At 64.2% G+C, this 113,862-nt stretch carries 103 protein-coding genes, 1 tRNA gene and 2 pseudogenes (1 of these 106 only partly in view); 39 read left to right on the top strand and 67 right to left on the bottom strand.

The window, feature by feature from the left end:
* The 5 genes from C4S70_RS13465 to C4S70_RS13445 form a co-directional block, all read right to left on the bottom strand.
* Nucleotides 1–840, bottom strand: the 5' portion of a protein-coding gene (locus C4S70_RS13465; RefSeq protein WP_235003832.1) for an acetolactate synthase large subunit. 723 nt of this gene lie to the left of the window's left edge; 840 of the gene's 1,563 nt are visible here — the first part of the coding sequence; the start codon lies at nt 838–840; the stop codon falls past the left edge of the window.
* A 313-nt stretch (nt 841–1,153) separates the two neighbouring features.
* On the bottom strand, nt 1,154–1,405 hold the full coding sequence (locus C4S70_RS13460) for a hypothetical protein (RefSeq protein WP_146064218.1): 252 nt from the start codon (nt 1,403–1,405) through the stop codon (nt 1,154–1,156).
* A gap of 207 nt (nt 1,406–1,612) precedes the next feature.
* Nucleotides 1,613–2,917: an ABC transporter permease gene (locus C4S70_RS13455; protein WP_104008636.1), complete on the bottom strand. Its 1,305-nt coding sequence runs from the start codon at nt 2,915–2,917 to the stop codon at nt 1,613–1,615.
* Between the two features lie 5 nt (nt 2,918–2,922).
* On the bottom strand, nt 2,923–3,729 hold the full coding sequence (locus C4S70_RS13450; RefSeq protein WP_104008635.1) for an ABC transporter ATP-binding protein: 807 nt from the start codon (nt 3,727–3,729) through the stop codon (nt 2,923–2,925).
* Nucleotides 3,730–3,852: 123 nt separating this feature from the next.
* On the bottom strand, nt 3,853–4,854 hold the full coding sequence (locus tag C4S70_RS13445) for a taurine ABC transporter substrate-binding protein (RefSeq protein WP_104008624.1): 1,002 nt from the start codon (nt 4,852–4,854) through the stop codon (nt 3,853–3,855).
* Between the two features lie 416 nt (nt 4,855–5,270).
* On the opposite strand from C4S70_RS13445, the gene C4S70_RS13440 reads away from it, so the two are divergent.
* Nucleotides 5,271–6,671, top strand: a complete 1,401-nt coding sequence (locus C4S70_RS13440) for an aminotransferase family protein (protein ID WP_104008623.1) — start codon at nt 5,271–5,273, stop codon at nt 6,669–6,671.
* Between the two features lie 225 nt (nt 6,672–6,896).
* Here C4S70_RS13440 and C4S70_RS13435 read toward each other — a convergent pair whose 3' ends face one another.
* The 3 genes from C4S70_RS13435 to cbbR all read right to left on the bottom strand — a co-directional run bounded on the left by C4S70_RS13435 (nt 6,897) and on the right by cbbR (nt 12,154).
* Entirely contained in the window at nt 6,897–10,124 is a 3,228-nt protein-coding gene (locus tag C4S70_RS13435; protein WP_104008622.1) for an efflux RND transporter permease subunit, read from the bottom strand.
* Nucleotides 10,117–11,091, bottom strand: a complete 975-nt coding sequence (locus tag C4S70_RS13430; RefSeq protein ID WP_104008621.1) for an efflux RND transporter periplasmic adaptor subunit — start codon at nt 11,089–11,091, stop codon at nt 10,117–10,119. Before C4S70_RS13430 ends, C4S70_RS13435 begins: the two co-directional genes overlap by 8 nt.
* Before the next feature lie 118 nt (nt 11,092–11,209).
* Nucleotides 11,210–12,154 carry a LysR family regulator CbbR gene (cbbR, locus tag C4S70_RS13425; RefSeq protein ID WP_104008620.1) on the bottom strand — a complete coding sequence of 315 codons (945 nt, stop codon included), beginning with the start codon at nt 12,152–12,154 and terminating at the stop codon, nt 11,210–11,212.
* Between the two features lie 101 nt (nt 12,155–12,255).
* On the opposite strand from cbbR, the gene C4S70_RS13420 reads away from it, so the two are divergent.
* From C4S70_RS13420 to C4S70_RS13360, 13 genes and pseudogenes are all read left to right on the top strand, one after another.
* Nucleotides 12,256–13,260, top strand: coding sequence for a class 1 fructose-bisphosphatase (locus tag C4S70_RS13420; protein ID WP_104008619.1), 1,005 nt, complete (start codon nt 12,256–12,258; stop codon nt 13,258–13,260).
* 32 nt (nt 13,261–13,292) lie between these two features.
* Entirely contained in the window at nt 13,293–14,147 is an 855-nt protein-coding gene (locus C4S70_RS13415; RefSeq protein WP_104008618.1) for a phosphoribulokinase, read from the top strand.
* A gap of 9 nt (nt 14,148–14,156) precedes the next feature.
* On the top strand, nt 14,157–16,163 hold the full coding sequence (tkt, locus tag C4S70_RS13410; protein ID WP_104008617.1) for a transketolase: 2,007 nt from the start codon (nt 14,157–14,159) through the stop codon (nt 16,161–16,163).
* Nucleotides 16,160–17,158, top strand: a complete 999-nt coding sequence (gap, locus tag C4S70_RS13405; RefSeq protein ID WP_104008616.1) for a type I glyceraldehyde-3-phosphate dehydrogenase — start codon at nt 16,160–16,162, stop codon at nt 17,156–17,158. Before tkt ends, gap begins: the two co-directional genes overlap by 4 nt.
* Nucleotides 17,158–18,365, top strand: a pseudogene (locus C4S70_RS13400) (phosphoglycerate kinase). Before gap ends, C4S70_RS13400 begins: the two are co-directional and overlap by 1 nt.
* A 16-nt stretch (nt 18,366–18,381) precedes the next feature.
* Entirely contained in the window at nt 18,382–19,461 is a 1,080-nt protein-coding gene (gene fba, locus C4S70_RS13395) for a class II fructose-bisphosphate aldolase (RefSeq protein ID WP_104008615.1), read from the top strand.
* Between the two features lie 95 nt (nt 19,462–19,556).
* Nucleotides 19,557–20,936: pseudogene (locus C4S70_RS13390) on the top strand (ribulose-bisphosphate carboxylase).
* A 70-nt stretch (nt 20,937–21,006) separates the two neighbouring features.
* On the top strand, nt 21,007–21,705 hold the full coding sequence (gene rpe / locus C4S70_RS13385; RefSeq protein ID WP_104008614.1) for a ribulose-phosphate 3-epimerase: 699 nt from the start codon (nt 21,007–21,009) through the stop codon (nt 21,703–21,705).
* Nucleotides 21,706–21,777: 72 nt separating this feature from the next.
* Nucleotides 21,778–22,704 carry an MBL fold metallo-hydrolase gene (locus C4S70_RS13380; RefSeq protein ID WP_104008613.1) on the top strand — a complete coding sequence of 309 codons (927 nt, stop codon included), beginning with the start codon at nt 21,778–21,780 and terminating at the stop codon, nt 22,702–22,704.
* A gap of 10 nt (nt 22,705–22,714) precedes the next feature.
* A complete protein-coding gene (locus tag C4S70_RS13375) occupies nt 22,715–23,422 on the top strand; it encodes an HAD family hydrolase (protein ID WP_104008612.1) in 708 nt (235 codons plus the stop codon).
* Nucleotides 23,423–23,437: 15 nt separating this feature from the next.
* Nucleotides 23,438–23,995, top strand: coding sequence for a thioredoxin family protein (locus tag C4S70_RS13370; RefSeq protein ID WP_104008611.1), 558 nt, complete (start codon nt 23,438–23,440; stop codon nt 23,993–23,995).
* A complete protein-coding gene (gph, locus tag C4S70_RS13365; RefSeq protein WP_104008634.1) occupies nt 23,992–24,645 on the top strand; it encodes a phosphoglycolate phosphatase in 654 nt (217 codons plus the stop codon). The genes C4S70_RS13370 and gph overlap by 4 nt, the downstream gene beginning before the upstream one ends.
* Nucleotides 24,646–24,718: 73 nt before the next feature.
* Nucleotides 24,719–25,309 (top strand): HD domain-containing protein, encoded by a 591-nt coding sequence (locus C4S70_RS13360; RefSeq protein ID WP_104008610.1) that lies wholly within the window; start codon nt 24,719–24,721, stop codon nt 25,307–25,309.
* Nucleotides 25,310–25,320: 11 nt separating this feature from the next.
* On the opposite strand, the gene C4S70_RS13355 is transcribed toward C4S70_RS13360, so the two are convergent.
* The 3 genes from C4S70_RS13355 to rlmB form a co-directional block, all read right to left on the bottom strand.
* Nucleotides 25,321–25,791, bottom strand: a complete 471-nt coding sequence (locus tag C4S70_RS13355) for a CoA-binding protein (protein WP_104008609.1) — start codon at nt 25,789–25,791, stop codon at nt 25,321–25,323.
* A 215-nt stretch (nt 25,792–26,006) separates the two neighbouring features.
* The gene (locus C4S70_RS13350; RefSeq protein WP_104008633.1) at nt 26,007–26,408 is read right to left on the bottom strand and encodes a YHS domain-containing (seleno)protein; all 402 of its coding nucleotides are present in this window, start codon (nt 26,406–26,408) and stop codon (nt 26,007–26,009) included.
* 151 nt (nt 26,409–26,559) lie between these two features.
* Nucleotides 26,560–27,327, bottom strand: a complete 768-nt coding sequence (gene rlmB, locus C4S70_RS13345) for a 23S rRNA (guanosine(2251)-2'-O)-methyltransferase RlmB (RefSeq protein WP_104008608.1) — start codon at nt 27,325–27,327, stop codon at nt 26,560–26,562.
* A 125-nt stretch (nt 27,328–27,452) separates the two neighbouring features.
* On the opposite strand from rlmB, the gene C4S70_RS18670 reads away from it, so the two are divergent.
* Nucleotides 27,453–27,536, top strand: a tRNA-Tyr gene (locus tag C4S70_RS18670).
* Nucleotides 27,537–27,587: 51 nt separating this feature from the next.
* Here the strand turns inward: C4S70_RS18670 and hemF are convergent.
* The 4 genes from hemF to clpS form a co-directional block, all read right to left on the bottom strand.
* Nucleotides 27,588–28,481, bottom strand: coding sequence for an oxygen-dependent coproporphyrinogen oxidase (hemF, locus tag C4S70_RS13340; RefSeq protein WP_104008607.1), 894 nt, complete (start codon nt 28,479–28,481; stop codon nt 27,588–27,590).
* Between the two features lie 12 nt (nt 28,482–28,493).
* Entirely contained in the window at nt 28,494–29,294 is an 801-nt protein-coding gene (locus C4S70_RS13335) for an SDR family NAD(P)-dependent oxidoreductase (RefSeq protein ID WP_104008606.1), read from the bottom strand.
* An 83-nt stretch (nt 29,295–29,377) separates the two neighbouring features.
* The gene (locus C4S70_RS13330) at nt 29,378–30,367 is read right to left on the bottom strand and encodes a class I SAM-dependent methyltransferase (RefSeq protein WP_104008605.1); all 990 of its coding nucleotides are present in this window, start codon (nt 30,365–30,367) and stop codon (nt 29,378–29,380) included.
* A gap of 10 nt (nt 30,368–30,377) precedes the next feature.
* Nucleotides 30,378–30,701 carry an ATP-dependent Clp protease adapter ClpS gene (clpS, locus tag C4S70_RS13325; protein ID WP_104008632.1) on the bottom strand — a complete coding sequence of 108 codons (324 nt, stop codon included), beginning with the start codon at nt 30,699–30,701 and terminating at the stop codon, nt 30,378–30,380.
* Nucleotides 30,702–30,967: 266 nt separating this feature from the next.
* Here clpS and C4S70_RS13320 point away from each other — a divergent pair, with 266 nt between their 5' ends.
* Both C4S70_RS13320 and C4S70_RS13315 read left to right on the top strand, forming a co-directional pair.
* Complete coding sequence (locus C4S70_RS13320; protein ID WP_104008604.1) at nt 30,968–31,996, top strand: trans-3-hydroxy-L-proline dehydratase; 1,029 nt, start codon at nt 30,968–30,970, stop codon at nt 31,994–31,996.
* Between the two features lie 192 nt (nt 31,997–32,188).
* Nucleotides 32,189–34,315 carry a protein-disulfide reductase DsbD family protein gene (locus C4S70_RS13315; protein WP_104008603.1) on the top strand — a complete coding sequence of 709 codons (2,127 nt, stop codon included), beginning with the start codon at nt 32,189–32,191 and terminating at the stop codon, nt 34,313–34,315.
* A gap of 7 nt (nt 34,316–34,322) precedes the next feature.
* Here C4S70_RS13315 and ccmI read toward each other — a convergent pair whose 3' ends face one another.
* The 15 genes from ccmI to C4S70_RS13240 form a co-directional block, all read right to left on the bottom strand.
* A complete protein-coding gene (gene ccmI, locus C4S70_RS13310; protein WP_104008602.1) occupies nt 34,323–35,462 on the bottom strand; it encodes a c-type cytochrome biogenesis protein CcmI in 1,140 nt (379 codons plus the stop codon).
* On the bottom strand, nt 35,459–35,947 hold the full coding sequence (locus C4S70_RS13305) for a cytochrome c-type biogenesis protein (RefSeq protein WP_104008601.1): 489 nt from the start codon (nt 35,945–35,947) through the stop codon (nt 35,459–35,461). The genes ccmI and C4S70_RS13305 overlap by 4 nt, the downstream gene beginning before the upstream one ends.
* Nucleotides 35,944–36,504, bottom strand: coding sequence for a DsbE family thiol:disulfide interchange protein (locus C4S70_RS13300; protein WP_104008600.1), 561 nt, complete (start codon nt 36,502–36,504; stop codon nt 35,944–35,946). The genes C4S70_RS13305 and C4S70_RS13300 overlap by 4 nt, the downstream gene beginning before the upstream one ends.
* A gap of 8 nt (nt 36,505–36,512) precedes the next feature.
* Nucleotides 36,513–38,507 carry a heme lyase CcmF/NrfE family subunit gene (locus tag C4S70_RS13295; RefSeq protein WP_104008599.1) on the bottom strand — a complete coding sequence of 665 codons (1,995 nt, stop codon included), beginning with the start codon at nt 38,505–38,507 and terminating at the stop codon, nt 36,513–36,515.
* A gap of 346 nt (nt 38,508–38,853) precedes the next feature.
* Nucleotides 38,854–39,951: a flagellar basal body P-ring protein FlgI gene (locus C4S70_RS13290; protein ID WP_104008598.1), complete on the bottom strand. Its 1,098-nt coding sequence runs from the start codon at nt 39,949–39,951 to the stop codon at nt 38,854–38,856.
* Complete coding sequence (locus C4S70_RS13285) at nt 39,948–40,955, bottom strand: flagellin N-terminal helical domain-containing protein (RefSeq protein WP_104008597.1); 1,008 nt, start codon at nt 40,953–40,955, stop codon at nt 39,948–39,950. Before C4S70_RS13285 ends, C4S70_RS13290 begins: the two co-directional genes overlap by 4 nt.
* Nucleotide 40,956: 1 nt before the next feature.
* On the bottom strand, nt 40,957–42,408 hold the full coding sequence (flgK, locus tag C4S70_RS13280; protein WP_104008596.1) for a flagellar hook-associated protein FlgK: 1,452 nt from the start codon (nt 42,406–42,408) through the stop codon (nt 40,957–40,959).
* Nucleotides 42,409–42,454: 46 nt separating this feature from the next.
* Entirely contained in the window at nt 42,455–43,756 is a 1,302-nt protein-coding gene (locus C4S70_RS13275) for a flagellar hook protein FlgE (RefSeq protein WP_104008595.1), read from the bottom strand.
* Nucleotides 43,757–43,870: 114 nt separating this feature from the next.
* Entirely contained in the window at nt 43,871–45,874 is a 2,004-nt protein-coding gene (locus C4S70_RS13270) for a hydantoinase/oxoprolinase N-terminal domain-containing protein (RefSeq protein ID WP_104008594.1), read from the bottom strand.
* A gap of 64 nt (nt 45,875–45,938) precedes the next feature.
* Nucleotides 45,939–46,970 carry a tRNA epoxyqueuosine(34) reductase QueG gene (gene queG, locus C4S70_RS13265; RefSeq protein WP_104008593.1) on the bottom strand — a complete coding sequence of 344 codons (1,032 nt, stop codon included), beginning with the start codon at nt 46,968–46,970 and terminating at the stop codon, nt 45,939–45,941.
* A gap of 74 nt (nt 46,971–47,044) precedes the next feature.
* Nucleotides 47,045–47,710 (bottom strand): FtsZ-binding protein FzlA, encoded by a 666-nt coding sequence (gene fzlA / locus C4S70_RS13260; protein ID WP_104008592.1) that lies wholly within the window; start codon nt 47,708–47,710, stop codon nt 47,045–47,047.
* Between the two features lie 58 nt (nt 47,711–47,768).
* On the bottom strand, nt 47,769–48,515 hold the full coding sequence (gene mtgA, locus C4S70_RS13255) for a monofunctional biosynthetic peptidoglycan transglycosylase (protein WP_104008591.1): 747 nt from the start codon (nt 48,513–48,515) through the stop codon (nt 47,769–47,771).
* 7 nt (nt 48,516–48,522) lie between these two features.
* The gene (locus tag C4S70_RS13250) at nt 48,523–49,473 is read right to left on the bottom strand and encodes a Hint domain-containing protein (RefSeq protein WP_104008590.1); all 951 of its coding nucleotides are present in this window, start codon (nt 49,471–49,473) and stop codon (nt 48,523–48,525) included.
* A 124-nt stretch (nt 49,474–49,597) separates the two neighbouring features.
* Complete coding sequence (gene gltB / locus C4S70_RS13245) at nt 49,598–54,130, bottom strand: glutamate synthase large subunit (RefSeq protein WP_104008589.1); 4,533 nt, start codon at nt 54,128–54,130, stop codon at nt 49,598–49,600.
* 104 nt (nt 54,131–54,234) lie between these two features.
* A complete protein-coding gene (locus C4S70_RS13240) occupies nt 54,235–55,671 on the bottom strand; it encodes an NAD(P)-dependent oxidoreductase (RefSeq protein WP_104008588.1) in 1,437 nt (478 codons plus the stop codon).
* Nucleotides 55,672–55,900: 229 nt separating this feature from the next.
* On the opposite strand from C4S70_RS13240, the gene C4S70_RS13235 reads away from it, so the two are divergent.
* Complete coding sequence (locus tag C4S70_RS13235) at nt 55,901–56,707, top strand: undecaprenyl-diphosphate phosphatase (protein ID WP_104008631.1); 807 nt, start codon at nt 55,901–55,903, stop codon at nt 56,705–56,707.
* A gap of 149 nt (nt 56,708–56,856) precedes the next feature.
* Here C4S70_RS13235 and C4S70_RS13230 read toward each other — a convergent pair whose 3' ends face one another.
* The 5 genes from C4S70_RS13230 to rpsA form a co-directional block, all read right to left on the bottom strand.
* Nucleotides 56,857–57,840 (bottom strand): complex I NDUFA9 subunit family protein, encoded by a 984-nt coding sequence (locus C4S70_RS13230; protein WP_104008587.1) that lies wholly within the window; start codon nt 57,838–57,840, stop codon nt 56,857–56,859.
* A gap of 102 nt (nt 57,841–57,942) precedes the next feature.
* Complete coding sequence (locus C4S70_RS13225; RefSeq protein WP_104008586.1) at nt 57,943–58,590, bottom strand: phosphoribosylanthranilate isomerase; 648 nt, start codon at nt 58,588–58,590, stop codon at nt 57,943–57,945.
* Between the two features lie 8 nt (nt 58,591–58,598).
* Entirely contained in the window at nt 58,599–58,949 is a 351-nt protein-coding gene (locus C4S70_RS13220; RefSeq protein WP_104008585.1) for a lipopolysaccharide assembly protein LapA domain-containing protein, read from the bottom strand.
* The gene (ihfB, locus tag C4S70_RS13215) at nt 58,950–59,234 is read right to left on the bottom strand and encodes an integration host factor subunit beta (protein WP_104008584.1); all 285 of its coding nucleotides are present in this window, start codon (nt 59,232–59,234) and stop codon (nt 58,950–58,952) included.
* A 288-nt stretch (nt 59,235–59,522) separates the two neighbouring features.
* A complete protein-coding gene (rpsA, locus tag C4S70_RS13210) occupies nt 59,523–61,202 on the bottom strand; it encodes a 30S ribosomal protein S1 (RefSeq protein ID WP_104008583.1) in 1,680 nt (559 codons plus the stop codon).
* Nucleotides 61,203–61,486: 284 nt separating this feature from the next.
* On the opposite strand from rpsA, the gene C4S70_RS13205 reads away from it, so the two are divergent.
* Nucleotides 61,487–63,052, top strand: a complete 1,566-nt coding sequence (locus C4S70_RS13205; protein ID WP_104008582.1) for an AMP-binding protein — start codon at nt 61,487–61,489, stop codon at nt 63,050–63,052.
* 316 nt (nt 63,053–63,368) lie between these two features.
* On the opposite strand, the gene C4S70_RS13200 is transcribed toward C4S70_RS13205, so the two are convergent.
* The 8 genes from C4S70_RS13200 to rpsL all read right to left on the bottom strand — a co-directional run bounded on the left by C4S70_RS13200 (nt 63,369) and on the right by rpsL (nt 69,665).
* Complete coding sequence (locus tag C4S70_RS13200) at nt 63,369–63,665, bottom strand: 50S ribosomal protein L23 (RefSeq protein WP_104008581.1); 297 nt, start codon at nt 63,663–63,665, stop codon at nt 63,369–63,371.
* Complete coding sequence (gene rplD, locus C4S70_RS13195) at nt 63,662–64,279, bottom strand: 50S ribosomal protein L4 (protein WP_104008580.1); 618 nt, start codon at nt 64,277–64,279, stop codon at nt 63,662–63,664. Before rplD ends, C4S70_RS13200 begins: the two co-directional genes overlap by 4 nt.
* The gene (gene rplC / locus C4S70_RS13190; protein WP_104008579.1) at nt 64,276–65,001 is read right to left on the bottom strand and encodes a 50S ribosomal protein L3; all 726 of its coding nucleotides are present in this window, start codon (nt 64,999–65,001) and stop codon (nt 64,276–64,278) included. The genes rplD and rplC overlap by 4 nt, the downstream gene beginning before the upstream one ends.
* A gap of 21 nt (nt 65,002–65,022) precedes the next feature.
* Nucleotides 65,023–65,334: a 30S ribosomal protein S10 gene (rpsJ, locus tag C4S70_RS13185; RefSeq protein ID WP_104008578.1), complete on the bottom strand. Its 312-nt coding sequence runs from the start codon at nt 65,332–65,334 to the stop codon at nt 65,023–65,025.
* Nucleotides 65,335–65,411: 77 nt separating this feature from the next.
* Entirely contained in the window at nt 65,412–66,587 is a 1,176-nt protein-coding gene (tuf, locus tag C4S70_RS13180) for an elongation factor Tu (protein WP_104008538.1), read from the bottom strand.
* 84 nt (nt 66,588–66,671) lie between these two features.
* Nucleotides 66,672–68,789, bottom strand: coding sequence for an elongation factor G (gene fusA, locus C4S70_RS13175; protein WP_104008577.1), 2,118 nt, complete (start codon nt 68,787–68,789; stop codon nt 66,672–66,674).
* Nucleotides 68,790–68,810: 21 nt separating this feature from the next.
* Nucleotides 68,811–69,281 (bottom strand): 30S ribosomal protein S7, encoded by a 471-nt coding sequence (gene rpsG, locus C4S70_RS13170; protein WP_104008576.1) that lies wholly within the window; start codon nt 69,279–69,281, stop codon nt 68,811–68,813.
* A 12-nt stretch (nt 69,282–69,293) separates the two neighbouring features.
* Nucleotides 69,294–69,665 carry a 30S ribosomal protein S12 gene (gene rpsL / locus C4S70_RS13165; protein ID WP_104008575.1) on the bottom strand — a complete coding sequence of 124 codons (372 nt, stop codon included), beginning with the start codon at nt 69,663–69,665 and terminating at the stop codon, nt 69,294–69,296.
* Nucleotides 69,666–70,015: 350 nt separating this feature from the next.
* On the opposite strand from rpsL, the gene C4S70_RS13160 reads away from it, so the two are divergent.
* Nucleotides 70,016–70,846: a putative rhamnosyl transferase gene (locus C4S70_RS13160; protein ID WP_104008630.1), complete on the top strand. Its 831-nt coding sequence runs from the start codon at nt 70,016–70,018 to the stop codon at nt 70,844–70,846.
* Here C4S70_RS13160 and C4S70_RS13155 read toward each other — a convergent pair.
* From C4S70_RS13155 to secE, 11 genes are all read right to left on the bottom strand, one after another.
* Nucleotides 70,810–71,682, bottom strand: coding sequence for a DMT family transporter (locus tag C4S70_RS13155; RefSeq protein ID WP_104008574.1), 873 nt, complete (start codon nt 71,680–71,682; stop codon nt 70,810–70,812). The two genes, C4S70_RS13160 and C4S70_RS13155, sit on opposite strands and share 37 nt — an antisense overlap.
* Nucleotides 71,683–71,685: 3 nt before the next feature.
* On the bottom strand, nt 71,686–72,492 hold the full coding sequence (locus tag C4S70_RS13150) for a glycosyltransferase (RefSeq protein WP_104008573.1): 807 nt from the start codon (nt 72,490–72,492) through the stop codon (nt 71,686–71,688).
* Nucleotides 72,493–72,635: 143 nt separating this feature from the next.
* Complete coding sequence (gene rpoC, locus C4S70_RS13145; protein WP_104008572.1) at nt 72,636–76,880, bottom strand: DNA-directed RNA polymerase subunit beta'; 4,245 nt, start codon at nt 76,878–76,880, stop codon at nt 72,636–72,638.
* An 81-nt stretch (nt 76,881–76,961) separates the two neighbouring features.
* The gene (rpoB, locus tag C4S70_RS13140) at nt 76,962–81,098 is read right to left on the bottom strand and encodes a DNA-directed RNA polymerase subunit beta (protein ID WP_104008571.1); all 4,137 of its coding nucleotides are present in this window, start codon (nt 81,096–81,098) and stop codon (nt 76,962–76,964) included.
* 255 nt (nt 81,099–81,353) lie between these two features.
* Nucleotides 81,354–81,731 carry a 50S ribosomal protein L7/L12 gene (gene rplL / locus C4S70_RS13135; RefSeq protein WP_104008570.1) on the bottom strand — a complete coding sequence of 126 codons (378 nt, stop codon included), beginning with the start codon at nt 81,729–81,731 and terminating at the stop codon, nt 81,354–81,356.
* A gap of 80 nt (nt 81,732–81,811) precedes the next feature.
* The gene (gene rplJ, locus C4S70_RS13130) at nt 81,812–82,330 is read right to left on the bottom strand and encodes a 50S ribosomal protein L10 (protein ID WP_104008569.1); all 519 of its coding nucleotides are present in this window, start codon (nt 82,328–82,330) and stop codon (nt 81,812–81,814) included.
* Between the two features lie 301 nt (nt 82,331–82,631).
* Nucleotides 82,632–83,543, bottom strand: a complete 912-nt coding sequence (locus tag C4S70_RS13125; RefSeq protein ID WP_104008568.1) for a glycosyltransferase family 2 protein — start codon at nt 83,541–83,543, stop codon at nt 82,632–82,634.
* Nucleotides 83,544–83,555: 12 nt separating this feature from the next.
* Nucleotides 83,556–84,254, bottom strand: coding sequence for a 50S ribosomal protein L1 (rplA, locus tag C4S70_RS13120; RefSeq protein WP_104008567.1), 699 nt, complete (start codon nt 84,252–84,254; stop codon nt 83,556–83,558).
* 1 nt (nt 84,255) lies between these two features.
* Nucleotides 84,256–84,681, bottom strand: a complete 426-nt coding sequence (gene rplK, locus C4S70_RS13115; RefSeq protein ID WP_104008566.1) for a 50S ribosomal protein L11 — start codon at nt 84,679–84,681, stop codon at nt 84,256–84,258.
* 122 nt (nt 84,682–84,803) lie between these two features.
* Nucleotides 84,804–85,337 carry a transcription termination/antitermination protein NusG gene (gene nusG, locus C4S70_RS13110; RefSeq protein WP_104008565.1) on the bottom strand — a complete coding sequence of 178 codons (534 nt, stop codon included), beginning with the start codon at nt 85,335–85,337 and terminating at the stop codon, nt 84,804–84,806.
* Between the two features lie 210 nt (nt 85,338–85,547).
* Nucleotides 85,548–85,745, bottom strand: a complete 198-nt coding sequence (gene secE, locus C4S70_RS13105) for a preprotein translocase subunit SecE (protein WP_104008564.1) — start codon at nt 85,743–85,745, stop codon at nt 85,548–85,550.
* Nucleotides 85,746–86,032: 287 nt separating this feature from the next.
* On the opposite strand from secE, the gene pcaF reads away from it, so the two are divergent.
* The 8 genes from pcaF (at nt 86,033) to C4S70_RS13065 (ending at nt 92,163) form a co-directional block, all read left to right on the top strand.
* Nucleotides 86,033–87,235 (top strand): 3-oxoadipyl-CoA thiolase, encoded by a 1,203-nt coding sequence (pcaF, locus tag C4S70_RS13100; protein WP_104008563.1) that lies wholly within the window; start codon nt 86,033–86,035, stop codon nt 87,233–87,235.
* Between the two features lie 15 nt (nt 87,236–87,250).
* On the top strand, nt 87,251–88,243 hold the full coding sequence (gene paaA / locus C4S70_RS13095; RefSeq protein ID WP_104008562.1) for a 1,2-phenylacetyl-CoA epoxidase subunit PaaA: 993 nt from the start codon (nt 87,251–87,253) through the stop codon (nt 88,241–88,243).
* Between the two features lie 18 nt (nt 88,244–88,261).
* Nucleotides 88,262–88,546, top strand: a complete 285-nt coding sequence (paaB, locus tag C4S70_RS13090) for a 1,2-phenylacetyl-CoA epoxidase subunit PaaB (protein ID WP_104008561.1) — start codon at nt 88,262–88,264, stop codon at nt 88,544–88,546.
* A complete protein-coding gene (gene paaC, locus C4S70_RS13085) occupies nt 88,546–89,313 on the top strand; it encodes a 1,2-phenylacetyl-CoA epoxidase subunit PaaC (protein WP_104008560.1) in 768 nt (255 codons plus the stop codon). The genes paaB and paaC overlap by 1 nt, the downstream gene beginning before the upstream one ends.
* Before the next feature lie 90 nt (nt 89,314–89,403).
* Entirely contained in the window at nt 89,404–89,868 is a 465-nt protein-coding gene (gene paaD, locus C4S70_RS13080) for a 1,2-phenylacetyl-CoA epoxidase subunit PaaD (protein ID WP_104008559.1), read from the top strand.
* A 13-nt stretch (nt 89,869–89,881) separates the two neighbouring features.
* Nucleotides 89,882–90,250, top strand: coding sequence for a nuclear transport factor 2 family protein (locus C4S70_RS13075; protein WP_104008558.1), 369 nt, complete (start codon nt 89,882–89,884; stop codon nt 90,248–90,250).
* Nucleotides 90,251–90,316: 66 nt separating this feature from the next.
* On the top strand, nt 90,317–91,393 hold the full coding sequence (gene paaE / locus C4S70_RS13070) for a 1,2-phenylacetyl-CoA epoxidase subunit PaaE (protein ID WP_104008557.1): 1,077 nt from the start codon (nt 90,317–90,319) through the stop codon (nt 91,391–91,393).
* Nucleotides 91,394–91,404: 11 nt separating this feature from the next.
* On the top strand, nt 91,405–92,163 hold the full coding sequence (locus tag C4S70_RS13065) for a Phenylacetic acid catabolic protein (protein ID WP_104008556.1): 759 nt from the start codon (nt 91,405–91,407) through the stop codon (nt 92,161–92,163).
* A 96-nt stretch (nt 92,164–92,259) separates the two neighbouring features.
* On the opposite strand, the gene C4S70_RS13060 is transcribed toward C4S70_RS13065, so the two are convergent.
* Nucleotides 92,260–92,592 (bottom strand): hypothetical protein, encoded by a 333-nt coding sequence (locus C4S70_RS13060; RefSeq protein ID WP_104008555.1) that lies wholly within the window; start codon nt 92,590–92,592, stop codon nt 92,260–92,262.
* A 166-nt stretch (nt 92,593–92,758) separates the two neighbouring features.
* On the opposite strand from C4S70_RS13060, the gene C4S70_RS13055 reads away from it, so the two are divergent.
* Nucleotides 92,759–93,418 carry a HigA family addiction module antitoxin gene (locus C4S70_RS13055; RefSeq protein ID WP_104008554.1) on the top strand — a complete coding sequence of 220 codons (660 nt, stop codon included), beginning with the start codon at nt 92,759–92,761 and terminating at the stop codon, nt 93,416–93,418.
* A 3-nt stretch (nt 93,419–93,421) separates the two neighbouring features.
* Here the strand turns inward: C4S70_RS13055 and C4S70_RS13050 are convergent, their stop codons facing one another.
* The 4 genes from C4S70_RS13050 to paaG are packed head-to-tail and all read right to left on the bottom strand — an operon-like array spanning nt 93,422 to nt 96,570.
* A complete protein-coding gene (locus tag C4S70_RS13050; protein WP_104008553.1) occupies nt 93,422–94,018 on the bottom strand; it encodes a TetR/AcrR family transcriptional regulator in 597 nt (198 codons plus the stop codon).
* 4 nt (nt 94,019–94,022) lie between these two features.
* Nucleotides 94,023–95,333 (bottom strand): phenylacetate--CoA ligase PaaK, encoded by a 1,311-nt coding sequence (gene paaK, locus C4S70_RS13045; RefSeq protein ID WP_104008629.1) that lies wholly within the window; start codon nt 95,331–95,333, stop codon nt 94,023–94,025.
* A 17-nt stretch (nt 95,334–95,350) separates the two neighbouring features.
* A complete protein-coding gene (gene paaI, locus C4S70_RS13040; protein WP_104008628.1) occupies nt 95,351–95,776 on the bottom strand; it encodes a hydroxyphenylacetyl-CoA thioesterase PaaI in 426 nt (141 codons plus the stop codon).
* Nucleotides 95,777–95,784: 8 nt separating this feature from the next.
* Entirely contained in the window at nt 95,785–96,570 is a 786-nt protein-coding gene (gene paaG, locus C4S70_RS13035) for a 2-(1,2-epoxy-1,2-dihydrophenyl)acetyl-CoA isomerase PaaG (RefSeq protein ID WP_104008552.1), read from the bottom strand.
* A gap of 205 nt (nt 96,571–96,775) precedes the next feature.
* Here paaG and C4S70_RS13030 point away from each other — a divergent pair, with 205 nt between their 5' ends.
* The 4 genes from C4S70_RS13030 (at nt 96,776) to paaZ (ending at nt 101,799) form a co-directional block, all read left to right on the top strand.
* The gene (locus C4S70_RS13030; protein ID WP_104008551.1) at nt 96,776–97,801 is read left to right on the top strand and encodes a TRAP transporter substrate-binding protein; all 1,026 of its coding nucleotides are present in this window, start codon (nt 96,776–96,778) and stop codon (nt 97,799–97,801) included.
* Between the two features lie 75 nt (nt 97,802–97,876).
* Nucleotides 97,877–98,383, top strand: coding sequence for a TRAP transporter small permease (locus tag C4S70_RS13025; protein ID WP_104008550.1), 507 nt, complete (start codon nt 97,877–97,879; stop codon nt 98,381–98,383).
* A complete protein-coding gene (locus C4S70_RS13020; RefSeq protein ID WP_104008549.1) occupies nt 98,380–99,732 on the top strand; it encodes a TRAP transporter large permease in 1,353 nt (450 codons plus the stop codon). Before C4S70_RS13025 ends, C4S70_RS13020 begins: the two co-directional genes overlap by 4 nt.
* Nucleotides 99,733–99,768: 36 nt before the next feature.
* A complete protein-coding gene (paaZ, locus tag C4S70_RS13015; protein ID WP_104008548.1) occupies nt 99,769–101,799 on the top strand; it encodes a phenylacetic acid degradation bifunctional protein PaaZ in 2,031 nt (676 codons plus the stop codon).
* 72 nt (nt 101,800–101,871) lie between these two features.
* Here paaZ and C4S70_RS13010 read toward each other — a convergent pair whose 3' ends face one another.
* The gene (locus C4S70_RS13010) at nt 101,872–102,633 is read right to left on the bottom strand and encodes a DUF1013 domain-containing protein (protein WP_104008547.1); all 762 of its coding nucleotides are present in this window, start codon (nt 102,631–102,633) and stop codon (nt 101,872–101,874) included.
* A 133-nt stretch (nt 102,634–102,766) separates the two neighbouring features.
* On the opposite strand from C4S70_RS13010, the gene C4S70_RS13005 reads away from it, so the two are divergent.
* Nucleotides 102,767–103,396, top strand: coding sequence for a ribonuclease T2 family protein (locus C4S70_RS13005; protein ID WP_104008546.1), 630 nt, complete (start codon nt 102,767–102,769; stop codon nt 103,394–103,396).
* Nucleotides 103,397–103,413: 17 nt separating this feature from the next.
* On the opposite strand, the gene C4S70_RS19165 is transcribed toward C4S70_RS13005, so the two are convergent.
* From C4S70_RS19165 to fliF, 6 genes are all read right to left on the bottom strand, one after another.
* On the bottom strand, nt 103,414–103,587 hold the full coding sequence (locus tag C4S70_RS19165) for a hypothetical protein (protein WP_235003831.1): 174 nt from the start codon (nt 103,585–103,587) through the stop codon (nt 103,414–103,416).
* A 36-nt stretch (nt 103,588–103,623) separates the two neighbouring features.
* Entirely contained in the window at nt 103,624–103,920 is a 297-nt protein-coding gene (locus C4S70_RS19160; protein WP_235003830.1) for a hypothetical protein, read from the bottom strand.
* A gap of 71 nt (nt 103,921–103,991) precedes the next feature.
* The gene (gene fliP, locus C4S70_RS12995) at nt 103,992–104,729 is read right to left on the bottom strand and encodes a flagellar type III secretion system pore protein FliP (RefSeq protein ID WP_104008545.1); all 738 of its coding nucleotides are present in this window, start codon (nt 104,727–104,729) and stop codon (nt 103,992–103,994) included.
* Nucleotides 104,730–104,731: 2 nt separating this feature from the next.
* Nucleotides 104,732–105,016 carry a FliM/FliN family flagellar motor switch protein gene (locus C4S70_RS12990; RefSeq protein WP_104008544.1) on the bottom strand — a complete coding sequence of 95 codons (285 nt, stop codon included), beginning with the start codon at nt 105,014–105,016 and terminating at the stop codon, nt 104,732–104,734.
* Entirely contained in the window at nt 105,009–105,611 is a 603-nt protein-coding gene (locus C4S70_RS12985) for an ABC transporter ATP-binding protein (protein WP_104008543.1), read from the bottom strand. Before C4S70_RS12985 ends, C4S70_RS12990 begins: the two co-directional genes overlap by 8 nt.
* The gene (fliF, locus tag C4S70_RS12980; RefSeq protein ID WP_104008627.1) at nt 105,608–107,212 is read right to left on the bottom strand and encodes a flagellar basal-body MS-ring/collar protein FliF; all 1,605 of its coding nucleotides are present in this window, start codon (nt 107,210–107,212) and stop codon (nt 105,608–105,610) included. The genes C4S70_RS12985 and fliF overlap by 4 nt, the downstream gene beginning before the upstream one ends.
* A 115-nt stretch (nt 107,213–107,327) precedes the next feature.
* Here fliF and C4S70_RS12975 point away from each other — a divergent pair, with 115 nt between their 5' ends.
* The 5 genes from C4S70_RS12975 to C4S70_RS12955 all read left to right on the top strand — a co-directional run bounded on the left by C4S70_RS12975 (nt 107,328) and on the right by C4S70_RS12955 (nt 111,975).
* Nucleotides 107,328–107,834: a flagellar basal body-associated FliL family protein gene (locus C4S70_RS12975; RefSeq protein WP_104008542.1), complete on the top strand. Its 507-nt coding sequence runs from the start codon at nt 107,328–107,330 to the stop codon at nt 107,832–107,834.
* 14 nt (nt 107,835–107,848) lie between these two features.
* Nucleotides 107,849–108,238, top strand: a complete 390-nt coding sequence (locus C4S70_RS12970) for a hypothetical protein (protein ID WP_104008541.1) — start codon at nt 107,849–107,851, stop codon at nt 108,236–108,238.
* A 10-nt stretch (nt 108,239–108,248) separates the two neighbouring features.
* Entirely contained in the window at nt 108,249–108,863 is a 615-nt protein-coding gene (locus C4S70_RS18665) for a MotE family protein (protein WP_104008626.1), read from the top strand.
* A 62-nt stretch (nt 108,864–108,925) separates the two neighbouring features.
* Nucleotides 108,926–109,795: a flagellar motor stator protein MotA gene (motA, locus tag C4S70_RS12960; protein ID WP_104008540.1), complete on the top strand. Its 870-nt coding sequence runs from the start codon at nt 108,926–108,928 to the stop codon at nt 109,793–109,795.
* Complete coding sequence (locus C4S70_RS12955; RefSeq protein WP_104008539.1) at nt 109,792–111,975, top strand: hypothetical protein; 2,184 nt, start codon at nt 109,792–109,794, stop codon at nt 111,973–111,975. The genes motA and C4S70_RS12955 overlap by 4 nt, the downstream gene beginning before the upstream one ends.
* 275 nt (nt 111,976–112,250) lie before the next feature.
* On the opposite strand, the gene tuf (C4S70_RS12950) is transcribed toward C4S70_RS12955, so the two are convergent.
* On the bottom strand, nt 112,251–113,426 hold the full coding sequence (gene tuf / locus C4S70_RS12950; protein ID WP_104008538.1) for an elongation factor Tu: 1,176 nt from the start codon (nt 113,424–113,426) through the stop codon (nt 112,251–112,253).
* Nucleotides 113,427–113,862: the final 436 nt, after the last annotated feature.

Below are 113,862 nucleotides of genomic sequence, written 5' to 3'. Positions count from 1 at the left end.
CGCCCGCGCCCCGACCAGGACGATACGACGGAAGCGTGCCAGCACCTCGATGGCCGCGTCGATCGGATAGGGCACCTTATCGACCGCGACCCGGCCCGCGCCGCGCTCGAGCCGCGCGTTGGACCATTCGGACATCAGGGCACAGCCGGTTGCCGCCGCGATTCGCCCGGCCGTTTCCAGATTCTCCGCCGTCAACGCTCCGCTTCCCAGCAGCAGCAACGCCTCGCCACCCCTTAACAACGCGGCTGCCTGATCCACCAGATCCTGATCCGGCACCGGTGGTTCGGGCGGCGTCAGCGGGCCTGCCACGCGCCCGCCCGTGGTCCAGGCGGTGTCGCTGGGCAGGATCAGGGTTGCCACCTGCCCCGGCGCGGTCCGCGCCGTCTGCACCGCGCGCGCCGCATCCGCACCGACTGCGGCGGCCGTCTCTGAACGGTGAACCCATTGCGAAACCGGCCGCGCGATGCCCTCGATGTCGGACATCAGCGGCGCATCCAGTTGCCGATGCGTTTCGGCATGTTCACCGACGATGTTGACGATGCCCGACCCGGCCTTTTTCGCGTTGTGCAGGTTCGACAACCCATTGCCCAGCCCCGGCCCAAGGTGCAACAGCGTGCAGGCCGGTTTACCCGCCATCCGCCAGTATCCGTCCGCCGCCCCGGTCGCCACGCCTTCGAACAGCGCCAGCACCGATCGCATCCCCGGCACGCGATCCAGCGCCGCCACGAAATGCATCTCGGACGTGCCGGGATTGGAGAAACAGGTGTCCACGCCGCAGGCGATCAGCGTCCGGACAAGGCTTTCGGCCCCGTTCATCTCGGGGTGTCGGTCCTGAACCATTGCGGCCTGTTCTCCCTCGTTCGACGCGATGGATGATGCAGGCAGCCACAGATCGCCGCAACGAAAAACACCAAGGCTGGCGCGACACGGAGCAAGCGGAAAGGACGCGCGGCGGTCGTGCCTGCCCCCATTCCTCAGCGGGCGCGTCCTACTGGACCAAGGGCCTCTGGCGCCGCGGCATCGGCTGGCACGCACCTAAAGGAACACGACCGAGCGTCGGACGGGAAAAGACGCTTCCAATCCTTCATCTTGCGTCAAATACTCCGGTTGTCCGGGGGCAGCGCCCCCGGCTTGGCCGGAGCATCCCGACGCCTCAGACGGGTTGGCTCGTTTCCTCGCAACCGGCGGCAGTCTCGTCAAGAACGCCCAAGAGGATGATCTCAAGTTCGTCTTCGGACTCGTCGTCCCTTGCCTGTCCGACCGCGATCCCAAATAGCCTTGAAGAATCGGGCAGCAGATCGTCCAGAAGCCGCCCGCAAGTCATGGGCTCGATCTCCAGATGATCCTGCTGGACGTCGTTCCCGGTCTCGCCGTCGATGACGCGTTCAAAGGCCGTGTCCGCCATAAACCCCAAAGCCGCCTCCTTCGCCGAAAGCCTCGCCTCGAATGGGCGCCTGACGACAGAAGGCAGCACAGATGTGAAAAAATCGTTGCCGAATTATGGCGAAATCTGGGCGCATTGCGGAAACTGAGTGTTTCCGACCGAGAAACCCGCGCCGGAAAAGAACGAGCGCCCATTGGGCGCCCGTTCGGTCCGTCGATCGATGGGATATCAGCCCTTGCCCTTCCATGGGACCAGCCAGCGCTCGGCCCAGCGCATCAGGATGTCGATGCCAAAGCCGATCACGCCGATCATGATGATCCCCATCATTACGATGTCGGTATTCTGGAACTTGGACGCCACCATAATCATCATGCCCGCGCCCTTTTCGGCGGCGACCAGTTCGGCCGCGACCACCGTGCCCCAGCAGACCCCCATCGCGACCCGCGCGCCGGTAAAGATCTCGGGCAGGCTGTTGGGCACGATCACATACCGCATGATCTGCCCCTTGCTGGCACCCAGCGAATAAGCGGCATGCACCTTGGAGATACGGACCCCGGACACGCCCGACCGCGCGGCGATCGCCATGATCCACAGCGCCGCCAGGAACAGCAGGATGATCTTGCCCAACTCGCCGATGCCGGCCCAGATGATGACCAGCGGAATCAGCGCCAGCGGCGGCACCGGGCGCATGAATTCCACGATCGGATCGAACCAGCCGCGGAACCAGTTGGAAAGCCCCATCGCATATCCCAGCGGGATCCCGATCAGCGATCCGAAGAAGAAGCCGACCACGACCCGCATCAGCGACAGCCCCAGATGTTCCCACAGCGTCGCGCCGCGGAAACCTTCGCTGGCGATGTCCACCAGCCGCTTGACTACGTCCTCGGGCGGCGGCAGCCAGATCGGTTCCATCTGCAGGCCGGTATAGGGCGTGACGATCAAAGCCCCCTTGTCCGACAGCGTGACGGTTGCATGATCAACCTCGATCACCGGCTTGGCCGCGGAATCCGCCTCGTCCCGGGTGGCTGGGTCGTAGGCGACCGGCTGGCCGGCGATCTCGACCAGGCGGGCGCCGTCCTTGCGCTTGAATTCGTCGTTCTTGTCCCAGCTCAGCTGGGCGCTGCGATAGGCACGGATCATCAGCGCGTCGTTCCTTGCCGGCCCGTCGCCCGGATCGACCGTCAGTTTCTCCGTTTCGCCCTCGGGATCCTGCACTCTCCAGAACACCGTCGCCTCGTCCCGCTGGCCGTCCGGCCCCTCGACGACATAGGTGAACTGCCCGTCGCCGATATAGGGCCCCGGCGCGTGCAGGAAGGGCGGCACCAGCACCGAGCCGGTAAACATCCCCCACAGAAGGAACAGCGTCGCCACCGAGATGATGCTGGCGGTGCGGTCCGAGATCACCGCGCTTTCATCACCGAAGGTCACCGTCTTGAGCGCGGTGAAATCGGTGCGCGCGGCGCGCCGGATCAGCTTGTTCACGATGAGGTAGGAGCCGACGAAGATGCCGACATAGAGCGCGAAGGGGATCAGGCTGGTCATGACGCCACCTCCGTCCGGCCCATGATTTCCTCTTCCATGTTCCAGATCATGTTCAGGATTTCCTCGCGCGTGGGCGCATAGTCGGGATGCTTCTTGACCTCGCGCAGATCCGCGCCGACGCCCATATCGGCAAAGGGCAGGCGGTATTCCTTGTGAATCCGGCCCGGGCGCGGCGCCATCACGATCAGCCGTTCGCCCAACAGCAGCGCCTCTTCGACCGAATGGGTGATGAGGATGATGGTCTTTCCGGTTTCCTTCCAGAGCTTGAGCACGAGGCTCTGCATCTTTTCCCGGGTCAGCGCGTCCAGCGCGCCCAGCGGTTCGTCCATCAGGATAATGTCGGGCTCGTTGGCAAGGCAGCGGGCCAGCGCCACCCGCTGCTGCATGCCGCCCGACAGCTCATAGACCATCTTGTCCTTGAAATCGCCCAGGCCGACGACATCCAGCAGATGATCCACGATTTCGGCCATCTGCGCCTTGGCCATGCCCTTCATGCGCGGGCCGAACCCGACATTGTCCCGCACGCTCATCCATTCGAACAGCGCACCCTGCTGGAACACCATGCCGCGTTCCGCCGCCGGTCCCGTTACCTTGTGGCCGTTCAGAACGACCTGTCCCTCAGTCGGGGCAAGAAACCCCGCGACGATGTTCAAGAGCGTGGTCTTGCCGCAGCCCGACGGCCCCAGTACGCTGAGCAGCTCGCCCTCCTTCAGATGTAGCGAGACGTTCTTGAGCGCCTGAACCGACGTGCCATTCGGCAGATCGAAGCGCATCGAAATGTTTTCGATAGATAGTCCGGACATGTCCCCAACCTGTCGCAGCGGCCGCACCAACCCGGGCCCGGGCAGATGCGGCCTGTGCCTGTCCAATCTCGCGATGATCCGGCCCCGGCGGGACGCCCCCGATCCGGGCCGGAGACGCGGAGGTTACATCCTGCTGGCGGCTTCCAGAGGGCCGGTGTTGACGTTCTCTTCGTAGCTGTCCTTGGCCTTGTCGATGCTGCCGGCCTGAACGAAGACCTCGGCCACGCCCTTCATGAACTCCTGCGCGCCGCCACCGAACCATTTGGGCGAAAGCTGTTCCTCGATGCTGGGGAACTTGAAGGTCGCCATGGTCGCCTCGGTATCGGCGATGTCCATGCCTGCGTCCTTGGCAATGACGGGCAGCATCTCGTCCTTGTGCTCGCCGCTTTTCCACATCGCGTTGGCGTCCGCCGTCACCTTGACGAACTTGGCCACCAGGTCGCCGTTCTCGGCCACAAAGGAAGCGGGCGAGCTGGTCACGTCGAAGACCAGGATGCCGACCTCTTCCTTCTCGGCGCCGGTCAGCAGGACGTTGCCATGTTCAAGCATCCGGCGCAGCGCGCCACCCCAGCCACAGGCCATGTCCACATTGCCCTGCGCCAGCGCCGCCGCGCCCTCGGCCGGCGCCATGTCCACCACGTTCATCGACCCGACATCGACGCCGAAATGGCTCATCTGCTTGAGAAAGCCATAATGCGCCGCGGTGCCCAGCGGCACGGCGACCTTCTTGCCGGCCAGTTCGCCGGCATTGGTCTTGTCGATCTCGAGATCCGACCGCACCACGCAGTTGTCGTTGTCCGAATAGGACACGGCCACGTCGATCGCCTGAAGGTCCTGGCCCGCGCTGGTGGCCACCACGAAGGGCGGCACGCCCTGGCTGACGCTGATCTGCACGTCACCCGAGGCCATCGCCGCGCTCATCGCGGTGCCGGTGTCGAAGCTGACCCAGTTGACCTTGACGCCAAGCTCCTTGTCATAGGTTCCCATCTGCTTGGCATATTCGAAGGGCATCGGCCATTCGAGGAAATAGCCGACCGTGATCTCGTCCTGCGCCATCGCCGGAGCGACCCCCGCAAGCACCGTGAGCCCGGCGATCGCGCCCATCAGCCTGGTCTTGAGTTTCATGTTCGTGTGTCTCCCTGTTTGTTCGTCCACCCGATCATGCGGGCAGTTGGCCGGCCGGGCGCGCCCCGATGGCACAGCCCGAAAAAACCGGGGGCTGCCGCGGAACCGGTCCCACTACAGATCGGAGACCAAAACCGTGCACCGATCAATGTTTTTTCTGGCCGCAACGACCGAATTGCGAAAACCAAATCCGATATTCCGCCGCGCGACATTCAGAATCTTTCTTTTTATTTCATGGTGTTGTTGATTTATTGTCCGCTTTTTCATCGGTTGCGGCCCGATAACTGGCCATAAGTCATCTGCGATACTGGACCTATAGCCGGGACAGATTTGGGCGTTTCTGGAGTCAGATCGACTCTGGGCCGCGACAGCGGGTTTTCTGTCGCGCCGCAACATCAAACAGGAAAGGACATGTCATGGACGGCACGTTCACCCAGAACGACATTCGTCACATCGTTGAAGCCGACAAGGCGCATGTATGGCACCATCTGACCCAGCACAAGCCGTTCGAGACCAGCGACCCCCGAATCATCCTCGAGGGCAAGGGGATGCGCGTGTGGGACCAGAACGGCAAGGAATACATCGATGCCGTGTCCGGCGGTGTCTGGACCGTCAATGTCGGCTATGGCCGCGAGAACATCGCCAAGGCGGTCTATGACCAGCTGATGAAGCTGTGCTATTTCGCGCAGTCGGCGGGATCGATCCCGGGATCTCTGTTCGCGGAAAAGCTGATATCCAAGATGCCGGGCATGAGCCGGGTCTACATCACCAACTCGGGCTCGGAGGCCAACGAGAAGGCGTTCAAGATGGTGCGCCAGATCGCGCACAAGAAATACGGCGGCAAGAAATACAAGATCCTCTACCGCGACCGCGACTATCACGGCTCGACGCTCGCGGCGATGTCGGCCGGCGGCCAGGACGAGCGCAACGCCCAGTACGGCCCCTTTGCGCCGGGTTTCGTGCGCGTGCCGCATTGCATGGAATACCGCAAGGAGGAGCTGGGGCTGGGCCATCTGTCGGGCCGTGACTTCGGCATTGCAGCGGCGAACCTGATCGAAGAGGTGATCCTGCGCGAAGGCCCCGAGACGGTGGGCGCGCTGTGTCTTGAGCCGGTCACCGCCGGCGGCGGCGTGATCACTCCGCCCGACGGCTATTGGGAGCGGGTGCAGGAGATCTGCCGCAAATACGACATCCTGCTGCATATCGACGAGGTGGTCTGCGGCATCGGCCGCACCGGCACCCACTGGTTCGGGTATCAGCATTACGGGATCAAGCCCGATTTCGTCACCATGGCCAAGGGCGTCGCCTCGGGCTATGCAGCGATTGCCTGCTGCGTGACCACCGAAGAGGTGTTCGAGATGTTCAAGGACAACGCCGAGGATCCGCTGGACCACTTCCGCGACATCTCGACCTTTGGCGGCTGCGCGGCGGGGCCGGCGGCGGCGCTGGAAAACATGCGGATCATCGAGGACGAGAACCTGCTGGAAAACTGCACAGCCATGGGCGAGCGGCTGATGGGCAACCTGCGGGCGCTGATGGACAAGCACGCGGTGATCGGCGACGTGCGGGGACTGGGGCTGTTCTGCGGCGCCGAACTGGTGGCCGACCGCGAGACCAAGGAGCCGGTATCCGAAAGCCAAGTGGCCCAGGTCGTGGCCGAATGCGGCGCGCAGGGGGTCATCATCGGGGCCTCCAACCGCTCGGTGCCGGGGCGCAACAACACGCTGTGCTTCTCTCCGGCGCTGATCGCCACCGCGGACGACATCGACGCGATCACCCAAGCGGTCGATGCGGCGCTGACCCGGGTGTTCGGCTGATCGGCTGCCGGCGCCTGTCCGGGCGGGCGAGGGTTTTCGGATTGGCTGCGCCAATCCGACCAAGGCGAGGGGCGCTGCCCCTCGCGCTCCCCGGAGTATTTTTTGCAAGATGAAGATGCCGGGCAGGGACGGACTTCTCCGTTCCGACATCTGTCCGGCGACGGCGTTGGATGAGCGCGGCAAACGCCGGCCCGCGGGCCGGCGTTCGTGTTTCATGGATTTCGGTCAGCTCTTGAACACGCGATAGATCGCGGGAATGACCAGGACGGTGAGCAAGGTCGAGCTCAGCAGGCCAAACAGCAGCGAGATCGCCAGCCCCTGGAAGATCGGATCGGCAAGGATCACCGCCGCGCCGATCATCGCCGCGATGGCGGTCAGCAGGATCGGCTTGAACCGGATCGACCCCGCGGCAATCAGCGTGTCGATCAGGGGAATGTCCGGCCCGCCTTCGTGGCGGATGAAATCCACCAGCAGGATCGAGTTGCGCACGATGATGCCGGCCAGCGCGATGAAGCCGATCATCGAAGTGGCCGAGAATGGCGCTCCGAACAGCCAGTGCCCGCCGATGATGCCGAGGAAGGTCAGCGGAACGGGCGTAAGGATTACCAACGGCAGCTTGAACGATCCGAACTGGGCCACCACGAGGATGTAAATCCCCAGCATCGCCACCGCAAAAGCCGCGCCCATGTCGCGGAAGGTAACCCAGGTCACCTCCCATTCGCCGTCCCAGAGCAGCGTGACGTGGGATTCATCCTCGGGCTGGCCGTGCAGCGAGATGACCGGTTTGGTGCCGTCGGGCCAGTCCATCCTGTCCAGCTCCTCGGCCACCGCCAGCATGCCGTAGAGCGGCGCCTCGAATGCGCCGGCGAGTTCGCCGGTCACCATCTCGGCCTCGCGCCCGTTGTGGCGGAAAACGGGGTAGGAGGTCCGCTCTTCGCGGATCTCGATCACGTCGCCGAGTTCCACCACCCCGCGCGCGCCGGGCAGCACGTTGGCCGGAATCGGCGTGCTCAGGAACCTTTCGTCAAGCACGCGGTCGGATTTGTCGCGCTCCACCCGGATCGGGATCGGGCGACGCCCGCCGCCGCGATGGGAGTAGCCCACCGTCTGGCCACCGTTGAGGATCGCCAGCGTCGAGAACACGTCCCGTTCCTGCACCCCGAAGAATTCCAGCTGGTCGGTCGAGATCACCGCCCGCAACCGGCGGCTCTGCTGGCCGAAGCTGTCGTCCACATCGACGATGAAGGGCACCGCCTCGAACGCCTCGCGGATCTTGCGAGCGGCGGCGCGGCGGGTTTCGCCGTCGGGACCATAGACCTCGGCCAGAAGGGTCGCGATCACCGGGGGGCCGGGGGGCGGCTCGACGGTCTTGAGCACGGTGCCTTCGGGCAGGTCGAGCCTGTTGATCCGTTCGCGGACCTCCAGCGCGATCTCGTGACTGGTGCGGTCGCGGTCGTGCTTGGGCGCGAGGTTGATCTGAACGTCGCCCAATTCCGGCAATTCCCGCAGGTAGTAGTGGCGCACGAGGCCGTTGAAGTTGAACGGGGCGGCGGTGCCAGCATGGGTTTGGGTCGAGATCACCTCGGGCATCTCCAGAACCGCCCGCGCCACGTCCTGGGCGACGGCGTCGGTGGCCTCGACCGAGGAGCCTTCGGGCAGATCGATCACCACGCTCAGTTCCGACTTGTTGTCAAAGGGCAGCAGCTTGACGGTCACGTCCCTGGTGTAGAAGGCCGCCATCGAGCCGAAGCTGAGCCCGGCGACGATCAGCAGGAAGACCAGCGACCCCGTTTTCGTCCGCAGGATGGGCCGCGCCACGGCGGCGTAGATGCGGCCCAGGATGCCGCCGGGGTGGCCGCCGGGTTCGTCGTCATGGGCATGGGCCGACATGTCGGCCTTGCCGGCGAACTTGATCATCAGCCAAGGGGTGATGATGACCGCAACGAAAAAGCTGAAGATCATCGCCGCGCTGGCATTGGCCGGGATCGGCGACATGTAGGGGCCCATCAGCCCGCTGACGAACAGCATCGGCAACAGCGCCGCCACCACGGTCAGCGTGGCGACGATGGTCGGGTTGCCCACCTCGGCCACCGCGCGGATCGCCTTGGTCACGCGGGTTTCCCCGTCCTTCATCGCCCAGTGGCGGGCGATGTTCTCGATCACCACGATGGCATCGTCCACGAGAATACCGATCGAGAAGATCAGCGCGAACAGCGACACCCGGTTCAGCGTGTAGCCCATGATCCAGGCGGCAAACAGCGTCAGCAGGATCGTCACCGGGATCACGATCGCCACGACGATGCTTTCCCGCCAGCCGATCGCCACCAGCACCAGGAACACGATCGAGATCGTGGCAAGCCCAAGGTGGAACAGCAGCTCGTTGGCCTTTTCGTTCGCCGTCTCGCCATAGTTGCGGGTGACCTCGACCGCCACGGTTTCCGGGATCAGCTTGCCTTCCAGCGCATGGACCCGGTGCAGGATCGCTTCGGCCACGACCACGGCATTGGCGCCGGCACGCTTGGCCACGGCCAGCGTCACGGCGGGGGTGCGGACGATCTTTCCGTTTTCGTCGCGCGTGACATTGGCCACGATCTTGTCCGAAGTGTCGGACACGAAGCTCACATCCGCCACGTCGCGCACATAGACCGGACGGCCGTCGCGCGTGGTCAGCAGCAGGTTGCCGATTTCGGCCGGGGCGCGCAGTGTTTCCCCCGCGACCAGCGGGATCTGCTCTCCCTTGTCGCGAATGAACCCGGTCGCAAAGGCTCGGTTCGCCGCCTCGACCTTGCCAGCGAGCTGTTGCAGCGTCACACCGTAGAGCGCCAGCCGATCGGGATCGGGCGCGATGCGGATCGCCTCGGGACTGTCGCCGACGATGTAGGTCAGGCCGACATTGTCGATCTTGGCGATCTCGACCTGCAGTTGGCGGGCAATGCGCGTCAGGTCATTGGCGGTCATCTCGCCCGCATGCGGTTTCGGCGTCAGCGTCAGGGACACGATCGCCACGTCGTCGATGCCGCGCCCGACGATCAGCGGCTCGTCGATGCCCACCGGGATCCGGTCCATGTTGGCGCGCACCTTTTCATGCACGCGCAGAATCGCCGCATCCGACGAGGTGCCCACCTCGAACCGCGCCGTCACCATCGCATAGTCGTCGCGGGTCGAGGAATAGACATGCTCGACCTCGTTGATGCCCTGCACGATGGTTTCCATTGGCTCGGTCACCAGCTTGACGGCATCCTCGGCCTTGAGCCCCGGCGCCTGGATGTGGATATCCACCAGCGGCACCGAGATCTGCGGCTCTTCTTCCCGCGGCAGGCTGATGAGCGCCACAAGCCCCACCGCCAGCGCGGCGAGGATCATCAGGGGCGTCAGAGGCGACTGGATGAAGGCGCGCGTCAATCCCCCGGCGATACCCAGAGGTACCGACTTCTTCTGCTGTTGCTCACTCATGGCCGGTTACCATCACATCCTGAACAGTCAGACCGCTGAGGATCTCGATCATCTCAACCCCTTCGATCTCGTGCCGTTCGCCGACGACCACCGCGCGATCCACGGGTTCGCCATCGGCACCCTTCACCGTCACGAAATCCAGTCCCATCCGGGTGGTCACCGCACTGGCGGGCACGACGATCGCCTCGGATTTCGCCACGGGCAGGCTGACCAGCACGCGGGCGTTGATGAATTCGCTGGACAGGCCCTCGACCTCGACATCGGCGATCACCCGGCCGTTTTCGATCTGCGGATAGACCTTGGCGATCCTGCCGGGCTGGCCCTCGCCGGTTTTACCCATGCGGATCTGGACTCCTTCCTTGAGGAACCGCGCGTGGCGCTCGGGCACCGCGAGGCGCAGGAAGAATCCGCCGCCGGCCACGTTCGCCACCGGCTCGCCCGGCATCAGCACCGACCCCTCCGTCACGGGAACGGAAACCACCCGGCCGGAGATCGGCGCCAGCACTGCGCCCTCGGCCGCCTGTTCCTCGATCACCCGTTTCTGCGCCTCTTGCGCCTCGATCTGGTTGACGAGAACCTCGACCTGCGTGCGCAGCTGGTCCAGCCGCTGCTGCGTCGTCACCCCGCGCTCCAGCAGGCCCTCGCCGCGCGCCAGTTCGGCTTTCGCGTTCTCGAGCTGCGACTGCAAAGCCTCGATCTGCGCTTCGACCGCCTGCATCTGCAAATCCAGTTTGGGATCGTGGATCAGGCCGATCTGCTGGCCGCGTTCGACCAGGTCGCCCTCTTCGATCAGGATTTCCTCCAGCGTGCCGCCGATCCGCGATCGCGCCGGAACCGTGTCGCGCGCCTCGACCCGGCCAAAGACCGCCTTCCAGTCCGTCACTGCCACCTTGCGCACGGGCAGGTCGGCAACCGCCGCCCAGGGGGCAAGCGCCCCGATCAGCGCGAAAACGAAGAGCTTGTGCATCTGCCTGGTCCCTCGCATAGCAATACCTGCGCCCTCATATGCGCATTTATGAATGTTATTCAATCCCGATCCCGCAAAGTCGCAGATGAAATGACGCTTGGGAACCCCTGTTCAGACCTCAGCGGGCCGGTTGCGACACCAAATCCATGCTGGGCAGATACCGGTCGGGATTGGCCGTGATCCAGTCCTTGACCGTCCGGGTCGCGTGGCTGGGTTCGGCTTCGGCGCGATGAACGACGAACCAGTGACGCATGATCGGCAGCCCCCGCGCAGGCACCGCCACCAGCCGGCCCGACCTGAGTTCTTCGTGCATGGTATGCGCGGACAGGATCGCGATGCCCAGCCCCGCGATCACCGCCTGCTTGATGGTCTCGTTCGATTCCATTTCGGTATGGCGATATTCGTGCCCCGGCGAGATCTCGTCGAAATAGCGCATCGTCAGGATCCGCGTCCCCGACCCCGGTTCGCGCAGGACGATATGCTCTGACAGGATGTCGGCGGGCCGGACCGTATCCAGCTGCGTCAGCGGATGACCCGGCGGCGCCACCAGAAGATGCGGATGCTCTCCGATGGACTGCGCGGTAACCAGAGGTTCGCGCGGCGGCCGCCCCATGATCACCAGGTCCGCCTCTTCATTCTGCAGATAGCGGATGATCTGCGCCCGGTTGCCAATGCGCAGCACGACATCAATGTCCGGGAACGCTTCACGCAGCAGAACGACCAGCCTGGGGGCGAAATACTTGGCGGTGCTGACCACCCCCAGAACAACCGTTCCGGCCAGCCCCTTGGACAATGTCTCGATCTGGCGGATCGCTTTTTCCAGAACCGAGTGCGAGATCCGCCACGCCCCCAGCAGGGCCTCGCCTTCGGGCGTCGGTTCGAATCCCTCGGCCCCGCGTTTCAGAATCTGGCAGCCGACGATTTCCTCCAATGCTTTCAACTGGCTATGCACGGCCGGCGGTGTTAGCGACAACATTTCCGCCGCCGCCGAAATCGTCCCCGTTTCGCAGACCTGCGACAATGCGCGCAACTGCTTGAAAGTTATGGCGTTGAGGCGGCGCATTAAATTTTTTCTAATCCCATTTCATAACTTTAAAATTTATTAAAACGCCATCACCCGAATATCAACCCTCTCAGAACCCGAGGTTGGGAGGCCTCATCCAAATGGATCGCAATCCCTTTGAAAACGACGATCTGATTCCCGAAACGCTGCGACCGGTCATGCGCACGCTGGCCCATGTGGCAGCGGATCTGGCGCTGACCATCGCCCGCGGCCCGCTGGGCGGTGCGTTGGGCGCCGAGGTCGGTTCGAACACCGATGGCGACAATCAGAAGGCGCTCGACGTGCTGGCCGACGAGGAATTCGTCCGCGGCCTCGAAGGCTCCGGCGTCCGCTGGTATGCCTCGGAAGAGCGCGAGGACGTGATCGAAATCGACAAGGATGGCACGCTGGCGCTGGCGATCGACCCGCTGGACGGGTCGTCCAACATCGACGTGAACGTGTCGATCGGCACGATCTTCTCGATCCGCCCCGCCCGCGACGGCGCCGAGGAAACCTTCCTGCGCCCCGGCACCGAACAGATCGCCGCAGGTTACTTCATCTACGGCCCGCAGACGGCGCTGGTGGTGACCTTCGGCGACGGCGTACAATTCTACGTGCTCGACCCGACGGACCGGCGGTTCAAGCTGGCGGAGTCGGGGATGAAGATTCCCGACACCTCCACCGAATTCGCGATCAACGCCTCGAACTACCGTCACTGGTCGAAACCGATCCGGGCCTATATCGACGACTGCCTGGCCGGCGCCGAAGGCCCGCGGGGCAAGAATTTCAACATGCGCTGGGTCGCGTCGCTCGTGGCGGAAACGCACCGGATCATCTCGCGCGGGGGGATCTTCCTGTATCCCGGCGATGCGCGCCCCGGTTATGAACATGGCCGGCTGCGCATGGTCTATGAATGCGCGCCCATCGCGATGCTGGTTGAACAGGCGGGGGGACGCGCCACCACGGGCACCGACCGGCTGCTGAACCACGCCGCCGACAAGCTGCACGCGCGCACCCCGCTGGTATTCGGCTCGCCCGACAACGTGGATCGCGTCACCGCCTATCACGACCTGCCCGACGAAGAGGTATCCGCCCTCTTCGGTTCGCGCGGACTGTTCAGATCATGAGGTAGAACGGGAGATGTCGAAAAAAGCACCCGATCATATCGGTCACGGGTTCCTCCGGCGCGGGCACCTCGACCGTCAAGGAGACCTTCATGAACATCTTCCGGCGCGAAGGCATTCGCCCGGTGACGATCGAAGGCGACGCCTTCCACAAATATGATCGGGCTGCGATGAAGGAGGAACTCGCCCGGCGCAAGGCCGCGGGCAACGAAACCTTCAGCCATTTCAGCTATGACGCCAACGAGCTGGAAGAGCTGGAAAAGGTCTTTCGCACCTATGGCGAGACGGGCCGTGGCCGCACCCGCCACTATGTCCATGACGACGAAGAGGCGGAACGCTGGGGCAGCCCGCCGGGCACCTTCACCGAATGGGAGGAGTTCGAGGAAGGCTCGGACGTGCTGTTCTACGAAGGGCTGAACGGCGCCGTGGTCAACGACACGGTGAACATCGCCGCGCTGGCCGACCTCAAGGTGGGCGTGGTTCCGGTCATCAACCTGGAATGGATCCAGAAGATCCACCGCGACAAGGCCGCGCGCGGCTATACGACCGAAGCGGTGACCGACACGATCCTGCGGCGGATGCAGGCCTATGTGCACTGCATTTGCCCGCAATTCACCGAAACTGACATCAATTTCCAGCGTGTGCCGGTGGTGGACACCTCGAACCCGTTCATCGCGCGCTGGATCCCCACCCCGGACGAAAGCCTGGTGGTGATCCGGTTCAAGAATCCGCGCGGGATCGACTTTCCCTATCTGGTCTCGATGATCCTCGGGTCGTGGATGAGCCGTGCCAATTCCATCGTGATACCCGGAAACAAGCAGGATCTCGCCATGCAGCTGATCTTTACCCCGATGATCAAGCGGCTGGTGTCCGAATTCAAACGCGCCTGAGGTATCCCCATGAACCAGCAAACCCGGATCCACGCCGCCAACGAAGACCTGATGGCCAACGCCATCCGTGCCCTTGCGATGGACGCAATCCAGAAGGCCAGGTCCGGCCATCCCGGCGCGCCGATGGGCCTGGCCGATGTGGCGACGGTGCTGTTCAACCGCTTCATCAAGCTCGATCCCAGCGCCGACAAATGGCCCGACCGCGACCGCTTCGTGCTCAGCGCCGGGCACGGGTCGATGCTGCTTTACGCGGTCAACCACCTGCTGGGCTATGATGATATGGACATGGATCAGCTGCGCCATTTCCGGCAGCTGGGCTATCGCACCGCCGGTCACCCGGAATACGGCCATGCCAAGGGGATCGAGACGACGACCGGCCCGCTGGGTCAGGGAATCGCCACGGCCGTCGGCATGGCGCTGGCGGAACGGATGCACAATGCCCGCTTTGGCGACGAACTGGTGGATCACCGGACCTGGGTCATAGCCGGCGACGGCTGCCTGATGGAGGGCATCAGCCACGAGGCGATCGACCTGGCCGGCCATCTGCGGCTGGGCCGGCTGATCCTGTTCTGGGACGACAACGGCATCACCATCGACGGTTCGACCGACGTGTCCACCTCGATGGATCAGCAAAAGCGGTTCGAGGCCGCCGGCTGGCATGTCCAGTCGATCGACGGGCATGACAAGGAGGCCATCGCCGCCGCGATCAAGGCCGCACAGGCCGATGACCGCCCCTCGATGATCGCCTGCCGCACTGTGATCGGCTTTGGCGCCCCCAACAAGCAGGGCACGGCGGCCACCCACGGCGCGCCGCTGGGGGACGAGGAAATCGCCGCGGCGCGCGAAGCGCTGGGCTGGACCTGGCCGCCCTTCGAGGTACCGCAGGAGGTCTATGACAGCTGGCACGCCATCGCCGCGCGCGGTCGCACCGCCCGCGAGGCATGGGAGGCGCGGCTGGCCGCGAACCCGCGGCGCGATGCCTTCACCGCGTCCATCTCGGCGCCCGATACGGCGGCGCTGGGCCGTGCCATCGCCGACTACAAGGCCCGCCTTTCGGCGGACGCGCCCAAGGTCGCGACCCGCAAGGCCAGCGAAATGGCGCTGGAAGTGGTCAACGCCACCCTGCCTAACACCGTGGGCGGCTCGGCGGACCTGACGGGATCGAACAACACCCGCACCAAGGGCATGGTTGACGTCACCCGCGATGACTTTTCCGGCAACTACATCCGCTACGGCGTGCGCGAACACGGCATGGCGGCGGCGATGAACGGCATCGCCCTGCATGGCGGGTTCGTGCCCTATGGCGGCACCTTCCTGGTCTTCGCCGACTATGCCCGTCCCGCGATCCGGCTGTCGGCGCTGATGGGGGTTCCGGTCACCTATGTCCTGACCCATGACTCGATCGGTCTGGGCGAGGATGGCCCAACCCACCAGCCGGTGGAGACCATCGCGTCCTTGCGCGCCATGCCAAACCTGACCGTGATCCGCCCGGCGGATGCGGTGGAAACCGCCGAGGCCTGGGAGATCGCCGCCGCATCGACCGGCACGCCGACGGCACTGTGCCTGTCGCGGCAGGGGCTGCCCACGGTGCGCACCAAACATACCGAGGCGAACATGGTCGCCCGCGGCGCCTATGTGCTGCGCAATCCGGGCGGGCCGCGCGACGTGACGCTGATCGCCACCGGCTCCGAGGTGGAGATTGCGCTGAACGCGGCCGAGACGCTGGGCGCCGACGGCATCCGCGCGGCGGTGGTTTCGGCCCCCTGCTTCGAGCTCTTCGCCGCGCAGCCCAAGGATTACCGCCGCGAGGTTCTGGGCCAACCCCCCCGCGTCGGCGTCGAGGCGGCGGTGCGTCAGGGCTGGGGTCTGATGCTGCGCCACAGGGACGCCTTCATCGGAATGACCGGCTTTGGCGCCTCTGTCCGTGTCAAGGATCTTTACGAACATTTCGGCATCACCGCGCAGGCGGTCGCGCAGGCGGCGCGCGCGGTCATGGAGCAGGGAGACTTCGCATGACCATTCGGGTTGGCATCAACGGCATGGGCCGCATCGGCCGCTGCACTCTGGGCGCGATCGTGGAATCGGGGCGTAACGACATCGAGGTGGTGAAACTGAACGCCACCGGCCCGATCGAAACCAACGCGCATCTGCTGAAATATGACAGCGTTCACGGCCGCTTCCCCGGCGAAATCCGCATCGACGGCGATCACATGGACCTGGGCCGCGGCCCGATGAAGGTGTTTTCCACCTACGACCCGACCGAACTGGACTGGGACGGGGTGGACGTGGTGCTGGAATGTTCAGGCAAGTTCAACTCGAAAGAGGCGGCATCGGTTCACCTGACGCGCGGCGCCCGCAAGGTGCTGGTGTCGGCCCCGGCCAAGAATGCCGACCGCACCGTGGTCTTTGGCGTGAACAACGATGCGCTGCGGCCCGAGGATCTGATCGTGTCGAACGGATCCTGCACCACCAACTGCCTGGCCCCCGTGGCCAAGGTGCTGCACAGGGCGGTGGGGATCGAACATGGCATCATGACCACTGTGCATTCCCATACCGGCGACCAACCGACGCTGGACCGCCGCCACAAGGATCTCTACCGCGCCCGCGCCGCGGCGCTGAGCCTGATCCCGACCTCGACCGGCGCGGCCAAGGCGATCGGGCTGGTGCTGCCGGAGCTGAACGGAAAGCTCGACGGCTCGGCGATCCGCGTGCCCATGCCCAACGTGTCGGCGGTGGATCTCACCTTTCGGTCGTCCAGGACGGTTACCGAGGCCGACATCAACGCGATCATGGAAGAGGCCGCCAACGGCGAGATGCAGGGCATCCTGAGCTACGAGACCGAGCCCAAGGTGTCGGTGGACTACAACCACAACACCCATTCGTCGAACTTCGCCGCCGACCAGACCAAGGTGATGGACGGACGCCTTGTGCGGGTTCTGGCCTGGTATGACAATGAGTGGGGCTTTTCCTGCCGCATGGCCGACAACGCGGTTCTGGTGGGGAGGGCATGATGACCATCGCGCGCATCACCGAATTCGACGCCGCCGGCCGGCGGCTGCTGGTGCGGGCGGACCTGAACGTGCCGGTGGATGGCGATACCGTGACCGACACCACCCGCATCGACCGCTTCGCCGCCGTCATGCGCCCGCTGCTGGAGCGGGACGCGCGGCTGGTGATCCTGACCCATTTCGGCCGCCCGACGGCAGGCGAGTTCGACCCGGCCTTTTCAGTCGAAAAGCTGCGCCCCGCATTGGCGCAGGCGCTGGGCCGTCCGGTCGCCTTTGTGGAAACCGCACTCGGCCCCGAACCGGTCCGCGCGTCCGAGGCCCTGCGCCCGGGCGAGGTCCTTCTGGTCGAGAACCTGCGCTACACCCCCGGCGAGACGGCGAATGACCCGGCCTTCGCCCGGCAATTGGCGCGGCTGGGCGACATCTTCGTCAACGACGCGTTTTCCTGCGCGCACCGGGCGCACGCCTCCACGGAATCGCTTGCCTATCTCCTCCCCGCGGCCGCAGGCCCACTGATGGTCGAGGAAATCGAGGCCCTGTCCTCGACCCTCCACCGTCCTTGTCGCCCCGCGGTCGCGATCGTCGGTGGCGCCAAGGTATCCACCAAGATCGCGGTGCTGAAGAACCTGGTGCAACGGCTGGATGCGGTCATCGTCGGCGGGGGCATGGCCAACACGTTCCTCTTTGCCGATGGCGCGCCGATGGGAAAATCGCTGCATGAACCCGATCAGCTGGACACGGTGCGCGAAATCCGCGCGCTGGCCGCACGATCGGGCTGCGCGCTGCACCTGCCCCGGGACGTGGTGGTAGCCCGCGAATGCAAGGCCGGCGCGCGCAAGCAGGTCGTTCCCGCCCACGAATGCCCCGAGGACGCGATGATCCTGGATGCCGGCCCCCGCGCGCTGGCCGATTTCGAAAACGTTCTGACCGATTCCGAAACAGTCCTGTGGAACGGTCCGCTGGGCGCGTTCGAACTGCCGCCCTTTGACCAGTCCACCATCCTGCTGGCGCGGCCGGCTGCCGATCTGACCCGGCAGGGGCTGGCCGTGACGGTCGCCGGCGAAGGTGATACGGTGGCGGCACTGAACCTCGCCGGCGTGGCCGGCGATTTCACTTATGTATCGACCGCCGGGGGGCCTTTCTGGAATGGCTCGAAGGAAAAACGCTTCCCGGTATCGCGGCCCTGGAAGGGGCCGCCAAGGCTGCCTGAAGAAGGATACGCACAGATGGCACTGATCACGCTCCGACAGCTTCTCGACCACGCCGCCGAATACGGATACGGCGTGCCCGCCTTCAACATCAACAACATGGAACAGGGGCTGGCGATCATGAAGGCCGCCGATGCCTGCGACGCGCCGGTGATCCTGCAGGCCAGCCGCGGCGCGCGGTCCTATGCCGGCGACATCATGCTGCGGCACATGGTTGCCGCGCTGGCCGAGATGTACCCACACATCCCCGTCTGTCTGCACCAGGACCACGGCAACAACGAAGCCACCTGCATGACCGCGATCCGCCACGGCTTTACCAGCGTGATGATGGACGGCAGCCTCGAGGCGGACATGAAGACGCCCGCGTCCTATGAATACAACGTCACCATCACCGAACGCGTTGCCCGCATGGCCCACTGGGTCGGCGCCAGCGTCGAGGGCGAATTGGGCGTGCTCGGCAGCCTGGAGACCGGCGAGGCCGCGAAAGAGGACGGCTCGGGCGCCGAGGGCAAGCTGAGCAAGGAGGATCTGCTGACCGATCCCGACCAAGCCGCCGATTTCGTCGCCAAGACCAAGGTGGACGCGCTGGCGATCGCCTGCGGCACCAGCCACGGCGCCTACAAGTTCAGCCGCAAGCCCACCGGCGACATCCTCGCGATCAGCCAGATCGAAGCGATCCACGCCAAGATCCCCAGCGTGCATCTTGTGATGCACGGCTCGTCCAGCGTCCCGCAATACCTGCAGGATCTCATCAACGAATATGGCGGCGAGATGCCCCAGACCTATGGTGTGCCGGTCGAAGAGATCGAACGCGGCATCAAGTCCGGCGTGCGCAAGGTCAATATCGACACCGATTGCCGCATGGCCATGACCGGCCAGTTCCGCAAGGTGGCAACCGAAAAGCCGACTGAATTCGACCCGCGCAAGTTCCTGATCCCCGCGATGGAGGAAATGGAAAAGCTCTGCCACGACCGGTTCGAACGGTTTGGCGCCGCCGGGAATGCGTCGAAAATCAAGGTCATCGACATGGACGAGATGGCGAAGCGCTATGCCTCCGGCGCGCTCGATCCTGCGGTGACCCCGGCAGCGGCCGCCTGACAAACGCTGCCAAACGAAAAGGGGCCGGCGCGCACCCCTTCCACAAGACACGCGCCGGCCCCCGAAACGACCAAACGACCCGATAGGAGACCCCAATGGACCAGTCTGACCGCTATTCCGATCTTTCCCTGAACGAGGCCGACCTGATCGCAGGCGACCGCCACGTTCTGGTGGCTTATATCATAAAGAAGGCTATGGCTATCTCGAAACCGCCGCCCACTTCGCCGCCGAAAGCTCGACCGGCACCAATGTCGAGGTGTCCACAACCGACGATTTCACCAAAGGCGTCGATGCGCTGGTCTACGAGATCGACCCGGAAAAGGAGCTGATGAAGATCGCCTACCCGATCGAGTTGTTCGACCGCAACGTGATCGACGGGCGCGCGATGATCGCCAGCTTCCTGACGCTTGCGATCGGCAACAACCAGGGCATGGGCGACGTGGCCTATGCCAAGATGCACGATTTCTACGTCCCGCCGGCCTATCTGCGTCTGTTCGACGGGCCTTCGACCACAATTTCCGACCTGTGGCGCGTGCTGGGCCGGCCGGTGGTGAATGGCGGCTTCATCGTCGGCACCATCATCAAGCCGAAACTGGGCCTGCGCCCGAAACCCTTTGCCGATGCCTGCTATGAATTCTGGCTGGGCGGCGATTTCATCAAGAACGACGAGCCCCAAGGCAATCAGGTGTTTGCGCCGTTCAAGGAAACCGTGCGGCTGGTCCATGACGCGATGAAGCGCGCGCAGGACGAAACCGGGCAGGCAAAGCTGTTTTCCTGGAACATCACTGCCGACGATTATCACGAGATGATCCACCGCGGCGAATACATCCTGGAAACCTTCGGGCCGGACGCGGACCATTGCGCCTTCCTGGTGGATGGCTACGTGGCCGGCCCGCAGGCGATCACCACCGCGCGGCGGACCTTCCCCAAACAGTACCTGCACTACCACCGCGCCGGACACGGCGCCGTCACCTCGCCCCAGTCCAAGCGCGGCTATACCGCCTTTCGTGCTGGCCAAGATGGCGCGGCTTCAGGGCGCGTCGGGCATCCATGTGGGCACCATGGGTTACGGCAAGATGGAGGGCGAGAAGGACGACACCATCATCGCCCGCATGATCACCGAAGACAGCGTGAATGGCCCCTATTTCCACCAGGAATGGCTGGGCATGAACCCGACCACGCCGATCATCTCGGGCGGGATGAACGCGCTGCGGATGCCCGGATTTTTCCAGAACCTCGGCCATTCCAACCTGATCCTGACCGCCGGTGGCGGCAGCTTCGGCCATATCGACGGCGCGGCGGCCGGTGCCACCAGCCTGCGCCAGGCGGAACAATGCTGGAAAGAAGGCGCCGATCCGCTGGAGTTCGCCAAGGACCACAAGGAATTCGCCCGCGCCTTCGAAAGCTTCCCGCACGATGCCGACCGTCTTTATCCCGGCTGGCGCGAGGCGCTGCGGATCAACTCTGCCGCCTGATCCGCGGGTTGCAACCAAGAGGGGCGGGCGGTATCGCCCGACCCCATCCAACACCCAAAACGAGGCTGCCATGACCTTTGACCGTTCCATCAAGATCGCCCCGTCCATCCTTTCTGCCGACTTCGCCGATTTCGGGCGCGAGATCCGGGCCATCGAGGCACAGGGCGCCGACTGGGTGCATGTGGACGTGATGGACGGCCATTTCGTGCCGAACCTCACCTTCGGCCCGCCGGCGGTCAAGGCGTTCCGGCCGCATGTGAAAACCTTCATGGACGTGCATCTGATGATCTCGCCGGTCGATCCCTATATCGAAGCCTATGCCGAGGCCGGCGCCGACATGATCACCGCCCATGTCGAGGCGGGGCCGCATATCCACCGCACGTTGCAGGCGATCCGTGCCACCGGCTGCAAGGCGGGTGTCGCGCTGAATCCCGGGACCCCGGCCTCGGCCATCGAGCATGTTCTGGACCTTGCCGACATGGTGCTGGTGATGACGGTGAACCCCGGCTTTGGCGGGCAGAAATTCATCGACCTGACCGAAAAGGTCCGCCGCGTGCGCGCGATGATCGGGGACCGCCCGGTGCATATCCAGATCGACGGCGGCGTGACCCCCGAAACCGCACCGCTGGTGGCGGCGGCGGGTGCTGACGTTCTGGTGGCCGGATCGGCGGTGTTCAAGGGCGGCTCGGTCGAGAACCCCGCGCCCTATGGCGACAACATCCGCGCCATCCGTGCCGCCGCCGAAGGGGTTCTGTCGAGCGTCGCCTGACCGTTTCTGTTGCTTCGTTCCCACGAATGCTCAATCTTGAATGCGACCAGGGAACAATCGGAAGGTCGCGGAATGGAACTGACACGCAGGACGTTTCTGCATGGGGCCGGTGCCGGGCTGGCGCTGGCCGTGACTGGCGCCGCGCGCACCGGCTGGACCGCGACCACGCTGAACCTGGGAAGCGCCGAGCTGACGACGCTGTCGGACGGCTATCTGGTGCAGCCAAGAAACTTCGTGCTCGGCGGCATGCCCGAGGCCGAATACATGCCGATCCTGCGCAGGCACGGTCTTTCGCCCGAAGAGTTTCGCCCCGAATGCAACGTCACGCTCTTCCGCGACGGCGACCGCGTGGTGTTGTTCGACGCAGGCTCGGGCTCCGGCTTTCTGCCCACCGTCGGCACCCTGCCCGAGGCCATGGACGCGATCGGGCTGAACCCCGAGGACGTGACCCATGTGGTGTTCACCCACGGCCACGCCGATCACCTGTGGGGCGTTCTGGACGACTTTGACGAACCATTCTTTCCCAACGCCAAGCATATGATGGGCCGCGTCGAATTCGACTACTGGTTCGACCCGGACACGGTGAACCGGATCGCCCCGACCCGCACCAACATGGCGGTGGGGGCCAAGCGGCGGCTGGACTTGCTGGCCGACCGGATCACGCTGTTCGACGATGGCGAAGAGATCCTGCCCAACGTCGCCGCCCGCATGACTCCCGGCCACACGCCGGGCCACATGAGTTTCGAAATCCGCGGCGGGTCCGAATCGGTCATGATCCTGGGCGACGCGGTGACCAATCACCACATCAACTTCGAACGCCCCGAAATGGGTTCGGCGGTGGATCAGGACCGGCAGATGGGGGCAGATACCCGCGTTCTGCTTCTGGACCAGATCGCCCACGCGCAAATGGGCGTGATCGGTTTTCACCTTCCCCAGGGCGGCATCGGACGGGTCGAAAGGCTGGGCGATGCCTATCGCTATGTGCCCGAAACCGGCTGACGGGAACCCCATGTCCTCCATCCGCGCCCTGATCTTTGACGTGGACGGCACGCTGGCCGAGACCGAAGAGCTCCACCGTCGTGCGTTCAACGAAACCTTTGCCGAGGAAGGACTCGGTTGGCGCTGGGACCGCGACCTCTACCGGGAGTTACTGAAAACGACCGGCGGAAAGGAGCGGATGCGCGCCGATATCCGCGACCACGGGCCGAAGGTTGCGCCGGACGACGCGAAGATTCCCGAAATCCACAAGCGCAAGACCGCGCGCTACGCCGCCCTCATGGCGGCGGGCGAGATCGCGCTGCGCCCCGGCATTGCCGCGCTGATCGAGGACGCCCGCGCCCGGGACGTTCGCGTCGCCGTGGCCACCACCACCAACCTGCCCAACGTGGACGCGCTGACCCGCGCCTGCTGGGGCAAGCCGGCCGACGAGGTGTTCGACGTGATCGCCGCCGGCGACATGGTGGCCGCCAAGAAACCCGCGCCGGACGTCTACCTGCTGGCGCTTGAGCGGCTCGGGCTGGACCCCGCCGATTGCCTTGCCTTCGAGGACAGCCGCAACGGGCTGCTTTCGGCCAGGGCTGCGGGTCTGCGCTGCATCGTCTCGCCCGGCCCCTATACCGCCGATCAGGACTTTGCCGAGGCGGGCGCGGTGCTGGACTGTTTTTCGGAGGTTTCCACGATCGACCGGCTGCGCGCGCTATTCCCGGTCATTGCCTGAAGGAAAGGACACCCCATGGCTGCAATCCCTCCCGTCTGCGAATTCGGCCTGAAGGCCCCGGATTTCGACCTGCCCGGCACCGACGGGCGCAACTGGCGGCTGGCGGACGTGGCAGGCCCCAAGGGCACGCTCATCATGTTCATCTGCAACCACTGTCCCTATGTGATGGCGGTGATCGACCGGATCGTGCGGGATGCGCGCGACCTCCAAGAGCTGGGCATCGGTGTCGCGGCGATCAGCTCGAACGACGCCACTGCCTATCCCGCCGACAGTTTCGACAACATGAAGAAACTGGCCGAGGAACGGGGATTCACCTTCCCCTACCTCTATGACGAATCGCAGGGCGTGGCCCGCGCCTACGGCGCCGTCTGCACGCCGGATTTCTTTGGCTACAACGCCGATCTGGAACTGCAATATCGGGGGCGGCTGGATGCCTCGCGCAAGGAAGCCGGCCCGCCGGACCTGCGCCGCGACCTTTTTGAGGCGATGAAGCAGATCGCCGAGACGGGCCGCGGACCCAAAGAGCAGATCCCGTCCATGGGCTGTTCGATCAAGTGGAAGGAAAACGCGTGACTGCGATCGTCTTCGACCTGGACGGCACGCTGGTGGACAGCGCGCCCGATATTCGTGCCGCGGCCAACGCGATGCTGCGCGACCAGGGCCTTGCGCCGCTGGATCTGCCGACCATCACCTCGTTCATCGGCAACGGGCTGCCAAAGCTGGTCGAGCGGGTGATTCGCCACACCGGGCTGGACATGGCGCGGCATGAGGAACTGACGCAGCTGACGCTTGACCACTACAGCCGCGCCTCGTGCGACCTGACCGCGCCCTATCCCGGCCTGCGCGAAGTGCTGCCGCAACTGCGCGAGGCCGGATTCGCACTGGGCATCTGCACCAACAAGCCCGAGGCGCCCGCCCGCGACATCCTCGACGCGCTGGACCTTGCCGGGTTCTTCGACGCGGTGATCGGCGGCGACACCCTGCCGGTGCGCAAACCCGATCCCGAGCCGCTCAACCGGACCTTCGGTCAGCTGGGCCGCGGGGCGGGCATCTATGTCGGCGACAGCGAGATCGACGCCGAAACCGCCCGGCGCGCGGGCGTTCCCTTCCTGTTGTTCACCGAAGGCTACCGCAAGTCGCCGGTCGAGGCGCTGCCCCATAACGCGCGGTTCGACCGCTACGCCGACCTGCCGGCGCTGATCGAACGGGTCCAGGCGGGCTGAGCGCAAGATTTCCCTACGTCACGCCGACCGGGGCGGGTATCGTCAGGGGGCAGTTTCAGCCGGGGAACCACCGATGCTCGACAAGTCCCGCAAACCGACCTGGACCAGTTTCGGAAACGCCACCCGCGAGGATTTCCTGGCGGTGATGGAATATGACGAGGCCTACAACAACGCCCTGCCCGACCGGATCCTCGACGCGATTCGCGCGCTGGACGAGGAATGGACCGCCTATCCGGTCAACCGCTACCAGCACAGCCTGCAGGCCGCGACCCGCGCCTGGGAAGACGGCGCCGACGAGGAAATCATCGTCGCCGCGCTGGTGCACGACATCGGCGACACCCTGTCGCCCTACAACCACGGCGAGCTGGCCGCGGCGATGATGAAGCCCTATGTTTCGGAACGAACGCACTGGATTCTGAAACACCACTGCGTGTTCCAGGGCTATTACTACAACCACCATCTGGGCGGGGACCGGCACGCGCGCGAAAAATACCGCGACAGCCCCCATTACGAGGCCTGCAAGGATTTCTGCCACAAATACGATCAGTGCGCCTTTGACCCGGATTACCCGACCAGGCCGCTGGAGTTCTTCGAACCCATGCTGCGCCGGGTGCTGAACCGGCGCAAGGGCCACATGGAGCTGGCCGAACGCGCCGACGACTGAACCCGGCGGGCTCAGAGTTTCGACGAGATGACGCCGGTGGCGAACCCGCCCATGCGAAGCTCTCCGAACAGGCGCTGATATTCGATTTTGGGACAACGATTCTGGATCACGTCCACGCCGCGCGCCTCGGCCCTGGCGGCGGCCTCGGGGTGTTCGACGCCGATCTGCATCCAGATGGTCTGAAGCTCGGGGAAAGCCTCGAGCGCCGCATCGACGATCGGCGGCACGGCTTCGGACCGGCGGAAGATGTCCACCATGTCTACCTTGTCCTCGATCTCTTCGAGCGATCCCACGACGGTCTGGCCGAACAACATCTTGCCTGCGTGGCCGGGATTGACCGGGATCACCCTGAACCCCTTCAGCCCCAGATAACGCGCCACATAATAGCTGGGCCGCACCGGGTTCATCGACACGCCCACCACCGCGATGGTCCGGGTGCGGGTCAGGATCTTCTTGAGGAATTCGTCACTGTAGTCAGGCATGGCCGCACCCTAAATCCGGCCCGCCGCCAAGGGAAGCGGCAAAGAAAAAGGCGTCCGGCAAATCCGGACGCCAAGTTTGGAACGAGGGACAGTGAAATGACCTGCGGCAGTTCCAATCCGCGGTCACTGTGTCATTTAGGCAAACATTCTCAGAAAAAAAGAGACCGGTCGCATTTTTGTGATTGATTTGGCGATTTTTTACCGATCCGCAGCCATTATTGCCCCAGAACGGCCGGCCAGTTGGCCTCTGCCAGCGCGAGGTTGCCGGGAATGTCCCGCTCCCACGCCCGTTTCAATGCCGGATCGTGAATCAGATACAGGTGGCCACCAACGATTCGCCATGCCCTTGGGTCACCGGCAGCAAGATGCCCGCGGGACACCGCATAGGCGCAATAGCCCCCGAACCGGGGCGCATAGGCGCGCGGGTTGGATTCGAAGGTTTCTCGGTTGTCCTCGCTGGCGAAACGCCAGACCGCGCCCTTCCACTGCACGGCGATGTCGGGGCGGCCCCGGACGGCCTGGCCCTGCCGGAAATAGGCCACTGTGTCATAGCCGCGAATCGCCACGCCGCCCTCGGCACTGACGACCGGAGGGTCGGCCCATGCAGAGACGGTCATCACGAAAAGGGCGGCAAAAAGGGCGAACGGGCGGCGTAGGGGCATTGCAAACGGAACGGTTCTTGAGCGGATGCCCAAAGAATGCCCCCTGATCCGGCCGTTGCCTAGCCCACCTGACAGCGACGTGAATGATGGTGGCTGATTCGTGACCTCAGCGCCGCGCCGCATAGAGCGCCACTGCCGCCGCGTTCGACACGTTGAGCGACCCGAAAGGCCCGGCAGAGTCGATGCGCACCAGCTTGTCCACGGTGTCGCGGGTCTTGGCGCGCAGGCCCGGCCCCTCGGCCCCCAGCACCAGCGCGATCGGGCGCTCACGCTGGCCCTCCAGGGCCTGTTCGATGGCTTCCTCTGCCTCGCCCGCCAGCCCCAGAACGAGGAACCCCATGTCCTGAAGTTCGCGAATCGTTTCGGCCAGGTTGCGAACCCGCAGATAGGGCTGCCGCTCCAGCGCGCCGCTGGCCGTCTTGGCCAGCGCGCCGGTTTCGGGCGCGGAATGCTGGCGCGGAGCGACCACGGCGGAGGCCCCGAATACCTCGGCCGAGCGCAGGATCGCGCCGACATTGTGCGGATCGGTCACGCGGTCCAGCAGAACCAGCCGGGGCGCCTGCCCCATGCAGTGATCGGCAACCGCCCCCCAGTTCAACGGCTTCACCTCGAGCGCCGCACCCTGATGGACGGAACCGGGATCGATGGGCGCGGGGAACTTGCGCGGATCGGCCAGCTCGGGCGCGATCCCCGCTGCCCGGACTGCGTCGGCCAGCTTGTCAAAGGCGTTCTTGGTCACGATCAGGCGCAGCTTTTCCCGGCGCGGGTTGTGCAGCGCATCCCGCACCGCATGCAGGCCGAACAGCCAGACCGTTTCCTGCGCGGCGGCCTTGCGCGCGCGCTCTTTCTCGACCACCCATTTCGGCTTTTTCATGGTCAGAGCCCTCTTGCGGGACCGCGCGATGCCGGCGGGGTCCGAAGGTTGAAAATTTGCTGTTGACGACCCATTTCCACGCTAGTAATCACGCGATCGCACCGGGCGCAACCGCACCGGGGCATGGGCGACAGGCCGCAAGGTGTGGCAGGGGACTGTAACTCCCTCGCGGAGACGCATGCTAGGTTCGATTCCTAGGTCGCCCACCATCTCTCCTTTCACGACAGACAGCTCGCGACAGACTGCTGATGCCACGCGCCTCAGGGCCACTTGGCCATCGGCGGCAGGCTCATCAGCACCGCGTTGGCATCGTGCCCCGTGGCGAGCCCGAACTTTGTCCCCCGGTCATAGACCAGGTTGTATTCGGCATAGAGCCCGCGGTGGATCAGCTGCGCATCCTTGTCCGCGTCGGTCCAGTCCTGCGCGCGGCGACGTTCGACCAGAGGCATATAGGCCGGCAGGAAGGCGCGCCCGATGTCCTGCGTCAGCGCAAAATCCGCCTGCCAGTCGCCGGTGCAGTAGTCATCCATGAAGATGCCCCCCACACCGCGCGCGCGGTGCCGGTGCGGGATGTAGAAATATTCGTCCGCCCAGGCCTTGAGCCGCGGATAGTGCCCGGTGCCGTGGGGGTCGAGATATGCCTTTTGCGTGGCGTGGAAATGGGCGGTGTCCTCGTCATATTCGATGCAGGGGTTCAGGTCCGACCCGCCCCCGAACCACCAGCCATGCGGGGTCCAGAACATGCGCGTGTTCATGTGCACCGCCGGCACATGCGGGTTCTGCATATGCGCCACGAGGCTGATGCCCGAGGCCCAGAAACGCGGATCGTCCGCCATGCCCGGCAGCCCCTTGCGCGCCATCATCGCCTTTTGTGCGGCCTCGCCCAGCTGTCCATAGACGGTCGAGACGTTCACGCCGACCTTTTCGAACACGCGCCCGCCGCGCATCACGCTCATCAGCCCGCCGCCGGCGTCAGACCCGTCCTCGGAGGCGCGGCGCGTCTCGGTCACCTCGAACCGGCCCGGCGCGCGATCCGACAGCGGCCCTTGGGCGTGGCTGTCCTCGAGCCCCTCGAAGGCCGCCACGATCTCGTCACGCAAGCGCCGGAACCAGGCGCTCGCGGTGGCCTTTTCGGTTTCCATCATGTCGGTCATGGGTGTCTCCGATCAATGCGCGGGAACGGCCACCGGATCCAGCAGGCTGCGCCCGCCGTCCACGGTCAGAACCTGGCCGGTCATGAATTCGGATGCGTCCGAGGCAAGGAACTGCGCGGTATCGGCGAGCTCGGAGGCCGCGCCGATCCGCCCAAGGGGCGTGCCGGCCTCGATCGCTGCGCGATATTCGCGGTTCTCCTTCAGCGTCGCCTGCAACGAAGCACTCATCACCGACCCGAAGGCGACCGCGTTGACCCGGATCCGGTGCGGCGCCAGCGCCACGGCCAGCGACCGCGTCATCTGGTTCAGCGCCGCGGCGGAAACCGAATAGGCCAGCAGGTCGGGCCGGGTGTGATCCGCCGCGATCGAGCTGATGTTGATGATCGAACCCGCCATGCCCTCTTCGCGGCCTTCGGCCTGCCGGATCATCCGCCGGGCGACCTGTTGGGAAAGGCGCAGCGCCGACATCAGGTTCTGGTTCATCAGCGTCATCACCGAATCGTCCTCCGGGTCCAGCGGGTCCGAAACCGCGAACCGGCGCGCGCCGTTCACGAGTATGTCGATGGTTTCAAACGCATCCACCGTCGCGGACAACAGATTGGCCACGGTCAGCTTTTCCCGAAGATCGCCGGCAAAATAGCGGACGTTTCCCTCTTCGATCTGTTCGCCCAGCTCGGCGATCAGCCCGTCTTCGTCGATATCGGCGAACATGACATTCGCGCCGGCCTCGGCGAATTGCCGCCCGATCGCCAGGCCGATGCCGTTGGCGGCGCCGGTCACGATCGCGGTCTTGCCGGCGATGGAAAAGGACATTCAGACTCTCCCTCCTTGCGGCCCGTTGCGCGGGCTCTGGATGCGGGAATCGCCCCGCACTTGGGCGCGCAGCTTAACCGGCATCAGCGGCGCGAGCGAGAGGGTCGAGACGCGCGCAGAACCTTGAACCGCTTGTCGCCGCCGATTTCGCCCACCTCGCGGAACCGGTCGGTCAGCGCGGCCTCGTAGGGCAGGTGACGGTTCGCCACGAGCCACAGCACGCCGTTGGGCGCCAACACCCGCGCCGCCGCATCTATGAAGGCCCGGCCAAGCGCCGGATCCGCCGCGCGGGTGACGTGAAACGGCGGGTTCGTGACCACCGCGTCCAGCGGCCGCTCGGGCGTCCAGCCGGCCACGTCCGCCCAGTGGAACCGGGCGCGCGGATCGGCGATGTTCCGCCGCGCGCAGTGCAGCGCCATGTGATCGGCCTCGACCAGATCCAGGGTTTCCAGCCGCTCATCCCGCAGAAGCCGCGCAGCCAGATACCCCCACCCCGCGCCAAAGTCGGCGACGTGGCGCCCCGGATGCGCGGGCAGCGCCTCGGCCAGCAGGCGCGAGGCCGGGTCGATCGCGTCGGCCGAGAACACGCCCGGCGCGGTGTGAAAGCCTTCGACCACCTGCGCATCGGGCGCGCGCCAGTCGGCAAAGACGGTGGGATTGGGTCGGAACCAGAAGATCTTGCCATGGGCCTTGGCGATCGGCCCCTCGACCGGCACCCGCTTGCGCACCTCTTTCAGCAGACTGTCGATGCCGTCGGTCTTGGCTCCGTCCACCACCACCAGATCCGACGCCCGCGCGGAGGCATCCGCCAGAAGCGCGCGCGCCTGCGCCTTGGCGCGCGGCAGAAACACCACGGCGACGGCGCAGTCGCCATCCGCTTCGGCCACCGTGTCGAAACCCGCCTGCCGGAAATGGTCGAAGAACGGCCGGAACGGTTGCACCACCTGCACGCGGTCGCGGGGCAGCGCCGACAGGTCCGCGCCCGGTTGCGGCAGGATGGCCGAGATGACGCCGTCATCCGGCAAGACGAGACCGCCCCCGTCCAGGGCAAGGGTCAGGCGCGATGCAGCCATGGGTTCGGGATCAGTCCTCTTTTTCCATCGTGCACTGCAACGGGTGCTGATGGCGGCGGGCAAAGTCCATCACCTGCCCGACCTTGGTTTCGGCGATCTCGTGGGTGAACACGCCCACCACGGCCACGCCTTTCTTGTGTACGGTCAGCATCACCTCGAAGGCCTGCGCGTGGGTCATGCCAAAGAACCGTTCGAGCACATGAACCACGAACTCCATCGGCGTGTAGTCGTCGTTCAGCATCAGCACCTTGTAGAGCGGAGGCCGCTGGGTGCGCGTTCGGGTCTCGACGACGACCGAGGTTCCCTCGCCCCCGCCGTCCGGCTTGTCCGACATCATCAATAGCCCTTGCAACATCGCGCGCCCTGGAAATCGTTGCGGTTCGTCTTTCGCGGCGTTCCTTATATATCCTTTTGACCGCCTTGGAAAAGCCCAAGCGCACCAGATTCCGGCCGCGCCCTCGTGCACGCGGCGGGCGCGCGGGCTTGATCGTCGGTTTCGGGACATCCCAGCAACGGTCCCGGGGTGTCGCCAGCACCATTTTCGTGGACAGCCGCGCCCCCTTCGCTCACGGTTTCCTTGTCACGATACGGAGTCGTCAGATGCGCAGCACCCGCACCATCCATGTCATTTCCGCTCATGCCGAGGGCGAAGTCGGCGACGTCATCGTCGGCGGCGTGATGCCGCCGCCCGGCGACACCGTCTGGGCACAGCGTCGCTGGATCGCCGAGGACGAAACCCTGCGCAACTTTGTCCTGAACGAACCGCGCGGTGGCGTGTTCCGGCATGTGAACCTTCTGGTCCCGCCCAAAGATCCCCGCGCCGATGCCGCCTTTATCGTGATGGAGCCCGAGGACACCCCGCCCATGTCCGGTTCCAACTCGATCTGCGTCGCCACCGTCCTGCTGGACGGCGGATTGATCCCGATACAGGAGCCGGTGACCGATCTTGTGCTCGAAGCCCCAGGCGGGCTGGTCCATGTCCGCGCACAATGCGAAGGGGGCAAGGCCAGATCCATCACTGTGCGCAACCTGCCCAGCTTTGCCGACAAGCTGGGCGCGGCGCTCGAGGTCGAGGGGCTGGGCACGCTCAAGGTCGATACCGCATTCGGCGGCGACAGTTTCGTGATCGTCGATGCAGCGGCGCTTGGCTTTTCGATCACCCCGGACGAGGCGGCCGACATCGCCCGAATTGGCACACGCATCACCGATGCGGCCAATGAACAGCTGGGGTTTTGCCACCCCGAGCTGTCCGGCTGGGAGCACATTTCATTCTGCAATTTCGCCGCACCGCTCGCGGAAACGAAGGAGGGGTTCAGGACGCGCTCGGCGGTCGCGATCCGGCCCGGCAAGATCGACCGGTCGCCATGCGGCACCGGGGTTTCGGCGCGCATGGCGGCGCTGCTTGCGGCGGGACGGATGCGGCCGGGACAGGTGCTCGATACCCGTTCGATCATCGGCTCGCGCTTCATCGGACGCATCGTCGGTGAAACCGCCGTGGGCGGGCGTCCCGCCATTCTGCCCGAGATCACCGGACGCGGATGGATCACCGGCATTCACCAGCACATGCTGGATCCCGACGACCCCTGGCCCGGCGGCTATCGCCTGACCGATACCTGGGGCGCGCGCTGAATTGGTGGACCGGTCCGGCTTGGGGGATCACCCGTCGCCAAGGGGCTAGCCACGGCGAACCGGTTCCGCGGGCGGTCAAGAGGTCGCAATCTCGTACTTGTGAGCGTTCCGCCCCTATCTATCCCGCGGAGCCGGGTGTAACAACGGCCCGGCCCTTCGGGCGGTCCGAACGACCCGCGCAGGAGACATGGAATGACCGTGCTCACGGCAATTCTGACGCTGATCCTCGCCACGCTGCTGACCCCAGCGCAGGCGGCAACCTCGCAGGCCTTCACCTCCGAGGCGGCAACGGCACGGCTCGTTACCGCCAATGATGGGGTCGCCCCCGGCGCGGCAACCCTATCAGCGGGGCTGCAAGTGACGCTGAAGGACGGCTGGAAGACCTACTGGCGTTCGGCCGGAGAAGTCGGGATTCCGCCCGCCATCGACTGGTCGGGATCGGAAAACGTGGCCGAGGTGCAGTTCATGTGGCCTGCCCCGCACCGGTTCCGTGCCTTCGGAATCGAGAATTTCGGTTACAAGGACGAAGTGCTTTTTCCCCTGAGCATCGCGCTGAAGGAACCGGGCAAGCCGGTAAGGCTGCGGGCGCGGGTCAACATGCTGACCTGTGCGCAGGTCTGCATACCGCAGGACTTTGCGCTGTCGCTCGACCTTGGCCCCGGCGACGGGATCGACCGGGCCTCGGCCGATCGGATCGCCGCTTGGGCGGCCAGGGTGCCGACGGATGGCAACAGCGCCGGGATCGCGTTGCAGCACGCCGCGCTCGAGACCGCCCCCGAACCCGCGCTGGTGGTTGTCCTGCGCAGCGACCGGCCGTTCCGCGCCCCCGACATCTTTCCCGAGATGTCCGAGGACACCACCTTTGCCGCGCCCGACATCCGGCTGGGCGACGGCGGCCGCCTGCTTTGGGCGCGGATCCCGTTCACGAATTTCGACGACGCGGCGAACTCCGTCGCGGTGACGGTGACCGATGGCCACCGTGCGGCCAGCCTGGAGCGCACCGCGCTTGGCGCACAGGTTCCCCCGCCGCCCTATGAACGCGCGATCGCCGGGGCGAGCCTCGGGACGCTTTTGAACATGGCGATTGTGGCGCTGATCGGCGGGCTGATCCTGAACGTGATGCCCTGCGTGCTGCCGGTGCTGTCGGTCAAGCTGTCCTCGGCGATGAAAGTCGGCGCGCAGGGCGCGGCGCGGGTGCGCGCGGGGTTCCTGATGGCGTCGGCGGGGATCATCGCCTTCATGTGGGCGCTGGCCGGGGTGACGCTGGCGCTGCGTCAGGCCGGGCTCAGCGTCGGATGGGGCATCCAGTTCCAGAACCCGGTTTTCCTGGCGATCATGACGCTGCTGGTGGTGCTGTTCGCGGCCAACATGTTCGGCCTGTTCGAAATCACCCTGCCACAATCCTGGACCAGCCGCCTGGCCGCGGCATCGGGACAGCCGACATTTGCCGGCGATTTCTTCACCGGCGCCTTTGCGGCGGTGCTGGCCACGCCCTGTTCGGCCCCGTTCCTGGGCACGGCGGTCGCCTTTGCCCTGGCGGGCCGGCCGGTGGACATTTTCGTGATCTTCACGGCAATGGGACTTGGATTGGCGCTGCCCTATTTTGCCGTTGCGGCGCGTCCCGGTCTTGTCGCGTCTCTGCCCAAACCCGGACGGTGGATGATCGTCGTCAAGGCCGCGCTCGGCCTGCTGCTGGCAGGCACGGCGGCCTGGTTGCTGTGGGTGCTGGCGGGCGTCGGCGGGCGCGAAACGGCCATCGCGGTGACCGCGGCCCTGACCCTGGCCGTCGCCCTGCTGGCATTGCGCCTGCCGGAAACCGGCGGGCTGCGACGCCTGCGCGGGGCGGCGGTCGCCGGCCTTGCCGCGCTGGCCATTGCCGCCCCGCTGGTGATCGACTCCCGGATTGCCGGTGCCTCGCGCATTGCCGAGGGGCAGGAGATCGACTGGATCCCCTTCGATCGCGGCGATATCGCGCGGCGTGTCTCGAGGGGACAGATCGTGTTTCTCGACATCACCGCCGACTGGTGCATCACCTGCAAGGCGAACAAGACGCTGGTGATAAATCGCGACCCGGTGGCCGGGATCCTGAACGGAGGCGGCGACGTCGTGCCGATGCAGGCCGACTGGACCCGCCCCGACGACCGGATCGCGCGTTTCCTCAGGGACCACGGCCGCTATGGCATCCCGTTCAACGCGGTCTATGGCCCCGAGGCCCCGGACGGCGTTCTGCTGCCCGAAGTGCTGACCGCCGATCTCGTGCTGGACGCCCTGCGCAAGGCGGGCGGCGATGCCGTCACCGATCTCGCCCGCGCGAACTGACCCGACCCTATTGCCCCGCCAAGGCGTCCGCAATCACCTTGCGGCGCGGGTCATCGGCCGGCAGATCCTTCGCCAGATCCCGCGCCTTGCGATAGGCGTCCAGCGATTTTTCCGCCTCGCCCAGCACCCGGTAGGCGTTGCCGAGCCTCAGCCAGCCATCCAGATCGTCGGGCTGCTCGGCCAGGCTGTCCGCCAGCCGCTGCACCATCGACCGAATGAAGTCCTGCCGCTCTTCGGGCGTCATTTCGCTCGCCGCGGCGACATCCCCCGCGGTTGGTCCCGGCGCGGCTTGCGGCACGACGACCTGTTCGGCCCCGATCTTCTGCGCCAGCATGTCGGCGCGACGGGCAAAGGGCTTCATCCAGGGCTGGAAGGTCTTTTCTGCCTCGACCCGCGCCTTCAGCATCTCATAGGCGCGCTGCATTTCGCCCGACTGTTCCAGTGCCAGCGCCTTGTAGTAGGTCGCGGCAACGTGTTCGGGGTCCATGCCCAGCGCCTTGTCCAGCGCCGCCTCGGCCTTGGGAGAGACGATTCCATCGTCCATGTTGATGAGGATCTCGGCATGAATGGCGTAAACATCCGGCCCCAGCTGGTCGCCGCCACGCTGGATCAGCGTGGACATGGCCCATTCGGCCTCTTCCGGCTGGCCCATTTCCATATAGGTCCGCGCCAGCATCAGCCACCCTTCGGGGCGCAGCTGCGGGTCCGACACAAGGCGTTCGCGCAACCGCTTGACCAGCACGTTCATGTCGCCGACCGTGGCGCGTTCGTCGGCCCGATCGGCAAAGGGCGCCGACGGCATCTCGGGATGCCCCAGCCGGCCGTAGATCGCCACGCCCAGCACCGGCACCGCCAGCGCCGCCGCGACGATCACCCATCTTCCGCTCTGGCCACTGGCATCGGCGCGCTTGTCCGTCCGCTCGGCCGCCTTGAGCATGCGCCGTTTGATCTCGGCGCGGGCGGCCTCGGCCTCGGCGCCTGAAATCAGGCCCCGCTGCTCGTCGCGGTCCACTTCCTCAAGCTGGTCGCGATAGACGGCCTGTTCCTGTCCGGCGAATTCGCGGCGCGATCGGGCGCGCAAGGCCGGCACCACCAGAGCCAGCGTGGTCAGCGCGGTCAGGGCCGCGCCGGCGATCCAGAAATTCAACTCTCTGCCTCCGGGTTGTCGGACTGCATGATACGGGCGAGCTTTTCCTCTTCTGCCGGGTTCAGTTTTTCCGGGCCGGCCGTGTCTCGCTGACCTGTGCGACGCAACATCACGAAGATGCCTGCCCCGCCTGCGGCAAAAATCACGAACGGCGCCAGCCACAGCGCCCATGTTTCGGGCTTGAACGGCGGCTTGAACAGGACGAAGTCGCCGTAACGCGCCACGAGAAAATCCAGAACCTCCTGATCCGTGTCGCCGGCCTTGAGCCGTTCGCGGATCAGAATGCGCAGATCCCGCGCGATCCCGGCATTCGAGGTGTTGATCGGTTCGTTCTGGCAGACCACGCAGCGCACATTGGCGGAAATCGCCCGCGCCCGGGCCTCAAGCTTCGGGTCGTCCAGAATTTCGTCGGGCTCCACCGCGCGCGCCAGCATCGGCAAGAGCCCAAGCGCGACAATCAGGACAAGCGAGACCAGTCGCGTCATGACGCCGGCTCCTTCAGGCCCGCCTCGCGCAGCGCCGACAGAATCTCCTGCTGGGCATCGGCACCGACGATCGGGCCGACATACCGGTGAACCACGATGCCGTCGCCACGAATGACAAAGGTTTCCGGCACGCCCGAGATCCCCCATTCGATGCCGGCGCGGCCGGAATTGTCCCACCCGATCCGGGCATAAGGATTGCCCAGATCGTTCAGCCAGCGGCGGGCGTCATCCGCCTTGTCCTTGTAGTTCACGCCATAGAGCGTGACGCCATGTTCGCGAGCAAGCCGGCTCAGCACCGCATGCTCGGCCTTGCACGGCACGCACCATGACGCGAAGAAATTCACCAGCACGGGCCGACCTCCGGCGGTCAGATCCGCCGTGCTCAGCCCCGGCGTGCCAAGCTCCGGCACCGGATCAAGCGCAATCGCCGGCGCGGGCCGGCCGATCAGCACCGACGGAATGCGGCTCGGGTCGCGGTCCGCGACAAGGCCCCAGAGCGCAAAGCCGCCGATCGCGACCGCGACGATCAAGGGAAGGAACCAGAGTATGCGTTTCATCTACCCTCTCACTCAGCAGGGGCTGCGGCCATGCCGCGGCGTCTGTCGCGCGCGGGGGCACCCACCCGCAGGCGGCGGTCGCTCAGCGACACGAGCCCGCCCAGGATCATCAGCGCGGCGCCCAGCCAGATGAACCGGACCAGCGGTTCATAAACCACGCGCAACGTCCACGTGTTGCGGATGTTTTCATCCGCGGGTTCGCGAATCGAGGTGTAAAGGTCGCCGAGAACGGTCGATCTGATCGCCGATTCCGTGGTCTGCGACCGTGCAAAGGTATAGTTGCGCCGTTCCGGATAAAGCGTCGTGACCGGCTTGCCGTCGCGGGTCACGTCCAGGATCCCACGGATCGCCTCATAGTTCGGGCCCTTAACCCGTTCGGAGCCGCGAAAGGTCAGCTCGAAGCCGGCAACCTCGACCGTGCTGCCCGGCTCGGCAAAGGCGACGGTCTCGGATTTCCAGATTGTCGAGCCGACGAACCCGAAGATGCAAACAGCAAGCCCCAGATGCGCCAGCGACATGCCCCAGGCCGAACGGGGCAGGTTGCGGGCACGGCGCAGCGATTCCGAAAGAGGCGCCTTGCCCAGCTTGATCCGCCAAGCCCATTCCTGGACGGTGGCAAGCAGCAGAAAGGTTGCCGCGAAAATCGACGCCGCAGCAAGGATCGACCCTTCGGTGGTCACGGCCCAGATGGCGATGCCGGCGACCAGGCTGACCCCGGCTACCAGCTTGAGCCGATCGAGTACGCCGCCCAGGTCAGCCCGCTTCCACGACAGGAATGGACCGATGCCGGCCAGGATTACCATCGGCAGCATCACCGGCACGAAGGCCGCGTTGTAATAGGGCGGCCCGACCGAGATCTTTTCGCCCGTCACCGCTTCGAGCGCCAGCGGATATAGCGTGCCGAACAGCACCGTTGCCGCGCCCGTCGCCAGCAGCAGGTTGTTGATGAGCAACGCGCTTTCCCGGCTGACGGGGCGGTAGAGACCGCCGCCTTCCATTGCTGGCGCACGCCAGGCGAACAGGGCAAATGAGCCAATGATCGCGATCCCCAGAAGCAGCAGGATGTAAACGCCGCGCGAGGGGTCGGTGGCAAAGGCATGCACCGAGGTCAGCACCCCCGAGCGCACCACGAACGTCCCCAGCAGCGACAGCGAGAAGGTCAGAATCGCCAACAGAATGGTCCAGCTTTTCAACGAGTCCCGCTTTTCCACCACGATCGCCGAATGCAGCAGCGCCGTTCCCACCAGCCAAGGCATGAAGCTAACGTTTTCGACCGGATCCCAGAACCACCAGCCGCCCCAGCCCAGTTCGTAATAGGCCCACCATGACCCCAGAACGATCCCGCCGGTCAGAAACGTCCAGGCCGCCAGCGTCCAGGGGCGCACCCAGCGCGCCCAAGCCGGATCGACGCGGCCCTCGATCAGGGCGGCAACGGCGAATGAGAACACGATCGAAAACCCGACATAGCCGAGATAGAGGAACGGTGGATGCAGGGCGAGGCCGATATCCTGCAACAGCGGGTTCATGTCCTGACCGTCCAGCGGCGGGTTGACAAGCCGTGCAAACGGGTTCGAGGTGAACAGCATGAACGACAGAAAGCCGACCGAGATCCAGCCCTGAACACTCAGCGTGCGCGCCCGCAGCGCATCGGGAATGTTGGCGCCGAACAGGGCCACGCCGCCGCCAAAGATGGTCAGGATCAACACCCACAGCAAGAGCGAGCCCTCGTGGCTGCCCCAGGTTCCGGCGATCTTGTAGATCATCGGTTTCATCGAATGCGAATTCTCGGCCACGTTTCGCACCGAGAAATCGCTGACGACAAAGGACCACATCAGCGCCCCGAAGGCGATCGCGACCAGCGCCAGCTGAACCAGCGCCAAGCTCTGCCCCGACCGCATCCAGGCGAGGTTGCCGCGAGACGCGCCCAGCATGGGCAAGATGCTCTGGATCAACGCTACTGCCAGAGCCAGCGACAGGGCAAGATGACCGACTTCGGGAATCATGTTCGGCTTCCTCAGTTGCGCGGCGGGTTACACCGTCAACGTTGGGACTTCCAGTAGGCGGAATGTCAAGGATTAACATCTGGGATGCAAGCCTCTCGCGGCAACGTGACCCGGTCTGCGCGGCCGTCCGCCAAGGATGAGACTGCGCCTCCCGCGCCGGAAACGGCAACCTCGCTGGATGCGGGCCACAGCCAAGTTGCGCCCCATGCTGTCCGTTCCGCTATTGCGGGAGGTTTCTTCGCGTACCCGGATGCGCTGGCGCCCACCCTCTAGTGGAGCCCCGCCACCGCGCGTGTCGCCCTTGTGGCCGGGCATCCGCGATTCTCGTTTTCAGGCTCTGTGCCGATTATCTGACCACGAACTCTGCGTGTAGCGCCCCCGCCGCCTTCAGGCTCTTCAGTATGTCAATCATGTCGCGCGGAGAAACACCCAGCGCGTTGAGCCCCGCAACAACCTGCGACAGCGAGGCGCCCTCGGGCACTTCGGCCAGGGAAACCCCGCCGTCCTGCTCGATCGAAGCCCCGGTGCGCGGTACGACAACCGTATCGCCCTGCGCGAACGGATTGGGCTGCACAACCAACGGGCTTTCCTCGATCTTCAGTGTCAGGTTCCCCTGCGATACCGCGACCCGCGACAGCCGCACGTCATCGCCCATTACAATCGTACCTGACCGCTGATCGATGACCACCCGCGCCTTACGCTGCGGCTCTACCGGTATGTTTTCGATCCGTCCGATCACATGGGCCGTCGACTTCATGCCGGTTGCGGCTATGTCGATCTCGACGGTGCCGGAATCGCGCATTACTGCGACCCGTTTCCGAAATGCGCGGTTCACGGCTTCTTCGATCCGACCAGCCGTCGTAAAGTCAGGTTCTCGCAAGGCCAGCCTTACGGTGGAAAGTGAGCCGAAATCAAAGTCGATTTCCCGCTCCACCCGGGCGCCAGCCGGAATGATTCCCGACGTCGGCACACCAGTCACGACCTTCGCCGCCTGGCCTTCGGCGGACACCCCGCCGGCCAGAACGGCGCCTTGGGCGACGGCGTAAATCTTGCCGTCCGCCGCATTCAGAGGGGTCATGATCAGCGTGCCGCCCAACAAGCTCTTGGCGTCTCCGATCGCGGACACGGTCACGTCGATCTGGCTCCCAACCCGGGCAAAGGGCGGCAAAACCGCTGTAACCATGACCGCTGCGACATTCTTGGGCCGGAACTGCTCGCCTGTAATATTAACACCCAATCGTTCCAGCATGTTCGACATGATCTCTTCGGTGAACGGCGCGTTCCGCAGACCGTCTCCGGTGCCGTTCAACCCGACCACCAGCCCGTAGCCGACCAGGTCGTTGCCGCGCACGCCATCGATTTCCACCATGTCCTTCAGGCGAACGGCCGCTGCATTGGCGATCATCGGGAAAAGCAGGATGACGAAAAGGAACAATCGGATCATTTCAGAAAGTTCACCAGAGAGAGATTGGCCGACCGGACGGTCACGGTGTAGAGGCTTTCGAGCTGAAACTGCACATCCTTCAAGCGCGTAGCGACTTCGTAGGGGTCAGCAGCAAACAACTCGTTGCGGGTCTGTTCCAATCCCGTCCGCGCCGCCGCGTTGCGAACGCCGAACTCTTCGAGCAGCGACTGGATGTGGCCGATTTCGGCAGCCATTTCCGTGATCTTCCCGTGATCTGTCAATATGCGTTCGCCCGCGCGCTTCAAGAGCGCGCTCTGACCGGCGCCGGTCAGCCCCAAGTCCGGATCCGTCGCAAGAACCGCCAGCGCGGTGTCGCGCAACAGCGCACGAAACGCAGGATCGTCGGCGCGCTTGGCGACGCCCAAGTCCTCTCCGTCAGCGACCCGGAACGGCGTCAGAGAACTCTCGCCGCCACGATAGATCGCCGACGCAAAGCCCGACGGATCCTCAAACCATTGATCGGCCGCTTGCACGACTTCCTGCCAGTCAGAGAGACCACCGAGGACTAATTTCAACTCGGAGATCAGAAGGTCCGCATCCGCCAGCGCCGGTTGATCGGTCGCGGCCCCGGCAAAGAGGCTCCGTCCGGCAATCCGTGTGTTCAATGCCGAAATCGCCGACTCGAGGCTAGATCGGGCCTGCAAACTGGCCTGCGCGCGCTCCTGCGGCATACTGGCTTCGGTCATGCCCAGAAGAAGCGTCCCCAATTCTCGGGCGTCACTTCGCATTCCGTCCAGCACCGATTGCATCGTCGCAGCCATAATATTGGCCTCTTCAATCGCCAGATCGTAGGCATCGAGGCGCGAGAAACGGCTGTTCATGTCCACGACAATCGACATGTCGCCGCCGACGCGTTCGGCAATGTCCATCGTCTGCCCGGATGCCAATTCCGCCGTCAGACGGTCATGCTCGGCCTTGCGTTCCGAGGTCTGAATGCGCAACATCATGCTTCGCGCCAGATCGCCAATGGAAGTAACCGTCATCTCAAAGCTCCAGCAACGCCTGCATCATGGTTTCAACCGCCTGAACAACCCGAGCGTTCGCGGCATATGCCCGCTCGACAACCATGAGGTTTTGCAGTTCGGCATCCGTATCAACGCCCTGCTCCGATTCCAGGCGTTCGAACTCCAATTTCTGAGCGGACAGAAAGCTCAACCTGGCGTCCGATTCCTGACTGCCCTGAACAGCGCGTGACGTGAGAGCGGCGGCAACATCTTCGGCTGTCATTGCTCCGGCCCCCAAGCGATCTTGGGGCAAGAGGCGCGGCGCGGACAAAGCGTCCGCCAGTCGGGTCAAGAGCGCGCCGTCCCCCGGCTCTCCGGGGTCCGACGCCCCCAGCCCGGCCCTGAGACGCCAGCTTTCGCCGTTCCTGGCCGGATCAACAGCCTGATTGAATTCGAGCCGCAAAGAAAGCCCGGTTACCTGCGTCGTGTCGAACGCCGCGCCGGCATCGGTGAAGAGCCCCGGTGATCCCGGCGAAATGGTATCGTCGACCCCGCCGCCTGCAAATCGCTCGATCAGATCCCGCGCCAACAGGTCGAGGTCCGCCTGCGCTTCGACCGTCAGTTCATCGCGAATGCGAAACTGCGCGGCCAAGGCGCCACCGGCGACCGGGCTGCGCTCTCTTCCGGTTCGCACCGGAACACCGTTGATCGACAACCCGGACAAGAGTCCATTTTCGAGCGTCATGTGCGGCATGGTGTCGGTTGCCGGACTGAATTCGAACCGAGCAGGCCGACCGTCCAGCAAAACCGCACCGCCTTTGGAATACAGCGCAACCTGCCCGTGATCCCGTTCCGCGATCCGAACCGGAACGATTTCGTTGATCTCGTCGATCAGCCTCTGCCTCTGGTCGATCAGGGAGGCCGTTTCCGCGCCAGCCACGTCGGCGGCCGTGATCCGGACATTCAGTGCACGCGTGTCTTCGAGCAGCGTGTTCAACCGGTCAACCATGCCCCCGATGCGGCTGTCGGCCCGGTTGCGAAGCTGGCGGAGCCCCTCGGCGGCGCCTGAAACAGCCTGAGCGAGGTCCGACGCCCGACGCGCCACGGTTTCAAGCCGTTCCGTCGCTTCCGGCCGGTTGGCGGCATCGATCAGACTTGCGTGGAAATCCGCGAGGCGCCCGGCGAGCGAACTGCCGTCGGTGCCATCGCCCACCAGCCTCTCCAGTTCCGAATGAAACTCGGCCACGGCGTCTTGCGAGGCCAGTTCCGCCGCAGCCGCCCGCCGGTTCGCCACGATGACCGGGTCCGAATGCCGGACGATTCCAACGATTTGCACGCCCGGTCCGGTTTCCGCCTTGGACGCCAGCTCGACCGAGCGGCGCGCGTAGCCCGGGGTCATCGCATTCGCGATATTCTCGGCGATGACGCCCGAACTGCGAGCGGAGGCCCCCAGACCGGTGAGCGCGCTGCGAAGGGCCGCTGAAATCGTCATGTCCGTCACTCCTGTTTCTTGACTGCCACGCCCGGATCACACGGCCCTATCGCTTGATATTGGTGGTCTCCTGGAGCATCTCGTCCACCGTCTGGATCACTTTGGCGTTCGAAGAATAGGCCCGCTGGGTCTGGATCATCTCGGTCAGTTCGCTGGCAACGTCAGTCGCCGATTCCTCTCGCGCATAGGACACGATGTCCCCGGTGGGTCCCTCGCCCGCATCCCACAGGAAATAGGTGCCGCTTTCAGGCGACGGCACATAGGTCTGATGGTCCAGCGCCACCATGCCGTTCGGGTTCGGCAAATCGACAAGAGGCACCTTGTAGATGGTTCTGGTGATCCCCGTGTCGAAGAAGGCATGAACGAAACCGTTGGCGTCCACTTCGACACTCGTCATGTTCCCGACAGGCGACCCGTCCTTGGAAATCGAAACCGGCGCGAACCGATCCGACAGCTGGGTTATCCCGTCGGTCTCTCCGATATTTCCGATGTCGATCTCGATCGGCCCGCCCGCCACGTTCACGACCATCGTTCCAGTGGCCGGATCATAGGCGCCGCCCGAAACGGTTGAAACCGACGCCAAGGTCCCGCCCGAGGCCCGACTGTCGTCGAAGGTCAGGACATATTCCCCGATCACCGCATTGTCCGAGGCGGTGTCGCGCAGAACCATCGTCCACTCGTTGGAGGAACCCGTGGCGGGAACGGTGGGCGTGAACGAAATTCTGATGCTTTCGGAGGTGCCGAGATTGTCGAAATACTCCACCGACAACTCCTGCGCTTCGCCGGAGGCGGAAGCATCGGTTTCGGTCGCGGGAAGGTTCACGCCCAGCGCCATTCGCGTGGTCGGCTCGCCGGAGAACTGATTGACGTTGATCTGCACCGGCTCCAGCCCCTCGGCCGTGTCGCGCGGATAGCTGGGAACGGTGCCGTCAGGCTGTGCCGGCCAACCCAGAAGAACCAGCCCCGTTTCCGTGGTCAGCAAACCGTCGGAATTGGTGCGGAACGATCCGGTCGTGGTCAGTAGCATCTGCGGCACACCGTTTGCGGCATTCACCTGGGACAGCTTGGCAACCGGCAGCATGCCACGGCCGCGCACCGCCAGATCGGTCGCGTTCGAGGTGGAAACCAGCGCCCCGCGTTCGTCAATCAGGCGCTGGGTAGTCGCGCGCACGCCCCCTGCGGAATAGGTCCCGCCCTGAGAGGAGATTACCATCGAATGGAAATCCGTCTGGACCCGTTTGTAGCCGTAGGTCGAGGAATTGGCGATGTTGTCGGAAATCGAAGCCAGCCGGCTTGCATTCGCTGCCAATCCGGCAACCCCGGCATTGAGAGAAGAGGAAATTGTCATGAACGCGCCTTTCTGATGCTGGAACCGTCTCCGGTTGCAACACATAGCGCGCGGACCATTAAGAAGCGGTTTAACCGCGCATCCCGATCCCGCGAATTGTCGGGAATCGCCCGCTCAGGCGACCGCGACTCTGGGGCGACCGCTGGCCTCGACCACGATTTCGGCCTCGACCAGAACCCGCCGGCCCTCGACCTCGGCGGTGCGCCGCTCGCGCCGAACGCCGAGTTCCGCATCGGCCACCCCGGCCCGCTCGACGGCTTCTGCCGCTTCCCGCCGCAGGGCCAGCTCCAGGCACGCCATGGCCGCGTCGGCATCGGCAAAGTCCTGCGGGCCGTCCGGCAGGTGCGCCCGGAACCTGCCCGGCGCGGGTACCGTCACGACGCCGCGCCGACGCATCGTCACCTGCCCGACCACCGCACCGATGGCATTGGCGACACCCGCGTGCTCGGGCAGGATCATCCGGCCGCGCAACCGTTCGCCCACGGCCGGGTAATAGATCGGCGCCGAGGCGCCCAGTCCGACGATATCCACATTGACCGCCGCATCCAGCCGCAAAAGCCCCCTGTGCCCGCCCAGCGCCTGCCGCATGAGGACATGCCGGGCCAGATCCGCCGGATCCGGGCCGAATGACGGCGCCTCCTCGGCAAGGGCCGCTTCGAGCAGCGCCTGAACCGTCTGTTCGACCAGCTGATCCACGATCAGCTGCGCCATCCCATGCGGATCGGCCGCCAGCGCCTCACCCGATCCGATCCGCTTGCGCGCCCACAGCGTCAACGCCTTCTCGGCCGCCTCGCGGTCCCAGGCCTCGGCCCAGCCCAGCACATGCGCGGCATCCGAAGGCGTGATTCCGCTCAGTTGAACCAGACCTCGATCCTCGAGCCGGGACAGCGCCACGCGATCCATCCGGTTCCGCAGCACCTTGCGCAGCGGCTGAACTCCTTCTGCCAGCCGCTCCAGCAGATGCGCCTCTCGCTCACTCCGCCCATGGGGCTCCACGCCCCGAACAGCGCGGACAAAGACGGCGTCCATCTCGCCGGGCGCGGCCGCGCGCAGATCGGCGTCCAGCGCCGCATGCACCACCTCGGGGGCCTCATGCGCCAGCAGGGACACAGGCACGACCCGGCGCGGGCCGAGCGTGACACCGCCCACCAAGCCTTGCGCGCGCAGATGCACCTGGCTGTCGCCGCCCAGCCCCCATGTCCGCATCGCCACGGCCTCGACCATGGTCTGGAACCCGCCGACCCGCGCCCCTTCGGGGGCAATCGCCGGCCGCCCGTCACGCAAAAGCGCCACATCCGTGGTCGTCCCGCCGATATCGCTGACCAGCGCGTTCTCGACGCCGGTCAACCAGCGGGCGCCGACGATCGACGCCGCCGGCCCGCTCAGGATCGTTTCGATCGGCCGGCTGCGCGCCTGAGCAGCGGACATCAGCGCCCCGTCCCCCCGCACCACCATCAAAGGCGCGTCGATCCCCAGTTCGGCCAGGACATGCTGCGCCCGGCCGATGAGTCTATCGATCATGCCGATCAGCCGCGCATTCAGAACCGCGGTCACCGCACGTTTTGGGCCGTTGAGCCTGGCCGAAAGATGGTGCGAACAGGTCGCGGGGGTCCCGGTCATCTCGGTCACCAACCGCGCAACGGCAAGCTCATGCGCCGGATTGCGCGTGGCAAAGCGCCCGGCAACGGCGAACCCCGACACGCCGCGCCCTTCGGCGGTCAGAAACGCCTCCAGCGCCGCCAGATCCAGCGGCGCCAGTTCGCGCCCCGAATGATCGTGCCCGCCGGCCATGACCAGAACCGGGTCGCCCCTGAGCGCCTCGCGCAGACCGTGGCGTTCCAGGCCGGCCGCCTCGAACCCGATGTAAATCAGCGCCACGCGCCCGCCCTGCCCTTCGACCAGCGCATTGGTTGCCAGCGTCGTCGAAAGCGATGCCATGCCGATTTCACCGGGCGCGACCGCCGCCGCCCCCACCACCGACCGCACGGCCTCGCCTATCCCGATCGCCAGATCGTGGCGCGTGGTCAACGCCTTGGCGCTGGCCAGCACTTCTTCGCCGCGGATCAGCACCGCATCCGTATAGGTGCCGCCCGTATCAACCCCCAGCAGAAGGCTCATCCGCCATCCTCCAGTCCTTCCGCCGGATGCAACCCGGCCGCCAACCGCGTCTTGCCCGCTTGCGTCACCCGGACAATCGTTTCACGGCCCATCTCGCCGCATCCGCCACGACCGGATCATCATCACCGACCAGCGCCTGCGCCGCCGATCGCAGCTCCGGATCACCGGAATTGCCGATCGCGTACAACACGTTCCGCACGAACCGCCCCCGCCGGATCCGCTTGATCGGCGAGCCCGAGAACATCGCCCGAAACCCCACGTCGTCCAGCGCCGCCAGTTCCCTCAACCGCGGCGCCCGCAACGCATCGCGCGCGGCATAACGCATGTCGCTCGCAGTGACAGCGAACTTGTTCCACGGGCAGGCCGCCAGACAGTCGTCACAGCCGTAGATCCGGTTGCCCAACTTCTCCCGCAACGGCTCGCCCACCGGCCCGTCATGTTCGATCGTGAGATACGAAATGCAACGCCGCGCATCCAGCTGATAGGGCGCCGGAAAGGCATCCGTCGGACAAGCCGCCAGGCACGCCCGGCAGGATCCGCAGTGGTCCTGCTCGGGCGGATCGACGGGCAATTCCAGAGTCGTGAACACCGCCCCCAGAAAGGCCCAGTTCCCCCAACGACGGCTCACCAGATTGGTATGCTTGCCCTGCCAGCCGATCCCGGCGGCCTGCCCCAACGGCTTTTCCGGCACCGGCGCGGTGTCCACGAACACCTTCACCTCGCCCCCGGCCTCGGCGATCAGCCACCGCGCCAGCCGCTTCAGGCGCTTCTTGACGATATCGTGATAGTCGCGATTGCGCGCATAAACCGAAATCGCCCCGCGGCCGGGCCGCCCCACCACCGCCATGGGGTCCTCCGCCGGCGTATAGCTCTCGGCCAGCATGATCACCGACCGCGCCTCGGGCCACAGCGCGGCCGGATTGCCCCGCCACGCCATCCGCTCGGCCATCCAGCGCATCTGGCCGTGCCGGCCAGCCGCAACGAACGCAGCCAGACGCTCCGCCACCTCGGGCACCGCCCACGGCCGGCAGATGCCGACATCCACGAACCCCTCCTCCAGGGCACGCGCAACCAACCTCTTCTTCAGCTCATCCATGCTTCTTTCTGGTCCGAAATACACCGGGGGGAGGCCGCAGGCCGGGGGGCAGCGCCCCCCGCCGCCCTCTCGAATCAGAAATCCAGATCGGCATAATGCGGCGGTGGCCGGAAACCGGGAATCTGATCGGCCAGAATCGACCGGAACGCGGGGCGCGATTTGATCTTGGCATACCAGTCCTTGACTACCGACTGCCGGTTCCAGTCCACGTCCGAAATGTAATCCAGCGAACTCAGATGCGCTGCGGCGGCAAAATCCGCCAACGTCATCACATCTCCCGCCAGCCACCGCCGCCGGTCCAGAAGCCACGCCATGTAGTCCAGATGAAACTTGATCGCCCGCGCACCCGCCTTCACGCTGCGGCTGTCCGGATAGCCCTCGCCGGTGATTTTCTTGTTCACCCGCTCATACAACAGCTTCGACGTCACCTCGTTGTGGAACTTGTCATCGAACCACCCCACCAGCCGCCGCACCTCGTATCGCTGGGCGGGATCCCTGGGCAACAGCGGCGGCTCGGGGCGCGTTTCCTCGACATATTCGCAGATCGCGGTGCTTTCGGCCATGGTCTGCCCGTCCAGCCGCAGAACCGGCACCTTGCCGGCGGGGTTGCGGCGCAGGAACTCCATGCTGCCCTCCCAATAGCGCTCTTCCACCAGTTCCACCTCGATCTTCTTCTCGGCCAGAACCAGCCGCACCTTGCGGCAGAAGGGGGACAGCGGAACGTGAAACAGTCGGGCCATGATGATCCTGAAACAATCGGGAAAGGTTCTTCCAGATAGCCTTGCCGGGCGGGAGACTTCAATCCTCGAAACAGGCCGCGCGCCCATCAACGCGGATCGTTGCCGCCCCGTCCATGATCGCGGCGGCGCGCCTGTTCAACGCCGCCGAGGGCCGCGCAGGGCTCCGCCCCTTGGGATCGGGCAGAACCGCCGCGATCAGTGCCGCCTGCGGGGCCGTCAGCTCGGCTGCCCCCACCCCGAAATGATGCCGCGCCGCAGCCTCGATGCCAAAGACGCCTTCGCCCATTTCGGCCACGTTCAGATAGACTTCCAGAATGCGCCGCTTGGTCCAGAACAGTTCCACCACCGGCGTGATCAGCGTCTCCAACGCCTTGCGGAACCAGCTTCGCCCCTGCCACAGGAAAACGTTTTTCACCGTCTGTTGCGTGATGCTCGAGGCCCCGCGCACCGCACCCGACTCGATCGCCTTGCGAATCGCCGCCACGTCGAACCCCCAGTGCAGGCAGAAATTGGCGTCCTCCGCCGCCACCACCGACCGCGCCGCAACCGGGGCGATCCTTTCCATCGGTACCCAGTCGCGTTCGATCGTCCCCAGCCGACGATATTCCGAAACCATGGTCCAGGTGATCGGCGGATTCACCACCGAAAACAGCGCCACCAGCGCCAGCATCCCGACCGCCAGAATCGACGCGGCCCGCACCAGAAAGCGCGCCACCCGACGGCCCGGCCTCCTTTCGCTCGTCCGTTTCGTCCTGCCCCGGCGGTTTGCGCCCTTTTTGGACCGGTTTCCTGCCCGTCTTGCCATGCCCCACCTATAGGGCAGGCATGGCCCCGCGGCAAACCGCCTCGGCCAGGATCCGCGCCTCGGCCCGGCCCGCCTCCGGCCGAACCAGCTTCGGCGGGCGCACCCGGCCGGGAAACAGCGCCGCGCCCTCGGCCCGCCCCGCGACGCTGGCAAAGTGGCTTTCCGTCCACACCCCTTCGGAGCTCACCAGCGCATGACGGTCGAACCCGAGGTGCAGATAGGTCACCGCGCCGCCCTGTCGCACCCGAACGCGGCGGCCGTCCACCAGATGGCGCGCCGCGACCAGAACCTCGGGCCGACCGACATGCAGCTCGGCCGCCCATCCGGTGACGAGCACCCGATGCGCAGGGCTTACCAGCAAGGGCCGACGGTTCCCCAGAACCCCCGCTCCGATCCGAACGGGCGCGAACTGCCCACGGGCGGACACCGTCCGGCGCCCCACCCAGACCACAGCGAGATATCCGTCATCCTTCGTCAGAACCCTGTCGCCCCGGCCGATCGCCTCCACCGGGCGCGGGCCGCAGTCGGTATCGATCAACGTGCCGGGCGTGAAGCAGGCTGGTTCCAGATCGGCCAGCTCGAGCGTGCCGTTGGTCTTGACGAACGAAGAGCTGACGAATTCGGCATCCTTCAGCACCGTGCCGTCGGTCGGCGTGAACACCGCCGACATTCCCTTGGCGTAGATCGTCGCGCCCTTGACCGTCACCAGCCCTTCGCCGGGGATCTTTACCGTCACCGTATCGCCGTTCCAGACATGGGTGACCCGATGCCCGTCGATCGAATCGCAGCCCCAGCGGTTGATCTCGCCATCGCCGCCGCGGTCGGTGAAAGTCAGCTCACGCACCTCAAGCGCGGCCCCCGGTTTCGGGGGAACCGCCGGATCCAGCACCCAGAACTGATCGGTGTGCTCGACCGCGTGGTCGCCCTTGTTCCAGAAACTTTTGAACTTGCCGCTCATGCCGCGCCCGCTTTGTCTTCGCAGGTGACAGGCTCTCCCAAAGGTTTTGAAAATTCGTTCCCGCAGACGAAAACCGGGGCCCCTGACAGGACCCCGGATCGAGACTTTCCAGAAAATTCTACCGTTACTCGGCGGGCACTGCCGTTTCCTCGACCGTGAGCGGCACCGGCAGATGCGGCAGCATCTCTTTGGGGCAGACCTGCAGGAAGTTCGCCCGTTCAACATCCCAGTGCTGAAGGATGTCGGCGGCCTTGCGGCTGCCGGTTTCGGCCTCGTGGCGCTCGATCAGGATCTTCAGCTGGCGCTCCCAATGCTCGACCGTGACCGGGCAGGTCACCAGCGTCTCCATGTTCATCAGCGCCTCGGCCTTGCGCTCGGGGTCGTAGAGATAGGCCATGCCCCCGGTCATGCCCGCACCGAAATTGGCGCCGATCGAACCCAGGATCACCGCCACGCCGCCGGTCATGTATTCGCAACCGTTGGAGCCGCAGCCCTCGACCACCACATGGGCGCCCGAATTGCGCACCGCGAACCGCTCGCCCGCGCGTCCCGCCGCGAACAGATAGCCGTCGGTCGCACCGTAAAGCACGGTGTTGCCGATGATGGTGTTCTGATCGGCCACCAGCGGGCTGGCCATCGGCGGACGCACCACGATGGTGCCCCCCGACAGGCCCTTGCCGACATAATCGTTGGCATCGCCCGACACCTCGATCTTGAGCCCCGGCGCAGCGAAGGCGCCCAGCGACTGGCCCGCGCTGCCCTGAAGCTTGATGTGCAGGTGGTCGTGCTGGAACGCGTTGCGCATTCCAAAGTTCTGCACAATGTGGCTGGAGACCCGCGTGCCCACCGAACGATGCGTGTTCTGCACCGCATAGGTCAGCTGCATCTTTTCGCCGTCCTTCAGGAACCGGGCCGCGTCGCGCACGATCTCGGCATCCAGCGTGTCCGGCACCTCGTTGCGCGGCTTGTTGCGGTCATAGACGATGTCCGCGGCGCCATCGACGGTGATCAGCATCGGGTTCAGGTCCAGATCATCCAGATGCGCCGCCCCGCGCGACACCTGCGCCAGCAGATCGGCCCGCCCGATCACCTCGTCCAGAGAGCGCGCGCCCAGGCTGGCCAGGATCTCACGCACCTCCTGCGCGTAGAAGGTGATGAGGTTCACGACCTTGTCGGCGGTGCCGGTGAACTTGGCCCGCAGGCGTTCGTCCTGGGTGCAGACGCCCACCGGGCAGGTGTTCGACTGACACTGGCGCACCATGATGCAGCCCATCGCGATCAGCGCGGCGGTGCCGATGCCGTATTCCTCGGCCCCCATCATCGCCGCCATCACGATGTCGCGCCCCGTGCGCAGGCCCCCGTCGGTGCGCAGCGTCACCCGATCGCGCAGGTTGTTCATCGCCAGAACCTGATGCGCCTCGGTCAGGCCCATCTCCCACGGCAGTCCCGCATACTTGATCGAAGTGGCAGGGCTGGCCCCGGTACCGCCGTTGTGCCCCGAGATCAGGATCACGTCGGCCTTGGCCTTGGCCACGCCGGCCGCGATCGTGCCGACACCGGAGGAGGCGACCAGCTTGACGCAGACCTTGGCGCGCGGGTTGATCTGTTTCAGGTCATAGATCAGCTGCGCCAGATCCTCGATCGAATAGATGTCGTGATGCGGCGGGGGCGAGATCAGCGTCACGCCCGGCGTCGAATGCCGCAGCCGCGCGATCAGTTCCGTGACTTTCAGCCCCGGAAGCTGACCGCCCTCGCCCGGCTTGGCGCCCTGGGCCACCTTGATCTCGAGCTCTTCGCACTGGTTGAGATATTCCGCCGTCACGCCGAACCGGCCCGAGGCCACCTGCTTGATCTTGGCGCTGGGGTTGTCGCCGTTGGGTTCGGGCACGAAATGCGCCGGATCCTCGCCGCCCTCGCCGCTGTCCGACTTGGCGCCGATGCGGTTCATCGCCACGTTCAGCGTCTTGTGCGCCTCGGGGCTGAGCGCACCCAGCGACATGCCCGGCGTGACGAACCGCTTGCGGATGGCGGTGATCGATTCCACCTCTTCCAGCGGCACCGGCTTGCCCAGCGGCTTGAAGTCCATCAAGTCGCGCAGATGGATCGGCGGGTTGGCTTGGATCTGCGCCGAATACTGCTTCCACAGCTGATAGGAGGCGCGGTTGCAGGCCTGCTGCATCAGGTGCATCGCGGTTGCGGTCCAGGCATGTGTTTCGCCGCTCGCGCGCGCCTTGTAGAAGCCGCCGATCGGCAGAACGTCCAGACCGGAGTGCCACCCCTTGGCGTGGATCTCCTCGGCCTTGACCTGGATGCCGCTGACGCCGATGCCGGAAATCCGGCTGACCATGCCCGGGAAATACTCCGCGCACATTGCGCGGGACAGGCCCACCGCCTCGAAGTTCAGCCCGCCGCGATAGGACGAGATCACGCTGATCCCCATCTTGGACATGATCTTCAAGAGGCCTTGGTCGATCGCCTCGCGGTAGCGCGCCATGTTCTCGGTCAGCGTGCCCTCCAGCAGACCGCGCTCGATCCGGTCGGCCAGCGTGTCTTCGGCCAGATAGGGGTTCACGACGGTCGCGCCGCAGCCGATCAGCACCGCAAAGTAATGCGGGTCGATGCATTCCGCCGACCGCACGTTCAGCGAACAGAAGGTGCGCAGACCCTGCCGCGTCAGATGGCTGTGCACCGCGCTGGTGGCGAGAATCATCGGCATCGCCACCTTGTCCGGCCCCGAATGGTGATCGGTGAGCACCAGATGCCCCGCGCCCGAGCGCACCGCGTCCTCGGCCTCGGCCCGGATCCGCGCCAGCGCCGCGTTCAACGCGCCTTCGCCCCGCTCGAAAGTGCAGTCGATTTCCACCAGGGGCGAGTTGAACTGCTTGACCAGCTCGGCCCATTGCGCGTTGCCGACAAAGGGGCTGTCCAGCACGATGATCTCGGTCTGACTGCTGTCCTCGTCCAGCACGTTCTTGAGATTGCCGAACCGGGTCTTGAGGCTCATCACCCGGTATTCCCGCAGACTGTCGATCGGCGGGTTGGTCACCTGGCTGAAATTCTGCCGGAAATAATGGCTCAGCGGGCGATACTGCTTGCTCAGCACTGCCGCAGGCGTGTCGTCGCCCATGGAGGCGACCACCTCCTTACCGTCCTCGGCCATCGGCGCGAGGATCTGTTCGACCTCTTCCAGCGTGTAGCCGGCCGCGATCTGCCGTTTGCGCAGCTCTTCGCCGGTGAACATCGGCGCTTCGGTGACCCTGTCCAGCACCTCGCCCAGGTCGTTGATCTTCTCGACCCATTCGCCAAAGGGCTGGGCGGCGGCCAGCTTGTCCTTGATCTCCGCGTCGTGGTAGAGCCTGCCTTCGGCCATGTCCACGGCCAGCATCTGCCCCGGCCCCAGCGCGCCCTTTTCGCGCACGGTGGTCTCGTCGACCGGCACCATGCCCGCCTCGGACCCGGCAATCACCAGCCCTTCGCCGGTCACCACATAGCGCATCGGCCGCAGCCCGTTGCGGTCGAGCCCCGCGCAGACCCAGCGGCCATCGGTCATCGCCAGAGCGGCGGGACCGTCCCAAGGCTCCATCACGCTGTTGCAATAGGAATACATGTCGCGCCAGGCCTTGGGCAGTTCGACCGCCTGCTTGGACCAGCTTTCGGGGACCAGCATGGTCTTGGCCATCGGCGCGCTGCGTCCTGCGCGCACCAGCACCTCGAACACCGCATCCAGCGCCGCCGAATCCGACGACCCCTGCGGCACGATCGGCTTGATGTCCTCGGCCTTTTCGCCGAAATAGGACGAGGCCATGCGGATCTCGTGGCTCTTCATCCAGTTCAGGTTGCCCTTCAGCGTGTTGATCTCGCCGTTATGCGCCAGCATCCGGAACGGCTGCGCCAGCCACCATTGCGGGAAGGTGTTGGTGGAATAGCGCTGGTGGTAGATCGCAAAGGCGCTCTCGAACCGGTCGTCCTTGAGATCGGGGTAGAACTCGGCCACCTGCTCGGCCAGCATCATGCCCTTGTAGATGATGCTGCGGCAGCTGAGCGAAGCGATGTAGAGCCCGCTGATGTTCTGCGCGGCGGCGGCCTTCTCGATCCGGCGGCGGATGACATAGAGCTCGCGCTCGAACTGTTCCTCGTCCACGCCCTTGCTGTTCGAAATCAGGATCTGTTCGATCTCGGGCCGGGTGGCGTTGGCCTTTTCGCCCAGAACGTCGATATTTACCGGAACGTGCCGCCAGCCGTAGATGTAATAGCCCATCCGCAGGATCTCGGTCTCGATGATCGTGCGGCAGGTTTCCTGCGCGGCGAAATCGGTGCGCGGCAGGAACACCTGACCCACCGCGATCAGCTGATCCATGCGGGGTTCGTGGCCGGTGCGCTTGATCTGGTCGTAGAAGAACGGCACCGGGATCTGCACATGGATGCCCGCGCCGTCGCCGGTCTTGCCGTCGGCATCCACCGCGCCGCGATGCCAGACCGCCTTGAGCGCCTCGATCCCGGCCTCGACCACCTTGCGGCTTTTCTTGCCGTCGATCGACACGACAAGCCCCACCCCGCACGAGGAATGCTCGTCCTCTTCGCGATACATGCCGTTATCGGCCATCCACTTGCGGCGGGCCTCTTCCTCGCGGACCCAGTTCGCATCGTATTTGGTCATTGGCGTTCTCCTTGTTCCGTTCGGGTCCGGGGCGGCAGGGCCTTCGTGCCCGCCTGCGCCCGCCCGCATGTTCCCGTCGTCAGGCGGCGATGGCCTGTGGGGCGTCATTCGGCCGCGATGGCGGTGGCGGCGTCGAACCGCTTCAGGATCGCGGCCGCGCAGTCGCGCCCGTCGCTGATTGCCCAGACCACCAGCGACGCGCCGCGAACGATGTCGCCCACCGCATAAACGCCGTCCATCGCGGTCTCGCCCGAGCCATAGGCGGCCTTGATCGTGCCCCATTTCGTCACCGGCAGATCCGGCTGGCCGAAGAGCGTCGGCAGATCCTCGGGCTCGAAGCCCAGCGCCTTGATCACCAAGTCGGCCTCTTCGACGTAATCGGCCCCTTCGATCACCTCGGGCGCCTGCCGTCCGGTGGCGTCCGGGGCGCCCAGGCGCATCCTTTGCACCATCACGCCGGTCACCTTGCCGTCCTGATCCGTGAACCCCTTGGGCGCGCTGAGCCATTCGAAGATCACGCCCTCTTCCTCGGCGTTCTGCACTTCGCGCTGGCTGCCGGGCATGTTCGCCCGGTCGCGACGGTAGAGACATTTCACGCTCTTCGCCCCCTGGCGGATCGCGGTGCGCACGCAGTCCATCGCCGTGTCGCCGGCGCCGATGACCACGACGCGCTTGTCATGGGCGTTGAGCATGCCGCTGTCATATTCTGCCACCGCATCGCCGAACCCCTTGCGGTTGCTGGCGGTGAGGTAATCCAGAGCCTTGACGATCCCCTGCGCCCCGCTGCCCGGCATGGACAGATCGCGTGACTTGTAGACGCCGGTGGCGATGACCACCGCGTCATGTTCGGCCCGGATCGTGGCAAAGATGTCGGCGTCCACGTTACAGTTCAGCACGAATTCGACGCCGCCCTGTTCGAGCTGCTCGATCCGCCGCATCACCACGTCCTTTTCCAGCTTGAAGCCGGGGATGCCATAGGTCAGCAGACCGCCGGCGCGGTCGTAACGGTCATAGATCGTCACCTGCACGCCGGCGCGGCGCAGCATGTCGGCCGCCGCCAGCCCGCCCGGTCCGGCGCCGATGATGCCCACGCTTTGCGACCGTTCGCGCGCAGGCGCGATCGGCTTGACCCAGCCTTTCTCCCATGCGGTGTCGGTCAGGTATTTCTCCACCGCACCGATGGTGACGGTGCCGTGGCCGGACTGTTCGATCACGCAGTTGCCTTCGCACAGCCGGTCCTGCGGGCAGATGCGACCGCAGATCTCGGGAAAGGTGTTTGTGGACTGGCTGAGCCGATACGCTTCTTCCAGCCGCCCGGTCGCGGTCATGCGCAGCCAGTCGGGGATATTGTTGTGCAACGGGCAATGCGACTGGCAATAGGGCACGCCGCACTGGCTGCACCGGCTGGCCTGTTCGGCCGCCTTGGCATCCGAGAACTCGGCATAGATTTCGTGAAAATCCTCGCGCCGCGCTTGCGCGTCCCGCTTTTCAGGCATGTCGCGCGCGATATCGACGAACTTGAGCATCGGTTGCTTGGCCACGGCCTGGACTCCCTCAATTCCTTGGTCGCGCCTGTTTACGAGAACCGCGTGAAAATGAAAAGTCAATTATACTGACCTTTATTGGAGAAATTTTCGCGGCGCCTCGTTTGAAATTGTCTGTTTGGCGAAAACTTAGGTCCGATTCGGATCTTTCTGACCGTCTTTCCTTTTTCCCGAAACGCCTATACACCCGCCCTGTAATCCTTTGACGACGGTTTTCCCGAACGACATGCCGCTTTTTCAACTGATTCTCGTGGCCCTGATTCAGGGACTGACCGAGTTTCTGCCGGTATCCTCATCCGGTCACCTGATTCTCTTGCCCGAATTGACCGAACTTCGGGATCAGGGACAGCTGATCGACGTGGCGGTGCATGTCGGCACGCTGGGCGCCGTGATTATATACTTTTGGTCCGATGTAAGACTGGCGCTTTGCGGCATCCCGCAGCTTTTGCGCGGGCGGCTGGACACGGCCGAGGCAAGCCTGGCATGGAATCTGGCCCTGGCGACGATTCCGGCAGTTCTGGCCGGCACCGCGTTGCATTTCACCGGACTCAGCGACGCCATGCGTTCTGTCAAGGTGATCGGCTGGACGATACTGCTGTTCGGGCTGGTGCTGTATTGGGCGGACAGAACCGGGCCGGAAACCCGGCGCAGCACGAACTGGACCACGCGGGATGCGGTGATCATGGGGTTGTGGCAGGTTCTGGCGCTGATCCCCGGCACGTCGCGGTCGGGCATTACCATCACCGGAGGGCGATGGCTGGGCTACGGGCGCACCGATGCCGCGCGTCTGTCCATGCTGATGTCGATTCCGATTATCGCCGCATCGGGGCTGCTTCTTGGAACCGAGGCGGCCTTTACCGCGACGCCGCAGGCGCTGAGGGACGCGGCCATCGCGGCAGCCCTGTCGTTCGGCTCGGCGCTTCTGGCGCTTTGGCTGATGATGCGGTTTCTGCGCAGCGCCAGCTTTACACCCTACGTCATTTACCGCGCGGTGCTGGGGGTGGTTCTGCTCGCAATCGCTTATGGCGCCTGATCGGACGACAGACGGCCGCCCCAATCTCAATCAGCGCCGAGGCCCCAGAGCCGATCACGGCAAGGTGAAACGCCGCCCGAACAATCGCGCCCGAACACGAAGGTCGGGCGCAGCGGTTGAACAATCATCCGATCACGAAACGGGATGCCTCAGCCGCGCAGCCGCCGGGCCGAGGCTGTGATGTCGTCATACTGACCGGTCGGGCGAAACTTCCACAGGTATTCGGGCAGGATCACCTCATACGCCGTGGGGCGGATACCCAGATCGGCAAAGCCCCTGGCACCTGGGGAGACGACATTGTCGTGGCGCAGGCTGCGCAGCTGATCCCGGGTGAGGATCTTGTTTTCGATCAGCTGGAAACTTGCGAACTGCACGAAGTCCATGGCGCCGGCGATGATTCGCCCGATCCAGAAGGGCAAACCGATCACGATGCGGCGGCGGTGGATCACCTCCAGCATGTCATGAACCAGTTTGCGCAGGGTTGCGACCTCGGGACCGCCGAGTTCGTAGATGCCAGGCTCGGCCTTGCCGAGAACGCCCAGTTCCGCAGCGTGGGCGACGTCGTCGACAAAGACCGGCTGGAAACGCGTTTCGGCGCCCACGAGGAACAGGAACGGGCTCCAGCGAGTCATCGCGGCGAAGCGGTTGAAGAACTGGTCCTCGGCGCCGAAAATCACCGACGGGCGCAGGATCACGGCATCGGGCATGTGCTGCAGAACCGCCTTTTCACCCATCGCCTTGGTGCGGGCGTATTCGCTGTCGGACTCGGCGTCGGCGCCAAGGGCCGAGATATGCACCATGCGCCGAATGCCCTTTTCCGCCGCGATGCGGGCGATGCGGCCGGCGCCATCCGCATGGACGTTGGCAAAGGTGTTCTTGCCCAGCTCGTTCAGCACGCCGACGCAGTTGACGACGGCATCGGCCCCTTCCATCGCCAGCGCCACCGAAGCATCGTCGCGGACATTGCAGAGAACCGGCTCGACCTGGCCCACGGCGCCATAGGGTTTGACGAACAACGCTTCGTTCGGGCGCCGGACCGCAACCCGGACCCGCCAGCCAGCCGCCGCCATGCGCCGTGCGATGTAACGTCCGACAAATCCCGAACCACCATAGATCGCGACCAGTTTCGACATCACCAGTCTCCTGTTTTCCAGATCGGTTCCGATCTACTCTCAAGCGGTGCGGTGAACAAGGTGCAAATGGCAGCGTCCCGCTCCACGGGCGAACGGTTGCGGTCAGGTATGGGCCGCCGCGACAAAGGCCCGGATCAGGGCCGCGTCCTTTGTCCCCGGCGTGCTCTCGACCCCCGAAGAGACATCGACCTGCCGCGCGCCCGTGGCGCGGATCGCCTGAGCCACGTTGTCCGGCGTCAGGCCGCCGGCCAGCATCCAGGGGCGGCGCCAGTATTTCCGGGCCGCCAGCAGTTGCCAGTCAAAGGCCAACCCGTTTCCGCCGGGCAGATCCGCGCCCCTGGGCGGTTTGGCGTCGATCAGCAACTGGTCCGCCACGTCGGAATAGAGGTCGATCGCCGGCATATCCTCGGAGCCGGCGATTCCGATGGCTTTCATCACCGGCAGGCCGTGGCGGGATCTGATCGCGGCCACGCGGTCAGGCGTTTCCTGCCCATGCAGTTGCAGCATGTCGAGGGGAACCGCGCCGAGGATGCGGTCCAGCTCGGCATCGTCGGCGTTGACGGTCAGCGCGACCTTGCAGACCCCCGGCGGCACCTCGGCCGCGAGCGCCGCGGCCTGTTCGATCGTAACGTTGCGGGGCGAACGCTCAAAAAACACGAACCCGACATATCGGGCCCCCGCCGAAACGGCGGCCTCGACCGACGCGGCCGTCGTCAGCCCGCAGATCTTCACGTTGACTTGGGCAGACATCGAAGGGCTCAGCTGGCCTCGTCCAGGATCACCAGAACGTCGTCGCGCCCCTGGCTTTCCTTCTTCTTCAGCCGGGTGACTTCGCGTTCTAGCTTTCTGACCTCCCGCGCCTTCGCGTCAGCTTCGCGCCGGATGCGGAATTCGCGCATCCACTCCCAGATGAACCCGATCACCAGCCCCGCGGCGATCCCGCCCAGAACCACCACGAAAAGCGGCAGCGACAGGGTGAAGTTGAACCCGGCAAGGGCGGCCAGATCGTCCGGCATCAGTTTCAGCGTGACAAAACCACGATTGGCGAGCGAAACCGAGATCAGGACGATCCCGAGTACGGCCAGAAAGGCAAAGCGAATATAGCGCATCTAGGCTTTTCCGTTCAGTCGGTCCCTGAGAAGTTTGCCGGTTTTGAAGAACGGCACGTATTTCTCCTCCACATGCACCGTTTCGCCGGTCCTTGGATTGCGACCAATCCGCGCGTCGCGCTTCTTGACCGAGAAGGCGCCAAAGCCCCGCAGCTCCACCCGATCGCCGCGCGCCATGGCATTGGTGACCTCTTCGAAAAAGGTGTTCACGATCCTCTCGACATCGCGCTGGTAAAGATGCGGGTTCTGTTCGGCTATCTTCTGGATCAGTTCAGACCGGATCATCGTTGCAGTTCCTCCCAGGCAGCACTCTTACGGGCCGTTCTTTCCCACGACTATACGCACATTCCACGAAGGCGGGAACCATAAGGGAATGAATATCAGAGGTATTTTCAGGCGCTTGGCGGATTTCGGCCCACGCGCCGCGGGTTTCCCGACCCTTTCGGCCGGATTTGCGAGCCCGAACACCCGGGGCCGACGCACAAGGCGCGCCTGATTCGCCCGTGCGCCATGCCGGACGAGAGAACCCCGCGGCAGGAATGCCGCGGGGCCTGCAGGCGGAAAGCGTTCCGCTTATTCGTCGCGCTTGAGCGCGGCGCCCAGGATATCGCCCAGCGAAGCGCCCGAGTCGGACGAGCCATACTGAGCGACGGCCTCCTTCTCTTCGGCGATCTCGCGGGCCTTGATCGACAGGCCCAGACGGCGGGTCTTGGGATCGACGTTGGTGACGCGGACGTCCACCTTGTCACCGACCGAGAACCGCTCGGGCCGCTGTTCGGAGCGGTCGCGCGACAGGTCGGAGCGGCGGATGAAGGACTTCATGCCCTCGTATTCCACCTCGATGCCGCCTTCCTCGATCGCGGTGACGGTCACGGTGATGACCGAACCACGCTTCACGCCGCCCACGGCCTCGGCGAACTTGTCGCCGCCCACGGCCTTGATCGACAGCGAAATGCGCTCCTTCTCGACGTCCACTTCCTGAACGACCGCCTTGACCACGTCGCCCTTGCGGTAGTTCTGGATCGCGTCCTCGCCGCGTTCCTCCCAGCTGAGATCCGAAAGGTGCACCATGCCGTCGATGTCGCCCGGCAGGCCGATGAACAGACCGAATTCGGTGATGTTCTTGACCTCGCCCTCGACCTCGGTTCCCGGCGGGAACTGCTCGGCAAAGACCTCCCAAGGGTTGCGCTGGGTCTGCTTGAGGCCCAGCGACACGCGGCGCTTGGCCGGGTCGATTTCCAGCACCATGACGTCCACCTCCTGCGAGGTCGAGACGATCTTGCCAGGGTGCACGTTCTTCTTGGTCCAGGACATTTCCGAGACGTGGACCAGACCCTCGACGCCCGGCTCCAGTTCGACGAAGGCGCCGTAGTCGGTGATGTTGGTCACGCGGCCCTTGTGGACCGAACCCAGCGGATACTTGACCGCCACCAGATCCCATGGATCTTCCTGCAGCTGCTTCAGGCCAAGGCTGATGCGGTGGGTTTCCTTGTTGATCTTGATGACCTGCACCTTGATCGTCTCGCCGATCGACACGATCTCGGAGGGGTGGTTCACCCGGCGCCATGCCATGTCGGTGACATGCAGCAGGCCGTCAACACCGCCCAGATCGACGAAGGCGCCGTATTCGGTGATGTTCTTGACCACGCCATCGACCACGTCGCCTTCCTTCAGCTTGGCGATGACCTCGGCGCGCTGCTCGGCGCGGGATTCCTCGAGGATCGCGCGGCGCGACACCACGATGTTGCCCCGGCGGCGGTCCATCTTGAGGATCTGGAACGGCTGCTTCAGTCCCATCAGCGGGCCGGCATCGCGCACGGGCCGCACGTCCACCTGGCTGCCGGGCAGGAACGCCACGGCGCCGCCCAGATCGACGGTGAAGCCACCCTTGACGCGGCCGAAGATCGCGCCTTCGACGCGCTCGTCATTGGCATAGGCCTTTTCCAGACGGTCCCAGGCCTCTTCGCGGCGGGCCATCTCGCGGCTGAGCACGGCTTCGCCGCGGGCGTTCTCGGTGGCGCGCAGGTAGACTTCGACCTCGTCGCCGACCTTCACGTCGGGTTCTTCACCGGGATTTGCGAATTCCTTGAGATCGACGCGGCCTTCCATCTTGTAGCCGACATCGATGACGGCCTGGCCATTCTCGATCGCGATGACCTTGCCCTTGACGACACTCCCTTCCTGGGGCGTGTCCATTTCGAAGCTTTCGTTCAGGAGGGCTTCGAATTCCTCCATGGATGCGGTTTGAGCCATAATGGTCTCGGTTTCCTTTCAAGCGTTATACTGGCCACGCGGTTGTCTCCGCCGGTCTTTCAGGTTTCCTTTGGCCGACAGGCAGCGCACAAAACAAAGAGGGCCGGTGGATCCGACCCTGCTCGTCCTCTTGCCCTGCGGCGTTTTCGCCTTGCCGACGCGGGCGTGCTTATCGCGTTTTCCCCTGCGTGACAAGGCCCGTGTGACGCCCCGTCATGTCCATAATCGTTGGCAATATGCGCCGGCGCGCTACACTCGGTCCAGATCAATGGGAGGAGATGCAAATGAGGATCGTCAAGAGCCCTTACCCCGATGTCGAGATCCGCGACATGTCGATCACCGAGCGGGTATTCGAGGGGCTGGGAGACAACCCCGACCGCGTGATCCTGGTCGAGGGCCCGTCTGGACGTGAGGTAACGGTCGGGCAGTTCACGCAGGGCGTGAAGGCGCTGGCCGGCGGCTTGACCGAACGCGGGTTCGGCAAGGGCAAGGTGGTCGCGTTGATGGCGCCGAACCTGCCGGAATACTGCATCATATTTCACGGCGTGGCCTGGGCGGGCGGCACGATCACGACGATCAACCCCACCTATACCGCGCACGAGGTGCGCCACCAGCTGAACGATTCGGGCGCCTCGCTGCTGATTACCGTGGGGCCGTTTCTCGACACCGCGCGCGAGGCGGCCGAGGGCACCGGCGTCACCGAAATTGCCGTGATCGGCGAGGCCGAGGGGGCGACGTCGCTGACCGATCTGATGGGCTCGCCTCTGCAGGCGCAGGTGCCTGTGAACTACGCCGAAGACGTCGTGGTGCTGCCCTATTCCTCGGGCACGACCGGGCTGCCCAAGGGGGTGATGCTGACCCACCGCAACCTCGTGGCCAACGTGGATCAGGTGCTGAGCGCCACGGATGTGCGCGACGACGAGATGACGGTCGCTTTCCTTCCGTTCTTTCACATCTACGGCATGCAGGTTCTGATGAACATCTATCTTGCGGGGGGCGGCGGGCTGGTCACGATGCCGCGTTTCGACCTGGAACAGTTCCTCGAACTCAGCGCGAAATATCGCACGCCGCGCATGTATATCGTACCGCCCATCGCCATCGCGCTGGCCAAGCACCCGATCGTGGACAATTACGACCTGTCCTGCGTGATACAGGTCAATTCGGGCGCGGCACCCTTGGGCGGGGATGTGGCCGACGCGGTGGGCGCACGGCTGGGGACGCTGGCGACGCAGGGCTATGGCATGACCGAGTTGAGCCCCGTCAGCCACATGACCCCGCTGGACGCCAACCGCAAGGGCGCCTCGGGCGTGACCATCGCCAATACCGAATCGCGGATCGTGAACCCCGAGACCGGCGAAGACGCCGGCCCCGGCGAGACCGGCGAGCTGTGGGTGCGCGGGCCGCAGGTGATGAAGGGCTATCTCAACAATCCACAGGCCACGGCCGAGACCATCGACGCCGAAGGCTGGCTGCACACTGGCGACATCGGATATATCGACGAGGACGGTTACCTCTTTGTCACCGACCGGGTGAAGGAACTCATCAAATACAAGGGGTTCCAGGTTGCTCCGGCCGAGCTGGAGGCCGAATTGCTGACCAGCCCCATGATCGCCGATGTGGCGGTGATCGGCATCCCCGACGACGAGGCGGGAGAGATCCCGATGGCATTCATCGTGCCGGCCGGCGACGCGCAGGTGACGCTCGAGGACGTGCAGGCCTATCTGGACGGCCGTCTGTCGCATTACAAGCAGGTGCGCCGGATCGAGGTGGTGGACGAAATCCCCAAATCCGCCTCGGGCAAGATCCTGCGGCGCGTGCTGCGCGACCGGATGGCGGCCGAGGCGGCCTGATCGTTTCGCGCAGGAGGGCGTTCCAGAGAGGATGCGCGGAGCCTGTCGTGCGGGCATTGCCGTTTCGGATCGGCTGTGCCGATCCGACCGGTGCGAGGGGCGCTGCCCGTTGCGCCGGAGGCGGACCAGAGGTGCGACGCGCTCCCCGGAGTATTTGCGGCAAGATGAAGACACGTTGGGACGCAGGCCGGTATGCGGGATACACTTCGGCGCGCCCCGGGCCGCAGTCCGGTTGTGCGGAAAATGAAAAGCCCCCCGCCCGCCCGGACGAGGGGTTCTTCATTTTTTCTGGGGCCGACTCGCGCCGGTCCCTCGGTCAAAGCCCGGTGGACACGTCGATCGTGTTGCCCTCTTCGAGGGTCACATAGGCCTTTTTCACGTCCTTCCGTCTGCCGATCTGGCCGCGGAAACGCTTGACCTTGCCCTTGGTGATCGTGGTGTTCACGGCCTTCACCTTGACCCCGAAGAGCGCCTCGACGGCCTCCTTGATCTGAGGCTTGGTGCTGTCCATCGCCACTTCGAAAACCACCGCGCCGTTTTCCGACGCCATGGTAGCCTTTTCGGTGATGACCGGCTTGCGGATCACGTCGTAATGTTCAGGCTTCGCGCTCATTTCAGTCGAGCCTCCAGAGCTTCGACACCCGCCTTGGTGAGCACCAGCATGTCACGGCGGAGGATGTCATAAACGTTGGCGCCGATCGACGGCAGAATGTCCAGACCCTCGATATTGCGCGCGGCGCGGGCAAAACCGTCGTTGACCTCGGCACCATCGATGATCAGAGCACGCTTCCAGCCCAGTTCCTTGACCTGCTTTGCCAGCGCCGAGGTCTTGCCCTCGGCCTCGGCCGCCTCGATCACAACCAGTTCGCCGGCCTTGGCCTTGGCGCTCAGCGCGTGCTTGAGGCCCAGCTTGCGGAACTTCTTGGGCAGGTCGTGCGCGTGGCTGCGCGGAACCGGACCCTTGTAGATGCCGCCGTGGCGGAAAATCGGCGCGTTGCGGTCACCGTGGCGGGCGCCGCCGGTGCCTTTCTGGCGATAGATCTTCTTGCCCGAGTAGCTGGTCTCGGACCGGGTCTTGACCTTGTGGGTGCCCTGCTGCGCCTTGTTGCGCTGCCAGCGGACCACGCGATGCAGAATATCGGCGCGCGGCTCCAGCCCGAAGATGTCCTCGGGCAGTTCGATCACGCCGGCCTTGCCGCCGTCCAGTTTGATCACGTCAAGTTTCATGCTTCACCCCCTTCCGCGGGTGCTTCTTCCGCGGGCGCGGCGGTCTCGGCGGCCTTCAGGCCGGCCGGGAACGGAACGCCCTCGGGCAGTTTCTTCTTCACCGCGTCCTTGACCGTGACCCAGCCCCCCTTGGAGCCCGGAACCGCGCCCTTGACCATGATGAGACCACGCTCGACATCGGTCTTGACGACTTCGAGGTTCTGGGTAGTCACGCGGGCCGCACCCATGTGACCGGCCATCTTCTTGCCCTTGAACACGCGGCCCGGTTCCTGGCACTGACCGGTCGAACCGTGCGAACGGTGGCTGATCGAAACACCGTGCGACGCCCGCAGGCCGCCGAAATTGTGCCGCTTCATGGCACCGGCGAAACCCTTACCGATCGAGGTGCCGCTGACGTCCACCTTTTGACCCTCGAGAAAGTGCGCGGCCGAGATTTCGGCGCCGACTTCGATCAGGTTTTCGGGGGCGACGCGGAACTCGGCCAGCTTCCGCTTGGGCTCGACCTTGGCGGCGGCGAAATGGCCGCGCATGGCCTTGCTGGTCCGCTTGGCCTTGGCCGAACCGGCGCCGAGCTGAACGGCGGTGTAGCCGTCCTTTTCCGCGGTGCGCTGCGCCACGACCTGCACGTTGTCCAGTTGCAGAACGGTCACCGGGATCTGGCGGCCGTCCTCCATGAACAGCCGGGTCATGCCGACTTTCCTTGCAATAACACCAGAGCGCATTTTCACTACCCTCCCGGTCCGTTACTGCAGCTTGATCTCGACATCCACGCCGGCGGCCAGGTCGAGCTTCATCAGCGCGTCCACCGTCTGCGGGGTCGGATCCACGATGTCCAGAAGCCGCTTGTGGGTGCGGATCTCGAACTGGTCGCGGGACTTCTTGTCGATGTGAGGTCCACGCAGAACGGTGAACTTCTCGATCTTGTTCGGCAGCGGGATCGGGCCGCGCACCTGCGCGCCGGTCCGCTTGGCGGTGTTCACGATTTCCTGCGTGCTGGCATCCAGCACGCGGTAATCGAACGCCTTAAGCCGAATACGGATGTTTTGGCTTTGCATTTCTTCGCCCTTTCAGGCCTTGGAGTTGATAGGAGGACCACCGGACCGCCCGGTGGCCCTCGTCGAACCCGAGTGTATTACTCGATGATTTTCGAGACGACGCCGGCGCCGACGGTGCGGCCGCCTTCGCGGATGGCGAAGCGCAGGCCCTCTTCCATCGCGATCGGCGCGATCAGTTCGACGCCGAAGGACACGTTGTCGCCCGGCATCACCATCTCGGTGCCTTCCGGCAGCTGAACCGTGCCAGTCACGTCCGTGGTCCGGAAGTAGAACTGCGGACGGTAGTTGGCAAAGAACGGCGTGTGACGGCCACCCTCTTCCTTGGTCAGGATGTAGGCCTCGGCCTCGAACTTGGTGTGCGGGGTCACCGAACCCGGCTTGCACAGAACCTGGCCGCGCTCGACCTCGTCCCGGCCGATGCCGCGCAGCAGCGCGCCGATGTTGTCGCCCGCCTCGCCGCGGTCCAGCAGCTTGCGGAACATCTCCACGCCGGTCACCGTGGTCTTCTGCGTCGGGCGGATGCCCACGATCTCGACCTCGTCGCCCACGTTGATCACGCCACGCTCGACCCGGCCGGTCACAACCGTGCCGCGGCCCGAGATCGAGAACACGTCCTCGATCGGCATCAGGAACGGCTGATCCACCGCACGCGTCGGGGTCGGGATGTATTCGTCCACCGCCTTCATCAGCTCGCGGATCGAGTTCTCGCCGATTTCCGGATCGCGGCCTTCCAGAGCGGCCAGCGCCGAACCCTTGATGATCGGAATGTCGTCGCCGGGGAATTCATACGAACTCAGCAGCTCGCGGATTTCCATCTCCACCAGTTCCAGCAGTTCCTCGTCGTCCACCTGATCGACCTTGTTCATGTAGACGACCAGCGCCGGAACGCCGACCTGACGGGCCAGCAGGATGTGTTCGCGGGTCTGCGGCATCGGGCCGTCGGCGGCCGAAACCACCAGGATCGCGCCGTCCATCTGCGCCGCACCCGTGATCATGTTCTTCACGTAGTCGGCGTGGCCGGGGCAGTCCACATGCGCATAGTGGCGGTTCTCGGTCTCGTATTCCACATGCGCGGTCGAGATCGTGATCCCGCGGGCCTTCTCTTCCGGCGCGCCGTCGATCTGGTCATAGGCCTTGAATTCGCCGTAGTACTTCGTGATCGCTGCCGTCAGCGTCGTCTTGCCGTGGTCAACGTGGCCGATCGTGCCAATGTTCACATGCGGTTTCGTCCGCTCAAACTTTTCCTTTGCCATTGTGGCCTCCTTGTTTCAGTGGCGGTGCGCCGGGTGGCGCACCCTACGGGTGGGTAGGGTGCGTGGTTGCCCACGCACCGCTGCTTATGCGTATTTCGCCTGGATCTCGTCGCTGATGTTCTGCGGCACCGGATCGTAGTGATCGAACAGCATCGTGAACTGCGCACGGCCCGAGGACATCGAACGCAGGTTGTTGATGTAGCCGAACATGTTGGCCAGCGGCACGAAGGCGTTGATCGCCACCGCGTTGCCGCGCGGCTCCTGCCCGGTCACCTGACCACGACGCGAGGTCAGATCGCCGATGATGTTGCCGGTGTATTCCTCCGGCGTGATCACCTCGACCTTCATGATCGGTTCCAGCAGCTTCGGACCGGCCAGCTTGATGCCTTCGCGCATGCACATGCGCGCGGCGATCTCAAAGGCCAGAACCGACGAGTCCACGTCGTGGAACTTGCCGTCCACCAGCGCGACCTTGAAGTCGATCACCGGGAAGCCGGCCAGCGGACCGGAATCCATCACCGACTGGATGCCCTTTTCGACGCCGGGGATGTATTCCTTGGGCACGGCGCCGCCGACGATGCGGGATTCGAAGCTGTAGCCTTCGCCCGGCTCGGTCGGGGTGATTTCCAGCTTGACCTCGGCGAACTGACCCGAACCACCCGACTGTTTCTTGTGGGTGTAGCTGTGGACCACCTGCTTGGAGATCGTTTCGCGATAGGCCACCTGCGGCGCGCCGATGTTGGCCTCGACCTTGAACTCGCGCTTGAGACGGTCCACCAGGATGTCCAGGTGAAGTTCGCCCATGCCCTTCATGATGGTCTGACCGGATTCCAGATCGGTCTCGACGCGGAAGGACGGGTCTTCGGCGGCAAGCCGCGCCAAGCCCTGGGCCATCTTTTCCTGGTCGTTCTTGGTCTTCGGCTCGATCGCGATCTCGATCACCGGATCGGGGAAGGTCATGGTTTCCAGAACGACCGGGTTCTGCGGATCGCACAGCGTGTCACCGGTGGTGGTTTCCTTCAGACCGGCCAGCGCGATAATGTCGCCCGCAAAGGCCTCTTCGATCTCCTCGCGGTTGTTGGAGTGCATCATCATCATCCGGCCGACGCGCTCGCGCTTGCCCTTGGTCGAATTGAGCATCGCGTCGCCCTTTTTCAGGACGCCCGAGTAGATCCGGGTGAAGGTCAGCGAGCCGACGAAGGGGTCGTTCATGATCTTGAACGCCAGCGCGGCAAAGGGCTGATCGTCATCGGCCGAACGCGCGATGTTGCGGGTCTCGGTCTCGTCGCCGGGCTTGAAGCCCATGTAGGCCTCGATGTCCAGCGGGTTGGGCAGGAAGTCGATCACCGCGTTCAGCAGCGGCTGCACGCCCTTGTTCTTGAAGGCCGAGCCGGCCAGAACCGGAACGAAGGCCATCGACAGGGTGCCCTTGCGGATCAGCTTGCGCAGGGTTTCGGCGTCCGGCTCCTCGCCTTCGAGGTAGGCCATCATCGCGTCGTCGTCCTGCTCCACGGCAAGCTCGATCATCTTGCCGCGCCATTCCTCGGCGGTGTCCTTCAGCTCGTCACGAACCGGCTGGCGGGTCCAGGTCGCGCCAAGGTCGTCGCCCTTCCAGGTCCACTCTTCCATCGTGATCAGGTCCACGATGCCTTCCAGCTGGTCCTCGGCCCCGATCGGGATCTGGATCGGCATCGGCTGGGCGCCGGTGCGGTCCTTGATCATGCGGACGCAGTTGAAAAAGTCCGCGCCGATCTTGTCCATCTTGTTGACGAACACGATCCGCGGAACCTTGTAGCGGTCGGCCTGACGCCAGACGGTTTCGGTCTGCGGCTCGACGCCGGCATTGGCGTCCAGAACGCAGACGGCGCCGTCCAGAACGGCCAGCGAACGCTCCACCTCGATGGTGAAGTCGACGTGGCCGGGGGTGTCGATGATGTTGAAGCGGTGCTTTTCGGTCTGCGCGGTCTGGCCGTCCTCGGTGCGCTCCCAGAAGGTGGTCGTCGCGGCCGAGGTGATGGTGATGCCGCGCTCCTGCTCCTGCTCCATCCAGTCCATCGTGGCGGCGCCGTCATGGACTTCGCCGATCTTGTGAGACTTGCCGGTGTAGTAGAGGATGCGCTCGGTGCAGGTGGTCTTGCCTGCATCGATATGAGCCATGATACCGAAGTTGCGGTAGCGCTCGAGCGGATATTCGCGTGCCATGAGTCCTGGTCCTTCCGGGGGTTACCAGCGATAGTGCGAGAAGGCCTTGTTGGCTTCTGCCATCTTGTGGGTGTCTTCGCGCTTCTTCACGGCGGCACCGCGCGACTGGACGGCATCCAGCAGCTCGCCGGCGAGGCGTTCTTCCATGGTGTTTTCGTTGCGGTTCCGGCTGGCGGCGATCAGCCAGCGGATCGCCAGCGCCTCGCGGCGTTCGGGGCGCACTTCGACCGGAACCTGATAGGTCGCACCGCCGACCCGGCGGGAACGCACCTCGACCGACGGCTTGATGTTGTCGAGCGCCTCATGGAACACTTCGACCGGCGCACGCTTGACGCGGGCCTCGATCCGATCCAGCGCGCTGTAGACGATGCGCTCGGCGACCGACTTCTTGCCGTCGATCATCAGGTTGTTCATGAACTTGGTCAGCACGCGATCGCCATACTTGGCGTCGGGCAGGACTTCGCGTTTCTCAGCGCGGTGACGACGGGACATCTCTCAATCCTCTTACTTCGGACGCTTGGCGCCATATTTCGAACGGCGCTGCCTACGGTCTTTGACGCCCTGCGTGTCCAGAACGCCGCGCAGGATGTGATAGCGCACACCGGGAAGGTCCTTCACACGGCCGCCGCGGATCAGCACCACCGAGTGCTCTTGCAGGTTGTGGCTTTCGCCCGGAATGTACGAGATCACCTCGTAACCGTTGGTCAGGCGCACCTTGGCCACTTTCCGCATGGCCGAGTTCGGCTTCTTCGGCGTCGTGGTGTAGACGCGGGTGCAGACGCCACGCTTTTGCGGGCACTCCTGCAGGTGCATGGACTTCGAACGTTTGACTTTGGGCCGCCGCGGTTTGCGGATCAGCTGTTGGATCGTTGGCATTCCGGTTCTTTCCCCGTTTCGCAACACATGTGTCTGTGCACGCCAGGCGTGCGGTTGAACTCAAGGCGCCCCGCGCGTCCGCAAAGCGCAAAAACCGCCTCCGACCCCATCCTGGGACCGACGCGGTGGATTTCCAGAGGATCGGGCCGTCAGGCCGGATCGTGACCACTCCAGTACTGAAGTCGGCGCATGGGGAAAGACCCCGTTGCCGAGATAGCGGGCGTATAGGCGGAGTCGTCCCCACTGTCAACAGCCAGCAACACTTGCCCCGCCCGGCGCGCCTTGTCACAGTGCCTGTGTGGCTCGAAACCCGGTCGGGCAAGCGCAAACACAGGAAAAAGGGGGCACGCATGCAGGTCATCGGGCTTTGCCGCTTCTCGTGGCCCGGAATCGGCGGATTTCAGGTCGAACACGATTCGCTGCACGAGCGGATCTCCTATCTCTATGCGCCCGAACGAATGGAAGAGCGGTTTCGCACCTTCGAAACCATCACCCTGCCGCCGCTGCGGGCGCAGACCGACGATGACTTCACCTTTCTGATCGTGATCGGCGACTCCATGCCCGGCCATTATCGCGACCGGCTGATGGCGCTGGTCGAGGACATGCCGCAGGCCATCGTGCAGGCTCATACCCCCGGCCCGCACAGAAAGGTGATGCAGGCGGCGATCAACTCGGTGCGCGAAAAGCGCCGCACCCCGTGTCTGCAGTTCCGTATGGACGATGACGATGCGGTGGCGCGCGTCTATGTGCAGCGCCTGCGCGAGGCGGCGCGCGACGTCGCCGGCCTGTTGCGCGCGCATCGGCATATCGCGATCGACTTCAACCAGGGCTATATCGCCCGGCCGGGCCCGGACGGACTGTCGGTGGCGCCGACCAGGGCGCCTTTTACCACGGCCGCTCTTGCCTTGATGCTGCGCCCCGGCGTGCGCCTGAGCGTGATGAACTTTGCCCATCACAAGCTGCCCGGCCTGATGCCGACCGTGAGCTTTACCGGCGAGGACATGCTGGTGCGCGGGCACAACGACTTCAACGATTCGCGTCAGGGGACGAAGGTCCGGCCGGTGCCGCTGGCGCCGCTGGATGAAGAGGGCGAGGCGTATTTCCGTGAAACCTTTGCGATCGACGCCGACGCGGTGCGGCGCGCCTACCGCGATGCCGCCTTGACTGCGCGTTCGCGGTAAAGGGTGAACAGCCCCGTCGCCACCACCACCGTCGCGCCCAGCATCGTCACCGGGTCCGGCCAGTCGCCGAACACCGCCCAGCCCAGCACCAGCGCCCAGACCAGCCCCGTGTAGCGAAACGGCGCGGTGAAAGAGACGTCGCCCACCCGCATCACCATCACGCTCAGCAGATAGCCGAAGAGGATCAGCAGCGACGCCGAGGCGATCAGCCCGGCATGGCCGGCCCCCGGCGCAACCCAGCCCTGTCCGATCGATGCGGCGGCCGAAAACGCCGTGACCGAGATCGCCGCGAACAGGGTCACCGTCAACGAAGGCACCTCGGCCGACATGCGCCTTGTGCTGAGATCCCGCGCGGTCACACAGACCACCGCCGCCAGGGCGTAAATTGCCTCGAGGCTGAAGCCTTCGGGGCCGGGGCGGACGATCAGCAACATGCCCCCAAACCCGGCCAGGATGGCCAGCATCCGCCGCCAGCCGACCTGCTCGCCGAAGAACAGCGCCGCGCCCAGCGTCACCGTCAGCGGCAGCACCTGCAGAACCGCCGTCACATTGGCCAGCGGCATCCGCATCAGAGCGGTCAGGAAGAACACCGTGGCCCCTACCTCCGCGGCACAGCGCAGCGCGATCAGCATCCAGTCGCGCCGAGGCAGGCGCAGCCTCAGCGCCCCCAGGCGACGCGCCAGCAGGTAGATCAGGACCGTCGTCAGCACGCCCCGGATCGTCACCAGCTGAAACAGGGGCACGGCGCCGCCGGCGGCCTTTACGCAGGTGTCGTTCAGCGTAAAGGCCGCCATGCTGCCCATCATGAGAAGCGCACCGCGCGTGTTGGGGGACATGACTCAGAGCGTCCTCAGCCAGTGCAGGTCGATGCCGAAGTTTCGCCGCAGCCGGCGCAGTGTCTGCCGCTCGGTCAGCTGGCGGGTCAGGCCCGACTGCGAGGGGTTGGATTTGTTGTCCTCGTGGATGGTGCGCACGAAGGTCGGGATCGTGGTGTCGGTGAAGGTCGGATAATGCTGCGGCAACCGGCGGTGAACATAGCGATAGGGATTGACGCCGTGGCCGACCGGCGCCACCAGCGTCGTGCCGACCGAAAGCGGGCTGCGTTCAACGGCGTCGAAAACATCGTTCCCGTCCGGCTTCCGGCGGACATAAAATCCGTGGTTCCACGCCACGACGAACGGCTTTGCCGGCCCCTGCATCGCCAGCAGCGCGTCGGCATACCGGCGCGTCCGGGCAATGAAGTCGCGGTCAACCGCATCGTCATCATCCAGCCGGAACCGGATCAGATGGGTGCTGTCGCCCGCCGGCACCGAGGCATAGGCCCGCTGCGTGAGCCGGTAATGCTGGGTAACGCTGGCGCGGATCAGCCGAAAATTCGGCAAGGGCTCGATCAGCGCCGCGAGCCGGTCCAGCCATTGCGCGGGCATCCTGCGCGAGGTCAGCACGACCATCTCGAAATTCTGATCGGTCTGGGCCTTCAGCGACGGCAGGCAGAGGTTCTCGAACAGGTGAAACCGCAACTTCATCCGTTCGGGCGAAAACAGGTGCTGCTCGACCGCTTCGACGGATCCCAGCTCCCCGGTGTAATAGGTGGTCGTCAGCACCGAAAACCGCAGCAGGCCCACGATCTTCGTCCTGACCTCCATGCCCGTTCCTCCGCTACCGCCCCTGTTCGACAGTATCCGTGGTCGCGCAAAAACCGCAAACCTGCAACCCGTGCGCGGCGACGGCACACGAAAAAGCCCCCGCGCCAACAGCGCGGGGGCCATGTCGCATTATCGCACCGCAATCAGTCGCGGCTTTCCGGCGTATCCACGAGGTTGTCGAACCCTTCGTCCCCGCCAAAGCCGTCATCGGCCATCGGCGCGGCCAGCGCCGCGGCGGCCTCGGCCTCTTCGCGGCGGGCCTCGATCACCAGCGCGTCACGTTCCTGCGCGATGCGGCGCACCCGCTGGGTGGCCCCACCGGTGCCGGCCGGAATGAGACGGCCGACGATGACGTTCTCCTTGAGCCCCACCAGCTTGTCCACCTTGCCCTGAACGGCAGCCTCGGTGAGCACGCGCGTGGTTTCCTGGAACGACGCCGCCGAGATGAACGACCGGGTTTGCAGGCTGGCCTTGGTGATCCCCAGCAGGATCGGCTGGCCCTGGGCCGGACGACCGCCCTTCCTTTCGGCCTTGGCGTTCTCGAGTTCGAGCTCCTGCTTGTCCACATGTTCGCCCTTGAGCAGCGTGGTGTCACCACTGTCGGTGATTTCCCACTTCTGCAGCATCTGGCGCACGATGACCTCGATATGCTTGTCGTTGATCTTCACACCCTGCAGGCGATAGACCTCCTGCACCTCGTTGATCATGTAGTCGGCCAGCGCCTCGACGCCCATGATCGACAGGATGTCGTGCGGCGCCGGGTTGCCATCCATGATGTAGTCGCCCTTCTGCACGAAGTCGCCTTCCTGCACGGGGATGTGCTTGCCCTTGGGCACCATGTATTCGACAGGCTCGAGCGTCTCGTCGGCCGGTTCGATCGTGATGCGACGCTTGTTCTTGTAGTCGCGGCCAAAGCGCACATAGCCGTCGATTTCGGCGATGATGGCGTGGTCCTTGGGCCGGCGTGCCTCGAAGAGTTCGGCCACCCGCGGCAGACCGCCGGTGATGTCCTTGGTCTTGGCACCTTCGCGCGGGATACGCGCAATGACGTCGCCGGCCCTGATCTGCTGACCATCCTCGACCGACAGGATCGCGTCCACCGACATCGGATAGGTCACCGGGTTGCCCGCATCGTTGCGGACCGGTTCGCCATCCTCGCCGACGATCAGCACCTCGGGCTTGAGGTCGTTGCCCTTCGGCGCGGCGCGCCAGTCGACCACGATCTTCTGCGTCATGCCGGTCGCATCGTCGGTTTCGTCACGGACCGAAACGCCCGCCTCGAGATCGACCAATTTGGCGACACCGTCCTTCTCGGCGATAATCGGCAGGGTGTAGGGATCCCACTCGAACAGCTTGTCGCCGCGCGACACTTCCTGACCGTCCTTGACGAACAGCTTGGAGCCGTAACCCACCTTGAAGCTGGCGCGTTCCTGCCCGTGCTCGTCGCGGATGATGAGCTTCATGTTGCGGCCCATCACCATCGTCTCGCCCGCGGCATTCTCCAGCAGGTTGGCGTTCTCGAACACGACCGTGCCGTCCTGGCTGGCCTCCTGGAACGACTGCTGGCCGCCTTGGGCAACACCGCCGATGTGGAAGGTCCGCATCGTCAGCTGCGTGCCGGGCTCACCGATCGACTGCGCGGCAATGATGCCGACGGCCTCGCCCACGTTCACCATGGTGCCGCGGGCCAGGTCACGGCCATAGCACATGGCGCAGACGCCTTCCTCCGCCTCGCAGGTCAGCGGCGACCGGATCCGGACCGACTGGATGCCGGCCTCTTCGATCGCATCGGCCATGCGTTCGTCGATCAACTGACCGGTCGCGGCCAGAACCTCGTCCGAGCCGGGGCGGATGATATCCTCGGCCGCAACACGGCCCAGGATGCGCTCGCCCAGGGACGCCACGACCTCGCCGTCGTTGACCGCCGCGGTCGCGGTGATCGCGCGGTCGGTGCCGCAGTCCTGTTCGCGCACGATGCAGTCCTGCGCCACGTCCACCAGACGCCGGGTCAGGTAGCCCGAGTTCGCCGTCTTCAACGCGGTATCCGACAGACCCTTCCGCGCGCCGTGGGTGGAGTTGAAGTACTCCAGCACGGTCAGGCCTTCCTTGAAGTTCGAGATGATCGGCGTTTCGATGATGTCGCCGTTGGGCTTGGCCATCAGGCCGCGCATGCCGCCCAGCTGCTTCATCTGCGTGACCGAGCCCCGCGCGCCCGAATGCGCCATCATGTAAACGCTGTTCGGCTCTTTGTCGGCGCCGTTCTCGTCCTTGGTCACGGCCGAGATGGCGTTCATCATCGCCTCGGTGACGCGGTCGTTGCATTTCGACCAGGCATCGACGACCTTGTTGTATTTCTCACCCTGGGTGATCAGGCCGTCCATGTACTGCTGTTCGAAATCCTTGACCTGTTCGCGGGTTTCCTCGACGATCTTCCACTTTTCTTCGGGGATGACCATGTCGTCCTTGCCGAACGAAATGCCGGCCTTGAACGCCTCGCGGAAACCCAGCACCATGATCTGGTCGCAGAAGATGACCGACTCCTTCTGACCGCAATAGCGATAGACCGTGTCGATGACCTGCTGCACCTCTTTCTTGCGCAGCAGGCGGTTTACCAGATCGAACGGCGCCTTGGCGTTCTTCGGCAACAGCGATCCCAGCCGGACGCGGCCCGGCGTGGTTTCATAGCGCTTGACGATCTCGTTGCCTTCCTCGTCGATCTGCGGCACGCGGCAGACGATCTTCGAATGCAGGTGCACCTCGCCGGCATTCAGGGCGTGCTCGACCTCTTCCATCGAGGCAAAGACCTTGCCCTCGCCCGGCATGCCTTCGCGCTCCAGCGTGAGATAGTAAAGGCCAAGGATCATGTCCTGCGACGGCACGATGATCGGGCTGCCGTTCGCGGGCGACAGCACGTTGTTGGTGGACATCATCAGCACGCGTGCTTCCAGCTGGGCCTCGAGGCTCAGCGGAACGTGGACGGCCATCTGGTCGCCGTCGAAGTCGGCGTTGAAAGCGGAACACACCAGCGGGTGCAGCTGGATCGCCTTGCCCTCGATCAGCACCGGCTCGAATGCCTGGATGCCCAGACGGTGCAGCGTCGGCGCGCGGTTCAGCAGAACGGGGTGTTCGCGGATCACTTCGTCGAGGATGTCCCATACTTCGGGACGTTCCTTTTCCACCAGCTTCTTGGCCTGTTTCACCGTCGAAGACAGACCCTTCGCCTCGAGCCGCGAGTAGATGAACGGCTTGAACAGTTCCAGCGCCATCTTCTTGGGCAGGCCGCACTGATGCAGCTTGAGTTCCGGGCCGGTCACGATGACCGAACGGCCCGAGAAGTCCACCCGCTTGCCCAGAAGGTTCTGGCGGAACCGGCCCTGCTTGCCCTTGAGCATGTCCGACAGCGACTTCAGCGGCCGCTTGTTGGCGCCGGTGATCACACGGCCGCGACGGCCGTTGTCGAAAAGGGCATCGACCGATTCCTGCAGCATCCGCTTTTCGTTGCGCACGATGATGTCGGGCGCGCGCAGCTCGATCAGGCGCTTCAGACGGTTGTTGCGGTTGATCACCCGGCGATACAGGTCGTTCAGATCCGATGTGGCAAACCGGCCGCCATCAAGCGGCACCAGCGGGCGCAACTCGGGCGGGATGACCGGGATCACGGTCATGATCATCCATTCCGGGCGGTTGCCGGATTCAAGAAAGCTCTCAACCACCTTCAGCCGCTTGATGATCTTCTTGGGCTTGAGTTCCCCGGTGGCCTCGGCCAGTTCGGCGCGCAGCTGTTCGGCCTCGGCCTCCAGGTCGATCATGGCCAGCATCTCGCGGATCGCCTCGGCACCGATATTGGCGGTGAAGGCGTCAGGACCATAGGCGTCCTGCGCATCCATGTATTCCTCTTCGGTCAGCATCTGGCCGTAATGCAGGTCGGTCAGGCCCGGCTCGATGACGACGTAGTTTTCGAAATACAGCACGCGCTCCAGGTCGCGCAGGGTCATGTCCAGCATCAGGCCGATGCGGCTGGGCAGCGACTTGAGGAACCAGATATGCGCCACGGGGGCGGCCAGTTCGATATGGCCCATGCGTTCGCGACGGACCTTTTGCAGAGTCACCTCGACGCCGCATTTCTCGCAGACGACGCCGCGATACTTCATCCGCTTGTATTTGCCGCACAGGCATTCGTAATCCTTGATCGGCCCGAAGATGCGCGCGCAGAACAGGCCGTCACGTTCGGGCTTGAAGGTGCGGTAGTTGATGGTCTCGGGCTTCTTGATCTCGCCAAAGGACCACGAGAGGATCCGTTCCGGGCTGGCCAGCGACACCTTGATCTCGTCAAAGACCTTGGGCGGCGTCAGCGGGTTGAACGGGTTGTTGATCAGTTCCTGGTTCATTTCGATGTCCTCAAACTCGTGCGGGGGTCAGATCGTGGGGAAGGCGCAGGACCGCGCCCTCCCGCGGGGGCATCGCCGCCCCTATTCCTCGACCTCCGCATCCAGGAGTTCCATGTTCAGGCCGAGGCCGCGGACTTCCTTGACGAGCACGTTGAAGCTCTCGGGAACGCCCGCCTCGAAATTGTCCTCGCCCTTGACGATCGACTCGTAGACCTTGGTCCGTCCGGCCACGTCGTCCGACTTCACCGTCAGCATCTCCTGCAGAGTGTAGGCGGCGCCGTAAGCCTCGAGCGCCCAGACCTCCATCTCGCCGAAGCGCTGACCGCCGAACTGGGCCTTGCCGCCCAGCGGCTGCTGGGTGACCAGGCTGTAGGGGCCGGTCGAGCGCGCGTGGATCTTGTCGTCCACCAGGTGGTGCAGCTTGAGCAGGTATTTCATGCCCACGGTCACCGGACGGCTGAACTGTTCGCCGGTCCGGCCGTCGAACAGGATCGACTGACCAGAGGTATCAAAGCCCGCACGCACCAGCGCGTCGTTCACGTCCGCCTCCTTGGCGCCGTCGAAGACCGGGGTCGCGATCGGCACGCCACGGGTGACGTTGGACGCCGCCTCGATCAGCTGGTCCTCGTCCATGTTCGCGAGGCCATCTTCATAGACGTCCTCGCCATAGGCGTGGCGCATCGCCTCGCGCACCGGGGTCAGATCGCCCGAGCGGCGGTATTCCTGCAGCGCCTCGTCGATCTTGAGCCCCAGACCGCGCGCGGCCCAGCCCATGTGGGTTTCCAGGATCTGGCCCACGTTCATCCGCGACGGCACGCCCAGCGGGTTGAGGCAGATGTCCACCGGCGTCCCGTCGGCCAGGAACGGCATGTCCTCGACCGGAACGACCTTGGAAACCACGCCCTTGTTGCCGTGACGGCCGGCCATCTTGTCGCCCGGCTGCAGCTTGCGCTTCACCGCGATGAAGACCTTGACCATCTTCATCACCCCCGGCGGCAGATCGTCGCCGCGACGGACCTTTTCGACCTTGTCCTCGAACCGGGCGTCCAGCGCGCGCTTCTGCGCCTCGTACTGTTCGTGCAGTGCCTCGACGGCCTGCGCGTCGGCCTCTTCGCCCAGCGCCAGCTGCCACCACTGACCACGGGTCAGCGTTTCCAGCAACTCCTCGGTGATCTCGGACCCCGCCTTGACGCCTTTCGGCCCCTTCACGGCGGTCTTGCCCAGGATCATCGACTTCAGGCGGGCATAGATGTTGCGCTCGAGGATCGCCAGCTCGTCGTCGCGGTCGCGGGCGAGGCGCTCGATCTCTTCACGCTCGATCTGCAGGGCGCGTTCGTCCTTCTCCACGCCGTGGCGGTTGAACACGCGGACCTCGACCACGGTGCCGAAATCGCCCGGCTTGACGCGCAGCGAGGTGTCGCGCACATCCGACGCCTTTTCGCCAAAGATTGCGCGCAGCAGCTTCTCTTCGGGCGTCATCGGGCTTTCGCCCTTGGGCGTGATCTTGCCCACGAGGATGTCGCCCGGCTGCACGTCGGCGCCGATATAGACGATGCCGGCCTCGTCGAGGTTGCGCAGCGCCTCTTCGCCCACGTTCGGGATGTCGCGGGTGATCTCTTCCGGCCCCAGCTTGGTATCGCGCGCGGCGACTTCGAACTCCTCGATATGGATCGAGGTGAACACGTCGTCATAGGCGATCCGTTCCGAGATCAGGATCGAGTCCTCGTAGTTGTAGCCGTTCCAGGGCATGAAGGCGACGACCACGTTCTTGCCCAGCGCCAGCTCGCCCAGGTCGGTCGAGGGGCCGTCGGCGATCACCTCGCCCTTTTCGACCTTCTGACCCACCTTCACCAGCGGACGCTGGTTGATGCAGGTGTTCTGGTTCGACCGCTGGAACTTGCGCATCCGGTAGATGTCAACGCCCGCATCGCCCAGTTCCAGATCCTCGGTGGCGCGGATCACGATCCGCTGCGCATCGACCTGGTCCACGATGCCGCCGCGGCGGGCCTGGATGGCCGCGCCCGAGTCGATGGCGACCTTGCCTTCCATGCCGGTGCCGACAAGCGGCGCCTCGGCCCGCAGAAGCGGCACCGCCTGACGCTGCATGTTCGAGCCCATCAGCGCGCGGTTGGCGTCGTCGTTTTCAAGGAACGGAATCAGCGCGGCGGCCACCGAAACCAGCTGCTTCGGCGACACGTCGATCAGATCCACCTGGTCGCGCGGCGCCAGCGTATAGTCACCGGCCCGCCGGGTCGAAACCAGCTCGTTCACGAAGCGGCCCTCCTCGTCCAGCGACGCGTTCGCCTGGGCGATGGTGTGGCGCATCTCCTCGGTGGCTGACATGTAGTGCACCTCGTCGGTGACCTTGCCGTCCTTGACCACGCGGTAGGGCGTTTCGATAAAGCCGTACTTGTTGACGCGGGCAAAGGTCGCCAGCGAGTTGATGAGGCCGATATTCGGACCTTCCGGCGTTTCGATCGGGCACATCCGGCCATAATGGGTCGGGTGCACGTCGCGCACCTCGAACCCGGCGCGTTCCCGCGTCAGACCGCCCGGCCCCAGTGCCGAAAGACGGCGCTTGTGGGTGACTTCCGACAGCGGGTTGGTCTGATCCATGAACTGCGACAGCTGCGAAGAGCCGAAGAATTCGCGGACCGCCGCCGCGGCCGGCTTCGCGTTGATCAGATCCTGCGGCATGACGGTGTCGATCTCGACCGACGACATGCGCTCCTTGATCGCGCGTTCCATGCGCAGAAGGCCCACGCGATACTGGTTCTCCATCAGCTCGCCAACCGAACGCACCCGGCGGTTGCCGAGGTGGTCGATATCGTCGATCTCGCCCTTGCCGTCGCGCAGCTCGACCAGCGCCTTGATGCAGGCCACGATGTCCTCGCGGTCCAGCGTGCGCTGGGTGTCGGGCTTGTCCAGCGCCAGACGCATGTTCATCTTCACCCGGCCAACGGCGGAGAGGTCATAACGCTCGGGATCGAAGAACAGCGTGTCGAACAGCGCCTCGGCGGCCTCGACCGTGGGCGGCTCGCCCGGGCGCATCACCCGGTAGATGTCCATCAGCGCCGTTTCGCGGTTGTAGTTCTTGTCCAGCGCCATGGTGTTGCGGATGTAGGGGCCGACATTGACGTTGTCGATGTCCAGAACCGGAATCTCGGTGATCCCCGCATCCAGCAGATCCTTGACGGTGCCGCCGATCAGCGTGCCGTCCTTGTCGTATTCCAGCGTCAGCTCGTCGCCGGCCTCGACATAGATCGCGCCGGTTTCCTCGTTGATGATGTCCTTGGCCGCGAACTTGCCGACGATGTGATCGAACGGCACCAGAATGTCGGTGACCTTGCCCTCGTCGATCAGCTTCTTGACCGCGCGCGGGGTCACCTTCTTGCCGGCCTCGAAGATCACCTCGCCCGTGGCGGCGTCGATCAGATCCATGGGCGGACGGGTGCCGCGGACACGCTCGGGAAAGAACTTGGTGACCCAGCCCTCGTGCTTGCGCAGGCTGTAGGTCACAGTGTCGTAATAGGCATCCATGATGCCTTCCTGGTCCAGCCCCAGCGCATAGAGCAGCGTCGTCACCGGCAGCTTGCGGCGCCGGTCGATACGGGCATAGACGATGTCCTTGGCGTCGAATTCGAAGTCGAGCCAGCTGCCGCGATACGGGATGATGCGGCAGGCGAACAGCAGCTTGCCCGAGGAATGGGTCTTGCCCTTGTCGTGGTCGAAGAACACGCCGGGGGAGCGGTGCATCTGGCTGACGATCACGCGCTCGGTGCCGTTGACGATGAAGGTGCCGTTCGGCGTCATGAGCGGCATGTCGCCCATGAACACCTCTTGCTCCTTGATGTCCTTCACCGACTTGGCGCCGGTGTCCTCGTCCACGTCGAACACGATCAGGCGCAGGGTGACCTTGAGCGGCGCGCTGTAGGTCATGTCGCGCTGCTGGCACTCTTCCACGTCGTATTTCGGCTTCTCCAGCTCGTATTTCACGAACTCGAGCACCGCGGTTTCGTTGAAGTCCTTGATCGGGAAAACCGACTGGAACACGCCCTTGAGTCCCTCGCCATCCCGGGGCTCGGGGCCGTCGCCGGATTTCAGAAACAGGTCGTAGGAGGACTTCTGAACCTCGATGAGGTTCGGCATCTCCAGCACTTCGCGGATCTTGCCATAGTATTTGCGAAGACGTTTCTGGCCAATGAAGCTTTGCGCCATGTCAGAGGTCACCTCTATCAGTTCTCACCGGTCAGAACCGCCGCCGGGCTCCGGCGCTTCTGACCATTCGAGACAGCAGGTCCGGATCTATCCGCGGCCGCCTTCCCGAATGGCGACCTTCCCGATCCGCGAACCCCGCCTTGGAAAGCGCTTGGGGCACAAGCCCTTGCCGAGACAGGTTCGGCTGGGCCCGGACTGCTCCGGGCCCAGCCTGTATTTGCAGGTGCGATGGGCGCCGGGCGGCGCCCGTCCCCCTTAGGCCAGTTCGACCTCGGCGCCAGCTGCTTCCAGCTTGCCCTTGATCTCTTCGGCTTCGTCCTTCGAGACGCCTTCCTTGATCTTGCCGCCGGCTTCGACCAGCTCCTTGGCCTCTTTCAGGCCCAGGCCGGTGATGGCGCGGACTTCCTTGATCACGTTGATCTTGGAAGCGCCGGCGTTCTTCAGAACGACGTCGAATTCGGTCTTTTCCTCTTCGGCGGCGCCACCGGCGTCACCACCGGCAGCGGCAACCATCACGGCGCCGCCGGCGGCGGGCTCGATGCCATATTCTTCCTTGAGGATGTTCTTCAGTTCCTGGGCTTCCAGGAGGGTCAGGCCAACGATTTCTTCGGCCAGTTTCTTCAGATCAGCCATTGTTCAGCTCTTTCCGTTTCCAGTGTGTGTATTCCAACGTCGGGCAACCTGCCGGACGCGGATCGTTCCATTGCCGTCGCTTACGCGGCTTCCGCCTTCTCTTCGATGGTCGAAAGGATGCTTGCGATGTTGCTTGCAGGTGCGCCAATGGCGCCGGCGATGTTCGAAGCGGGCGCACCGATCATGCCTGCGATGGTAGCGATAAGCTCCTCGCGCGACGGCATCTTCGACACGGCCTCGACACCGGCCCGGTCCAGGAAGTTCTCACCCATTGCCCCGCCAAGGATCTCGAACTTCTTGTTCTCCTTGGCGAAACCCTCGGCCACCTTGGCGGCGGCCACGGGATCCTCGGAATAGGTCAGAACGGTCATGCCCGTGAGCAGCTCGCCGATGCGTTCGCATGGCTTGCCTTCCAGGGCGATCTTGGCGAGCCTGTTCTTGGCAACACGCACGGCCCCGCCCGCTTCGCGTGCACGCGCGCGCAGGTCCTGCATTTCGGCAACTGTAAGACCCGCGTAGTGGGCAACCACCACGACGCCAGAGCTTTCGAAGATCTGGCCGAGTTCCTCGACCACTTTCTCTTTCTGGGCTCTATCCACAGTTTCACTCCAAGTTTGGGACGCGGGATGCGCCCCGGCTCAAGTCTGCCGGGCCAGGCCCGACGTTCAGGTCCGTTTTACGGGGCTGAGCCAAGATCCGCCCGAAGGAATGCCCTCTGGCCAATCTGGTCTTTCCCGTCTCGGGCAGGAAATTAAGGCCACGGCTGCGGCCACCCACCGTCTTGGACGAAATGAAATAAAGCGCACGACGAATCGCACGCTTTACCTCGCGGGCCTGATTAGGGTGAATCGGCCCCGATGCCAAGGACAAAATCCACGCCCCGGCGGAAACCGGCGGACATCAGGCCGGTTCAGCACCGAATACTTGGCGCACGCGGGCATCCGGGTCGAAGTCGAGTTCGAAACGCGCGCCCTCTGCCTCTAGTCGCGCAAGCGCCGCGTCATCCATCACATGCATGGCCGCGTGCAGCTCGCGCAACCGGGACTCGGGGTCGTCGGACCGCATCGCCTCGGCAATCCGTTCGGTCAGCGGCACCGTGAACCCGCGCGAGGCCGAACGCCATTCCAGCTTGGCCCGCCACGTGTCGTAGTCCAGACCGATCATGTGCAGCAGAAAGCAGCCCTCGGTACGGCCCACAAGGCGTTCGTTCACGATCTCCCGGCGGCGCTCCACCCAGTGCTGGCGGACCTGAACGCCCTCGATCCCCGTCCGCGTCGCCGATTTGCCCTGCGGATGGCCGATCAGCCCCATTCGGCGCGGCCCGAACAGATGGGCGTTATCGCGGTAGACCCGCTTGGCCGCATCGCGCGGCATCGGCAGGCGGAACTGCGCCCGCGCACGGCTTGGCGCGGCGACTGCCTCTGCCGTTTCCACGCGCACAGCCTCGGTGCCGTCGTCCTGATCGGCGAGAAAGGCGCCAATGGACCGCCCCCGCACATGCAGGAACTCGTCGGCATCGACGTTCAGGAACCAGGGTTCGTCGGTGTTGCGATAGGCATGAGTCAGCGCCGCGTTCTGGCGCTTGACGAAACGCGCATCGGGCCGAATGCCGATGCTTTCCCAGAACGCCGGCGTGCAGGGCACGCATTCGATCCGGGGATGATCGCCCAGGATCCCGATGGCGGGATCCCGGGGATTGTCAAAGAACAGCAGCAGCGAGTGCGCGCCCTCGGCCAGATACCACGCGGCAAAGCGCATGGTATCGGCCAGGCTTTCGTTCAGGATCGCGGCGACGCGCCACTCTGCCTGCATGGGGCCGCCGGCTTATTCGCCGGTGGCGTCGGCCACGTCCACGCTGACGCCCGGACCCATGGTCGAGCTCAGCGAGATCTTCTTGAGATAGGTCCCCTTGGCACCCGCCGGCTTGGCCTTGGCGACCGCATCGACAAAGGCGCGCACGTTCTCGGCCAGCTTCTCGGCGTCGAACGACACCTTGCCGATGCCTGCGTGAACCACGCCGGCCTTTTCGACCTTGAACTGCACCTCGCCGGCCTTGGCCTTGCGCACAGCGTCCGCGACATCCATCGTCACCGTGCCGACCTTGGGGTTCGGCATCAGGTTGCGCGGACCCAGGATCTTGCCCAGACGGCCGACGATCGGCATCATGTCGGGCGTCGCGATGCAGCGGTCAAAGTCGATCTTGCCCTGCTGGATCTGCTCCATCAGATCCTCGGCGCCGACGATGTCCGCACCCGCTTCCTTGGCCTCGTCGGCCTTGGGGCCACGGGCGAAGACGGCCACGCGGACCTCCTTGCCGGTGCCGTTCGGCAGACCGACCACGCCGCGGACCATCTGGTCGGCGTGACGCGGATCGACGCCCAGGTTCATTGCGATCTCGAGGGTCTCGTCGAACTTGGCGTTCGCGTTTTCCTTGATCAGCTGGACGGCCTCTTCGACGGTGACGTTTTCCTTGCCGGCGAAAGCCTCGCGCGCGGCACGCATGCGTTTTCCAACCTTCGCCATCTTACTTCACCTCAATACCCATGGAGCGGGCAGAGCCCAGGATGATCTGCATCGCCGATTCGATGTCGTTGGCGTTCAGATCCTTCATCTTCGCCTCGGCAATTTCGCGCACCTGCGCGACGGTCACCGTGCCGACGGTTTCACGGCCGGGGTTGTGCGCGCCCGACTTCACCTTGGCCGCCTTCTTCAGATAGTAGGACGCCGGCGGCGTCTTGATATCCATCGTGAAGGACTTGTCCTGGTAATAGGTGATCACGGTCGGGCAAGGCGCGCCGGGCTCCATGTCGGCGGTCTTGGCGTTGAACGCCTTGCAGAATTCCATGATGTTGATGCCACGCTGACCCAGCGCCGGACCCACCGGCGGGGACGGGTTCGCCTGGCCGGCGGGCACTTGCAGCTTCAGCATGCCTGCGAGCTTCTTGGCCATTGGCCTGTCTCCTTTCCAACACCCTCGGGGCGCGCCCCTCGGGTTCTGCGTTGTGTGGTCCGGTCCGGGGGCCGCGGCCCCCTCGCCTCCCACGGCTCATGCGCCTTGCGGCGCGCTTCGCGTCAGGCCAGTTTCGTGACCTGAGCGAAATCCAGTTCGACCGGGGTTTCCCGGCCAAAGATCGAGACCGTCACCTTCAGTTTCTGGTTATCGTCATCGACCTCTTCGACCATCCCTTCGAAATCCTCGAACGGACCGTCGTTGACCTTCACCTTCTCGCCCACGTCAAAGTGGATCAGGGTGCGCGGCGCCTCTTCGCCCTCCTGGACGCGGTTGAGGATCTGGTTCACCTCGGCGTCGCGCATCGGCATCGGGCGACCCTGGGGCCCAAGGAACCCGGTCACGCGGTTGATCGAATTGATCAGGTGATAGCCTTCGTCCGACATCTCCATGTGCACCAGCACATAGCCGGGCATGAAGCGGCGCTCGGTGGTCACCTTCTTGCCGCGGCGCACCTCGATCACCTCTTCGGTGGGCACCAGAACCTCGTCGATCTGGTCCTCAAGACCCTTCTCGGCGGCAAGCTGCCGGATCTGTTCAGCGACCTTCTTCTCGAAATTCGAGAGCACGCTGACCGAGTACCACCGTTTCGCCATGAACCTGCCGTCCTTCGTATCTGCTGGCGCGCGCCGCGCCGGGCGCCAATAATCCCTAGTGTTTCCTTCGGTGGACCGACCACCACATTCCGGAACAAAAAGCGGCGCGCAACTCGAATCGCCGCACGCCCGTCCCGTAACCTGCGGGTCACCTACCCGCCATTCACCGATTGATCAAGAGGGCGGGCAACACCGGCCGCGCGGCCGGTATCAGCCGAACATGCCCAGAATGCCCTGAAGCCCCGTGCGGATCAGCAGATCCACCAAGGCAAAGAAGGCCGCCGTCAGCGCCGCCATGATCACGACCATGACCGTGGTCAGGAGCACCTCGCGCCGGGTCGGCCACACGATCTTGGAGGCCTCGGCGCGGACCTGCTGGATGAACTGGATCGGATTGGTCGTGGCCATCGGTCATTAGCCCCTGGGTATGAGTGTCGTTTTTCGGCACATAACCGGGTCTTGGGGCATTTTCAAGGCGGGCGTGACGCCGCGAAACTTGCGAATGGCATGCATCGCCGCGGTCCGCCGGTCCATGCTGACCCTGCCGTCGGGCGACGGCCGGCAAGGTCATGTTACAACGTTTTCGCAGCTCCGAGCTCTGCGTAACATTTTTCTTGCCGCGAATCGGAAGCCGGGATATTAAACCGACCATTCGGTCGTCTATTGATGCCCGGACACAAGGGAGATTTCACGGTATGGATGCATTCATCTGCGACGCCCAGCGCACCCCGATCGGCCGCTATGGCGGCGCGCTGTCTTCGGTTCGCACGGATGATCTGGCCGCGGTTCCGATCGCGGCACTGATGGAGCGCAACCCGCAGGTGGATTGGGAGAGCCTCGACGACGTCGTCTATGGCGATGCCAACCAGGCGGGCGAGGACAACCGCAACGTGGCGCGCATGGCCGCGCTTCTGGCGGGGCTGCCGGTCAGCGTGCCGGGTTCGACCGTCAACCGGCTGTGCGCGTCCGGCATGGACGCGGTCGGCACCGTGGCCCGAGCGATCCGTGCCGGCGACTATGACTTCGGCATCGCCGGCGGGGTCGAGAGCATGTCGCGCGCGCCCTTCGTCATGCCCAAGGCGGAAAACGCCTTTTCCCGGGCCAACGCCGTCTATGACACCACCATCGGCTGGCGCTTCGTCAACCCGAAGATGCACGAAAAATACGGCACGGATTCCATGCCGCAGACCGCCGACAACGTGGCCGAGGTCTACAATATCAGCCGCGCCGATCAGGACGCCTTTGCCGCCCGCAGTCAGGCGCGGTGGGAGGCGGCGCACAAGGCGGGGCTGTTCGCCGAGGAAATCGCGCCGGTGACTGTGCCCCAGCGCAAGGGCGATCCCATCATCGTCGATACCGACGAACACCCCCGCCCCGGCACCACGGTCGAGAAGCTGGCCAAGCTCAAGGGCGTCAACGGCCCCGACAAGACGGTGACGGCCGGCAATGCCTCGGGCGTGAACGACGGCGCTGCGGCGCTGCTCATTGCCAACGAGACCGCAGCGGCAAGGAACGGCCTGACCCCGATGGCCCGGATCGTCGGCATGGCCACCGCCGGGGTCGAGCCCCGCGTCATGGGCATCGGCCCGGTTCCCGCCACCCGCAAGCTTCTGGCGCGGACGGGTCTCACCATCGAACAGATGGATGTGATAGAGTTGAACGAAGCCTTCGCGGCCCAGGGCCTTGCCGTTCTGCGCGAGCTTGGCGTGCCGGACGATGCGCCCCATGTGAACCCCAATGGCGGCGCCATCGCGATCGGCCATCCGCTGGGCATGTCGGGGGCGCGGCTGGTGCTGACCGCCGCCTATCAGTTGAAACGCACCGGCGGGCGCTATGCGCTGTGCACCATGTGCGTCGGAGTCGGACAGGGCGCGGCCCTGATCATAGAACGCGTATAAAGGAGGAGCGTCCAGATGTATGCCCAGATGGTCAAGACGGCATCGAACCGCGTGAAGACGCGCGAAGAGATGTCGCCCGAAGAACAGCATTTTCAGGACAAGATCGACAATGACGTCAAGATCGAGCCCAAGGACTGGATGCCCGAGGATTATCGGCGCACGCTGATCCGCCAGATCGGCCAGCACGCCCATTCCGAAGTCGTCGGCCAGCTGCCCGAGGGCAACTGGATCACCCGCGCGCCGACGCTCGAGCGCAAGGCGATCCTGCTGGCCAAGGTGCAGGACGAGGCCGGCCACGGGCTCTATCTCTACAGCGCGGCCGAAACCCTGGGCGTCAGCCGCGACGAGCTGATCGAACTCTTGCACGAAGGCAAGATGAAGTATTCGTCGATCTTCAACTATCCCACGCTCAACTGGGCCGATATCGGCGCGGTGGGCTGGCTGGTCGATGGCGCGGCGATCATCAACCAGGTGGCGCTGCAGCGCACCTCCTACGGCCCCTATTCGCGCGCCATGATCCGCATCTGCAAGGAAGAGAGCTTTCACGCCCGCCAGGGCTATTCGGCGATCATGAAGATGGCCTTTGGCACGCCCGAACAGAAGAAGATGGCCCAGGACGCGGTCAACCGGCTGTGGTTCCCGGCGCTGATGATGTTCGGGCCGTCGGACAAGGACTCGGTCCATTCCGAGCAGTCGATGGCCTGGAAGATCAAGGTCAAGACCAATGACGAGCTGCGCCAGCAGTTCGTGGACCAGACGGTGCCGCAAATCGACTATCTGGGGCTGGAGCGTCCCGACCCCACGATCAAGTGGAACGAGGAACGCGGCCACTACGATTTCGCTATGCCCGACTGGGACGAGTTCTTCAACGTCATCAAGGGCAACGGCCCCTGCAACGCGGACCGGATGGAAAACCGCCGGAAGGCCTGGGAAGACGGCGCCTGGGTGCGCGAGGGCCTGCTTGAACATGCCCGGAAGAAAGCGGCGCGCAAGGTCGCGGCCGAGTAATCTCTTGGAGGAAGAGACATGAAAAACGAATGGCCCCTTTGGGAAGTCTTCATCCGCGGCCAGCACGGGCTGGCGCACCGCCATGTGGGCAGCCTGCACGCGCCTGATGCGGAAACCGCGATCCTGAACGCGCGCGACGTCTATACCCGCCGCAACGAGGGCGTTTCGATCTGGGTGGTCGAGGCGAAACACATCGCCGCCTCTTCGCCCAGCGAAAAGGGCCCGCTGTTCGAACCGTCGGAGAGCAAGATCTACCGCCACCCGACGTTTTTCGACATTCCGGAAGAAGTGGGGCACATGTGATGGCCGAGGTGGACAAGGACAAGCTCTATCAGTTCCTGCTGCGGATGGGCGACAACACGCTGATCCTGGGCCACCGGGTCAGCGAATGGTGCGGCCATTCCCCGGTGCTGGAAGAGGACATCGCGCTGGCCAACACGGCGCTGGACCTGATCGGCCAGACCCAGATGTGGCTGGGCTATGCCGGCGAGGTGCAGGGCGAAGGCAAATCCGCCGACGATCTGGCCTTTCTGCGCGACGCCTGGGATTTCCGCAATGTGCTGCTGGTCGAGCTGCCCAACGGGGATTTCGGCCGCACCATGATGCGCCAGTTCCTCTATGACGCGTGGTCGTCGATCATGCTGGGGCATCTGCAGAAGAGCACCGACGAGCGCATCGCCGCGATCGCAGCCAAGGCGTCGAAAGAGGCCGCCTATCACGTCGAGCGCTCCTCGGGCACGGTGGTGGGCCTCGGCGACGGCACCGAGGAAAGCCACAACCGGATGCAGGCAGCGCTGGACTATCTGTGGCCCTATGTGGGCGAGATGTTCGCCAGCGACGAAATCGACCTGGCGATGGCGGCGGCCGGCATCGCGCCGGATCCGGCCAACCTGCGCGACGAATACGACGCGCTGGTGGGCCGCGTGCTGGACGAGGCGACCCTGGCCATCCCGGCGGGCAACTACGTCCACAAGGGCGGCCGCGACGGGCGCATGCACACCGAGCATCTGGGCCATCTGCTGTGCGAGATGCAGTGGCTGCAAAGGGCCTATCCGGGCTGCGAGTGGTGACGCTGCCCCGCCCGGCGCGGGGCACAGTGCAACGGTCGGGACCGGGGCGCCGTTCGGCTCCGGTTCCCGGGTCAGACATGGGCTGAGGCCATGACGGAGAAACCAAGCGTCGATCAGATCAGGGAATGGTTGGATGCGGTTCCCGATCCCGAGATCCCGGTGATCTCGCTGATGGATCTGGGCGTCATCCGTGATGTCGCGTGGGAGGGCGACACGCTGGTCGTGCAGGTCACGCCCACCTATTCCGGCTGCCCGGCGACGTCGGTGATCAACATGGACATCGAAACCGCCCTGCGCGACCGGGGGATCGAAAAGCTGGAGCTTCGCCAGCAGCTGTCGCCCCCTTGGACCACCGACTGGCTGTCCGAAAAGGGCCGTGCGGCGCTGGAGAAATACGGCATCGCCCCACCCCAGCCCGCAGGCGGGCCGGACCGCTGCCCGCATTGCGGGGGCGCCGACCTGGAAAAGCTCAGCCAGTTCGGATCGACCCCCTGCAAGGCGCAGTGGCGCTGCCGGGACTGCCTGGAACCGTTCGAATACTTCAAGTGCATCTGAGGGAGGACGCGAGATGAGTGGAAGAGTGGATGACGCGAACGCGGTGCGCGACGTGCTCGAGGACTACATCCGCGGCACCCGCGACAGCGACGGAGAGCTGCTGGCCAGCCTGTTCCACCCTTCGGCCGTGGTCGCCGGCTGGTTCGGGGACGAACTGCTGGTCGGCGGGCCGGATGGCTTTGTCAAACGCGCGTCGGAAACCGCCTGCGGGCCGGACTATCGCGCCTGCGTGTCCTCGGTCGAGGTCACAGGCCGCACCGCCGAGGCGACAGTGCTCGAGGACGGGCTCTGGGGCGGCATGTCCTTCGTCAACCGCTTTCACCTGGTCCTGATGCCGAACGGCAACTGGACCATCACCGCGAAACTCTATCACCGCGACTGACTCACCGCGACCGGGCCCGCCGGGCCGGCCGCAGACCGTAACAGAACGCAGCTTTGGGAGGCACCGATGGCGCGTTTCCACGACCTGAGGGTCACAGACATCCACAAGACGACCCGCGATGCGGTCGTCGTCACGCTTGAACCCGTGAACGGGGCCGCCGAGGAATTCAAGTTTCTCGCCGGGCAATACCTGACCTTCCGCCGCGATTTCGACGGCGAAGAACTGCGCCGGTCCTATTCGATCTGCGCCGGCACCGACGAAGGCATCCTTCAGGTCGGCATCAAGAAAGTCGATGGCGGCGCCTTTTCAACTTGGGCGAACGAAGAGCTCAAGGTCGGCGACACGCTGCAGGCGATGCCGCCGATGGGCAGCTTTCACACCGACCTGAACCCCGAGAACGAGAACCAGTATCTGGGCTTTGCCGGCGGCTCGGGCATCACGCCGATCCTGTCGATCATCAAGACCGCACTGAAAACCGAGCCGAAGTCGAACTTCACGCTGGTCTATGCCAACAAGGGCGTGAACTCGATCATGTTCCGCGAGGAACTGGAGGATCTCAAGAACCTCTACATGGGCCGGTTCAACGTCATCCACGTGCTCGAACAGGACGCGCAGGAGATCGATCTGTTCACCGGCATGGTGACCGAGGAAAAATGCGCCCAGCTGTTCAAGTCGGGCTGGATCGACATCGAACATGTGGACATGGCTTTCATCTGCGGCCCCGAACAGATGATGCTGGGCATCGCGAAAGCCTTGCGCGATCACGGGTTGGATGACGGCCAGATCAAATTCGAACTGTTCGCCAGCGCCCAGCCGGGCCGGTTGAAGCGCAAGGTCGCGTCCAAGGGCTCCGCCAGCAGCGCCAACCAGGCCACGGTGGCAATCTCGCTGGACGGCGCGACGCAGACCATCACCATGGGCAAGGACGTCTCGATCCTCGATGCGGCGCTGGAAAACAATATCGACGCGCCCTATGCCTGCAAGGCCGGGGTCTGCTCCACCTGCCGCTGCAAGGTGCTGGAGGGCGAGGTCGAGATGGTCGCCAACCACGCGCTGGAAGATTACGAGGTCGAGAAGGGCTATGTGCTGAGCTGCCAGTCCTTCCCGCTGACGGACAAGGTCGTGGTCGATTACGACCAGTGAGGGAGGGACACATGGCCGAAGACATGAGCATCGAAAGCTATCTGGCGCAGGGCGGCGTCCTGACCAACCCGACCAACGTGCCGCCGCGCTATCGCGCGGAACTGCTGAAGCTGATGGCCACCTTCGTGGACAGCGAACTGGCCGGCGCGGCGGGCTTTGCCGACATCATCAACGAAGGCCCCGGCATCAAGGAGCGCATCGCCGCCGCCAGGATCGTGCTGGAAAAGACCGACAATGCCGACCGCGTGCTGCGGATCATGGGCGAGTTCGGCGCCGACACCGCGCGTTACGCCACCCACCACCCCTGGACCGCGCGGCTGGAGCGGGATGCCGATATCGGCGCCACCCGGACCGAACACGACATGCGGCTGGCGGTGTTCAATTACCCGCTTCAGGGCTGGGCCGACGCGGTGGTGATGAACCTGCTGATGGGCCGGGCCGTGGTGGTGCAGATGGCCGAATTCTCCATGGTTTCCTATCAGCCGCTGGCCGATGCCTTCCGCGCCATCGCCCCGATCGAGGCGCATCACGCCGAACTGGCCGAAGAAGGGCTGGCGAAACTGCTTGAGGACGGCGACAAGACGGCGATCCAGGCGTCGGTCGATTACTGGTGGCCGCGCGTGGCGGCAAGCTTCGGCTCGGCCGAGTCCAAGAAGTTCGACACGCTCAAGGGCTGGGGCCTGCGCCACAGCTCGAACGCGGAGCTGCGCAACCGCTGGACGGCCGAGGCCGGCGCGGTGCTGGAGCGGCTGGACCTGAAGGCCGGCTGAAACCGACACGACAAGGGCCGCCCCTGTCCGGGGCGGCCGTTTTCGCGGATCGAGGTCTGCGCAAAGCCGCGACCGCGCGCACCCTCGGCTCCAAGCCTACCGCATGTTCGCGGTCGCGCCGGCACCGACGCCAAAGTCCATCAGCGACGTGCCGAAATCGTAGCCCACACCCAGATCGAGGTAATAGTTCTTCTTGAGATAGGCCGCTCCGACATTCGGGCGAAGCGCTCTGGTGGCGAACTTGTAGTCCATTCCGGCGGACAACGCGACGCGATCAGGCTTGTCATCGGAAAACACCCGCACACCGGCAGTCAGGTCGCCGTCGAAAACATATGTAAAGCCGAAACCAAGTGCCGTTCCTGCCTCGGCCCTGTGTGTGGCCGCGCCCGCGACAGCCAGCACCGCAGCGGCCAGAATTCCGCGCATCATGCGTTCTCTCCTTGCTCGACGTTTCTGAGCGAACAGAATACTCGCTCCGACTCGGTTTATCGAGATGATTTCTGTCGCAGGTCGCGGGTCCTACCCATTGCCAGCGGTCAGCCGATGGGGGACAATGCCGGCAACACGCTCTTTGCGCCGCAAGAGGAATGGCCCCATGTCCGATGCCCCGAAATCCGCGGTGCAGGCCGCCGATGTTCATCAGGTCAACGACTGGCTGGAGCGCAACGAGATCCTTCTGGTCGATGTGCGCGAAACCTCGGAATACGAAAAAGAACACATCGCGGGGGCGGTTCTGCTGCCGCTGTCGAGCTTCGAGCCGGACATGTTCCCCACCCTGCCCGGCAAGAAGGTGGTGCTGCATTGCGCCGTGGGCAAACGGTCCGAGGCCGCCGGGAAGATGCTGCTGAAGGAAGGGCACGAGGACGTGATTCACATGACCGGCGGGATCGAGGCGTGGAAAGCAGCCGGATACCCAACCGAGATGCAACTGGAGCCGATCGTGGAAGAGCCGGCCGAACCGGTCTTCCTGTGCCCGCCGCCGGGCAAGGTGCTGTTGGAGGAATATCTGAAGCCGCTGAAGATCACGCCGCAGGAGCTGGCCCATGCGATCAGAGTGTTCGAAGGCCGGATCACGGACGTTCTGGCGGGCAAGTCACCGGTGGGGGCGGAACTGTCGCTGCGGCTGGCGCGCTATTTCAGCACGGCGCCCGATTTCTGGATCCGGCTGCAGCTCGAACATGACCTCGAGCGCACCCGCCACAGCGTCGGCGAGGAAATCCGGCGCAGCATCAAGCCGCGCATCGCGGGGCTGTAGCGGTCACATCCCCCGCACGCCGTTCAGCGTCAGGTCGCAGACCAGTTCGGCATATGCCTCGCGCGCTGCGGTGTCGGCATCGGCGCTCCACATGAAATACCAGTTCAGCATTCCGAAAACCGACATGGTGATCGCGCGCAGCTTGGCCCGGTCCGCGCCGATCGCCTGCGGTGCGGCGGCCTTGATCGTCTCGGACATGAACCGCACCATGTCCCGTTGATAAGCGCGCAGCTGTTCCTGCTGCTCTTCGGGCAGCGCCGAAAGCGCGTTTATCTGCACCTGGTGTTCGTCGTCGGATCCCTTGTAGGCATTCAGGATGTCGCGCGCCACGCGACGGAACCGCGCCTCGGGATCCAGCCCTTCGGTGTCGGTGGACAGGATCAGATCGCGCAGCCCCGACAGGTAGGTGTCGAGGATGTCGAACAGGATCGCATCCTTGCTGTCGTAGTAGTGATAGATGTTCGCCTTGGAGATCCCGCATTCGCGCGCGAGCTGGGTCATGGAGGCGCGGTCAAACCCCTCGCGCGCAAAGACCCGCGCGGCAGATTTCAGGATCTGCGCGCGCTTCTGGTCGTGGTCCTTTGCAATCGTCCTGGCCAAGGGCCTACCCCTTGTCCCGGTTGTCGACAACACGCTTGGCCTTGCCTTCAGACCGCGCGACGGACCCCGGATCGCCGACGATGATCTCGGTCGAGACGCCGACATTGTCCTTGATCCGCTTGGTCAGCATCCGCGCCGCGGCGGTCTTGCTCAGTTCGTCAGCGGCATCCGGGTTGGCCTCGACATAGACCCGCATCGCGTCCATGCGACCGGACTTGTAAAGCTCGATCTGGTAATGCGGCGCCAGCCCGCCGGTCGCCATCAGCTGTTCCTCGATCTGGCTGGGGAAGACGTTGACGCCGCGCAGGATGATCATGTCGTCGGACCGCCCGGTGATCTTCTCCATCCGCCGCATCGAGCGCGCCGTGCCCGGCAACAGCCGCGTCAGGTCGCGGGTGCGATAGCGGATCATCGGCAGCCCTTCCTTGGTCAGCGTGGTAAAGACCAGCTCGCCCAGTTCGCCATCGGGCAGAACCTCGCCGGTTTCGGGATCGATGATCTCGGGGTAGAAGTGATCCTCCCAGATGACCGGCCCGTCCTTGGTTTCGACGCATTCGTTGGCGACACCCGGCCCCATGATCTCGCTGAGGCCGTAGATGTCCACGGCGTGCATGTCGAATGCTTCTTCCATCTCTTTCCGCATCGCATCGGTCCAGGGTTCGGCCCCGAAAATTCCGACCTGAAGCGAGCTTTCGCGCGGGTCCAGCCCCATCTTGTGGAACTGTTCGAGGATGTTGAGCATGTAGGACGGCGTGACCATGATGGTGGTCGGTTTGAAGTCGTTGATGAGCCGGACCTGCCGTTCGGTCATCCCGCCCGACACCGGTACCACTGTGCAGCCCAGCCGTTCGGCCCCGTAATGCGCGCCCAGACCCCCGGTGAACAGGCCATAGCCATACGCGATGTGCACGATGTCGCCGGGGCGGGTGCCGCTGGCGCGCATCGACCGGGCCACGAGATTCGCCCAGTTGTCGATGTCATTGCGGGTATAGCCCACGACGGTCGGCTTGCCGGTGGTACCGGAGGAGGCGTGGATGCGGATGATCTGCTCGCGCGGCACGGCGAACAGACCAAAGGGATAATTGTCGCGCAGGTCGTTCTTGTAGGTAAAGGGAAACTTGGCCAGGTCCGACAGCTGCTGCAGATCGTCGGGATGCACGCCTGCCTCGTCGAAGCGCTGGCGATACATCGGCACGTTGTCATAGGCGTGCCGCACCGACCACCTCAGGCGCTCCAGCTGCAACGCGCGAATTTCGTCGATCGAGGCGATCTCGATCGGGTCCAGGTCTTCCTTGCGAGGGGTCAGGTCTTTCATGGCGTCCTCCGCACCTTTCATTCCTTGAACAATTGGCCCTTGATCGCCCGCGACATGCCGCGGAATTCGGCGATCACGGTGCCGTCCTGATTGGTTACCGTCACGTCATAGATGCCGCTGCGACCGGTCAGGCTGACCTCGCGCGCGACCGCCCGCAGCCGATCGCCCTGCCGCCCCGGCGCGATGAAGCTGATCACGTTGTGCTGGGCGACCGTGGACTGGTTGCGGCTGTTGCAGGCAAAGGCAAAGGCGCTGTCGGCCAGCATGAAGGTCACGCCGCCGTGGCAGATACCGTGCCCATTGCAGTGATGCGGCTCGACCGTCAGCTCGAGCGTCGCGGTGCCTTCGTCGATATGGGTGATCTCCATCCCCGCCCATTTCGAGGCGTTGTCCTCGGCCCACATGGCCTGAGCCGAGCGTCTGGCGCGTTCCTGCGGCGTCATCGCATCCATCATTCGCCCCGGAACTGCGGCGCGCGCTTTTCAAGAAACGCGGCAACGCCTTCGGCGTAATCGGCGCTTTCGCCGCAGGTCTTCATCGCGTCGGCTTCCAGTTCCAGGTGATCCTCAAGCGTGTTGACCGCCGCCGCCTGGATGCATTGCTTGGTCATGCCATAGCCCAGCGTCGGGCCGTTGGCGAATTGCTCGGCGAGCGCGCGGGCCTCGTCCATCAGTTGGTCATCGGGCACGGCCTTCCAGATCAGGCCCCACTCTTCGGCCTGTTTCGCCGGCAAGGGTTGCGCGGTAAAGGCCAGCCCCTTGGCGCGCGCCTCGCCCAAAAGCCGCGGCAGGTGCCACGATCCGCCGGTGTCGGGGATCAGGCCCACCTTGGCGAAGGATTGAATGAACTTGGCGCTTTCGGCGGCCAGAACCATGTCACAGGCCAGCGCGATATTGGCCCCCGCCCCGGCGGCCACGCCGTTCACGGCGCAAATCACGGGGAAATTCAGCGACCGGATCAGCCGAACCAGCGGCGCATAGAAGGTGCGCACCGTGTTGCCCAGATCAGGCGGGCCGTCCATCTTGCGCGGATCGCGGTCGCCCAGATCCTGCCCGGCGCAGAACCCGCGCCCCGCCCCCGTCAGCAGGATCGCGCGCTTGCCTTCATCGCGCGCCCTTTCGATCGCGGCACGCAGCGCCAGGTGCATCTCGTCATTGAAGCTGTTCAGACGGTCCGGGCGATTCAAGGTGATTTCCACCCAATTCCCGTGATCTTGCGCAAGAATCGTGTCAGACATGGGGTCAACGCTTTTGGATTGTTTCGATAAACTCCTTGCATAAACCGAACGGTTGGTCAATAAATAACTCGCAACACCCGATTCTTCGCAGGAGGAAACCGCGTCCCGAACATTCGGGACATCAGAACAGGCCCCCGTTGATGGTTACAATTTCAACCACTACCGGGGATCATTCACACGCCATCAAACTGGGAGGATACGATCCATGGCGAAATTCTCGAAGCTCTCCGCCCTGCTGGCCGGCGCCGCGCTGGCCGTGGCCGGCACCGTTGCCGCGGCGGCCGAATATACACTGATCATTTCCAGCTGGGCGCCGCCGACGCATGGCATAAACGCCAAGATGTGGCCCAAGTTCACTGAGATGGTCGAAGAGGCCACCGGCGGCCGCGTGACCACCGAACTGAAGCTGGGCATGGCCCCGCCGCCGGCGCAGCCCGACCTGATCATGGACGGTGCCGCCGACCTGTCGATCATCTTCCACGGCTACCAGCCGGGCCGGTTCACCACGACCAAGCTGATCGAACTGCCCGGCTACGAAGGTTCGGCCGAGGCGGCTTCGGTCGCCTACTGGCGCGCTTACGAGAAGTATCTCAAGAAGGCCGACGAACATCGCGGGCTCAAGGTCGTCGCGCTGCACACCCACGGCCCGGCGCAGCTGCATTCGAACAAGAAGGTCACCTCGCTGGCCGACATGAACGGCATGAAGGTGCGCGTACCGGGCGGCGTGGGATCCGACGTGGCCGATGCGCTGGGCATGACCGGCATCAAGGTGCCCGCGCCCAAGGTCTATGAAACGCTGGCTTCGAACGCGGCAGACGGCGTGGTGATGCCGTTCGAATCGCGCAAGGGCTTCAAGCTGACCGAGGTCGCCAAGAACGTCTACGAGATGCCCGGCGGTCTCTATCGCGGGTCGTTCGCCTTCATCATGAGCCAGGACGCCTTTGACGCGCTGCCCGACGACATCCAGAAGGCGCTGGAGGAAAAGGTCTTTGGCGAGCCGCTGAGCCGCGAGATCGGCAAGATCTGGGACGAGATCGACCAGATCGGCCGTGACGCCACGATGGAGGCCGGCGACAATTCGATCAACGTCGCCTCCGAGGCCGACCAGGCGGCGTTCGCCGAAATCGCCGCCAAGGTGCGCGACAAGGTGATCGCCGAAGTGGCCGAAAAGGGCGTCGATGCCCAGGCCGCCTATGACATGATCAAGTCCGAAATGGCCGCCTACAAGTAAGACGGCCGACAGACCGGGGCCGGCGGGACGCTGCCGGCCCCATTCCGTTTCCCCACGCGCAACCGGGAGAGCCCCATGCCAAGCCTGCTGAAACTGGCCAGAGCCGCCAGCGCCGTGCCGGTGGTCATCGCCTGCATCGCCCTGTTCGTGCTGATGGTCATGACCTTTTGCGACGTGATCCTGCGGTCGGTTTTCAACGCCCCGATCGAGGCGGCAACCGAGCTGACGCGGATCTTCATGGCGATCATCGTGTTCTCGGTGCTGCCGGTGATTTCCGTCAATGGCGGGCATATCGCGGTTGACCTGACCGACGGCATCTTTCTGCGCTACCGGCTGCATCGGCTGCGCGACGGTCTGATCCTGATTCTCAGCGGCGCGATGCTCTACTGGCCGGTTCAGCGGGTCTGGGTGCTGGCCGACCGCGCCCGCGACTACGGGGACGTCACCGAATACCTTGGCATCCCGACCTTCTATATCGGCTGGTTCATCACGCTGTTCACGGCAATCTCCGCCGTCGCGATGATCGTGGCCGGCCTGCTCCACCTGTTCGCTCCCCGCCTGCTTTCGGAGGCCAGCCAATGACCGCAGCCCTGATCGGATTCGCAATCGTTCTCGTTCTGGTGCTGATGCGCCTGCCCATCGTGTTCGCGATGGGGCTGGTGGGCACGCTGGGCTATGCCTATGAACGCGGCGGCTCGATCTTCGACGAACGCGGGATGAAAGCCGCCATGTCCATGGTGGGCCGCCAGATCATGGATACCGCGCAGGATTACGGCCTGTCGGTGGTGCCGCTGTTCATCCTGATGGGGCTCTTCGTGAACAAGGGCGGCATGGCGCGCGAGCTCTACAACGTCTCGAACGCCTTTCTGGGCCACATGCGCGGGGGCATCGCCATGGCGACGGTGGCCGCCTGTGGCGGGTTCTCGGCGATCTGCGGATCTTCGCTGGCCACCGCGGCCACCATGTCCAAGGTCGCCATGCCGCAGATGCGCCGCTATGGCTATTCCGACGAGCTTTCGACCGCGTCCATCGCGGCGGGCGGCACGCTGGGCATCCTGATCCCGCCCTCGGTGATCCTGGTGATCTACGGGCTGCTGACCGAAACCTCGATCGGCAAGCTGTTCATGGCCGGGATCGCACCCGGCCTGCTGGGAATCCTGTTCTATCTGTTCGCCGTGCGCTGGACCGTCTGGCGGAACCCGGACGCCGGTCCGGCGGGCGAGCGCGCGCCCTGGGGCGAACGCTTCCGCGCGCTGGGCGACGTCTGGGCGGTGCTGCTGCTGTTCTTCCTCGTGATCGGCGGGCTTTACGGCGTGTTCGACTTCGAGCCGCTGAACCTGACCTTTTCCCCCACCGAGGCCGCCGGCATGGGCGCGATGGGCGCCTTCCTGATCGCTCTGTTCCGGGGCGGGCTGACGGTGTCTTCGACCTTGGAGGTGCTGAAGGAAACCGCCTATACCGCCGCCGCCCTGTTCTCGATCCTGATCGGGGCGCAGATCTTTTCCAACTTCATCAACCTCGCCGGCCTGCCCGAGGCGCTGATCGGCCTGGTCACCGCCTATGACGTGGCGCCCTTTGTCGTGATCCTGATGATCCTGGGCATCTACATCATCCTGGGCTGCGTGTTCGAATCCCTGTCGATGCTGCTGCTGACCGTGCCGATCTTCTTTCCGCTGGTCACGTCGCTGGGCTATGACCCGATCTGGTTCGGCATCGTGGTGGTGGTGGTGACCGAGATCTCGCTCATCACGCCGCCGGTGGGGCTCAATGTCTTCATCCTCAAGGGCGTGGTCGGCGATGTCAGCACCGGCACCATCTTTCGCGGCGTGACCCCGTTCTGGGTGGCCGACATCTTCCGGCTCGCACTGATCGTGCTGGTGCCGACGCTGGTTCTGTTTCTGCCCAACCAGATGGGCGGCCTGGGCCACTGAGCCCCCGCCCCGAAATCAACAAGGACCGATGACACCATGACCGTTCGAGAAATTTCGAGCTATGCCGCCGGGCAGTGGATCGCACCCGGCGAAGGCGCCCGCAACATCGCAAGCGCCATCACCGGCGAGGTGATCGCCACTGCGGGCAACAACGCACTGGACGTGCAGGCGATGCTGGATCACGCCCGCAACGTGGGCGCGCCTTCCTTGCGCAAGATGACCTTTCACGAGCGCGCGCGGATGCTCAAGGCGCTGGCCCAGCACCTGAACGAACACAAGCAGGAACTCTACGATCTGAGTTTCGACACCGGCGCGACGCAGAATGACCACCTGATCGACATCGACGGTGGCATCGGCACGCTGTTCGTGTTCTCCTCCAAGGGCCGGCGCGAGATGCCCGACGGGCATGTGCTGATCGACGGCGATGTGGAGCAACTGTCGCGCGGCGGCACCTTCCGGGGGTTGCATGTCTGCACCCCGCTGCAGGGCGTGGCGGTGCATATCAATGCCTTCAACTTCCCGGTCTGGGGGATGCTGGAGAAACTGGCGCCGACGCTACTGGCAGCCGTTCCGGCGATCGTGAAACCGGCTACGGCCACCTGCTATGTCACCGAACACGCGGTGCGGCTGATGCTGGACTCGGGTCTCCTGCCCGAAGGCGCGCTGCAATTCGTGGCGGGCGGGCTTGGCGACATGCTGGACCGGCTGACCTGCCAGGATGTGGTGAGCTTTACCGGCTCGGCCGATACAGCGCTCAAGCTGCGCTCGAACCCGACCATCCTGGAAAACTCGGTGCGGTTCGTGGCCGAACAGGACAGCTTGAACGCCTCGATTCTCGGCCCCGACGCGGTGCCGGGCACGCCCGAATTCGACCTGCTCATCAAGGAAGTCACGCGCGAGATGACCGTCAAGGCGGGCCAGAAATGCACCGCCGTCCGCCGCATCATCGTGCCCGACACGCAGGTGCAGGCCGTGATCGACGCGATCACGGCGCGGCTGGGAAAGGTGGTGATCGGCGATCCCCGGGTGGAAACCACGCGGATGGGGGCGCTGGTGTCCAACGCCCAGAAGCGCGACGTTCTGGAAAAGGCCGCGATCATCGGAACCGAGGCCGAGCGGGTCTTTGGAGATCCCGAGAATTTCGAGGTTGTCGGCGCGAATGCCGATCAGGGTGCCTTTCTGCCGCCGATGCTGTTCCACTGCGCCGATCCTGACAACGCGCAGCGCGTGCATGACACCGAAGCCTTTGGCCCGGTCTCAACGGTGATGGGCTATCGCGATCTCGACCACGCGCTGCAGATCGCCAATCGCGGACAGGGCTCGCTGGTGGCCTCGGTCATCACCCATGACCCGCAGGTCGCCCGCGCGGCCGTGCTGGCGGCGGGGGCGTATCATGGCCGGATTTATGTCAACGACCGCGTGTCGATGAAGGAATCCACCGGCCACGGCTCTCCTCTGCCGCACATGGTGCACGGCGGCCCCGGCCGGGCCGGCGGCGGCGAGGAAATGGGCGGCATCCGTGGCGTGAAACACTACATGCAGCGCACGGCCGTGCAGGGTTCGCCCGACATGCTGACGGCGATCGGCGGCAAGTGGGTGCCCGGCGCGACCGAGATCCAGGGCCCCGCCCACCCTTTCACCCGTCGGTTCGGCGAATTGCAGATCGGCGAGACCCTGCACACCGCGGCGCGCACCATTACGATGGACGACATCGAGCACTTCGCCCATTTCACCGGCGATACCTTCTATGCCCACATGGACGAGGACGCGGCGAAGCGGAACCCGTTCTTCCCCGGCCGCGTCGCGCATGGCTATCTGCTGCTCAGCTTTGCCGCCGGGCTGTTCGTGGAACCGAACGAAGGCCCGGTGCTGGCCAATACCGGGCTGGACGGGCTGCGCTTCATGAAACCGGTGAGCGCCGGCGACAGCATCAAGGTGCGCCTGACGGTCAAGCAGAAGACCCCCCGAAATGCTGATTACGGCGAGGTGCGCTGGCATGTGACGCTGACCAATCAGGATGACGAGCAGGTCGCGGAATACGAGCTTCTGACCATGAACGCGTTCTGACGGCCCGTCCGTGGAAACAGGAAAGCCCCGGCCGTCTCTGGCCGGGGCTTTCCACGAGAAACCCGCGAAGGATCAGAAACGCGGGTCTTCGTCCTCATCCTCATCGCTGCCTTTGGGCAGGTTGAACAAGCTGTCCGCATCCACGATCGGATCGTCCTCCCGGGACGCGTCGTCATCCGACCCCGACAGGCTGAAGGTTTCCAGTCCCTCGATCGCGGTGGGGATCTTCGGCTCCGCCGGCATGTCCAGCGACTGCTCGGTGCTGACCAGCTTGCGGCGCTCGTCGTCGGTCATCACCGACCCCTCGGCGGCCTTCTTGGCGGCCGCCTTCTGCACGGCGGCGTCCAGCTCGCTCTGCTTGCACAGGCCCAGCGCGACGGGGTCGATCGGTTGCAGGTTGGCGATGTTCCAATGGGTCCGGTCGCGAATCGCCTGGATTGTCGTCTTGGTGGTCCCGATCAGCTTGGAAATCTGTCCGTCCGAAAGCTCGGGGTGGAACTTGACCAGCCACAGGATCGCCGCCGGCCGGTCCTGCCGCTTGCTGAGCGGCGTATAACGCGGGCCGCGCCGCTTTTCCTCACCCTCGGCGGCGGGATTCGGCTTCATCCTGAGCTTGTGCAGGGGGTTATTTTCCGCCTTCTCGATCTCTTCCTGCGTCAGCTGATTGTTGGCGATGGGGTCGAAACCTTTCACGCCGACGGCCACCTCGCCATCGGCAATACCCTGCACCTCGAGCTCATGCAGGCCGCAGAAATCGGCGATCTGCTTGAAACTAATCGTGGTGTTGTCCACCAGCCAGACGGCAGTCGCCTTGGGGTGAAGCAGCTTGGCCATTCCAATATCTCCTTGCACATGACTTCCCCGGCGCCTGGAACAGGCGGTTCCGGGCGGGGCCTCGGAACGGGTTTCCGTTGTCGGGGAACTTGCGCGCTATATAGTCATCCCGAACGAATAAGGAAAGAGGCGAATGCGCTGGCTGCTGATCTGGCTTTGCTCCGCCTTGCCCGCGATCGCGGATGGCGAGCGGGCGGGTGAGTTCGACTATTATGTGCTCAGCCTCAGCTGGTCGCCGAACTGGTGCGCCACGACCGGCGACGCACAAGAGGCCGACCAGTGCGACGCGCAGCACGATCACGGCTGGATCCTGCACGGGCTGTGGCCGCAATATCATCGCGGCTGGCCGGCCTATTGCCGCACGCCACACGCGCCGCCGTCACGCCGCATGACCCGCGCGATGGCCGATATCATGGGCAGCCCGGGACTTGCCTGGCACCAGTGGAAAAAGCACGGCACCTGCTCGGGCCTGTCGGCCGGGGATTATTTTGCTCTGTCGCGCCATGCATACGAGCAGGTGCGCAGGCCCGACATCTTTCGCAAACTTGAACGGGCCGTAAGACTGCCCGCCTCAGTCATTGAAGAGGCTTTTCTGCGCGCTAACCCCGGTCTGACCCGCGAGATGATCGCAGTCACCTGCCGCGACGGTCATATCGAAGAAGTGCGGGTCTGTCTGAGCCGAACCCTCGAGCCTGTGCCATGTGCGCGAGACGCGGGACGCGAATGCGCCCTCAAGGACGCGATCTTCGAACCGATCCGGTAGCGGCGCGGTCCGTGCCTCTACCAGCCTTGCGCATCCTGGCATTTCCGCGCGTATTCCAATGCCTTCGCGGTTCCCGTCAGGTCGATCGCCATGACCTTTTGCCCCTTCTGACCGTAGACGGTCATGACCTTGTGCCTAGCAATGGCAAAGACAAAATCCCGATCATCGAAGAACACGATGCCACCTGGCACCCTGCCCTGCCTGAACCCGGTCGCCACGGCCTCGAATCACTGACCGCCCAGATCGAAGGTCACGTCATAGTTGCGCCCGACCTCAATATCCCCCCACGCCATGTTGTAGACAGCAAAATATCCGCGTTTCTCAAGGGCATCAAAGCCCAGCCGGGCGACCGAATGGTCTTCGTAAACGGTCTGTATCAGACAGCCGTTGCCAAAGGCGGGATCCACCATCAGGTTCCAGCCGTGAACAAATCCCTTGTCGATGAGTTGCTGCGCCCGTGTCCGATCCGCCATCGCCACGGCCAGCGCCAGGGCAAGAACAAAAAGTGACAGCAGATTTCGCATGACCATGGCCTCCGTCGCAGCGCCGGGGATCAGGTTAGCGCCGCCCACCGGGAATCCAAGCCCAAACCGCGTCACGGCGTGTAGCTTCGCACCAGCGCGCCTGCGACAAGGCTCCAGCCATCGGCCACCACGAAGAACGCGAGCTTGAAGGGAAGCGAAACGATAGCCGGCGGCACCATCATCATGCCCATCGACATCAGGATCGCCGCAATCACAAGATCAATGATCAGAAACGGCAGGAAAACAAGGAACCCGACCTGAAATGCCCGCGCAATTTCCGAAAGAAGGAAACTCGGGATCAGGACCGACAACTCAGACGTAGGTTCCGGACTTTGCACGACGACATCGGGACGAAGAGCGGCCATTTCCCGGAACGTGTCAGGATCAACCCGGCCGGCCATGAACGCTCGAAACGGTTCCAGTGCACGCTCAATCCCGGTTTGCGTATCAACGGTCTGATCCAGAATCGGCGATATGCCGTTGTTCCAAGCGTCCGTAAAGACCGGCTCCATCACGAAGTAGGTCAGAAACAGCGCAAGGCTGACAATGAGCATGTTCGGGGGCGATTGCTGCAAGCCGAGCGCCTGACGAAGAATGGCCATGACCGTCACCAGGAACGGAAAACAGGTGATCGTGATCGCGATGCCGGGTGCAATGCTCAGAACGGTTATCAGAAAAATCAGCTGAATTGTCCGCGCCGAAATCGATCCTCCGTCACCAAGCGTCAACGAGATGTCCTGCGCGCTTGCAGAATCTCCCGCCGAGAACCAGACCACAAACGCCAGGAAAAGGGTAACGGGAAGGCGCATCCTTACAACCCGTTTTGCAGGTCCGCGATCTCCGTCAGGCGGACGGCCAACTGCCCGGTCGCTTCCCCTTCCAATTCTTCCAACTGGCCACGCGCAACCAGCCGGTCGCCAACGTAGAGCTCGACCGGATCGTCGATTCTGCGATCAAGCGTCAGGACAGAGTTCTCGGTCAGCCCCATCAGATCTCGAACCAAGGGCCTCGCCTTGCCGACGGTCACAAGAATCTCGATCGGAACCGAAACAAACGGGTTTGCCAAGTCCGCCGCGCAGCGTTCCTTGTCACTCATGCTCATCATCCTTTCGCATTTGCAGGACAAATCCATCCACTGCGTCCGAAAGCGCCCGCAGCAGGGCTTCTCCATCAACAAACTGCTCAGCGTCGCCGAGCCGAATGCAGGCCTGATCCGGAGCAAGCCCGGGATCTTCGCGCAGCTCGAAAGGGGCACCATATTCCCTTTCAAACGCCGGTCGAATGGTGTTTGCCGTGCCCTCTGGGACCGTCAGAACGATCGGGCCTTCCGCCCGTTCTCTGGCCATGGTCATCGCCAGTTCGGTCAGACGGGCGGCCTGGCCCATCGCCCATGCCCTCGGCAGAACGGTTTCGAAAATCGCCTGAAAGACCGGCTCCAAAGCGGCCAGCATCTGCGTCAGGGCTTCGTGATACGTGAAGGACAGATCACACAACCTCTGGCCGAGCGCTTCGCAAAGCAGCGCCTGTGATTTTGACTGTGCTGACAGCGCGTCCTCCCATCCCGCAGAGTAGCCCTCTTCGTAACCGGACAGACGCCGCTCTTCCCATTCATCATCCGTCACCCAGCGACCAGATACATCATCCGACCGCGCGGCCACGAAGTCCTCAAGCAGACGCGATACGGCCGTCATGCGGTTTCCTCTTCTTCCTGCAACCAGCTGCGAAGGATCTGAACGGTTTCCTCCTGCCGCTCGCCGATCATCGCCCGAAGCCGATCGACAGCGTCCTCGGCGCGCGGCGACGGCAGCTGCACATCGGATTCCTGTGAAGCGCCGGTCTCGCTCAACATTCCTCCGTCACTCGTGTCGTCGATTTCTCCACTCAGAACCGGCAATGCGTTGGCCGGATCGTTGGGGATGGCAGCGGGCAAGCCAGTGAGTTGCTCTGCTGCGCGCCTGTCAGCCAGCAACAGGGGCCTGATGACGAACAGCCCCAAGATCAACGCCACGATGGCCAGTGCCGCAGCTTGTACGATTTGCGTAACATCTATGTTCAAGCGATCGAACCATGACACGGAAGGGGTCATTTCCGGCAAATCGACCGCAGGCATTTCCATGGAACGGATTGTTATGACGTCGCCCCTTGCTTCGTCGAAACCCACTGCCGCGGCTACAAGCTCGCGCAAGGCCGCCAGTTCCTCGTCCGGGCGCGGCCGAAATTCCAGAGATCCATCAGGCCCCTTCGATCTGATGCCATTCACGAGCACCGCAACCGTCAATCGGCGTACGTCGCCCGGGTGCTGGAGAACCTCCACCTCTGTTTGAGATATCTCGTAATTCACCCGTTCCCGGCTCGTTGATGCTTGTTCTGACCCCGCCCCGCCCCCGGATGCCTCTCCATCAGGAAGATTCGAGGCGACGGTGACCGGAGCAGGCTTGGATGTCGAGGAGTCAGAGGTTTCCTCGACATCCTTGCTGATGGCCACGCGGCTGTCCGGATCAATCCGCCGTTCGCGCACCGATCGCTGCTCGGTAACCGTCTCGACACTTACTTCGACTACCGCGTTTCCAGGCCCGACCCTGGCCTCGACCAACCTGAGAACTCTTTCCCGCAGGCGGGCTGCGCGTTCTTCTCCCTGCTGCCCGGCCTTGCTTTCCCCATCCTGCCCGATCAGCACACCGTTGGCGTCGATTACCGCGACATCATCGGCATTCATTCCCGGAACAGCCGCGGATACCAGGTGCCGAATCGCATCCGCCTGCGCCACCGAAATCGATCCGATCGCGGGCACCACGGATACGGACGCCGTCGGCTTGGCGTCCCTTCGAAATCCCCCGGACCTGTCATGGGCAATATGAACGCGGGCTCTGGCAATGTTCCGCCCCGCCATAATGGTTCGCGCCAGTTCGCCTTCCTGCGCGCGCCAATACGCGGCATCGAACATCTGCGACGTGGTGCCAAATCCGCTGAGGGAATCCAGCAGCTCGTATCCCTTTTCGCCGTTTGCCGGCAGGCCCTCGCCAGCCAACGTCATTCGCAATTCATCCCGAACCCCGGCAGGGACATAGACCGAATTGCCCCGAACTTCGAACTCGACACCCTTTTGTTCCAGCGCAGCGACAACATGAGCTGCCGCTGCCCCGTCCAGCCCGGCGAAGAGAAGCTTCATTCGCGGCGCAGAAACGATAGTGGCAAGCAACGCCATGCTGGCCACCGTTGCCAGAACGGCTGCGACAAGCATCACCCGCTTTCGCGTTTCGAGTCCATTCCAGACCTTGCTGATCTGTTCCACGCTTTCCTCCGTCAGTCCGGCTTCCTGCCGCTCAGCCTCTGTCTGACGGAACCGGATTAACATTCGGTTAGTCTCTGACGGGGTATCAAGACCCCACCATGGAACGGGGAAAGCGATGTCAGCGACCGAAACTGTTACGGAAGACAAACCCAGAACGACCCTGCCGGTCGGGTTGATTCTCAGCCTCGTTCTGGCCGCAATGGGGGGCACGGGGGGCTTTTTTGCCGTCCGGGCCGGCATTCTGCCTGTCGGCAAGCCGCATGCAACAGCCGCAACTCACGAATCCGGCATGTCATCGCACGAGGAAGATGCAGCACCGCCCGAAACCGAATTTGTGTCGATTGACCCAATGGTGGTTTCGATAGGTTACGGGCGCGAGCGTATGCATCTGAAGTTTCGCGCTGAACTCGAGGTAAACCCCGAGGATGCGGAAACGTTCCGTCATGTCATGCCGCGGATCCTGGACATGCTGAACGGTTACCTCAGGGCGCTTGAACCCCGCGATCTGGAAGACCCGCTGGCCCTGCTTCGCATTCGCTCGCAGCTGCTGCGGCGTATCAATCTGCTGGGCGACGGCAAAACGGCACGGAACCTTCTAATCGTTGAATTTGTCGTGAACTAGCAGGAGGCATTCTTGTGGAACTCGTCGCGAATATCTTTCTGGCCGCCGGCGCGATCGGAGCAGGGCTATACTGCTTGGTGCTCGCACGCCGCCTGAAACGCTTCAACGACCTTGAAAGAGGCGTTGGAGGGGCGGTTGCAGTCCTGTCTTCGCAGGTGAACGACCTGCAGAAGTCTCTCGTAGAGGCCAAACAGGCAGCCGAAAACTCCTGGGAATCGATCGAGGACCTGACCAAGCGCGCAGAGGCGGCGGCCCAGCGGCTGGAGATCATGATGGCCTCTATGCACGACATCGCCGACGTCTCGGATGCGTCGCCCACGCCGACACCCCCAAAAGAGCCCGTCGAGGACAACGGCCCGATTTTCGTGCGCCATTCTCGCTCGGGCGAAGATGTACACCATTGAGGATTGGCGGATGAAACCGGTACTCAAGGATCGCGCTCTGCTCGTTACTGCCGTTCTGCTCTTGTCATCGGCATTCCTGCGGCTTGGCTTGATGGCCGTGCCTGCCATGGCGAAAAGCGCGAGTGAGGCAACCTCGAATGCGCTCTCGGAAAACGCACAGCCGTCATTGGAGCCGGTTGGCGAAGCCGCATCGCCTGCTTCTCATACTCCCACTCCGGACAGCCTTCGACTCGTCCTCGAGGCGCTACAGAAAAAGGAACGGGATCTGATTGCTCGGGAACAAGCCGTTATCAATCGTGAAAAACAGCTCGAGACGGCAACCAGAGAACTGAAAACAAAACTCGCAGAACTCAAGCAGACTGAAAGCGCCCTGCGCGCAACACTGGCTGAGGCGGATGGCGCGACCGAAAAGGACATAGGCCGCTTGGTGAGCGTTTACGAAAGAATGCCCCCAAAGGATTCAGCGATCCTCTTCGAGCAAATGGAGCCATTCTTCGCCGCTGGCTTTCTGTCGAGGATGCGGCCGGAAACGGCGGCCGGGATACTCGCAGGGATGAGCCCGAAGGCTGCTTACGCGATCAGCGCGGTCATGGCGGGACGAAACGTAAAGGTCCCGAAACGATAACCCCCACATTCGACGTTTTCAGTGGGCAAGGGTGCGAGAGGAGTCAACAAGGTGAGGCAACGATGATCGGATTGGTCGGGATCGCACTGATTTTCATTATGGTTTTCGGTGGATACATTCTTGCCGGCGGCAAGATGGCCATCATCATCAAGGCATTGCCATTTGAGCTCGCGATGATTGGTGGAGCCGGAATCGGTGCATTTCTCATCGGCAACGATTTCAGTGTCGTAAAACATACGGCCAAAGACATCGTGAAAGTATTCAAAGGGCCGAAGTGGCGGCAGGATGACTACCGCGACCTGTTATGCCTGCTTTTCTCGTTGATCCGAATTGCAAGGCAGAGCCCCGTAGAAATCGAACGTCATATCGAGGCTCCAGGTGAATCCGACATTTTCGGACAATATCCGAAAATCCAATCGGACCGAGAAGCAATCGATCTGATCTGCGATACGCTGAGATCTGCGTCAATGAACTATGACGACCCGATGCAAGTCGAAGAGATACTCAATAAACGTATGGAGAGTTCGCGCCAGCATGCCTTGCACTCCAGCCATGCGCTTCAAACTCTGGCAGACGCGCTGCCTGCCCTCGGAATCGTCGCCGCGGTTCTTGGCGTCATCAAGACAATGGGATCCATCGATCAACCTCCCGAAGTTCTCGGAAAGCTTATCGGCGGCGCACTCGTGGGAACCTTCTTGGGCGTGTTTCTGGCTTACGGGTTTGTTGGACCCTTTGCCGTAAAGGTTCGAGCCGTCACCGAAGAAGACAGTCACTTTTATGATCTGATCAGGGAAGTGCTGGTCGCGAATCTACACAATCACGCACCGCCCATGTGTGTCGAAGTCGGACGGCAAAACGCCCCGGCGCATGTCAGACCCAGTTTCGCCGAAGTCGAAGAAGCTCTCAAGGCGATCAAGCAAGCTGCATCATGACCAAACTCGCTGTCAGAATCCTGGTTGCTTTGCTGTTTCCGACATTCGCAGCCGCTGCCGGCCTGAAGGTTCAGTCGGGGGAACACGACGGGTTTACGCGATTGGTTCTCCCACTCCCTTCAGGCGCGGTATGGGATGTCACCGAAAAGCATCGCTCGGTGGAAATCCGGATTCTTTCCAACGACGCCAAATTCGATACTTCGCAAGTTTTCCGGAAAATCTCGAAAGACAGAATCTCCGGTATCCGTGAACTCGAGCAAAGCGGTGGCCTGATTCTGGATTTGGCCTGCACGTGCACGGTCTCGAGTTTCGTGGAATCGGGCAACTATCTGGTTGTTGACATAAAGGACCAGACCTCCAGGCCTCCTCAGCCGTCCTTTTACAGAGTTCTCCCCCAGAATACTCCGGCCTACAGGTTTCTCGCTTCCCGTGAAGGTCCCGCCCCAGAAGACTCTGAATCGCATGCCCCCAAGCACCCAAGTCCGGAGTACGCCCGCAGTGAAATTTCACGAAACTCGCGTGAAGGCTCCACGATCGAATCAATTTTGACCGAATTGGGCTTGGCCAAGGTTTGGCGGCGCAACTTGCGGCAACACATCGAGGCCGGGGCGGCGGTCGGCCTGCTTTCCCGCTCATCTGCGGAGAATGCGAGGAATCGGACCCGGCCGCCTGCCCCCAAGGACAACCCGATTCATTCGGCAAACATGCAGGCCAGTAAGACCCATCTCGAGCTCGAGCCGTTCAATACGGCTGGCACGCATCTGTCCGTGAAATCCGCCCGGCAGACTGACATTGCCCCATTCGAGCAAGCCGAGAAAACAAGGTGTGGAGGTGCGCACCTTGTCGATATCGCATCTTGGGGCGCGCCAGAAGATTTCAGTGCACAGATCGGATCCCGCCTGCCTGCGCTTTTTTCCCAGTCAGGAGAAATTTCCAAGAGTGCAGCGATCGATCTGGCTCGAATCTTTTTATTTTGGGGCTTGGGCGAGGAAGCCGCCAGAATTGTTGAGCGGTTGCCTGACGATGATTCAATTGTAGAGGCAATTCTTGCGATCGCCGAGCTGCTTCAGGATACAAATGCGCGCGGTGATTATTTTGCGGGTCAGACAAACTGCAACAGCGTGTCAGCTATGTGGGCCACCATAGCCACGGTCAACAAGGACTCCAAAATCAACACCAAGGCAGTCCTTCAGGCATTTTCCAAGCTTCCAGTGCACCTTCGTGAAGTTCTTGGGTCCACCATTGCAACACGTCTCAAGGATGGAGGAGAGGAAACGGCAGCCGGCGTCGTTGCCCGTATGTTGAAACATGCTCCGGATAAAGGCGTGATACCCGCGCCGCATGCAAGGTTTCTCGGCACTGAAAGCACAGAGCTTTTCGACCACGCCGGGTTGGAAGGAAACGAACGGACAAACGCATTGTCCGCGGCCAGTGCCGTAATGGAATTGATTGAGCAGAACAGGCATTCGGCCAGACCTGTTTCAAGGGAACTCGTGGACCTGGTGTCTTCATTTGTTGTCGAATTCAGGGGCAGCACGCTTGAGCCGGAACTTCTTCGGACTCAGGCGGTCGCGCTCTCACTTGCCGGTGACTTTCCCGCGGCCATGCGCGTTGTCGGACTGGATCAACCAACAGTCAAAAAACTGAATAACTTCACAGATGCGCAGCTACAGGTCTTGACGCTTCTCGTTCAAAGGGCCGATGACATAGATTTCTTGCAGCACGCGCTTCCGTTAACAAGTCTTCAAGTTGCCGCGCTCCCGGCATCCTTGCGACACTCGATGGCGGATCGACTGGCGAGTCTTGGCCTTGACGGCGAGGCCCGCAAACTGGCGGTTGCCGAACCACCGGACGAAAATTCCGACCCGCGTGACGTGGCGCAAGAGGATTACGCGGATCCTCGAAGAGCGCCCCCCCCGGCACAAGAGCAGAAGGGGAGCTATGGATCGGTCACCCAAGCCGGTCGCGAATTCGGTGCGGGAAACCCGGAGTCCTCTTACTCTCCCACCGGCGGTGCAGATCGACTTCAGCCGGCTCCCACAGACTTCGACCGCCAAAACGGCGTTTCTGAATTCGGGCAGCTTCCCCCCTTGGCGCATGCCAGGCGATTGTTGCGGCAAAGTGCTTTGCTTCGAGAAAACTTGCGTGCAATCACAGGAGATGTGGCTGAGAACTGGTGAGCAAGGATCCATGCAGATCTTCGCTTCTCGGCGCGCTGCGACAGCCGATGCTGGGATTGGCTAACGGGTTTCCGGGCGCGTGTTCTGGGCCATCATGCCGGCAGGCGGTCACAAGGTGGGCGGTTTCCGGCACACCACCAATCCGGTGACAGTCACCGTTTGAAGCCTGGGCTTGCATGACTTGCATGAGAATCAGGAACCCCGCCGCAGAGCGACGGGGTTCCTTGTCTAGCCCGGACCCGGTATCAAAACCGGCCCCATGCATGTTACAGCAATTACTCGATGATTTTCGAGACGACGCCGGCGCCGACGGTGCGGCCGCCTTCGCGGATGGCGAAGCGCAGGCCCTCTTCCATCGCGATCGGCGCGATCAGTTCGACGCCGAAGGACACGTTGTCGCCCGGCATCACCATCTCGGTGCCTTCCGGCAGCTGAACCGTGCCAGTCACGTCCGTGGTCCGGAAGTAGAACTGCGGACGGTAGTTGGCAAAGAACGGCGTGTGACGGCCACCCTCTTCCTTGGTCAGGATGTAGGCCTCGGCCTCGAACTTGGTGTGCGGGGTCACCGAACCCGGCTTGCACAGAACCTGGCCGCGCTCGACCTCGTCCCGGCCGATGCCGCGCAGCAGCGCGCCGATGTTGTCGCCCGCCTCGCCGCGGTCCAGCAGCTTGCGGAACATCTCCACGCCGGTCACCGTGGTCTTCTGCGTCGGGCGGATGCCCACGATCTCGACCTCGTCGCCCACGTTGATCACGCCACGCTCGACCCGGCCGGTCACAACCGTGCCGCGGCCCGAGATCGAGAACACGTCCTCGATCGGCATCAGGAACGGCTGATCCACCGCACGCGTCGGGGTCGGGATGTATTCGTCCACCGCCTTCATCAGCTCGCGGATCGAGTTCTCGCCGATTTCCGGATCGCGGCCTTCCAGAGCGGCCAGCGCCGAACCCTTGATGATCGGAATGTCGTCGCCGGGGAATTCATACGAACTCAGCAGCTCGCGGATTTCCATCTCCACCAGTTCCAGCAGTTCCTCGTCGTCCACCTGATCGACCTTGTTCATGTAGACGACCAGCGCCGGAACGCCGACCTGACGGGCCAGCAGGATGTGTTCGCGGGTCTGCGGCATCGGGCCGTCGGCGGCCGAAACCACCAGGATCGCGCCGTCCATCTGCGCCGCACCCGTGATCATGTTCTTCACGTAGTCGGCGTGGCCGGGGCAGTCCACATGCGCATAGTGGCGGTTCTCGGTCTCGTATTCCACATGCGCGGTCGAGATCGTGATCCCGCGGGCCTTCTCTTCCGGCGCGCCGTCGATCTGGTCATAGGCCTTGAATTCGCCGTAGTACTTCGTGATCGCTGCCGTCAGCGTCGTCTTGCCGTGGTCAACGTGGCCGATCGTGCCAATGTTCACATGCGGTTTCGTCCGCTCAAACTTTTCCTTTGCCATCCTTGGGCACCCTTTTGACGTTCGGGGGTCACGCGACCCGGTTTACCTCTGCGCGCGCGACATATTTGGTTCGGCGGCGAAAATCAAGCGTGTGTACAGGCTCAAGACATCCGAGACGCGCGGGCGGCTTTGAGGGGGTCCGCCGAATCGTGGTGGCAGAGGTAATGCAGGGTTGGTTTCTGGCCAAGAACATCGTGGGGGCGGTGGGTGTTGTATCGGTGGGCGAAGGCGTCGATCAGCGGGTTGAATTCGGCGATCCGGTGGGGAGGTGAGCTACTCCCCGAAAATCGGACGCTGACGTAGGCTACAAATTGCTGTCTGCTGATCTTCGACGAAGAGGGGATCAGAGATGTCGAAACGGAAGCAGCATTCGCCGGAGTTCAAGGCGAAGGTAGCGCTTGAGGCGCTGAAGGGTGAGCAGACGGTCGCTGAGCTG

Origin of the sequence: Jhaorihella thermophila (assembly GCF_900108275.1) — a bacterium.
GTDB lineage: Bacteria > Pseudomonadota > Alphaproteobacteria > Rhodobacterales > Rhodobacteraceae > Jhaorihella > Jhaorihella thermophila.
The sequence above is the reverse complement of the archived record's forward strand: the minus strand, read 5'-3'. Positions and strand labels throughout refer to the sequence as shown.

Bases quoted from the DNA above. Each gene is read 5' to 3' on its own strand.
- C4S70_RS13460 (WP_146064218.1), bottom strand. From the start codon at position 1,405: ATGGCGGACACGGCCTTTGAACGCGTCATCGACGGCGAGACCGGGAAC.
- C4S70_RS13450 (WP_104008635.1), bottom strand. From the start codon at position 3,729: ATGTCCGGACTATCTATCGAAAACATTTCGATGCGCTTCGATCTGCCG.
- C4S70_RS13445 (WP_104008624.1), bottom strand. From the start codon at position 4,854: ATGAAACTCAAGACCAGGCTGATGGGCGCGATCGCCGGGCTCACGGTG.
- C4S70_RS13440 (WP_104008623.1), top strand. From the start codon at position 5,271: ATGGACGGCACGTTCACCCAGAACGACATTCGTCACATCGTTGAAGCC.
- C4S70_RS13435 (WP_104008622.1), bottom strand. From the start codon at position 10,124: ATGAGTGAGCAACAGCAGAAGAAGTCGGTACCTCTGGGTATCGCCGGG.
- C4S70_RS13430 (WP_104008621.1), bottom strand. From the start codon at position 11,091: ATGCACAAGCTCTTCGTTTTCGCGCTGATCGGGGCGCTTGCCCCCTGG.
- cbbR (WP_104008620.1), bottom strand. From the start codon at position 12,154: ATGCGCCGCCTCAACGCCATAACTTTCAAGCAGTTGCGCGCATTGTCG.
- C4S70_RS13420 (WP_104008619.1), top strand. From the start codon at position 12,256: ATGGATCGCAATCCCTTTGAAAACGACGATCTGATTCCCGAAACGCTG.
- tkt (WP_104008617.1), top strand. From the start codon at position 14,157: ATGAACCAGCAAACCCGGATCCACGCCGCCAACGAAGACCTGATGGCC.
- gap (WP_104008616.1), top strand. From the start codon at position 16,160: ATGACCATTCGGGTTGGCATCAACGGCATGGGCCGCATCGGCCGCTGC.
- fba (WP_104008615.1), top strand. From the start codon at position 18,382: ATGGCACTGATCACGCTCCGACAGCTTCTCGACCACGCCGCCGAATAC.
- rpe (WP_104008614.1), top strand. From the start codon at position 21,007: ATGACCTTTGACCGTTCCATCAAGATCGCCCCGTCCATCCTTTCTGCC.
- C4S70_RS13380 (WP_104008613.1), top strand. From the start codon at position 21,778: ATGGAACTGACACGCAGGACGTTTCTGCATGGGGCCGGTGCCGGGCTG.
- C4S70_RS13375 (WP_104008612.1), top strand. From the start codon at position 22,715: ATGTCCTCCATCCGCGCCCTGATCTTTGACGTGGACGGCACGCTGGCC.
- C4S70_RS13370 (WP_104008611.1), top strand. From the start codon at position 23,438: ATGGCTGCAATCCCTCCCGTCTGCGAATTCGGCCTGAAGGCCCCGGAT.
- C4S70_RS13360 (WP_104008610.1), top strand. From the start codon at position 24,719: ATGCTCGACAAGTCCCGCAAACCGACCTGGACCAGTTTCGGAAACGCC.
- C4S70_RS13355 (WP_104008609.1), bottom strand. From the start codon at position 25,791: ATGCCTGACTACAGTGACGAATTCCTCAAGAAGATCCTGACCCGCACC.
- C4S70_RS13350 (WP_104008633.1), bottom strand. From the start codon at position 26,408: ATGACCGTCTCTGCATGGGCCGACCCTCCGGTCGTCAGTGCCGAGGGC.
- rlmB (WP_104008608.1), bottom strand. From the start codon at position 27,327: ATGAAAAAGCCGAAATGGGTGGTCGAGAAAGAGCGCGCGCGCAAGGCC.
- hemF (WP_104008607.1), bottom strand. From the start codon at position 28,481: ATGACCGACATGATGGAAACCGAAAAGGCCACCGCGAGCGCCTGGTTC.
- C4S70_RS13335 (WP_104008606.1), bottom strand. From the start codon at position 29,294: ATGTCCTTTTCCATCGCCGGCAAGACCGCGATCGTGACCGGCGCCGCC.
- C4S70_RS13330 (WP_104008605.1), bottom strand. From the start codon at position 30,367: ATGGCTGCATCGCGCCTGACCCTTGCCCTGGACGGGGGCGGTCTCGTC.
- clpS (WP_104008632.1), bottom strand. From the start codon at position 30,701: ATGTCGGACAAGCCGGACGGCGGGGGCGAGGGAACCTCGGTCGTCGTC.
- C4S70_RS13320 (WP_104008604.1), top strand. From the start codon at position 30,968: ATGCGCAGCACCCGCACCATCCATGTCATTTCCGCTCATGCCGAGGGC.
- C4S70_RS13315 (WP_104008603.1), top strand. From the start codon at position 32,189: ATGACCGTGCTCACGGCAATTCTGACGCTGATCCTCGCCACGCTGCTG.
- C4S70_RS13305 (WP_104008601.1), bottom strand. From the start codon at position 35,947: ATGACGCGACTGGTCTCGCTTGTCCTGATTGTCGCGCTTGGGCTCTTG.
- C4S70_RS13300 (WP_104008600.1), bottom strand. From the start codon at position 36,504: ATGAAACGCATACTCTGGTTCCTTCCCTTGATCGTCGCGGTCGCGATC.
- C4S70_RS13295 (WP_104008599.1), bottom strand. From the start codon at position 38,507: ATGATTCCCGAAGTCGGTCATCTTGCCCTGTCGCTGGCTCTGGCAGTA.
- C4S70_RS13290 (WP_104008598.1), bottom strand. From the start codon at position 39,951: ATGATCCGATTGTTCCTTTTCGTCATCCTGCTTTTCCCGATGATCGCC.
- C4S70_RS13285 (WP_104008597.1), bottom strand. From the start codon at position 40,955: ATGACGGTTACTTCCATTGGCGATCTGGCGCGAAGCATGATGTTGCGC.
- flgK (WP_104008596.1), bottom strand. From the start codon at position 42,408: ATGACGATTTCAGCGGCCCTTCGCAGCGCGCTCACCGGTCTGGGGGCC.
- C4S70_RS13275 (WP_104008595.1), bottom strand. From the start codon at position 43,756: ATGACAATTTCCTCTTCTCTCAATGCCGGGGTTGCCGGATTGGCAGCG.
- C4S70_RS13270 (WP_104008594.1), bottom strand. From the start codon at position 45,874: ATGAGCCTTCTGCTGGGGGTTGATACGGGCGGCACCTATACGGATGCG.
- queG (WP_104008593.1), bottom strand. From the start codon at position 46,970: ATGGATGAGCTGAAGAAGAGGTTGGTTGCGCGTGCCCTGGAGGAGGGG.
- fzlA (WP_104008592.1), bottom strand. From the start codon at position 47,710: ATGGCCCGACTGTTTCACGTTCCGCTGTCCCCCTTCTGCCGCAAGGTG.
- mtgA (WP_104008591.1), bottom strand. From the start codon at position 48,515: ATGGCAAGACGGGCAGGAAACCGGTCCAAAAAGGGCGCAAACCGCCGG.
- C4S70_RS13250 (WP_104008590.1), bottom strand. From the start codon at position 49,473: ATGAGCGGCAAGTTCAAAAGTTTCTGGAACAAGGGCGACCACGCGGTC.
- gltB (WP_104008589.1), bottom strand. From the start codon at position 54,130: ATGACCAAATACGATGCGAACTGGGTCCGCGAGGAAGAGGCCCGCCGC.
- C4S70_RS13235 (WP_104008631.1), top strand. From the start codon at position 55,901: ATGCCGCTTTTTCAACTGATTCTCGTGGCCCTGATTCAGGGACTGACC.
- C4S70_RS13230 (WP_104008587.1), bottom strand. From the start codon at position 57,840: ATGTCGAAACTGGTCGCGATCTATGGTGGTTCGGGATTTGTCGGACGT.
- C4S70_RS13225 (WP_104008586.1), bottom strand. From the start codon at position 58,590: ATGTCTGCCCAAGTCAACGTGAAGATCTGCGGGCTGACGACGGCCGCG.
- C4S70_RS13220 (WP_104008585.1), bottom strand. From the start codon at position 58,949: ATGCGCTATATTCGCTTTGCCTTTCTGGCCGTACTCGGGATCGTCCTG.
- ihfB (WP_104008584.1), bottom strand. From the start codon at position 59,234: ATGATCCGGTCTGAACTGATCCAGAAGATAGCCGAACAGAACCCGCAT.
- rpsA (WP_104008583.1), bottom strand. From the start codon at position 61,202: ATGGCTCAAACCGCATCCATGGAGGAATTCGAAGCCCTCCTGAACGAA.
- C4S70_RS13205 (WP_104008582.1), top strand. From the start codon at position 61,487: ATGAGGATCGTCAAGAGCCCTTACCCCGATGTCGAGATCCGCGACATG.
- C4S70_RS13200 (WP_104008581.1), bottom strand. From the start codon at position 63,665: ATGAGCGCGAAGCCTGAACATTACGACGTGATCCGCAAGCCGGTCATC.
- rplD (WP_104008580.1), bottom strand. From the start codon at position 64,279: ATGAAACTTGACGTGATCAAACTGGACGGCGGCAAGGCCGGCGTGATC.
- rplC (WP_104008579.1), bottom strand. From the start codon at position 65,001: ATGCGCTCTGGTGTTATTGCAAGGAAAGTCGGCATGACCCGGCTGTTC.
- rpsJ (WP_104008578.1), bottom strand. From the start codon at position 65,334: ATGCAAAGCCAAAACATCCGTATTCGGCTTAAGGCGTTCGATTACCGC.
- tuf (WP_104008538.1), bottom strand. From the start codon at position 66,587: ATGGCAAAGGAAAAGTTTGAGCGGACGAAACCGCATGTGAACATTGGC.
- fusA (WP_104008577.1), bottom strand. From the start codon at position 68,789: ATGGCACGCGAATATCCGCTCGAGCGCTACCGCAACTTCGGTATCATG.
- rpsG (WP_104008576.1), bottom strand. From the start codon at position 69,281: ATGTCCCGTCGTCACCGCGCTGAGAAACGCGAAGTCCTGCCCGACGCC.
- rpsL (WP_104008575.1), bottom strand. From the start codon at position 69,665: ATGCCAACGATCCAACAGCTGATCCGCAAACCGCGGCGGCCCAAAGTC.
- C4S70_RS13160 (WP_104008630.1), top strand. From the start codon at position 70,016: ATGCAGGTCATCGGGCTTTGCCGCTTCTCGTGGCCCGGAATCGGCGGA.
- C4S70_RS13155 (WP_104008574.1), bottom strand. From the start codon at position 71,682: ATGTCCCCCAACACGCGCGGTGCGCTTCTCATGATGGGCAGCATGGCG.
- C4S70_RS13150 (WP_104008573.1), bottom strand. From the start codon at position 72,492: ATGGAGGTCAGGACGAAGATCGTGGGCCTGCTGCGGTTTTCGGTGCTG.
- rpoC (WP_104008572.1), bottom strand. From the start codon at position 76,880: ATGAACCAGGAACTGATCAACAACCCGTTCAACCCGCTGACGCCGCCC.
- rpoB (WP_104008571.1), bottom strand. From the start codon at position 81,098: ATGGCGCAAAGCTTCATTGGCCAGAAACGTCTTCGCAAATACTATGGC.
- rplL (WP_104008570.1), bottom strand. From the start codon at position 81,731: ATGGCTGATCTGAAGAAACTGGCCGAAGAAATCGTTGGCCTGACCCTC.
- C4S70_RS13125 (WP_104008568.1), bottom strand. From the start codon at position 83,543: ATGCAGGCAGAGTGGCGCGTCGCCGCGATCCTGAACGAAAGCCTGGCC.
- rplA (WP_104008567.1), bottom strand. From the start codon at position 84,254: ATGGCGAAGGTTGGAAAACGCATGCGTGCCGCGCGCGAGGCTTTCGCC.
- rplK (WP_104008566.1), bottom strand. From the start codon at position 84,681: ATGGCCAAGAAGCTCGCAGGCATGCTGAAGCTGCAAGTGCCCGCCGGC.
- nusG (WP_104008565.1), bottom strand. From the start codon at position 85,337: ATGGCGAAACGGTGGTACTCGGTCAGCGTGCTCTCGAATTTCGAGAAG.
- secE (WP_104008564.1), bottom strand. From the start codon at position 85,745: ATGGCCACGACCAATCCGATCCAGTTCATCCAGCAGGTCCGCGCCGAG.
- pcaF (WP_104008563.1), top strand. From the start codon at position 86,033: ATGGATGCATTCATCTGCGACGCCCAGCGCACCCCGATCGGCCGCTAT.
- paaA (WP_104008562.1), top strand. From the start codon at position 87,251: ATGTATGCCCAGATGGTCAAGACGGCATCGAACCGCGTGAAGACGCGC.
- paaB (WP_104008561.1), top strand. From the start codon at position 88,262: ATGAAAAACGAATGGCCCCTTTGGGAAGTCTTCATCCGCGGCCAGCAC.
- paaC (WP_104008560.1), top strand. From the start codon at position 88,546: ATGGCCGAGGTGGACAAGGACAAGCTCTATCAGTTCCTGCTGCGGATG.
- paaD (WP_104008559.1), top strand. From the start codon at position 89,404: ATGACGGAGAAACCAAGCGTCGATCAGATCAGGGAATGGTTGGATGCG.
- C4S70_RS13075 (WP_104008558.1), top strand. From the start codon at position 89,882: ATGAGTGGAAGAGTGGATGACGCGAACGCGGTGCGCGACGTGCTCGAG.
- paaE (WP_104008557.1), top strand. From the start codon at position 90,317: ATGGCGCGTTTCCACGACCTGAGGGTCACAGACATCCACAAGACGACC.
- C4S70_RS13065 (WP_104008556.1), top strand. From the start codon at position 91,405: ATGGCCGAAGACATGAGCATCGAAAGCTATCTGGCGCAGGGCGGCGTC.
- C4S70_RS13060 (WP_104008555.1), bottom strand. From the start codon at position 92,592: ATGATGCGCGGAATTCTGGCCGCTGCGGTGCTGGCTGTCGCGGGCGCG.
- C4S70_RS13055 (WP_104008554.1), top strand. From the start codon at position 92,759: ATGTCCGATGCCCCGAAATCCGCGGTGCAGGCCGCCGATGTTCATCAG.
- paaK (WP_104008629.1), bottom strand. From the start codon at position 95,333: ATGAAAGACCTGACCCCTCGCAAGGAAGACCTGGACCCGATCGAGATC.
- paaI (WP_104008628.1), bottom strand. From the start codon at position 95,776: ATGACGCCGCAGGAACGCGCCAGACGCTCGGCTCAGGCCATGTGGGCC.
- paaG (WP_104008552.1), bottom strand. From the start codon at position 96,570: ATGTCTGACACGATTCTTGCGCAAGATCACGGGAATTGGGTGGAAATC.
- C4S70_RS13030 (WP_104008551.1), top strand. From the start codon at position 96,776: ATGGCGAAATTCTCGAAGCTCTCCGCCCTGCTGGCCGGCGCCGCGCTG.
- C4S70_RS13025 (WP_104008550.1), top strand. From the start codon at position 97,877: ATGCCAAGCCTGCTGAAACTGGCCAGAGCCGCCAGCGCCGTGCCGGTG.
- C4S70_RS13020 (WP_104008549.1), top strand. From the start codon at position 98,380: ATGACCGCAGCCCTGATCGGATTCGCAATCGTTCTCGTTCTGGTGCTG.
- paaZ (WP_104008548.1), top strand. From the start codon at position 99,769: ATGACCGTTCGAGAAATTTCGAGCTATGCCGCCGGGCAGTGGATCGCA.
- C4S70_RS13010 (WP_104008547.1), bottom strand. From the start codon at position 102,633: ATGGCCAAGCTGCTTCACCCCAAGGCGACTGCCGTCTGGCTGGTGGAC.
- C4S70_RS13005 (WP_104008546.1), top strand. From the start codon at position 102,767: ATGCGCTGGCTGCTGATCTGGCTTTGCTCCGCCTTGCCCGCGATCGCG.
- C4S70_RS19160 (WP_235003830.1), bottom strand. From the start codon at position 103,920: ATGCGAAATCTGCTGTCACTTTTTGTTCTTGCCCTGGCGCTGGCCGTG.
- fliP (WP_104008545.1), bottom strand. From the start codon at position 104,729: ATGCGCCTTCCCGTTACCCTTTTCCTGGCGTTTGTGGTCTGGTTCTCG.
- C4S70_RS12990 (WP_104008544.1), bottom strand. From the start codon at position 105,016: ATGAGTGACAAGGAACGCTGCGCGGCGGACTTGGCAAACCCGTTTGTT.
- C4S70_RS12985 (WP_104008543.1), bottom strand. From the start codon at position 105,611: ATGACGGCCGTATCGCGTCTGCTTGAGGACTTCGTGGCCGCGCGGTCG.
- C4S70_RS12975 (WP_104008542.1), top strand. From the start codon at position 107,328: ATGTCAGCGACCGAAACTGTTACGGAAGACAAACCCAGAACGACCCTG.
- C4S70_RS18665 (WP_104008626.1), top strand. From the start codon at position 108,249: ATGAAACCGGTACTCAAGGATCGCGCTCTGCTCGTTACTGCCGTTCTG.
- motA (WP_104008540.1), top strand. From the start codon at position 108,926: ATGATCGGATTGGTCGGGATCGCACTGATTTTCATTATGGTTTTCGGT.
- C4S70_RS12955 (WP_104008539.1), top strand. From the start codon at position 109,792: ATGACCAAACTCGCTGTCAGAATCCTGGTTGCTTTGCTGTTTCCGACA.
- tuf (WP_104008538.1), bottom strand. From the start codon at position 113,426: ATGGCAAAGGAAAAGTTTGAGCGGACGAAACCGCATGTGAACATTGGC.